Origin of the sequence: Leclercia sp. UBA7405 (genome assembly GCF_037152215.1) — a bacterium.
Lineage (GTDB): Bacteria > Pseudomonadota > Gammaproteobacteria > Enterobacterales > Enterobacteriaceae > Enterobacter > Enterobacter pneumoniae.
On the sequence record NZ_JBBCMR010000001.1, the window covers coordinates 1,879,216 to 1,993,322 of the forward strand.

The following is a 114,107-nucleotide window of genomic DNA, read 5'->3' on the forward strand; positions in this document are numbered from 1 at the left end:
GGGCATCGAAACCGTCGAGCGCATGTAAAAAAATAAACCCGGCAATCGCCGGGTTTTTTCTTATCAGAAGTATTTTCGCAAATACTCCGTCAGACAGAGTATCGCCATGGCCTGGCCATACGGCATGGAGGTGAGCGGTATCTGGCGATAAAACTCCAGATCGCTGCCCATCCCGGTACCGAATGAGGTTTGCAGCAGCTCCCCTTCCGGCGAAATGTTTTTCACAATGCCGCGAATCGCTTTTTCTGCCACCCCGGCATACTCTGCGCCGACGTACCCTTTGCGCACCGCCTTCAGGATCCCGTAAGCAAAGCCTGCCGTGGCAGAGGCCTCAAGATAGGAGTCAGGATCGTCGAGCAGCGTGTGCCAAAGGCCACTCTCATCCTGGCATTTAGCCAGCGCAGCGATTTGCGCGTTCAATACCTGAACCAAATAACGGCGCACCGCATTCTGTTTCGGCAGATCCACCAGCTCGAGGAAATCCGGGATCACAATGGTTAACCAGCTATTGCCACGCGCCCAGCGCGCCCTGGCAAAGTTGTGCTGGCCGTCGTAATTCCAGCCGTGGAACCAGAGGCCGGTCTCCCGATCCATCAGGTTCTGTACGTGCAGCAGGAACTGGTAAACCGCCTCTTCCACATACTCGGGACGATTGAGCAGCTTGCCGATTTTTGCCAGCGGCAGCACGGTCATCATCAGGGTGTCATCCCACATCTGCTGATGGTTCTCTTCCGCCAGCGTGATGTGCTGCATGCCACCGTGATCGGTACGCGGCATCTCGTTCATCGCCCACTCCGCCCAGCTCTCCAGCCAGGGCAACCAGGCCGGATTGCGGCTCTCTTCATACCGGTAGGCCAGGGTCAAAAAGGGTGACATCGTATTGACGTTCTTGGTGGTGGCCCCTTCGTTGAAGCGGTCGCGGAACCAACTGTCGATGATATCGCGCATCCCTTCATCACCGGTCTGGCAGTAGTACTGCCAGATACCGTAGAGACCAACGCCGTGCGTCCACTCCCACCCCGCCCAGCCTTTGGTATCGATCACGCGCCCGTCGTCCAGCCGCAGTAAAAACTCACCGGTCTTATCGTGAATGTTCACCAGGTTATGCGTCACCTTTTCAATCAGCGACTTCAGTTCATCCCGGGCGATAAACCGCTCTGGCTGACGCAGTAATGGGCTATGTTTGACAGGCCAAACCTTCATATTCTTAACCTCAGTTATATGTCGAATTCAGTGATGCACGATGTTTCAGAGACGGCGCAGCGGGCTTGTTGCGGTTCAGATAACCGATATTGTTGTTACCCCACAGACACTCGTAAGGCATACCGGCCAGCATTTCCACGGTGGCGCGTGCTTGCGGGGTTGCCGCTTCAGGCATTGCCCTGCCACTTTCACGCATTTTTGCCGTCTCTTCCCGCAGGACACTGTGGGTCTGCAGATTGAGTTTGAAGCGCAGTGAGACCAGGAAGCCGCAGATCAATACCAGAATGGTCCCCACGCTTAAGATCATCAGAATGGTGTGACTCACCCCTTCAGCCTGCACTTTCTGGCCGCTGACGAAGCCGGACATCTGCATCACAATCCCCACCAGCATGACGGCACCCGCCTGGGACGCTTTACGGGTCAGCGTCATGATGCCAGCGAAGATCCCTTCGCGGCGTTGGCCGGTCACGACCTCATCCACATCGGCGATGTAGGTATAGGTATTCCATGGCACATAGTTGATCCCGCCGCGACCCAGGCCCGCAACCGCAGAGATCAGCAGCAGCAGAGAGTAGACGTCGCTTAAGCCGGCATAATAGAGACCCGCATAGGAGAGCGAGGCCAGACCAAAGAGCACAACAACCATGCGATACGAAGGCGCCGGTCCGAAGCGGATGCAGAGCGGGATCATGGCGATAACCGCGATGAACTGGAAGATAGCCATGGTGCCCAGCAGGTTAGAGGCCATGGAGGCTTCCTGCATCAGCACAAATACGACGTAGTAGGTGAATACGGCGTTGAACACATCCTGTGCGATATACCCCCCAAGGTACATCCCCAGATGCTGGCGGAAGATCTTGATGCGCAGGGTTGAGCTCAATTCGGTGATCAGGCGGCTCAGGCTCTGGCTCAGGGTCAGGCTCTTCTTCTCTTCTTCCGCACGCAGGGCCGCTTCGCTCCACTCTTCACGCGGTCGCTCCCAGGTGAAGAACCAGACGAAGGTCAGCATCAGGGCGCAGAGCACAGAGAAGACCAGGCTTGCATAGAAGAAGGAGATGGGGTTGTCTTTGCCGAATGCGGTCAGCAGGACACCCGGCAGGAACGAGGCGAGAATCGCTGACATCTGCGCCATAGAGATACGGGCGCCAGAGAATTTGGTCTTCTGTTTGAAGTCATCGGTCATCTCCGGTACCAGCGTCTCATACGGCACCAGAATCATGGTGTAGACAATATCAAACACCAGATAGGTGAGCAGGTAGTACCAGAAGCTCATGTCACCGACCCACATCAGCGAGTAGCTGAAGACGCACGGGATACCCAGCAGAATAAAGAATTTGCGACGGCCAAAGCGTTTGCCAAGCCAGGTGGTGCCGAAGTTATCGGTGAGGAAGCCCATCAGCGGACTCACCACCGCATCCAGCACCCTTGCCGCGGCAAAAATAAAGGTGGCTTCGATAGGGGTAAGGCCACAGAAGGTGGTATAGAAGTATAAAAGCCATGCGGCCGTCAGCGCGGTGGTGCCGGCCCCAAGAAAATCGCCTGATCCGTAGGCCAGGTAGTTTGTGAGTCCAATTTTACGTGTTTTCATTGCCGTCAACCCTGTAAGTTTTGGGAGACTCCCTGACAACCACATTCTTTACGGGAGTGATTACACGGCTACAGTAAGAGTATCACCAGTGGGATACCTTTCTGTTTCTGCCACCCGGGGAAACCATCTGGCAAAAATGCAAAGAGACTCACTACGCGTGTCACTGATTTATAAAACAGTGTTTCTTTTGCTTCAAAAGAGAGGGTCAGAATTGCGAGCCAGTCATCAGATTCGCCTGATGACTGGGCGAAAAGTGATCAGAGCAGTGCGCCTGGGCGGCGGGTATCAGGGCGGGGTTCATTACCAGGAACCGTCGGTTTACAGCATAGCCAGAGGAGAACACAGGACATCACGGTCCCCGCTAAGCTCGCCATCGGGATAACCCACAGGTCGACGGCGTTAACAGGCAGGAGCCGCGAAGCCAGAGTAATCAGCAGCGGCAAGCCAGCCAGTTTGGCGAAAAGCAGCCCGCCGAACCACCAGCCCGATTTACCGATATCGTGCATCCGGCGGATCCCCGCGGCTACGATCGGCGGCAAGAGCGCCAGCGGGGCAAGACCACCAAGCGGAAGTAAGACATACCAGCCCCACACCAGCAACATACCGCCACGGCCTGTCTCGTCCGTCACGCTCAGGGTCAGACCCAAATAGGTCAGCACCGCTATGAATAATAAAATAATAATATTGATGAATATAAATAACCAGAACGCACGCCGTGTCGAACGCCCCCGGTAATCCCCTATTTTCTTCCAGCCTTCGGTGTAGCATTCCATCGCCGTTTTATTCATTTTCCTTCCTTGTTTGTGTGTGAGTAAAAGAGAGCGCTCAGGTTTCTAGCCGTTTGGTTAATAACAGTGAGGCCACCTTCAGGATCTCCGAGGCAATTAACAGACTGAGCGCGAGGGTGACGCTGCGAATATTCAGGCCGTGCATAACCCAGGGTAAAAAAGAGACCGATGGCACAACCATCAACAGCCGCAACGGCGTTTGCCCCAGCGCCAGCCAGCGGGCGTAATGCGGCCGGCAGAACCACAGGGCGGCAGAGACCCCAATGGAGAGCGTGGTGACGAACGAGAGGATAAATCCCCCTATCAGCCAGCCATCGCCCCCATGCTGCGTATAGAGGTCGCTGAAGCTCATCACATCATCCACCAGCGGGATGCGCTGCTGAACAAGATTTTCCGTCAAATACCCTGCGCAATATAACGTATCCATTGCGCCCCAAAATAGAGAGACCTTATATAAATGCCGCATTCCCTGTGCCCTTTTCGTCGTGCTAATTATTTTTGTGAGTTATCAAAAACAGAATATAGATAAATAAAATACCGAAACCTTAGATCGCCAGTATATTCGCAGTGGGACAATTATCTACTTAATTGCATTATTACCAGGGGCAGGCGGGGAAGCATGACGGAGGGAAATAGCGCTGCCGCCCCTGAGTGGAGCGGCAGCAGCGGATTAGCGGTAGTTGACAATCACTTCGTTACGCTGAATTTTCAGGGCCGGGATCAGGCGACCACCGCCCGGCACTTCCCAGATAAACCGCAGCGGCTCGGCAGCCGGTACGTTATTGAAGGCATGGGTGGTGCCGCTCTGTCCGTCCAGCTCGGTACAGCGGGATTGCGAACAGAGGCGCGCCCGCAGCCCTGCGGGAATCGGGCCATTGAGCTCATAGCGCCAGGCCACCAGCGTCATCAGACCGGAGACTGGCTCACTGGCCGACAGTGGCCTGGAAGAGGCGGCCACTCCCCGGTTGTTCAGGGTCAGACCGATACTGCTGGCCTGCCAGCTCCCCTCACCCGCCGCCTGCGCCATAAAAGGTAAAACCAACAGCCAGAGTAATTTGCGCATTACTGGCCTCCAATGGTGGCGGTCATACGAATATGACGGTTGTCCGACAGTTCGAGATTCGACAGAACCACCAGCTGCGGCAGGCTGCGACGCAGGAAGCGCGAGAGCAGTGGACGCAGCGCATGGTTGACCAGCAGCACCGGCGGTGCGCCCAGCATCTCCTGACGACGCAACGCTTCTTGCGACTGAGCCAGCAGGCGATCTGCCAGCCCAGGCTCCAGGCCACCGCCGCCCTGCAATGCCTGAAGCAACAGGCGTTCAAGCGGCGTATCGAGGCCAATGACCTGCACCTCATCGTTGCCCGGGAACCATTGTTGAGTTATGGCACGACCCAGCGCCACGCGCACCACCGCCGTCAGTTCATGCGGATCGCTTTGCAGCGGCGCGTGCTCGGCCAGGGTTTCCAGAATGGTACGCATATCGCGGATAGGCACCTTCTCTTCAAGCAGATTTTGCAGCACTTTATGCAGCGTGGTGAGGGTCACTACACCCGGCACCAGATCTTCCGTCAGCTTCGGCATCTCCTGGGTGACGCGGTCAAGCAACTGCTGCGCCTCCTGGCGACCGAACAGTTCGGCCGAGAACTGGCCAATCAGGTGGTTAAGATGGGTTGCCACAACGGTACTGGCTTCCACCACGGTGTATCCCTGAATTTGCGCCTGCTCTTTCAGGGCGCTCTCAATCCAGATTGCCGCCAGGCCAAACGCCGGGTCAGTGGTCTGCTCCCCTGGCAGCGTCCCCGCCGCCGTGCCTGGGTTAATGGCCAGCCAGCGCCCCGGATAAGCATCACCACTGCCAATCTCAACCCCTTTCATCAGGATACGGTAGCGAGCAGGTGGCAGATCCATATTGTCACGGATATGCACTACCGGCGGCAGGAAGCCCATATCCTGGGCAAACTTCTTACGAATACTGCGAATACGTCCCAACAACTCACCGTCCTGCTGGAAATCAACCATCGGGATAAGGCGGTAACCCACCTCCATACCCAGGGAGTCTTCCAGTTGAACATCATTCCAGGTCGCTTCAACCGCCTGGCTGTTCTCCGGCATTTTCACCGGCGCTGGCTCCGCCTTCGGTTTGGTTTCACGTCCGCGCAGCCACCACGCCAGTCCCAACAGCGCACCGGTGAAGAGCAGGAAGACAAAGTTAGGCATGCCAGGTACCAGACCCAGCAGACCCAGAACGGCGGCGCTCAGCAACATCACGCTCGGGTTGCTGAACAGCTGGCCAACCATCTGCTGACCCACATCCTGGTCAGTAGCCACGCGGGTAACGATAACGCCCGCGGCGGTAGAGATAACCAGCGCAGGGATCTGTGCTACCAGGCCGTCACCAATGGTCAGCAGCGTATAGCTTTCGGCGGCATGTCCCATATCCATACCGTGTTGCAGAACCCCAACCAGCAGCCCCCCCACCACGTTGATCACCATGATCAGGATCCCCGCGATGGCATCGCCACGCACGAACTTACTCGCCCCGTCCATCGAGCCGTAGAAGTCCGCTTCCTGGGTCACTTCCGAACGGCGTTTTTTCGCTTCATCTTCGGCGATCAGCCCGGCGTTCAGGTCGGCGTCGATCGCCATCTGTTTGCCCGGCATTCCGTCCAGCACGAAACGCGCGCCCACTTCGGCGATACGTCCCGCACCTTTGGTAATAACCATAAAGTTGATGATAACGAGGATCACGAACACCACGATGCCGATGGCGAAGTTGCCGCCCACCAGGAAGTGGCCAAAGGCTTCCACCACTTTACCCGCTGCCGCAGCCCCCGTATGGCCATCCATCAGGATGATACGGGTTGAGGCCACGTTCAGCGCCAGGCGCAGCAAGGTGGTAAACAGCAGAATGGTTGGAAACGCGGCAAAGTCCAGCGTGCGCTGGGTGAACATCGCCACCAGCAGCACCATAATGGACAGTGCAATGTTAAAGGTAAAAAGCAGATCGAGGATGAATGCCGGCAGCGGCAGTACCATCATCGACAGAATTAGCAGGATGAGAATCGGGCCGGCAAGGATTTGCCATTGCGTCGATTTCAGGTTGCCGGGCAGGCGCAACATTGCCACCAGATTAGCCATCAGTGTCCTTCTCGTTCAAAAAATCCAGCGCTTCAGGCACTGGCAAATTCACCGGTTTCACAGGTTGTTGACCGCCGGCCAGACGCCAGCGCTTCAACTGCCAAACCCACGCCAACACTTCCGCTACCGCGGCATAGAGCTGACCTGGGATCTGCTGTCCAATTTCAGCGTGGCGATAGAGGGCACGCGCCAGCGGTGGCGCCTCCAGCATCGGCACGCGATTTTCACTACCAATCTCACGAATTCGCAGGGCGATAAGCCCCGCCCCTTTCGCCACCACCTTCGGCGCGCTCATTTTGTTTTCGTCGTACTGCAAGGCCACGGAGTAGTGCGTCGGGTTGGTGACAATCACGTCCGCTTTTGGCACATCCTCCATCATGCGGCGTCGGGCAGCGGCGCGCTGCATTTGACGGATACGCCCCTTCACGTGCGGGTCGCCTTCCATCTGCTTATATTCGTCGCGGATATCCTGGCGGGACATCCGCAGTTTTTTGATGTGGCTGTAAATCTGGAAGATGACGTCAAAGCCCACCATCGGAATGATCGACAGCACCACCAGCAGAGCGCACAAGCCAACCAGGTTGAGGGCATTCGAGATGGCGGTAACGGGCGATTCACTGATCAGCCGCATCATGTCAGGCCAGTGCAGCCACAGATAGAAGCCTGCGGCGCTGCCCATCAACGTCGCTTTCAGAATCGCTTTCAGCAACTCGGCACCGGTCTGGGCGGAGAACATGCGTTTAATACCCGGCAGCGGGTTAAGCTTGGAAAACTTAGGCTGCAGCGATTTACCGCTAAAGACCAACCCGCCGAGCAGAACCGGGGAGATAAGCGCCACCAGAACCACGCCGACAATCAGCGGCAACAGCGCCACCATAGCGCCTTTAATCAGCAGAATAATCTGCCCGAGGATCAGGTTGGGGTCGTTAACCATACTGTGGTCAAAACGCAGCCCGGCCGAAAGCATCCCTGCCAGCCTGCGGGCAAGAGACTCCCCGCCAAACCAGATAATGCACACGCCTACCACTAAAATGAGCAGGGAGGTAAGTTCTCTGGATCGGGGTATTTGCCCTTCCTCACGCGCTTTATCAAGTCGGTGGGGTGTGGGGGCTTCTGTTTTGTCGTCGCTGTCGTCTGCCACGGCAAGCGTCCCGCAGGTAGAAGTTTGGCAATATCATGCCAGCCGCCTGCAAAGCTAATGGGCAGAGTAAGGGTCAAAAAGGGCAGGTTTTTCGGATATAGGCAAAAAAGCTCCGGTTTCGTTGCCAAAACCGGAGCGATTCAGATTAGAAACCTAAGCTGTCCAGCAGGTCGTCGACCTGATCCTGGCTGGCAACCACACCGGCTTTGGTGGTGTCGAGCTGCGGGCCATTGAGCAGGCTTTCGTTTTCACGCTTCGGACGGGCGGCAGGCTCTGGCATATTTTCCAGCAGTACCATCAGCAACTGACGCTCAATCTCCTGGATCACATCCATCATCCGCTTGATAACCTGACCGGTCAGGTCCTGGAAATCCTGCGCCATCATGATGTCCAGCAGCTGGGCGTTAGTGAAGCTGGTATGACCCGGCACCGCTTTCAGATACTGACGGGTGTCCGTCACCAGCTCACGCGCATCAGAGAGCTCAATCGGATCTTCGAACCACTCATCCCAGCGTTTGGTCAGGTCTTTGGCGCCCTTCTCCATCTCGTCCTGGTGCGGCTGAGACGCTTCAACGCTGTTCAGCGCACGTTCAGCCGCCTGAGCGGTCATCTGTACCACATAATCGAGACGGTCGCGCGCATCCGGAATCGCTTCCGCGGCTTCGGCAATCGCCTGATCCAGACCCAATTCGCGCAGACTGTCGCGCAGCATGCGCGTCAGGCTACCGATACGGGCGATGATTTCGCTGGGTGAATGCTCCTCAGCGGGTTTAATTGCAGGCTGCATCATATTCACCACCTTACATGCCGAGTTTCTCGAAGATCTTGCCGAGTTTCTCTTCCAGGGTTGCAGCAGTGAACGGTTTCACCACATATCCGCTTGCCCCCGCCTGTGCGGCAGCAATAATGTTCTCTTTCTTGGCTTCTGCGGTCACCATCAGCACCGGCAGCGCAGACATATTGCTGTCGGCACGAATGGTTTTCAGCAGCTCCAGACCGTCCATGTTAGGCATGTTCCAGTCAGAGATGACAAAACCGAAGCCGCCCGCCTGCAGTTTATTCAGCGCATCTACGCCGTCTTCTGCTTCTTCAACGTTGTTGAAGCCCAGCTCTTTCAGCAGGTTGCGCACGATGCGACGCATGGTGGAAAAGTCATCCACAACCAAAAATCTGAGCTCTTTGTCCGCCATAAAACTACACTCCTCTTTAAATACGTATTGCCTGTCCGGCACTGATTTTTGCCAGCATCTGCTGGCTTACCTGGCTAAGATCGACCACTTCGCTCACGCCACCCATATTGATGGCCTCGCGCGGCATGCCGAACACCACACAACTTGCTTCATTCTGCGCAATCGTCCAGGCGCCAGCCTGGTGCATTGCAAGCATTCCGGCGGCACCATCGTTGCCCATCCCCGTCAGGATCACCCCAACGGCGTTGCGCCCCGCATGTTTCGCCACCGAATGAAACAGCACATCCACCGACGGACGGTGCCGGTTAACCGGCGGCCCGTCATGAATTTTGATTTGATAGTTTGCGCCACTGCGCGCCAGCTCCATGTGCTTATCGCCCGGCGCGATGTAAGCATGTCCCGGCAGCACGCGCTCGCCATCTTCCGCCTCTTTCACGCTGATCTGACACAGTTTGTTCAGCCGCTCAGCAAAAGAACGGGTGAAGCCCGGCGGCATATGCTGCGTAATCAGAATACCGGGGCTGGAGAGCGGCAATGGCTGGAGTACATGGCGAATTGCCTCTGTTCCCCCGGTTGACGCGCCAATAACCAGCAGTTTTTCCGAGCTGAGCAGCGGCCCCGCTTTCAGGGTCGCCGGTGCGGCAATCGGCTTATGCGCCGCAATCTGCGCCCGGGAGGCGGTGCGGATCTTCTCCGCGATCATCTCGCTGTAGGCCAGCATGCCTTCGCGGATGCCCAACTGCGGTTTGGTGACAAAATCCACCGCCCCCAGCTCCAGGGCTCGCAGCGTAATTTCAGAGCCCTTACCCGTGAGCGAGGAGACCATCACCACCGGCATCGGGCGCAGACGCATCAATTTTTCCAGGAAATCGATGCCGTCCATCCGCGGCATTTCGACATCCAGCGTCAGCACGTCGGGATTGTATTTTTTAATTAAATCCCGGGCGACCAGCGGATCGGGAGCCGTTGCCACCATCTCCATGTCACTGTGACTGTTGATAATTTCGGTCATGATCTGGCGCATCAATGCCGAATCATCGACTGACAAGACCCTGATTTTACTCATGCTTTATCCTTACTCAGCGCATATACCGTTTGCCCACGCAGGCTAAACTCACGCACGAGGTTGCTGAAGTTCTCCGAGTGCCCGGCAAACAGTAATCCGTCCGGCTTGAGCAACGGTACAAAGCGACGCAGAATCTCCTGTTGCGTCGGTTTGTCGAAATAGATCATAACGTTACGGCAAAAAATTGCGTCAAAGGGTCCCGGCACGTTGTACTGCTTATCCAGCAGGTTCAGCTGGGTAAACTCCACGTTGTTGGCCAGCTCCTGACGCACCCGCACCAGCCCCTCGTGCGGGCCGGTACCGCGCATGAAGTATCGCTGTAGCTGCTGGGGCGACAGCGTTTTCAGCTCATCCTGACGATAGATACCGCTTTGCGCCTTCTGCAGCACTTCGGTATCGATATCGCTGGCGAACACTTTCCAGCGCCCCGGCGCGGTGCCGAGCGTATCCGCCAGCGTAATCGCCAGTGAATAGGGCTCTTCTCCGGTTGAGGCCGCCGCGCTCCAGACCCGGTACTCTCCGCTACGCCGACGAGCATGCTCCGCCAGCACCGGAAAGTGATGGCCTTCGCGGAAAAATGCCGTCAGGTTGGTGGTCAGCGAGTTGATAAACGCTTGCCACTCCGCGCTGTTCGGGTTTGCTTCGAGCATGCCCAGGTAGCGGCCAAAATCGTCCAGTTCCAGGGTCCGCAACCGCCGAACCAGGCGGTTGTAGACCATGTCGCGCTTGTGATCGGCTAGCACGATCCCGGCACGCTGGTAGATTAACTGACATATCCGACGGAAATGCGCATCGGACAGCGCGAGGCGCTGTGTCATCTGCATAAGTAATGACGATTGCCCTGAGGGCAGAGATGATGTCATAGCGCCTTCTTTATCACTTTCAGGATCCCACTGGCACGGCTTGTGACCGTCCGACTTCGGTTACTTTTACGATCTGCTCACTTACATTAAAAACGGCCACCAGCGAGGTCAGGTGATCCGCCTGGTTGGCTAACTGGTCGGTAGCGGCGGCCGCCTCTTCTACAAGGGCGGCGTTCTGTTGCGTTACCTGATCCATCTGGCTTACGGCCTGGGCAACCTGTTCAATTCCCCGGCGCTGCTCATCCGATGCGGAGGCAATCTCTCCCATAATGTCGTTCACGCGCGTCACCGAACTGACGATCTCCGTCATGGTCTTCGCGGCGGTGTCTACCAGTTCGGAACCCTGCTGAACGCGGGAGACCGACTCTTCAATCAGCACTTTGATCTCTTTTGCCGCGTTGGCGCTCCGGCTGGCCAGATTACGTACCTCACCTGCGACAACGGCAAATCCCCGTCCCTGCTCCCCGGCTCGGGCAGCTTCTACCGCCGCGTTCAGCGCCAGGATGTTGGTCTGGAACGCGATACCGTCAATCACGCTAATAATGTCGCCAATTTTCTGCGAGCTGGTGGCGATATCCGACATGGTGCGCGCCACGTGGGTTGCTTGATCGCCCCCTTTTTTCGCCGTCTGCGCAGCGCTCTGCGCCAGGCCAGATGCCTGGCGAGCGTTATCGGCGTTCTGGCTGACGGTCGCCGTCAGCTGTTCCATGCTGGCTGCCGTCTGTGCCAGCGAGGCCGCCTGCTGCTCGGTGCGGGAAGAGAGATCATTGTTGCCTTCGGCGATCTCTGAAATCCCGGTGTGCATGGCATAGCTACCTTGCCGCACATTACTCACCGTTTCGCGTAACGATCCCTGCATCGCCTTCAGGCTGGCAAAGATCGCCGATATTTCGTTTTTGCCGTACACCGCCACCGGACGGGCAAGATCGCCTTTGGCGATGCTGTCGAAATGGCTGCTGATGATCGCCAGCGGCTGCACGATCATCCTGCGCGACCAGAACAGCGCCGCGCTGGTCAGCAGCGCGGCCAGAATCACCACGGTGGTGAAGATCACCCCGGACATGTGATAACTGGTGCGGCTGTCGGCCCCCGCCTTCTCGACGAAGTGGTTAATCTCCAGCTGCCAGGCATTGAAGCTCTTATCAAACGCCGCCTGCGACTCCTGCACCGGCGCGGTGAGGAAGTCCGACAGCTGATTGTTTTCAAGCCATGTGGCCTGGTGCTCCAGATCGCCGTGCCACTGGGCATACCCTTTCTGCATGTCTGTACGCAGTTTTTTACCCTGCTCACTGAGGGTATCCTGCGCGATAAAAGCCTTAAACATCGTGTCAGCCTGCTGCAGGCTGTCGCGCGCGGTTACCATCAGCGCTTTGATGTCATCCGGCGGATAACTCAGCGCGGTTAAAGTTCCCGCCTTGTTGAGCGCGGTGCTGGCCTGTAAAAGCACGGCGCGGGTCTGCGCCAGTGCGGAGCGTTGTTGATTGCTGGTCTCGACTTCCTTCAAATTCTGATAGCCATCGCGAAACGCCCAAAAAGACAACCCGTTACTGCCAACCTGCAACACACCGCAAAGGATCAGAATCAAAAACAGTGTGGTCGAGATACGAATACGATTTAACATCCACGCTCCCATTCAGCGGCCAGCAGCCGCGGTTTAAAGTTCAGTCAAAATGTTTCCCAGTTCTCTTCTTGTCCGGCTGTCGGCACGCGCAAGCTGCCTGGCGCGGCGGCGGATGTCGTCGTACCAGGGTTTCTGCGGGCTGAAACCAATTTTGTAGGTGCTGCAGTAAGACGAAACGCCGAGACGGCCATCTTCAGACGGCTCGCCTGGTCTTCCAGCGCAGCGGCCGCCGCAGCGGACTCCTGCACCAGCGCGGCGTTTTGTTGTGTTACCCGATCCATCTCTGATACCGCCAGAGCGACCTGATCGATACCCCGGCTCTGTTCATCAGATGCCGAGGCGATTTCACCCATGATGTCGTTTACGCGGGTCACCGCATTCACGATGTCATTCATGGTCTCGCCAGCGGTTTCGACCAGCACCGAGCCGGTATCCACACGCGAGACGGAGTCTTCGATTAACGCTTTGATCTCTTTGGCGGCATTGGCGCTGCGGCTGGCGAGATTACGTACCTCCCCTGCTACTACAGCGAAGCCACGCCCCTGCTCACCGGCGCGGGCAGCTTCTACCGCGGCGTTGAGGGCTAAAATATTGGTCTGGAAAGCAATACCGTCGATCACGCTGATGATGTCGGCGATTTTTCGCGAACTATCGGCAATCTCGTGCATGGTTTTCACCACGCCATCTACCACTTTCCCGCCGCGCTGGGCAGTTTCCGACGCACTTTCTGCCAGATGCGAGGCCTGGCGCGCATTGTCGGCGTTTTGTTTTACTGTCGCGGTCAGCTGTTCCATGCTGGCGGCGGTCTCCTCCAGCGCGGAAGCTTGCTGCTCGGTACGGGAGGAGAGGTCATTGTTACCCATGGCGATTTCGCTGGTGCCGTCGTAGATGGCATCAGAGCCGTGACGCACATTGGTTACCGTTTCGCTAAGGGAGCGCTGCATATGATCCACGCTGCTGGCCAGCTCGCTGATTTCGTTGCGCCCGGAAATCACCAGCGTCTGGGTCAAATCGCCGCTGGCAATGTCACGGATGTGGGTAATGACGCTCCCCAGCGGGTTGAGCAGAATATGGCGAATGCCGTACCAGACGCCGACCAGCACAATGACCAGCGCCAGTGCCAGCGATGCCATTTGCCATTTAGCAAACTGGTAGTCATTGGCGCTTTCGCTAAAGGCGGTGTGATACTGTTCGGCGCTGGCTTTGGCGTAGTCGCCAAGCGCGGCGCCGAGCGCGTTCTGCATCCCCTGCGTCGGCTGGGCAAAGTAGGCATCCATGTTCCCGCTTTCGAGGAACTGAATCAGCTCCGCCAGCGCGGCGGCATAGTTGCGGTACTTCTCTTCAATATTGTTACTGGCATCGACCATCGTCGGTAGCGGCGCGATAGCCTTAAAGGCCTCGTAGTGTTTACCGGCTTCATCCAGCGTGGTACGCGCATTCTTCAGCAGTTCCGTTTTGGCACTGCTCTGCTGGTTATTAGGATCCATCATCATCCGGGCGGAGGAGCGGCTGAGGTTGATGCGGGTTTGCAGCATCAGATCCCAGGTGGTGGTCAGCTCGCTTTGTTGCAGGCGTAAATCATTGGATGCGGCGAAGCTCTCCTGATTTTCCTTTAACGATGAGAAAAAGAGACCGCCGGAAATCAGCTGCAGAAGTGCGAAGACAACCAGCACTAACATCAGCATTGTGACAACGCGCATACGGTTCAACATACAACACCTTCTCCTGGATTGGTTATCGGTGTTATCGGCACAGCTGACGGGAACTTTACATTTGCGAAAGGGAAAAGCGCGGCTTAGAAGGCGACATCAACAATCAGGGTATCGGTGTAACTACCGGCGGGCGGGGTGGCCTGGGTCGTCAGGACTTTGGCGGTGTAATTATAGGTACGCAGCAGGCCATCGGCGCTGACCTGTGAGGAGGTGCCGCTGGACCAGCGCTCCGAACCGCTGCTTCCCCAGCGGTTGGCGGTGGCGCCTTTATAGATGTCATAGCTCATGCGGTTACTGCCGCTGGCCATTTGCCGCACGTTGTTGAGGGCGTTAGCGCCATTGTTAATGCCAATGGTGTAAACGCTGCCCTTGGTACAGGAGACAGAGATTGCCTGCGAGACCGTGGGGAAATTTTGCACCAGCGGCGCACTGTTGAAGTTGATATCCGGCGTGGTCATGGCGCTACAGTCATTGGTGACATTGATATCCACCGCGATGCTGGTGGTGACCGTACCGGTTTGCGGCGTAAGGCATAATCCGACCGCCCCCACCGAGCAGACGTTGTAATAGATGCTGAAATTGAGGGTGACCCGATAGGGTCCGGCGGTGACATTCTGCCCGGCCAGGGTACGAAAATAGAGCGGAATATTATACTGCCGGCTGCCCAGCAGACCCAGCAGCGTGTTGCCGCTCCAGGTGTAGGTTCTGCCGATCTGCACTTCGTTAGCGGTATTACACCCGGAGGCGCCGCACAGCCGGACAGGGATGACGTCGGTGATTGCCGCATTATCGGTGCGTTTCAGGGTCGCGCGATTCGACGCGGCAATGGTGGCCCCGGTGTACGTTAAGGTGATGGAGTCGTTGGTCAGCAAATTCAGTATTGCATCGCAGTTCACGACCAGCGTGCCGGTGGTCTGCACTTCATTGCTACCGCTCAGCGCAAAAGAGGTCACGCTGCCAAAGTTAGCGTTCAGGGTACTGGCAGTACAGGCCCCCCAGCTGGCGCCGGAGAGCATCAGCAGCACAAAGAGCAGTAGCAGGCGTTTCATGGCGTCAGCCTGCAGGTGAGTGGACCGTATGTTTGCAGCTTATGGTCCGGGTTGGCGGCCAGTGTGAGGGTGACCTTGCAGGTTTGGCCTTCCGGGGTGCGCACCTCTAACGGATTGATGTCGTTCAGATCCTCGAGCCAGGCGATACCGTCATACCCCACGGTAGCGTTGGAGTGCGACGCCCGTCGAACCTGACTGCCCAACGGAATAGCATGCCCTTCCCCATCGTGCAGAATCACGCTGGCGACCCGCTCCTGCTCCATCGGAAAATCAACCAGATAACCGCTATTACGGCGCAGGGCGACCCGGCGTTCGGTCTCTTTCAACCGGGTATCGGCTGGCAGATCGAGAGTGTTAATGCTGTAGCTGGCGGGATAATAGGCCGAGACGCCGCTAACCAGCAGATAGCCATTTCTGTTCGTTTTTCCGACCGGCTGGTTTTCATAGCTGACCGGCACGTCCGGCTGCCCGTCGGTGCTGATGACCACGAAGGCGTCGTTGATCTTATTGGCCGCAAAGAGTTCGCCATCCATCAGCACCACCGAACCTAACGCTTCGCCCCACCAGGTCATCATGTCACGTTCGCCGTAACCGCCGCCCTGCACTTCAATATTGTTATTGCGCCAGCCCAGCGACGCCTGCTGATAATTGCTGGAGCGGGACTGTCGCGCCAGCGCCATGTTCCAGCTAAAGCCGCCGTCGGTCGGCATCGAATGGTTGTAGTTGAGACGCTGGGTACTGCCCGAATCCGGCGTATTCTCCAGAGTTACCGCAGCACTGTCGCGCTCGCCAAGCGGAATTTGCAACGACATGGCCACGGTCCAGTCGCCGCGCTGCTGATCCCGGCTGGCGGCCAGATAGATACTGCTGCTGCCCCAGAGATTGCGGCTCCAGGAGAGGTTAAGCAGCTCGGTTTTCTGGCTATCAAAACTCTCTACGCCAATCCATGCCGCACCGATGTTACCGTAATCGCCGAGGTTAACGCTCACGGAGTATTGATCCGTATTGCGGCTGAGACTGGCAATAGGCTGGTTGTATTCGTCATAAATCGTAGGCTGATCGTACAGCGCCAGGTTACCAAAGCCGCGATCGCGGCGGCTGTGCTGGGTAGCAAGACTGAATGCGCTGGTACTGTACTGATAACCCCAGTTGATCTGCTCCCCGTCGTCGCCGCGCATCCGGCTGTGAGACAAGGCGGTATTCACTACCCCAAAGCGACCCAGTTTTACCACCGTGCCTGCCCCGCCAAGAGCCAGCTCCTCCGCCCCCTCAACGTGTCCTTCAAGAGTGAGCCAGTCGGTCAAACCATAGCGGTAGGATCCGCTGCCCGCCGCCGGGCCGTAGTCGAAATTTTCAATCCCGTAGTTACGTCGCAGGCTCCCGAGGGTTATCGCCCCGTCGCTCAGCCCCTCTTTGAGCAGTTCGCTGGTGACGTAAAACGGAAGTGTGGTGCTTACCTGGCGACCAAGCGCATCGGTGGTGACCAGAACCGCATCACCCGCGCCATTGATATAAGGAAGGTTGGTCAGGGTGAAGGGACCCGGCTGTAAGCGGGTGGAGCCAGCCCGGTAGCCATTCACAAAGAGATCCACCGACGTTGGCACCGCCGCCTCGCCGGAAAATTCCGGCAGTGGCCAGGTCACAAGGTCCGGGCGCAGCGAGAAGTCACGGCCGTAGCTGATACCGCCCATGCGCACACTGCTGCTCCAGCTCAGGGCATCGCTGATCACATCCCCGGCGCTCCAGGTGATGGCGTCATCTTCATTGGTCACCAGCAGCGTCGTGTCGTAGCGCACATACCCCTCCTGCTGGCCGCCGCCAGAGAAGTTTTGCCGGTAATAACCGGTCGAGGATAATGAACCCCGGTCGTCAAAATAGCGGAATTCATGCCAGAGAGAGGCTTGCCCGCCCGCGTGCTCGGTTTTGCTGGAGTAGAAGTCATAGTTCAGCAGCGCCCCTCTGCCGTAACGCGGTTTGCTCTGGGCAGGCGTGCCGCCGAAGGGGGTAACCCTGGCAGAGATCCAGTCTCGCGGCACGCTCAGCAATAGACGCTGGCCGGCGCTATCATATTCGGTTCTGACGCCGGTTAGCTGCGCCAGATTGACCTCGCCTGGCGGCACTTTTTCCGGCGGTAGTCCGGCGCGCAGCAGATCGGCGCTGGAGATCCAGAACTCACCTTTACGCTGGCTCACAGGCACTACCTGTCCGGTGTCGTAATGGTTAACGATCAACCCCAGTTGAAACACGGCTTCGTCATTTAACGACTGCGGTGCGGGTGGCGGCGGTAAAGCGTCATCGCCGGTTTCTGCCCAGCTCGCGGTCGACAGACAAAGCAGCATCATCATGGTCGGTTTCAGTTGACGGGGGCCGACTGCCATCGCGTATCCCGGGCATTAATTTCCGCACTCATCTGTCCCGGCTGGCCAATCCCGGCAGGCAACGGCCAGCTGCGTTCGCTGCCCGGTAAAACATAGCCGAGCAAACCATCCGCGATAGTTCGTTGCTGCCCGCCCTGCGAAAGGGTGACCTTGCTTAAGCGAACATGCACGTCGCTGCGGTTACGCACCTGTAGCGCCGGTTGTCCATTGTCGCGAACCACTCGCCAGCTCAGGGCGTTGGTATCGACCAGAGCGTGATGCTCTCCCTCTTTAATGGTCGGGATCCCCTGTCCATAAACAAACAGCGGAATGGAGTAACGCATCTGCAGTTTTAGGCCCATTTGCGGCGTCGCGTTGTCCTGAGGCTGGGGAATTTCATCGACAATAATGCGGTAGGCCTGCTCGACGCCCACCGGCACATCACCTTGTTTAATCAGACGAATCAGCTGTTTACTGCCTTTCGCGATGGTGACGATAGGAGGGCTGGCGACCACATCCTGCTGCGCGGTGTAGCGCTCAAGGCCATTCTCCTGCCGCCAGCGCACAATGCGCACCTGCATGGTGGTGGCGCTGTTTCCCTGATTCTGCACCCACAGCTCGGTCGCTTTGGTATCCGCAGAGAGCCAGGGATCGATTGGCCAGAGTAGAATGGTTGCCGCGCCGTGCGCCGTGCCTGCCGTGATGCCCAGCGCCATGGCTAACGCCAGCGCCCTGCCGGATGCAAATATCCTCATCGTCCTTCTCCCTATTCACCATGACAAGGTCACGGTGAGTTGATCTGAATAGTTTCCTGCCGGGCTAAAGCCGGTCAGAAGCGCCACGCCAAAAAGTGGCAAGGCAATGTTATTGCTATTGGTATAGGCCACCGGAATGGCCTGGTTTACGCCGATTTCACTGTTGGCCCCAAGCGAACTGCTGCTGTAGAGGCGGTACGCCACGCGCTGAGTTCCTCCGCTGCGCTGCATATTCCGTACCGAGGTGTAATACTGGCCACCGTCGATAGTCATGCTCAGCGCCACGCCGGGTGTACAGGCAATGCTGAGCGCGCCGTTAGGAACAAAACTGGTGCTGACCTGGCCGCTCTCCACCCCGGAGCGGGTACCAAAGTTGAGCGTCCCTAACACACTGCCCGTGCCAGCCATCACCGAGCATCCGGGAGTGATGGTGGCGTTAACCCTGAACTGCTGGGTGGTGATCGCCTGAGCGCTCTGTGTTACCAGCAGCGCCAGGCTTAGGCAGAAAAATGTGCGCAGCTTCCCCTTACCCCGTGGCCGGAGCGATGCACTCTCTACGCGCATTGCGGGACAGCTTAATAGGTGACGCTAACGTTGATGGTATCGGTGTAGGTGCCGGGGACAACCGTCACGCTGTTGCCACCACCGGTAATTCGGCCATACAGCGTATAGCTGTTTACGCCCCCGGCGGTGGATGCAATCGGAAGCGGTGCGTTATTGGCAATGATGTTGTTGTACCCGCTGTCGCTAAACAGACTATAAGCCACGCCCTGTGCGGCATTGGCCGTATTCACCAGATAGCGCGTTGGGGTCCCTGGCGTACCCACTACCGTACCAGGGGCCGTGGAGTTGGTGTTGCCGGTAATGGCGACCGTATAACTGTCGGTGGTGCACTGTATGGTAAAGGTATTGCCGCCGCTGGCCCCGGTAAGCTGGGTAGTCAGGGTGGAGAAAGTCGCCGGGTGAGTACCGAAGTCCAGAGTACCGAAGTTAATGCCGTTTTGCGTTGGCGATCCGTTGATCAAGCATCCGTTGGTCAACGTCAGGGTTGCGCCAATCGTCCCGCTGCTGGTTACCGCCTGCGCCGAACCGGCACTTAACGCCAACAATGAACCTGTGAATATCGTGAGAAGTTTCCTGTTCATTTTCCACCCTCCAGAAAATGTAATTAGCCGTTGTCTATTTGGCTAACGCATAATTGGTGCTGACTCATTATGGTTATTTATGAGTCACTAAAATGAATTTAGTTTACGGAACGACAATCAGCCACTTTTATTGCACTCTATCGGAAAAAACGGGTGTTAATTTTTAATGTTCATCAAAAACAACAACTTAATGTAATTTTACTTTTCCTGAATCGCTGTTTTTTAGCGTTTTAGCGATTTAATTTATGATCATGTTCGCAATTCAGGGCGCTGAAAGCTTTCAGGATAAATAGCCTGAAGGGGTTATATTTAAATTCTTATAATAAACAGTTAAGGATAGCTAAATGATAGGCGGGCTATTTATGCGAAATATATTTTGCAGAAGCGTTTTTTTTACGAGGAAAAAGCAGAAAAGGGGATAAAAAAAACGGGAGGGATTCCCCTCCCGTTACACATCAGGCTACGTGCGTCGCGGCAATGTCCAGCAGTGCCATCTCATCGCTGTTCAGTAACTTCTCGATGTTCACCAGAATCAGCATCCGCTCACCCAGCGCACCCAAACCGGTCAGGTACTCGGTTGACAGCGTCACCGCGAATTCTGGTGCCGGGCGAATCTGATCGGCAGTCAGGGAGAGGACATCAGAGACGCCATCCACCACAATGCCCACCACACGCTGACCGAGATTCAGTACGATCACGACGGTGTTATCGTCATAATCCACGTCGCCCTGGCTGAACTTCACGCGCAGATCGACGATCGGCACGATGACGCCACGCAGGTTGGTTACGCCTTTAATGAATTCAGGCGTGTTAGCAATGCGAGTGACCTGATCATAGCCACGGATCTCCTGCACTTTCAGAATATCGATACCGTATTCTTCGTCACCTAAAGTGAATACCAGGAATTCCTGCCCTGACGGCTCGCCGGCCAGCTTGGTTACATTACTCATACCGGTCATGTTATTACCTTCTTAACAGTATCAGGCGGCTGTGTACGCCACACGTTGTTCACGATTTAAACCCTGAAGCGCCGAAACATCGACGATCAGCGCCACGCTGCCATCCCCAAGGATGGTGGCGGCTGAAATTCCAGGCACTTTGCGATAGTTGCTTTCCAGGTTCTTCACCACGACCTGGTGCTGGCCAATCAGCTGATCGACCAGCAGCGCATAACGACGACCCGCGCTCTGCAGAATGACCACAATCCCCTGCGTCGCCTCGGTTTTGGCCCCTGCCACATCGAACACTTTCCACAATTCCACCAGCGGCAGGTACTCGCCACGCACTTCCAGTACGCGCTCGCCACCCGCCAGCGGATGCAGATCTTCTTCGCGCGGCTGCAGTGATTCCATTACTGCGTTCAACGGCAGAATGAACACTTCGCCTGCCACTTTCACCGACATACCGTCGAGGATCGCCAGAGTCAGCGGCAGCAGGATACGAATGGTGGTACCCGTGCCCTGTTTAGACTGAATCTCAACGTGGCCGCCCATCTCCTGGATGTTACGTTTCACCACGTCCATGCCCACACCGCGGCCAGAGACGTCGGTCACCTGCTCGGCGGTGGAGAAGCCAGGGGCGAAGATCAGCATGCCCACTTCTTCGTCGGTCATGTTTTCACTGACTGCCATCCCCTGGGAGATCGCCTTCGCCAGAATACGCTCGCGGTTAAGGCCTGCCCCGTCATCGGTCACTTCGATGCAGATGTTTCCGCCCTGGTGTTCCGCAGAGAGAATCAGATTCCCGACCGGTGATTTGCCTGCGTTCACGCGGGTTTCCGGCAGCTCGATCCCGTGGTCGAGGCTGTTACGCACCAGGTGAGTTAACGGATCGATAATGCGCTCGATCAGGCTCTTATCCAGCTCGGTGGAGCTGCCCATCAGAGTCAGCTCAATCTGCTTATTCAGCTTGCCCGCAAGGTCACGCACCAGACGCGGGAAGCGGCTGAAGACGTATTCCATCGGCATCATACGGATCGACATAACCGATTCTTGCAGATCACGGGCGTTGCGTTGCAGCTGGCCCATGCTGGTGATCAGGTCACCGTGGTTGACCGGATCCAGCTCGTTCGAGCGCTGGGCCAACATTGACTGGGTAATCACTAGCTCGCCCACCAGGTTGATCAGCTGATCGACTTTTTCAACCGCCACGCGGATGCTGGTCGATTCGCTGGAGCGCGCCGCCGGTTTTTCCGCGCGGTTTGGCGCGGCCGCTTCGCGAGGCGCGGCTTTTACTGCCGGTGCGGCAGGAACGACGGCCGGTGCAGCCGGGGTTTCGGCAACCGCGACCACCTCAACGGCGGCTGGCTCGACGGCAACTGGCGTTTCAAAGCTAATCTGATCCGGTTCAATCACGAAGCAGAGCACCGCCACAACATCATCTTTTCCGATGTCGCCATTCAGGGTCGCGGCAAGGGTATCTTTCCCTTTCACCACGTCGCTCAGCGTAGCGAGGTTGCTCAGCTCTTCTTCGAGAAGGTTAACTTCGCTCTCTTTCAGACCAGACAGCACGATACGCAGACGATCGTCCTGGGCTGGCGCCGCGGCAGGGGCGGTCTCTACAACGCTCAGTTTCGCCGGCGCAACGGCAGGTACCGCAGCTTCGCCTTTGGCTTCCAGCGCTAACTGGCGCAGAGCGTTGCAGATATATTCAAAGCTGGCGGCATCCGGCTCTTGCGAGCTTTTATAGGCGTCGAGCTGTTCCTGCATAATATCTTTGGTTTCCAAAAACAGGTTGATAATATCGGTATTGAGCTGCATCTCACCGCGCCGCGCTTCATCCAGCAGGTTCTCCATTAAATGGGTCGTCTCCTGCAGAATGGTGAAACCAAAGGTTCCGGCGCCTCCTTTTATAGAGTGCGCAGCACGAAAGATGGCGTTGAGCTGCTCAGAGTCCGGTGCTTCGGGCACCAGGTCCAGCAGGTGTTGCTCCATATCAGCCAACAGTTCGTCGGCTTCATCAAAAAACGTCTGGTAAAAATCGCTAATATCCATGCTCACGCTATCACCTCGGATTGGCTGGTGGCGATGTTGGAACGGCAGCCGAAGGCAAGGCGCCAGGCTGTTTCAAATCATCCAGTGACTCACTCTGACTCTCGGCGTTTTCATGCAGGATGGCCTGCTCCGCCTGGTTGTTGAGCACTAAAAGACTAATACGACGGTTAATGGCATCATCCGGGCCGCGATCGCTCATGCGCATGGTTGCGGCCATGCCGACAACCCGCAGCACTTTGCCATCGTCCAGGCCACCTATCACTAATTCGCGGCGGGAGGCGTTAGCGCGATCCGCAGAGAGCTCCCAGTTGCTATACCCTTTTTCACCGTTGGCATACGGGAAGTCATCGGTGTGGCCGGAGAGGCTAATTCGGTTCGGGATCCCGTTCAGCACCGGGGCGATCCCGCGCAGAATATCGCGCATGTAGGGCTCCACTTCGGCGCTGCCGGTTTTAAACATCGGGCGATTCTGGCTGTCGATGATTTGAATACGCAGCCCTTCCTGCACCAGATCGATCTTCAAATGCGGACGCAGCGCACGCAGTTTCGGATCCGCCTCGATCAACTGGTCGAGATCGCCGCGCAGTTTTTGCAGGCGACTGCGCTCCATGCGTTTTTTCAGCTCGTCGATGTTCGGTTCGCGTTTCACTTCGCCCTTGGACTGGGTGTAGTCATCGCCCCCGCCGGGAATCGGGCTATCGCTATTGGAGATACGCTGCCCACCGGTCACCGCCGTCGCCAGCGGGGTACGGAAGTATTCGGCAATCTGGATCAGCTCTTTCGGGCTGGAGATTGAAATCAGCCACATCACAAGGAAAAACGCCATCATCGCGGTCATAAAGTCCGCATACGCGATTTTCCACGAGCCATGGGAACCGTGCCCATGGCTTTTGTGTTTGCGTTTTTTAACTATGACGATGGGATGGGACTGGTTTTTCATGCGTCCTCAGTGGTCGTCTGTTGGTTGGGGTTTTTCACCGCACGCACGTGTTCTTCCAGTTCGATAAACGACGGACGCTCGCTGGAGTAGAGGGTCTTACGCCCAAATTCCACTGCAATTGGCGGGGCATAGCCATTAAGGTTGGAGAGCAGCGTGATCTTGACGCACTGCATCATCTTGGTGGTTTCGGCGCTCTTCTGACGCAGTACGGAAGCCAGCGGCGAGATAAAGCCGTACGCCAGCAGGATCCCGAGGAAGGTACCCACCATGGCGTGGGCAATCAGCGCCCCCAGCTCTGCCGCGGGACGATCCGCCGAAGCCAGGGCGTGTACCACCCCCATTACCGCGGCCACGATCCCGAACGCCGGCAGGGAATCCCCCACCAATGCCAGGCTATTCGCCGGCACTTCGGATTCGCTTTCATGGGTTTCGATCTCTTCGTCCATCAGGGCTTCGATCTCGAAGGTGTTCATGTTGCCGCTGATGATCAGACGCAGGTAGTCAACGATGAAATCGAGCATGACGGTATCCGCGATAATACGTGGATAGCTCGCGAAGATTTCGCTCTCTTTCGGGTTTTCGATATCCCGTTCAAGCGAGAACATCCCCTGCTGACGCGACTTCGCCATCAGGCGATACAGCAGTGCCAGCAAGTCCATGTACATACTTTTGGTGTATTTAGAACGACGGAACAGCAAAGGTAACGCCTTCAGCGTCCCCTTGATCGCTTTACCGTTGTTACCAACGATAAAGGCCCCCACCCCTGCGCCGCCGATAATGATCAGCTCGGCCGGTTGATAGAGTGCCCCAAGGTGCCCGCCGGTCATCATGTAACCGCCGAAAACTGTACCGAGAACAACCAGGTAACCTAATAAGATAAGCACGACATCATCCTTCCGCTAGTGACTTTCGCAGGATGCGCAGCTCGGGAGGTTTAGCCAAACGGCGGGTAAAAAAAAGCAGCGGTAATCACTTACCGCTGCTGGAATCTTGCCCACACGTAAGGGTTAAACAGCCTGTTCGATCTGTTCATCCAGCAGTTGTGGAATAATATCGGCAGCCTCCCGGGAAAGTTTACGTCTTTTTACGGCTCGGGATGGAGGCTGGCACAAACTACAGGCGAAGCTGCCTGCAGGCTGATGAGCGTGGGTGATAAAGTTGCCGCCGCAGCAGTTGCAGCGAGAGAGTTCCAGCATTCCGCTTTCAACGAAACGCACCAGTGTCCAGGCACGCGTCAGTGCCAGCAAAGGCCCCTCTTCCGGCTGTGGACACTGTTCAAGATAGAGTTTGTAGGCTTTGATAACGGCATCAACGCCGCTGCATAAGCCAGTCTTCAGTAAATACTGCCAGGCATTGCAGAACATCGAAGCGTGAATGTTCTGCTCCCAGGTCATAAACCAGTCGGTTGAGAACGGCAGCATGCCTTTCGGCGGAGGGCTACCGCGCAGCTCTTTGTACAGTTTGATAAGGCGACCACGGCTCAGCTGAGTCTCGCTTTCCAGCATTTGCAAACGAGCACCAAGCGTAATCAGTTCCATCGCTAACTGAATGTCTCGCGCTTCCTGAACAATGCTTTTTTCGCTCATTATCAGGCCCTTTTTTTCCTTGCCGCATCATCAGGCTGGCTGATTTCGTTGAGCAGGCGTGTCGAGAGTAAAATACCGGTATGGACCTGTTGCAGATCGTCAACACGGGATTCTTGAGTGAGACGCGTAATAGCCTGAGGATTATCGAAGCGGAACTGGCAAACCAGCTGATTCGTCTCGGCTAATTTAACCATCTGTGGCAGTGTTAATCCGCCCAGAGAGGTCGCCATCTCTTCGTTGATACCCAGTCGGAACATAGCGGACGCCTTGTCCTGGCTAATCAAGCGCTGTGCAAGCAATAAATATGACAAGTTGATGTCATAAACGTGTTTTAGCAACTCGGATGTATGCATTTTTCCCATCCCGAATAACCAACTAATATTTTTATGCGGTGTAACCGCACCCCGTGATGTCGCCGGGAAAAACCCCGGTAAAAAAGAAGAAAAGGCTAAAATGCATAGTTGAATTAAGGTTTGTATAGAGTCCGAACGACACGAAAAAATAGATTCCTTTTCTTCGCGTTTATCATTTCTTACAAATAACTAAGATTTTTCCTAATTCGACGCAACTGTACTCGTCCGGTTTGTCACATACAATGCAGCCCTCGCTGAAATTTAAAATAAATGTGATCCGCGTCACATAATTTAAGTGAATTTGAGGCAGAAATCCATCAGTATGACTTCTAATTTGCCCTCTTTTTGAACGATTAAGGGAAGAATATATTCTGAACAGACGAATACTCATGCAGAAGTGTTAATAAGTCAGGCACGCATCTTGCCGAGAGCGTCCGTCATCGCCCCCTACGCAATATCAACCATTTCTATGTTAGAAACGTTAATAAAATACTCTTTAAATACAGCTGCATGGGACATGTCAATGGGTAAACTATTACCTTGCGTTACCATTTTTTGGGTCGTTGATTTTGTTTAAAAGAGGTTGGCCGATGTGGATTGAATTTGTATTATTTCGGTTAAGTGCATGTTTTTTGACTTGCTATGCAGTACACGGATTATTCTTTCTATAAGAATAATTAATGAATAATTATGATTAGCGTCACACAATTGACATGTCTACCCCTTGCGCTGAAAAACATTCCGCGCTAAAGCTGATGAATAGACCGCTCACGCGCTAAAAAGGAGTGTCCAATGCGTTACTCCCATCTGCTTGTTTCTGTTGCTGTTTCTCCTGAAAGCCACTATCTCCTCGCCAAAGCGGTGGCCATCGCCCGCCCTTATCAGGCCAAAATTACGGTGGTTACGCTTAGGGCTGAACCGGAAATGTATAACCAACTCGCCGCGCCAATGCTGGAAGATATTCGTGGGGTTTTACAGGAAGAAACGCAGACATTTTTGAATGAACTTGTCGCGCAGGCAGAATATCCTCTCACCCGCGCAGTGATTGCAACGGGTGAATTGAGCGAATATATTCTCGATATTTGTGAAAAGCAGCAGGTCGATTTAGTGGTATGTGGCAATCATAATCAAAACTTTTTTTCCCGGACTACCTGTTCTGCTAAAAAAATTGTTAGCAGCACTAAAGTCGACGTGCTGTTAATACCGCTCGGCGGTTTATAAAACCACCGGCGGTATGACCTCAGGCCAGTTTAGGAAAAGTTGCGACCTTTTTTTGGAGATTGCTCTCCACGCTGCGAGCGGTTATTTGATTTAAATCGTCAATAAAACGCGCCTGCCAGCGATCAATATCGTTCTCTTTAATAATTTTCATCATTTCTGCATGACGCGAAATACGTTCCGTTAACGGCATCGTTAATGCACGGTTGAGTGCGTTCGCCACATCATCGCGGTCATAAGGATTGACGATCAACGCAGAGGTCAATTCGTTCGCCGCGCCGGCAAACTGTGATAGTACCAGCACACCGGGATCGGCAGGATCCTGCGCGGCGACATACTCTTTCGCCACCAGATTCATCCCGTCTCGCAATGGCGTAACCAGACCGACCTCCGCATAGCGGAACACCTTCATCAGAATTTTGCGATCAAAATGCTGGTTGAGGTAGTAAAGCGGGGTCCAGCCCAGCTGACCATAGCGGCCGTTAATACGCCCTGCTTCGGTCTCCAGCTGATGGCGAATGTCCTGATAAGCCTGCACCTCTCCCCGGGACGTAGGGGCAATCTGGGTGTAACGAATTTTGCCATGATGCTGCGGGAACTTGTCCAACAGGGTTTCAAAGGCAAGGAAACGCTCCGGCAACCCTTTGGAATAGTCGAGACGCTCTACGGAGAAGATATTCTTCACGTTTTTCAGTTCGTTTTTGAGCTGCGCCAGTTTTGGCGGCAGAGGTCCGGAAGCGTCGGCGGCAATCTCGTCAGGTTCAATACCAATCGGATACACTTCGGTGCGGAATCGCTTACCCCAGGCGCTGTAAGAACCATCATCGTGGCTGGTCAGGCGCGTTTTGCTGGCGACACAATCCAGGAAAGCCATCTGATCGTTATCGGTCTGGAAGCCCAGAAGGTCATAATCACACAGCGCTTCCAGCAGCTCTTCTGCAGGCGGCAGCGCGTTAAAAATCTCAGGGGTCGGGAAAGGAATGTGCAGGAAAAAACCGACCCGGTTATTTACGCCACGTTTGCGTAGCTCACCGGCGAAAGGCAGCAGATGATAATCATGTATCCACAGCCTGTCGTCCTCTTCCACCAGCGGCAACAGTTTGTCTGCCAGCATGCTATTTACCCGGGTATACCCTTCCCAGGACTCACGCTGGAACTTAACCAGATCCAGACGATAGTGAAACGCTGGCCACAGTACGGCATTTGAAAACTGACAATAGTACTCTTCGTAATCCTGCTCGCTAAGGTTAAACGATGCCCAGGTGATGTTCCCGCGCGTCTCCTTTTTAAGCGGCTGATCCTCGTTGCCTATGTCTCCGCTCCAGCCAAACCAGAGGCCGCCTGCGGCTTTTAACGCCCCAAGTACCCCGACAGCAAGACCACCCGCACTGGCTTTTTTATCGTCCGGCGGTGCGATTCGGTTAGAGACTACGACTAAGCGACCCATAATGATTTCTCCTGTTAGTTTGCGCTATTTCTTCTTCTTGTTTCTGGTTAGCGACTTGTTTAACCCATTCCCAGACGCTGGAGACGCCCTCCAGGCGCCATTTTGCCGCGGTATGACCCGGGCCAACCTTCACAGATAAACCCTCCGCCTGGTTTACCACATTGAATCCGTACTCATCCGTCAGGTCATCGCCGAAAAAGACCGGCGTTTTACCCAAAAACGGCGGTTCTGCCATAAATGCAGCGATGGCCTCACCTTTGTTGATGCCTTTTGGCTTCAACTCCACCACGCATTTACCCGGCTGAAGTGACAGCTGAGGGGTTTTCTCCACCATGCGGGACGCCAGCGCCATGATATCCGCCTCATACTGCGGCGCGCGCCGATAGTGCAGCGCAAAGGCCATTCCTTTCGCTTCCAGCTCGGTTCCCGGCAATGCGGCAAGCGCGATGGCCAGCTCGGCATGCAGCGATTGAATCAGGCTAGTCGGGAGGGAAATAATATGAGAGTGATCATGGATGTCGCGGCGCTCTGCCCCGTGTACGCCGGCAAGCGGGAAACGGTATGGCGCGGCCAACTGATCAAGCTCGGCCATTGAACGCCCTGATATCAATGCCAGTGCCCCCTGATTTTGTAGCGCAAGCTGATTAAGCGCCTGCAAGACATCAGGTGGAACAACAACCTCGTCCGGATGTGGTTTTATCGTCGCCAGCGTTCCGTCGAGATCAAAAAAATAAGCAAAATTTCCAGCTAACACAGGCGGTGCAGTTAACGTATCTGCCACACTTGTCCTCCTCACAGTTAATGAGATATCAAGTAACGGATATCTCTACAGCCATGTAAGTATAGACAGTGTGACGCTGCTCGCCATTTGAAGCCCCCCTTCCCGCTGCGGCTGGAAGGGGGTTTTGTAGGCAACTACACTTAAAAGTTGGGTCGCCAGAGGGGGATTTTTGCTTAAACTGTGCGCTTCGCTTTTTGCTTATAACGGTCGAAGATCACCGCTGCCAGCAGGATGAGGCCGCGAACCACGTACTGCGAGAATGGGGAGATATTCAACAGGTTCATCGCGTTTTCCACCGTGCCGAGGATCAGGATACCGGCCACGACATATGAGATTTTTCCGATGCCGCCTTTCAGTGAAACCCCGCCTAAAACGCAGGCTGAGATGACAATCAGCTCATAACCGATGGAGGTCATCGGCTGGCCGCTGGTCATACGCGATGCCAGGATAATACCCGCCGCTGCCGACACCAGCCCCGAAAGAACGAAGATAGTGATTTTGGTGCGTACAACCGGTACCCCGGCCAGACGCGCCGCCTCTTCATTACCGCCAATGGCGAGGGTATTACGGCCAAAAGTGGTTCTGTTGAGCAGGAAACCAAAGATAATCAGGCACCCGACCGTCAGCCAGATAGGCGCCGGCAGCCCTAACCAGTTGGCATAGCCGAGCGTAAAGAAGCGCTCGTCTTCGATACCCACCGCTTTACCATCCGAAATGATATAGGCCAGCCCACGCACAATCTGCATGGTGGCTAAGGTCGTGATCAGGGCATTGATTTTCAGGCGGGCGATGACAAAGCCGTTCACCAGCCCACTCGCCACGCCCAGCAGCAACCCGGCCGCGACGCCAATCCACAGACTTTCGGTCATATTGATGACCACCGCCGTGGTGACCCCGGCGCAGGCGATGACAGAGGCCACCGACAGGTCAAAATCACCGGATGCCAGACAGAACAGCATTCCGCAGGCGACCATCCCGGACATAGAGATAGCCAGCCCCAGCCCCTTCATATTGATAAAGGTGGCAAAGTTGGGCACGAAAATGGCGCAGCCGAGAAACAGTACGGCGAAGACCACCAGCATGCCGTATTGATCCCAGATACGCCCAAAGCTGAAGGCCGATTTTGGCGCTCCGGAAGTTGTGACAGAGGACATCATATTCTCCTTAATCAGGCGACTGCCTGGCTAACTTTAGGCATCGCAAGGCTTAACGCCTGCTGTTCATTCGCCTGTTCATGAAGTAATTCACCGGCGATTTCACCTTCCCGCATCACCACTACGCGGTCGGCAACCCCCAGTACTTCCGGCAGATCGCTGGAGGCGAAGAGCACCGCCACTCCGCGTTTTGCCAGCGCGTAAATCACGTTGTAGATTTCATGTTTCGCCCCAACGTCAATGCCGCGGGTCGGTTCATCCAGCAAGATCACTTTCATCTCTTCCGACAGCCAGCGCCCAAGAATCGCCTTCTGCTGGTTACCGCCAGAGAGGTTCATAATCAGCTGTTCGGCACCCGGCGTTTTGATATTCAGAGAACGAATGTGGTGGTCGGCATTGCTCACCTCCCAGCTATCGTTAATCAGGCAGCCGGCGCGGATGGTTTTACGGCGCGCGGAGATATTGATGTTATCGCGCACTGAATGCACCGGGATGATCCCCTCGGCTTTACGATCTTCGGGGCAGAGCATCATCCCCGCACGAATGGCGTGAGCAGGCTTCTGAATATCGATCCGCTGTCCGTCGATATAGACTTGCCCTTCGGTGATACGCGTTCCACCAAACAGCCCTTTCATTAATTCACTGCGCCCTGCTCCCACCAGGCCAAACAGACCGACGATTTCGCCGCTGCGCACCGTCAGGCTAATGGGCTTGCGTACGCCAGGGGCTTTAACCTCCTCCAGACGCAGCAATTCACCGCCATACTGACGCGGCTCCCAGTGATAGATATCCCCCAGGTCGCGGCCCACCATCGCCTGCACCAGTTGATCATGATTGACCTGCTGCATATCAGAGAAGGTGCGCACATAGCGGCCATCTTTAAAGACGGTGATGGCATCGCTGAGGGCAAAAATCTCTTCCATACGGTGGGAGACATATAAAATGACGCGCCCCTCTTTGCGCAGCTCGCGAATCACGCGGAAGAGGTTGTCGATTTCGCGCGCCGAGAGCGAACTGGTCGGTTCATCAAAGGCGATGACTTTGGCATTTCGCGCCAGCGCCTTGGCGATTTCAACCATCTGCCACTGGCCAATGGAGAGATACTTAAGCGGCGTCTGCGGATCAATATCCAGGCCGAGATGCTTAAGCTGCAAACCGGCTTCGTAATTGAGCAGGGAGCGGTTCACAAAACCGCCTTTATGGGGCAACTGGCCGAGATAAATGTTCTCGGCGACCGTCATCTCCGGCACCAGATGCAGTTCCTGATAAATAATCGCCACCCCGGCATTCAGCGCGGCGGTGGTGTCAGCAAACGAGACCTGTTCCCCTTTCAGGGCCAGGCTGCCCGTGGTAGGGGCGTAGTTACCACTGAGAATTTTCAGCAGTGTGGATTTTCCGGCGCCGTTCTCCCCCATCAGGGCATGAACCTGACCGGCATAGCAATCGAAGCTGATATCGGTAAGGGCATTAACACCCGGGAAGGTTTTGCCGATGCCGCGAAAAGAGAGATAGGGTTCAGACTGTTGCATAACGTCTCCGAAGATCGAGTAGTGAACGTCTGGCCCTCCGCACAGCGCAGAGGGCGCAATCACAGTAACTTATTTACCGCCCAGCCCTTTTTTCTCCAGCTCTGCTTTAAAGTTGTCGCGGGTGATCAGCACCACATCGGTCACTTCGGTAAACTTCGCCGGTTCTGCGTCTTTGGTCACCCAGTTATAGAGCATTTCGCTGGATTTATAGCCATGCACGTCCGGGCTTGGCAGCAGAGAACCGTAGAAGCCGGTAGCCTTCGCTTTTGACAGTTCGCTCACCGCATCCACGCCATTGATACCGATACCGATAACGTCTGCGGCTTTAAAGCCCTGACCTTCTGTTGCACGCACACCACCCAGCACGGTGTTATCGTTCATCCCTAACACCAGCCAATGCTTCACTTCCGGGTGCTGTACCAGCATGGAGTTCGCGGCATCGAATGCCCCTGGGATATCGTTAGATTTGGTTGGCACTTTGAAGATCTGTTTTTCCGGGAAGCCTGCAGCCTTCAGCGCATCCATGGAGCCTGTAGTACGACGACGCGCCGTATCCAACTCATCTGCAGTAATCGCCATTACGCCGGTCTCTTTCACGTCCCAGCCGCGCTTTTGCATCTCTTTGTATAACTCTTGCCCCTGACGCTCACCGATTTTGGTGGCGGCCATCATCACCAGCGGTACGGTCTCCATCGGTTGACCTTTGGCGTTGACGAACTGGTCATCAACCGCGATCACTTTCATGTCGTAGCCGCGCGCTTTCGCCATGATGGCCGAGCCCAGTTTGGGATCCGGAGTACAGATGACAAACCCTTTCGCGCCGCTGGCCGCCAGGCTATCGATGGCGTTCAATGTTTTCTCACCGTCCGGCACGGCAATTTTGATCACCTCGAAACCTAAATCCTTGCCGGCTTTGTCAGCAAATTTCCATTCCGTCTGGAACCAGGGCTCCTCTGGTTGTTTCACCAGAAAACCGAGCTTCAGATTCTCTGCCATAGCGGATTGTGACATAACCGCGGCCAGACCAATGGCCGCCAGCGCTTTAGTAAATTTGTGCATGGTAAACTCCAGCTTTAATGTTCTTTTCTGTAGGGAAAACGTATTCAAATTTAATTTTATCGGACTTAAAACAAGGCATTAGCGCCAGAAGGGATTAAAGCGCGTTTGCTTGAGATAGTTTTAGCGGGAAATTAATCATCCATAAGAGAGCGCCATCACACGGCAGAATTACAGTAATTGCGTACATAAATTCAGCGAAAAATGACATAAAAAAAGGGGGTTTTGTCAGACAAATCAAGAGGGGGTAAGCAGGATAATCCATAACTTCAGCTATGATATCCTTGTGAAATGGGCGCCATAGCGCCCGTAAGAAAAATTACCAGGCGTAATAGATATGGTCGGCGTGATCGCGTACCGGAGCTTCGTCTTTTAAAAGACGCGCCGCCAGCGTCAGGGCAAAATCGAACGCATGCCCTAATCCTTTGCCGCTAAGAAGGTGGCCATCTTCTACAACCGGGGCATCAATATAGACGCCATCTTTTACGTCCTGCCAAAGATCGCCTGAACAGACATAGCGGCGCCCTTTTAATAAACCATTGCCGCCCAGTACACGTGCCGCCGCTGAGCAGATGGGGCAGATGTATTTACCCATCTCATCGTGTGCCGCCACAAAGCGCACCACCTCTTCGCTGGCGGCCAGATTGACACTGCCCTGCGGCCCGCCGGGCAGGACAACGGCATCGTAGCGGGTCTCGCGCTTTTCGCTCAGGGTGCTGTCTGCCACCATGGGAATATTATGGTAACTCACTACCGCGCGCGACTCAGCGCACGCCAGCGTCTCGACCTCAATGTGCATGCGACGCAGGATATCAATGGTAATAATCGCTTCTGCTTCTTCAAAACCGGGTGCCAGCAGCACCGCCACTTTTGCCATAAACCACTCCCGTACCCAACAAAAGATAAAACAATGTTTCATTTTTACAGAAGTTTTGCCAGCAAACCTCATGATGGATCACAGAACGGGCTAAAGCAGGAGAAAGACTTTTGAAGATGGCGCTTAGCCCTCGTTGTGCTGAATAAATAACCAGCGCGTGTGAACTGAGACAGGGACACTGGTTTTTATTGTTTGGATCATTTTTCTCAAGCGCATAGAAACAGGGGGGATTGATAAAGACCCATCCGGATCAATAAATGGAAATAAATTTTATATATCAACATGTTATAAGAAACATAACTACCAACTAAATTGTCAATATCTTCCCTGCGTTAAGTTTTATAAATTAAGAGTAATGAACGGTAAGAATATATTTATAAGGATTTTCTTATAAATGCGCCAGGGGTATTATAATTTGTGTTAAGTGCATTTAATGAATATTTCTCATCTTTCATCTTCTGAAGAGCAACTATATTTATAAGCCCTTCGAGGTGAAATTTACCCCGTTCAAGACCCCAAATAAAAGGAAGTTATTATGGTTTTTCAGGTCATGATGAAGAAACTTAACACCCAGATGAATCGGGAGTATTACGCTTCTAATCTTTATCTCCGCCTCAGTGAATGGTGCTCACACAACAGTCTGAATGGTACAGCAACATTTTTGCGTACCCAGGCGCAGAGCAACGTTACGCAGATGATGCGCGTATTTGACTTTATAAAAGCCTCTGGCGCCATGCCGGTTCTTGAAGCCATTGATTTGTGCGACGAAGATTACTCCACGCTGGAAGCACTCTTTCAGCGAACGCTTGAAGATTATGAACAGCGCCATCATAACCTTGCGGAATTAACGCAGGATGCCAGATCGCTGAAAGATAGCAGCACGCTCAATTTCCTGCAGGAAATTAAACAAGAACAGCAGCAAGATGGCCTGTTATTAAAAGCGGTACTCGACGAAGTGAAGAATGCCCGCCAGGCGGGCTTATGTCAGGAACAGACCGACCGACATCTCCTGAATATTGTCAGCCATCAGCACCATTAATCCTCCTGTTGCTTAAACGCCCGGCTCCGCCGGGCTTTTTTATGTTACGCAAAAGTTACTAACACATTGCTTTTATTAACTTTTAATAAATCCGATCCCGCTCGCAATGAATACCCACACATCATGTAATGATTTGGCAAAATCTGTTTACATTGATGAGGGCGTTCATGATTACGATGGAATTTCTGGTCATTATCCTCTGCCTGCTGGCAGGTACGCGGTTTGGCGGTATGGGGCTTGGCCTGATAAGCGGCATTGGGCTATTTATTCTCTGCTTTATTTTTGGTCTGCAGCCCGGTAAACCCCCGGTCGATGTGATGCTCACCATCCTGGCGGTGATCGGCTGTGCGGCCACGCTGCAAACCGCAGGCGGGTTAAATGTGATGATGCAGTTTGCGGAACGGCTGCTGCGCCGACATCCTCAGCACATCACCCTGCTGGCCCCTTTTACCACCTGGATGTTGACCTTTCTCTGCGGCACAGGGCATGTGGTTTACACCATGTTTCCTATTATCGCCGACATCGCACTGAAAAAAGGGATCCGCCCCGAGCGCCCGATGGCCGTGGCCTCTGTTGCTTCGCAGATGGCGATCACCGCATCGCCAGTCTCTGTGGCGGTGGTGTCACTGATCTCTATCCTTGCCCAGCATCATGGGGGCGGTCAGGCGTGGGGCATTCTGCAGATTCTGGCCGTGTCAGTACCCGCGTCGTTAGCGGGTGTGGCGATAGCGGCGCTCTGGAGCCTGCGCCGGGGCAAAGATCTGGCCGATGATGAAGCGTTTCAGAAGCGAATCAGCGATCCTGAGCAACGAAAGTTTATTTACGGTAGCACTGAGACCCTGCTTAACCAGCAATTTCAAAAACATGCCTGGTGGTCAACGTGGATCTTCTTTGCCGGTATTGCGCTGGTGGTTCTGCTGGGGGCGTTACCTGATTTACGGCCGGCATTTGAGGTGAAAGGCAAGCTGACCCAGCTCTCAATGAACCTGGTCATTCAGATGATGATGCTGATAGCCGGTGCGGTAATGCTGGTGGTCTGCAAGGTTAATCCCTCATCCATTTCCAATGGCGCGGTCTTTAAAGCGGGTATGGTGGCCATCTTCTCGGTATTTGGCGTGGCGTGGATGAGCGATACCTTTTTCCAGGCCCATCTGGAAGAGTTAAAAATGGCCCTGGAGGGGGTAGTGAAGAACCATCCCTGGACCTACGCCCTCGTGCTGTTTTTAGTCTCAAAACTGGTGAACAGCCAGGCGGCAGCCTTAACCGCCGTCGCGCCGATGGGGCTTATGCTGGGCATCGATCCCAAAATGCTGATTGCTTTCTTCCCCGCTTCGTACGGCTATTTTGTCCTGCCTACCTACCCCAGCGACCTCGCCTGTATCGGCTTTGACCGTTCCGGCACCACGCGGATTGGCAGATTCATCATCAACCACAGCTTTATCTTACCGGGGCTGATTGGGGTAAGCTGCGCCTGCGCGGTTAGTTACATGCTGGTGCAGTTGTTCTTCTAAAAACCTTTCCGGGCGGCGCGCTGCCGCCCGTTTAAAAACTTCACAAAATCGTTTCTAAATTCAAAACATCGGTTTATTTTAATGGGATTCGCCCTGCGGAGTGAACTTAAGCTCAATCAACGCAATGGCTTTCTGGATAGCGCGCAGGGTGACCGGGTCGGCGGCGGCAGGATGGCTGCTAAAATCGATGTTTTTGAGCTGGGTGGTCATCTTCTCGCGAACTTCGACCGGGGCGATGACGTCAAGCACGTCCAGAATCTGTTTAATGACCAGCTGGCAGGCGACCACGTCAGAGACCAGCTCCTGATCGGCACTCAGGTTTTGAGACATTTGGCTTCTCCTTATTGAAAGGCGGCCATAGTAGCAAAACTCCTGCCCTTGCACCTTCCCGGATACCGTTTTCGGGCATAAAAAAACCTGCCGCAGCAGGTTTTTTTATCAGAACATCGCGCCAGGCGGGACGTCTTTGAAGGTTTTGCAGTAGGTTTCCCACATGCTCTTCAGGATTGCGCGCAGTTTCATCGGTATGCTCCGGTTGTTTTTATATGCAGGTGTTTTGGTTGATGCGCTTATAATATGACCTGCATCACAAAAATCAATGGTTTTGTGATGCTCATCACTCATGCAAATGCCAGATAAATGGCGCATTTGACCAAAAATATAAGCAAAAACATGAGATTAAAATTAAACAAATCTCAGTAAAATTTAAAATTTTTTTAGTGGTAGAGGACAAATGGCAGAAAACAATACCGGTAAAGCCTCCGGTGGGCTCTCGCCCGCCGCGCTGTTGGTTGCCGGCGCCTTCTTTATGGAGTTTCTCGATGGCACCGTGATCGCCACGGCGCTTCCTGATATGGCCAAAAGCTTTGGCGTTCATGCGGTCGATCTTAACATTGGCATTAGCGCTTATCTGATTACCCTGGCCGTGCTCATTCCGGCCAGCGGCTGGATTGCAGACCGCTTTGGCGCACGCAAAGTCTTTGCGCTTGCGTTAGCCATTTTCACCCTTGCCTCGGTATTTTGCGGCCTGGCCAATAGCGTCGATCAATTTGTCGCCATGCGTATTTTGCAGGGGATGGGCGGCGCCTTGATGGTACCGGTCGGACGACTGGCCGTACTGCGCACTACGCCAAAACATCAGCTCATTACCGCTATCGCCACCCTCACCTGGCCTGCGCTGGTGGCCCCCATTATCGGACCTCCGCTCGGAGGCTTTATTACCAGCTATGCCAACTGGCGCTGGATCTTCTTTATCAATGTGCCGCTGGGCTTGATAGCTATCGCCCTGGCCCTGCGCATTATTCCCGATATTCGCGAGGAGGCCCGCCGCCCGTTTGACACGCCAGGCTTTATCGCCACCGCCATTGCGATGGTAAGCCTGGTCTATGCCATGGAGTCGCTGGGCGTCGGGCAGATTGACCTGGCGTTGACCCTGGGTTTGCTGGCACTCGGCACCGTCACGCTGGTGTGGGCTCTGCGCCACTTCCTGCGGGCACCATGGCCCATGATCCGCCTCGATGCCATGCAGGTGCCGACGTTTCGCGTCACAATGTACGGTGGCTCATTATTTCGCGCCTCTATCAGCGCGGTGCCGTTTCTGCTGCCGCTGCTGTTTCAGGTGGGGTTTGGAATGGATGCGTTTCACTCAGGGCTGTTGGTGCTGGCGGTATTCGTCGGTAACCTGACCATCAAACCGGCAACCACGCCGCTGATTCGCACGCTGGGATTCAAAAAATTGCTGCTCATCAACGGGACGCTGAACGTCCTGGCGCTGTTAGCCTGTGCCTTGTTGACCCCCGAGACGCCCGTCTGGCTTATTATGCTGATTCTCTATCTCGGCGGCGTGTTTCGTTCAGTGCAGTTTACCGCAATTAGCACCCTCGCTTTTGCAGATGTCCCTTCACCACAAATGAGCTATGCCAACACCCTCTTCTCGACCGCTACCCAACTGGCCGTGGGGCTGGGCATCACGCTTGGCGCAATCGGGATCCGCATTGGCGAGCTTTTTAGCGAGATGCTGGAGATTAACGCGCTGCCCGGCATTAGCTTCCGGCTGGCGTTTGTGGTGATTGCGCTGATCTGCCTGGCAGGCATGTTCGATACGCTGCGGCTGACGAAAAACGCCGGTAGCGCCGTCTCGGGTAAGCAGGCATAAAAAAAGCCAGCTGCTGCTGGCTTTTTATTACTACCTACAAATTAGCCAACAATACCGCGAACAAAGGCTTCGATCTCTTTATCCTGGCAGTTTTCAAAGAAGCACTGCTGGAAGCGCTGACCCGTTACTGCGGTTTTCACCAGTTCCGGATCGATGGCGCGCAGCGTGTCGAGATAGTTATCTTTGACCACCGCCGCTTTCACCTGGTTAAGAATGCCGGCATTACGCACCTGCGGCTCTTTACGCTCTGGTGGATAGCCTTCGCCTTTACGCCCCGTGAAGGCTTTTTCAAAGATAAAGCGCACGTTCAGCTCTGCACCCCAGCCGAAGCCTTTCGCAAAAGGCAGCGCCAGCGCGTTACCGTTGTTAATCTGTGCAAACAGGAACGCATCTGCCGGATCGATGCAGTAGCCGCAGTTCACCCCCGGATGGATGTTCAGGGACATCAGTGCACCCTGGCCAGTGCCGCAGCCGGCGATAACAAAATCAACTGCTTTGGAGTTGAGCAGGATGCTCGCCATGATACCGAGGTGAATATAGGTCAGATGGTGATCTTGCTCATCGCTCATGCCGACGTTAAACACCGGGAAACCTTTCTCATCGGCAACGGCGTTTAATTCATTGAGGATGATGGCGTTTTTGCTCGCCTGGCTGTTTTCCATCATCAGTGCAATTTTCATTCTTCATCTCCTGAATGCGTGGCGGGCTTTCCCGCGGTGAATAGCTAACCTTTTCAACCTTACTACTTAGCAAACAGACTTTCAAATTAACTGAAAAATAGTTTTAAAAAATAAAGATGGGCTCACAGTTTCGTCCTTTAACCGTTTTGCTGCATGGATTCACAACCTGAAAAAAAGCTTAGTCGCCCTGCTCTTCTTTTGACTAGACTGCAAGAAAAAGACGACAAACCATCAGTTCGAGGTTTAACTGTGAATTTGCGCCGCCTGACGCTTCGTTTCACCGCTTTGCGTGTCGCCATCCTGTGTATGACGACATTATGGACCCCCTGGCTACTTGCCAGCTCAGAGCCTGCCGCTGACGCAGTGCCGGTCTGGATCTACAATGCGGACAGCTTCGAATTCTGGCACACGCCGCAGGGTGAGGCGCGCGGGTTTTATCCCATACTCGTTTCCGCCCTTAATCAACGTTTTAACCTCAATCTGCAACTGCGTCCGATTTCCGGCAGTGAAATTGGCCAGCGTTTTAATACCGACGCTTATGGAGTCTATGTGGGCGTCTTGCGCACAGAACAGCGAGCCCGCACCAAACACCTCTCCTCCCGGCTATTTGATAATGAAGTGGTAGCCGCCAGCCAGACACAGCAGATTAGTACGCTGGAGCCGTTACGCCATGCTCGCGTCCTGTTTCGCGAAAACGACGCTACCCTCGCAAGCGTGAAACAGCGCTACCCCGATCTCACCTTCCGCTCTCTGCGCGAGGTGGCCAGCAGCGATGAAGCGTTTCGACTGTTGAGTGAGAATAAAGCCGATTTCTATATTAATGACGCCAGCGAGATGGAGAATACGGCCCGCTATTATGTTATCTCCCGCCCCTTCCCCGAACTTCGAATTCCGGTAGTCATGGCCTTCAGCCCCGATCTGCGCCCGTTACGGGAGCAGGTCAACACGTTAATTAGCGAATGGTTTCGTAGCGGAAAGATGCGCCACCTGCTCGAAGAGAGTAAGCGCGATTATCTCCTGAGCCGTATCACGCTGTCTGAGGCCGAGCGCGACTGGTTACAGCAGCATCATTTACAGGTCTGGCTGCCCAAAAATGAGAACTACGCCCCGGTGATCTGGAGAGAGGGTCAGGGTTATCATGGCATCGCCCTCAATATGATCAACGACATGCGCGAACTGCTGGGGATGAAAGTGGACGTGCAGTTTATCGATGATTACGCAACTGCCCTGCGAAATCAGCAGTGGCCGGTGCGGCTACTCAATATCACTGAGTCGAAAGGTGATAACCTCACCCAGGGGCAGATTGGGCCCACCATTCCCTGGCACAATGCGTATTACAATCTTATCGGCCACCCCTTTTTGTGGGATGAAGAGAGTATCCGTAATCAGCGTATCGGGGTACTCACGGGCTCCTTTGCTCAAACCTATCTGCAACGTCGCTTCGGCGAGGACGTGACGATCGTTAACCGCGCCTCTGTCGACCAGTTGATCGCTGCCATAGAAGATAAAGAGATAGATTATATTCTCGGCGACCTCAGTACGCTGGAAGCCGCCCTTCGCGGAAATGAACTGTTCCGCGGCGTGCTCAAAGTGGCAGGGGTAACCCGGTCAGAGTTCGAGATCGGTCCCTGGGTCGCCCCCGACCATCCGCTGCATAATCTGCTGAGCCAGGTGCAGCGGCTCTCCAGTTTCCGCACGCAGCTCGAACGGCAGGAAAAACCGGATACCTTACCGGAGCTGACGAAAAACAGCTGGAAGATGATCAGCGTAATACTGCTTATCGCCTCGCTATTCAGCCTCGGGATGCTGGTGATGATGTGGCGGCACATGCAGAAAAACCGGCTGGTCAATCGCAATATCGTGCAGGCGCTGGAGAAGGTCAACCGCGCACACGATGACGAAACCGGCAGCCATATTCAGCGGGTGGCGAAATATTGCGGGATGATGGCTCGTGAACTGGGCCTGCCCCGTCGTACTGTCCACGATATCGAACACTTCGCCTCACTCCACGACGTCGGCAAAATTGCGGTGCCCGATCGTATTCTGCGTAAACAGGGCAAACTCACCCCGGAAGAGTTCAGCGAAATGAAACTGCACGTGCTGAAGGGCTGGCGCGTTATTCAGGGGCTGGGACTGGGGCCCGTGGCGGAAAACATGATCCACTTCCATCATGAGAAGTGGGATGGCAGTGGCTATCCGCAGGGGCTACGCGGCGAGGAGATTCCAGTAGAGGCGCGTATTCTGGCGCTGGCGGACGTGTACGACGCCCTTCGTCAGAAGCGGATTTATAAGCCCGCCTTCAGCCATGAAGAGGCCTGCGAGGTGATCCTCGCAGGCAACGGACGCCATTTCGATCCCATGCTGGTTCAGTTATTTCGCCGTCACCATCTGGCGTTTCAGGCCATCTTCGACAGCATGGCCGATTAACTATCAGTAAAGAAAGGGGATAAACCCCGGCTATTCAGGCCATTGCGCGCGCAGGGTCACGGTAGGATAAGCTATTTCACCTCATGCAGAGTGTTCCATGAAGAAAGTATGCCTTAGTGCCCTGCTCTTATTGCTGACGGGATGTAGCGTAACCCGGCAGGCGGAAGTGAGTCGCGTCGATGTGCCGCAGGGCCTCGTCTGGATGAATTACGGTCAGGCCGCACTGCAAAATGCCCGCTACGACGCTTATGTGACAAACGGCACCGCCACCCGCGAATGCCAGGCGATGGGCTATAACACGGCCATGGCTTACGGACAGCCGGTTAAAACCTGTAGCGTGATTAGCGGCTCGCTGTGCCTGAACGAAACGGTGACCATTCAGTATCAGTGTCAGGGCTTTGCCCCAAATCCGGTGACGGCCCCCGCTTATTATTAATCTGATTGCCAGTTTACCCGGCTGGCAATATTTCTATTAAACACGAAACAGAATAATTCTCATTAATATAATTTAATAAGCCTCAATGCGTGTTATTCCCATTCGTATTATGATCATTTAATTATTTATTTTAACTTTTGCAAATACATAAATAAAAAATTATAGTGGCGTTCGCGTTGACCAATGAATAATAAAACGGAGCGACACCATGCTTAAACCTGAAATGATCGACAAGCTGAATGAGCAAATGAATCTGGAGCTTTTCTCCTCTCTGCTTTATCAACAGATGAGCGCCTGGTGTAGTTACCATAGCTTTGAAGGCGCTGCGGCTTTCCTGCGCCGCCACGCTCAGGAAGAGATGACGCACATGCAGCGCCTGTTCGATTACCTGACCGATACCGGCAGCCTGCCGCGCATCGCACCGGTCGCCTCGCCCGTCGCTGAATATGGCTCATTGGATGAATTGTTCCGTGCCACCTATGAACACGAGCAGCTGATCACCCAAAAAATTAATGAGCTGGTTCACTCTGCTATGATCGGCCAGGATTATCCCACCTTTAATTTCCTGCAGTGGTATGTCGCGGAACAACACGAAGAAGAGAAACTGTTTAAATCTATTCTCGATAAACTGTCGCTGGCGGGTAAATCGGGCGAAGGTCTGTACTTTATTGATAAAGAGCTGGCAACGCTCGACGCACAGAAATAATTATTCCGCGGCGCCTTCAATGGGCGCCGTTATTATTTTCAGTGTTTACATATCTTACTTTCGTCTATTGTGAACCCCGCCTCCTGCGGAATAAATTTCCCTTTCTCGGCCAGAAAGGCCACCAGCTCTGCCGTGGTCATCTGCGCGGCTGAACAGGTGTGAAAACGAGCCTCATCACCAAAACGCGCGATTATGGCCGCCACCAGGCTCTGCCGGGTGTAGCGCTCGCCGGATGCTATCATCATGGTTAATACTTCGTGACCGTGTACCGATGCCATAAACCCTCCAGATTAAAGCCGCAGCCTACCCGTTTCGCCCTACGCTTGCCTTGCGCTGGCGCAGGTTTACATGCAGCCTGCACAGCTGGTGCAGCGCCAGTCATGGCGATTCACGGCCTGATAAAACTGGCGGTATGAGCGGCTTTCCAGCGGTATGCCCTGGTCGTAAAAGAGGTCGGTTAGCCACTCCACGTTTGCAATGATCCACTCATCTTCTTCCAGACCCTGCGCAAAGGTCTCGTCCTCCGGATCAATGATGGAGTAGATACCCCAGGTCCCCATCTCTTTTTCGCGTCGCGATTCGGGCAACGTCAGAGGCTGCCCTTGCCAGAGGATGGTCCAGTGTCCGTGACAGAGCAAATTACCTGAGCGACTCCAGGATGCCTGAAATGGGTTGCTGTCCGTCATCACTACCTCATTTTTTGATTATTTGCGGGATTTGTTTACGTTACGCCCGATTGTGCCGGGAAAACATTGTCCTTATGAAGTAGATGGATTTACCAAATTTGTTGGGCAAATGTCCGGAAAGCATGTCTAGCGAGTTTTTCCGTAAAGAAATAATTACAGAGCATGTAACGCCGGTTTGACGAGGCGGCACTTTTCCCTTACTCTGCGCCGCAGATTGGTTCGCGGTATGGCAATGCTGTAGAGGAAAGAGTGAAAAACAGAACGCTGGGAAGTATTTTTATCGTCGCCGGAACGACGATTGGCGCAGGAATGCTGGCAATGCCGCTGGCGGCTGCAGGGATCGGTTTTGGCGTTACGCTGGCGTTACTGGGCGGGTTATGGGCGCTAATGTGTTACACCGCCTTGTTGCTGCTGGAAGTGTATCAACACGTTCCTGCCGATACCGGCCTGGGTTCGCTGGCGGGTCGCTATCTTGGCCGCTATGGTCAATGGCTTACCGGCTTTAGCATGATGTTCCTGATGTATGCCCTGACGGCGGCCTACGTGAGCGGCGCCGGCGAGCTGATTGCCTCCAGCATTAACGACTGGTTCGGTGCGGATATCGCCCCCTCTACCGGCGTGATCTTCTTTACGCTGATTGGCGGCGCGGTGGTCTGCGTGGGTACCGCCCTGGTGGATCTCTTTAACCGCTTCCTTTTTACCGCCAAAATTATCTTCCTGGTGGTCATGCTTGGCTTACTGGCGCCGCACATTCATCAGGTCAACCTGCTCACGTTACCGCTGGAAAAGGGGCTAGCGCTTTCGGCTATCCCGGTTATTTTTACCTCATTTGGCTTCCATGGTAGCGTACCCAGCATTGTCAGTTACATGAATGGCAACGTACGTAAGCTGCGCTGGATTTTTATCACCGGTAGCGCGATTCCGCTGATTGCCTATATTTTCTGGCAGCTGGTCACGCTGGGCAGTATTAACGCGCCTACCTTTATGGGGCTGATGGCCAACCATTCGGGGTTGAACGGTTTCCTGCAGGCACTGCGGGAAGTGGTTGCCTCACCGCACGTGGAACTGGCCGTGCATCTGTTTGCCGATCTGGCGCTGGCAACCTCGTTCCTGGGGGTGGCGCTGGGGCTGTTTGATTACCTTGCCGATCTGTTCCAGCGTAGCCGGTCCGCTGCCGGGCGGATACAGACCGGGGTCATCACTTTCCTGCCGCCGCTGGCGTTCGCCCTCTTCTATCCGCGCGGATTTGTTATGGCGCTGGGGTATGCCGGCGTCGCGCTGGCGGTGCTCGCCCTACTGCTTCCGTCGATGCTGGCATGGCAGAGCCGCAAACAACACGCTGCTGGAGGGTACCGGGTGCCAGGCGGGAAACCGGCGCTCTGTCTGGTCTTTGCCTGCGGGGTTGGCATTATTCTGGTGCAGCTGGCTATTGCTGCCGGGCTGTTACCGGAACCCGGATAAAATAAAAGGGCTCATTGTGATGAGCCCTCTTTATTAATGTAAGCAGCAGCTTTTAAACTTCTTACCGCTGCCACACGGACAGGGATCGTTACGCCCGACTTTGGTGCCATTAATCACCGGCTGCTGGCTTACTGGCTGCTGCGGATTCGCTGCCCAGTACGCATACAGACGCAGCGCCGCCGGGCGAATCTGCGCTACGCTTTCGTGGAACGCCTCTTCGGTCATCTCATCCAGACGGGAGAAGTTCTCTTCTGAGCCGTGCAGAGCAATAAGATCCAGATCGGCTTTCAGCTTTTCTGGCAGGGTTGACCAGTCGGTGAGTGCCACGCCGCGCATATAGCCGAAGCACCACTCTTCCACCACGGTGTACTCCTGCCCATCCATCTCGTTAAAACCAAACATCGGCTCAAACTGATCCGGATAGTCGCTCAGGCGTTCGGCAATGTCGTTCATGTGCTTGAAGCTGAGGTTAATGAAACGGTTCATTTCGCGCTCATTTTTCCAGCGTGGAATGTTCTTCTCACCGCCCCATACGGCCACCAGCCAGCGATCCGGTTCAACCACTACCGGGCCGGAGAGCACGGCAGTCAGCATACCGTCGAGCTCTGAGACGTCCATAATCGATTCGTCGTCATGACCATAAGCCATTAACGTCTCTTCCAGCCACTCCATTTCGGATGCATTTAATGGGCCTTCGGACATGATTGCGCTACTCCTGAATAAAAATGTATTCCCTCGATCGTAACACATAACGCCCCACTACGGGCGCACGACCTTGCCTGGCTAACAGGGCCCCAAATCGTGACCGTTGCACAACTTACGGGCATTCATGTTAATGGGATGTGATCCCCGCTGGAATTTCACCTCGCCGCCTCAGGCGGCGTAAAACGGCGCTCTATACTCAGAATTGTCGGAACCCAGACGATGGGTTTACGACCTGGCAACAATTTTGCTTATTTTTTCCTCGCGGCGATCTCGCCTCAGGAAACCTCGCCGTCATAAGCAGAGCCTTGCTGGTCTGTCGTTCAGAGCTTTGTGTTCTCATTAATGTGTTGGTATTGGGTGCGCCATCCGGCGTTCGGCTACACAGGGTTGCGCAAAAACCGCTCAGAAAAGGTACATCATAATGTCGCTGAAACTAATCAGAAGTCCTCTTTCGCTGGTGTTGGCAGGTTGTCTGGTGACGGCATTTTCCGCCCAGGCAGATATCGTTATCGGTGTGGCCGGGCCCTTTACCGGCCCGAACGCAACCTATGGCGACCAATACTGGCACGGCGCAACCCAGGCCGCCGAAGATATCAATGCCGCAGGGGGGATCAACGGCGAGAAGATTAAGCTGGTACAGGGGGATGATGCCTGTGAACCCAAACAGGCCGTTGCCGTAGCTAACCGCCTCGTTGATCAGGATGAAGTGAAGGCCGTGGTCGGCCATTTCTGCTCTTCATCGACCATGCCGGCCTCCGAGGTATATAGCGATGCCGGCGTCATCGCCATCACCCCCGGCTCTACCAACCCACTCATAACTGAACGCGGCATGAGCGATATGTTCCGCATGTGCGGGCGCGATGACCAGCAGGGTCAGGTGGCGAGTGACTTCATCATCGATAAGTTGAAAGCCAAACGCGTGGTGATCATTCACGACAAAGATACCTACGGACAGGGGCTGGCGGATGCGACAAAGGCCGCGCTGGCGAAACGCGGCGTGAAGGATGTGATGTACGAAGGGCTGTCGCGCGGTGAGAAAGATTTCAACGCGCTGGTCACCAAAATTGGCGCGCAAAAGCCAGACGTTGTCTTCTTTGGCGGCTGTCATCCTGAGGCCGGGCCGCTGGTGCGCCAGATGCGCGAGCAAGGGGTTCAGGCCAAATTCTTCTCCGGCGACTGTATTGTGAATGAGGAGATGGTTACCGCTGCCGGTGGCGCGCAGTATACCAATGGCATCTATATGACCTTTGGCAAAGATCCGCGTCTTATTCCGGATGGCAAAGCGGTTATCGAGAAGTTCCGTACCGCCAAATTTGAACCTGAGGGATACACCCTCTACGCCTATGCCTCTATTCAGGCCATTGCCGCCGCCTTTAAGGCCAGCGGTGGTCCCGACTCGGCCAAAGCCAGCGCCTGGCTGAAAGCGAACCCAGTGGAAACGGTCATGGGTAAAAAGGCCTGGGACGAGAAAGGCGACCTGAAGGTCTCTGACTACGTGGTCTACCAGTGGGACGATAAAGGCAAATACCAGGAAGTGCCGTAACGGGACGGCGTCACGCTCATCGTCGGCAGGAACCTCTGCCGACGCACGATAACCAGAGGGCCGCACTCCCTGCGGCCTGATACACGAGCGCGCGATGATGAGTACATTCTTTTTGCAACAGCTGGTCAATGGCCTGACGCTGGGTTCGGTCTACGGATTAATCGCCATCGGCTATACCATGGTTTACGGCATTATCGGCATGATCAACTTCGCCCACGGCGAGGTGTATATGATCTCCGCCTATCTGTGCGCTATCGGTCTCGCCCTCCTCGCCTTCTTTGGGCTGGAGTCCTTTCCTTTGTTGATCCTCGGCACGCTGGTTTTCACCATTGTGGTCACGGGGGTATATGGCTGGACCATCGAACGCATTGCCTATAAGCCGCTACGTAACTCTACCCGGCTGGCCCCCCTGATCTCTGCCATCGGGATGTCATTGATCCTGCAAAACTATGCCCAGCTTAGCCAGGGGCCGCGCCAGCAAGGGGTCCCTACCCTGCTGGACGGGGTCCTGCGTTTCCATATTGGTGAAGGCTTTGTGCAGATCACCTATACCAAAGTGTTTATTTTGATCGCCTCGTTTGCCGGCATGGCGCTGTTAACCTGGATCATCGCCCATACCCGGCTGGGCCGGATGTGCCGGGCGGTGCAACAGGATCGTAAGATGGCCTCGATTTTGGGTATCAATACCGACCGCATCATATCGCTGGTGTTTGTGATTGGCGCCGCGATGGCCGGCCTGGCAGGGGTATTGATCACCATGAACTACGGCACCTTTGATTTCTATGCCGGCTTTGTGATTGGGATAAAAGCCTTCACCGCCGCCGTGCTGGGGGGGATTGGCTCGCTGCCCGGAGCGATGCTCGGCGGACTCATTCTTGGGATTGCCGAAGCACAGTTTTCAGGGATGGTGAACTCCGACTACAAAGATGTCTTCTCGTTTGGCTTGCTGGTGGTGATCCTGATTTTCCGTCCTCAGGGACTGCTCGGCCGCCCGGTTGTGGCTAAGGTGTGAGGGACGAACAATGGCTGATGATTTCTCACTGAAGCGCTGTCTGCTGGATAGCCTGCTGGCAGGTATGATTGCCCTGATTATTTTTGGCCCCATCGTCGGCGTGGTGCTGGATGGCTACAGCTTTAATTTTGAAGGACGGCGGCTGGCATGGATTGTGGCGACCGTGGTGCTGGGACGATTTTTACTGAGCGCTTTTCTGATGACCGCCGCCGGCAAGCGCCTGTTAGCGCGCTTCGACACCGATAACGCCGGGGTCTACGTTCGCCCGCCGGGGTATAAAAGCCGCCTGCGCTGGATAATCCCCCTGCTGCTGGCCCTGGCCCTCTGCTTTCCCTTTATCGCAACCAAGTACCTGCTGACGGTGGCGATCCTCGGGTTGATCTACGTCCTGTTGGGGCTGGGGCTGAACATTGTGGTCGGGCTGGCGGGACTACTGGACCTGGGCTACGTGGCATTTTACGCCATCGGCGCTTATGGCCTGGCGCTGGGGTATCAATATCTGGGTCTGGGATTCTGGACGATGCTGCCGCTGGCGGCACTGATGGCGGCCGCGGCCGGCGCGCTGCTCGGTTTCCCGGTACTGCGGATGCACGGTGACTATCTCGCCATCGTGACGCTCGGCTTCGGGGAGATTATCCGGCTTATCCTCAACAACTGGCTCAGCTTTACCGGCGGACCAAACGGTATATCTGCCCCGCCTCCGACCCTGTTTGGCCTGGAGTTCGGACGGCGTGCAAAGGATGGCGGCGTTCCATTTCACGAGTTTTTCCACCTCACCTATAACCCCAATCTGAAGTTCATCTTTATTTATGCCGTCCTCATACTGGTGGTGATGCTGGTTCTGTACGTCAAGCATCGGCTGACCCGCATGCCGATTGGCCGGGCGTGGGAAGCGCTGCGCGAAGATGAGGTGGCCTGCCGCGCGATGGGGTTGAATCACGTGCTGGTGAAATTGTCTGCCTTTACGCTCGGCGCTTCGACTGCCGGGATCGCAGGGGTGTTTTTCGCCACCTATCAGGGTTTCGTCAACCCCACCTCCTTTACCTTCTTTGAGTCGGCCCTGATTCTTGCCATTGTTGTGCTGGGTGGGATGGGATCGACGCTGGGTGTGGTGCTGGCGGCATTTGTTCTGACCGTCACCCCTGAACTGCTGCGCAGCTTCGCCGAATATCGCGTCTTGCTGTTTGGCATGCTGATGGTGGTGATGATGATCTGGCGGCCACGGGGCCTGATTCGCATCAACCGCAGCGGTTACGCCCCGCGCAAGGGAGTAGCACCATGAACGGAACCATACTGAGCGTGGAGCACCTAATGATGCACTTTGGTGGTATCAAGGCGCTTAATGACGTGAATCTCGAGGTGCAGCGCGGATCCATTACCGCGCTTATCGGCCCCAACGGCGCCGGAAAAACCACCGTGTTTAACTGCCTCACCGGTTTTTATAAAGCGTCGGGCGGGAGCATTCTCTTTCATACCCGGCAGAGATCCACCAATGTGATTCAGGTGCTGGGGCAGAAGTTCCAGCCCGGCGACTGGATCAACCCGGCCCAGCTGGGGCAACGGCTGTTCTTTAAAATGTTTGGGGGTACCCATCTGGTCAACCGCGCCGGACTGGCGCGTACCTTTCAAAATATCCGTCTGTTTCGGGAAATGTCAGTGGTAGAGAACCTGCTGGTCGCGCAGCATATGCGCGTTAACCGCAATCTTCTGGCGGGGGTGCTCAATACCCCTGCTTACCGCCGGGCAGAGAGCCAGGCGCTGGACCGGGCCTTTTACTGGCTGGAGGTGGTGGATTTGGTGGATTGCGCTAACCGGCTGGCGGGTGAGATGTCTTACGGCCAGCAACGGCGGCTGGAGATCGCGCGCGCCATGTGCACCGGCCCGGAACTCATCTGTCTGGATGAACCCGCTGCCGGGTTAAACCCGGTGGAAACCCGTGCGCTGAGTAAAATCATTCGCTTTTTACGCGACCATCACCACATTACGGTCCTGTTGATTGAGCATGATATGGGGATGGTGATGGAAATCTCCGATCATATTATTGTTCTGGACCATGGAGATGTGATTGCCCAGGGGAAACCTGACCAGATACAGCATGATGAGAAAGTGATTGCTGCGTATCTGGGTACCGATGAATCCGAGGTGAATCTATGAGTCTGCCGATGCTGGAATTTCGGGAAGTCGACGTTTTCTACGGCGCGATTCAGGCGTTAAGGCAGGTGTCGCTGCAGGTTAATGCGGGGGAGACCGTGGCGCTGATAGGCGCTAACGGCGCCGGGAAGTCGACGCTGTTGATGTCCATCTTTGGCCAGCCACGCATTCGTCAGGGGCAGATCCTCTTTTGTGGCGAGGATATCAGCCATAAATCTACACACTACGTTGCGTCGGGCGGCATCGCTCAGGCACCGGAAGGACGGCGGATCTTTCCGGATATGACCGTTGAAGAGAACCTGCTGATAGGCACCATTCCGGTGGGGAATCAGTATGCGGCCGAGGATCTGCAAAGCATGTTTGACCTCTTCCCGCGCCTGAAAGAGCGGCGTAAACAGCGGGCGATGACCATGTCCGGCGGCGAACAGCAGATGCTGGCCATCGCCCGGGCGTTAATGAGTCGCCCCAAATTATTGCTGCTGGACGAGCCCAGCCTCGGCCTCGCCCCTATCGTGGTGAAACAGATATTCCAGACGCTGCGCGAGCTGGCCCGCAACGGGATGACAATCTTCCTGGTTGAACAGAATGCGCACCATGCCCTGAAGTTGTCCGATCGCGGCTATGTAATGGTTAACGGGCAGATTCGCCTGAGCGGCAGCGGTGAGGCGCTGTTAGGGGACCCGGAGGTGAGAAAAGCGTATCTGGGTGGGGTGTAACAAAAACAAAAAAACCACCCGGAGGTGGTTTCACGACACTGCTTATTGCTTTGATTATTCTTTGTATCCCATGGTACCCGGAGCGAGACTTGAACTCGCACAGCGCGAACGCCGAGGGATTTTAAATCCCTTGTGTCTACCGATTCCACCATCCGGGCTCGGGAAGAAAGTGGAGGCGCGTTCCGGAGTCGAACCGGACTAGACGGATTTGCAATCCGCTACATAACCGCTTTGCTAACGCGCCTTAAATCTTCTGTCTTTCGATGGCATCCGCAACTGCCGATGCACTTAATTTGGAGCGGGAAACGAGACTCGAACTCGCGACCCCGACCTTGGCAAGGTCGTGCTCTACCAACTGAGCTATTCCCGCAATCATCAAGTCATTCGCTAATCACTTGATTTTGCTATCGACTGGCTGGCTGTGCCGCCGTTCGATGCGTTGCATTCTACTTATATGACGTTTTGAGTCAACGTTAATTTTCGTCAGTATTGTTCGTTTGCTGAAAATTACGGCGAAACGATCACTGTTCAAGCAAATCGCCACGTGCGGCGTTCAAATACTGCAACATAGACCAGAGCGTGAGCACCGCTGCCACCCACAGCAGACCGATACCGGCCCACTCTACCCAGGCGTTCGGACGCCACAGCATCCAGACCAGCGAGGCCATTTGCGCAGTGGTTTTCACTTTGCCAATCCAGGAGACCGCCACGCTGCTGCGCTTGCCCATCTCAGCCATCCACTCACGCAACGCCGAGATGATAATCTCGCGGGCAATCATGGTTGCGGCTGGCAAGGTCACCCACCAGCTGTGATAGTGCTCGGCGACCAGCACCATTGCAATGGCGACCATCACTTTATCAGCCACCGGGTCAAGGAACGCGCCGAAGCGGGTGCTCTGATTCCAGCGGCGCGCCAGATAGCCGTCAAACCAGTCGGTGACGGCGGCGACAAGAAAAATAAGTGCACATGCGAATGGCGCCCAAATGAAGGGCAGGTAAAACGCCACTACAAAGAACGGGATAAGTACGACACGAAAAAGCGTGAGTAGCGTTGGAATATTTAATCGCATAGTGACGGTAACTGTTTGTTGGCAGTAAATATTAGCTCTATGTTGCTACATAGCCCTCAATGTTTCAACGAGTAGTAGATCTTTTCTGCCAACGCTTGCGAAATACCCGGCACTTTTGCAATTTCCTCAACGCTGGCGTTGAGTAAACCTTGCAATCCGCCCATATATTTCAACAACATCTGGCGACGTTTTGGCCCAACGCCTTCAATGGTCTCCAGCGTACTGGTATTTTTGACCTTCGCCCGCTTTTTACGGTGACCACCGATCGCATGATCGTGCGACTCATCGCGAATGTGCTGGATGACGTGCAGCGCCGGTGAGTCCGGCGGCAAGCTGAATCCCTCCCCTTCCGGCTCCAGGAATAGCGTCTCCAGGCCCGCCTTACGATCGGTACCTTTGGCGACACCCAGCAGCAGAGGATGATGCTTATCCCAGCTGACGTCCAGTTCGGCAAACACCGTTTTCGCCTGGCCTAGCTGCCCCTTGCCACCGTCAATCAGGATAACATCGGGGATCTTGCTCTCTTCAATCGCTTTGCCGTAGCGGCGGCGCAGGACCTGATTCATTGCAGCGTAATCATCACCCGGAGTGATGCCGGTAATATTGTAGCGGCGATATTCTGCGCGCAGAGGGCCGTTGGCATCAAAGACCACACAGGATGCGACGGTCTGCTCGCCCATGGTGTGGCTGATGTCGAAACACTCCATGCGTTTCACTTCCGGCAATTTTAACACCGTCGCCAGCGCGGCAAGACGCTGATGAACTGTAGATTGCTGTGACAGTTTGGTGGTCAGCGCCGTGGCCGCGTTGGTTCGCGCCAGCTTTAGATAACGGGCCCGATCGCCGCGTGGACGGGTCTGCACATTTACGCGACGCCCGGCCAGCTCAGAGAGCGACTCTGCTAACAGCGTTTTATCGGTAAGGTTGAAATCGAGCAAGATTTCCGAGGGGAGCGTACGCATCTGGCTTCCCTGCAGATAGAACTGCCCGACAAAGGTTTCGACCACTTCACCCAGCTCGGTGCCACCCGGTACTTTTGGGAAGTAACTCCGGCTGCCCAGCACTTTACCCTGACGAATAAACAGCACGTGGACGCAGGCCATGCCCGCATCAAACGACACGCCAATCACATCCAGATCGTCACCATTATTGGAGACGAACTGCTTCTCTGTGACCCGGCGCACGGCCTGAATCTGATCGCGAATTCGCCCTGCCTCTTCGAAGGCCAGCGCCTGGCTCGCTTTTTCCATCCGCTCAATAAGCTGCGTGAGCACCTGGTCATCTTTACCGGCCAGGAACAGCCGCACGTACTCCACCTGCTGCGCATACTCCTCTTCGCTGACCAGCCCGGCGACGCAGGGCCCCAGGCAGCGGCCGATCTGATATTGCAGACACGGGCGCGAGCGGTTGCGGTAGACGCTGTTTTCGCACTGGCGAACCGGGAAGATTTTTTGCAGCAAGGCGAGCGTTTCACGCACTGCGTAACCATTCGGGAACGGACCGAAATACTCCCCTTTCGCATGCTTTGCACCGCGGTGCATTGCCAGGCGCGGGTGGGTGTCGCCGCTGAGGAAAATAAACGGATAGGATTTGTCGTCGCGCAGCAGTACGTTGTAGCGAGGTTGATAGAGCTTGATGTAGTTATGTTCAAGCAGCAGCGCTTCCGTCTCCGTATGGGTGACGGTTACGTCAATTTGCTGGATTTGCGCGACGAGCGCTTCCGTTTTACGGGACGCAAGATTGCTGCGGAAATAGCTGGAAAGACGCTTTTTAAGGTCCTTCGCTTTACCGACATAGATAACCGTACCGCCAGCATCGTACATCCGGTAAACACCGGGCTGGCTGGTCACGGTTTTCAGAAATGCACTGGATTCAAACACATCACTCACTGACTGGTTAAGGTCTCTGCATTACACAGACCATGGCGAATGGCCAGATGAGTGAGTTCGACATCACCATGAATGTTCAGTTTACTGAACATACGATAGCGGTAGCTGTTCACCGTTTTCGGGCTGAGATTAAGCTGCTCGGAAATCTCATTCACCTTCTGGCCTTTGGTTATCATCAGCATAATCTGCAATTCGCGCTCAGACAAACTGGCAAAGGGTGATTCGGTCTTTTCTGGCTCAATCTGGCTAAGCGCCATCTGTTGCGCAATGTCAGAGGCGATATAGCGCTGTCCGGCGTGAACAGAGCGAATGGCGTTGACCACCTCTTGCGGCGCAGCGCCTTTGCTTAAATAACCTGCAGCACCTGCCTGCATAACACGCGCAGGAAGGGGGTTCTCGGTATGCACCGTCAGCATAATGACTTTGGTGTCTACAAAGGCGCGGGCGATTTTTCGGGTTGCTTCAAGCCCACCGATCCCAGGCATATTCATATCCATCAGGACAACATCGGCGGTATTGGCGCGGCACCATTTTACGGCGTCTTCACCGCAGCAGGCCTCACCGGCAACTTTAATACCCTTAATATCTTCCAGAATGCGTCGTATCCCTGCGCGCACCAGTTCGTGGTCATCAACAAGAAGGACGTTGATCAATGGAAAGTCTCCAGAATAGGGATAACGCTATGGAATGCTAATGCCGTATATATTACCGTTTTTTACCTCAACTTTAAAACGTTAAAAATGCAGATAAGCGATACCGAACAAATTTTTGGAAATTAACCTATACAGTAACTGGAAACGATAAGAAGGCGCTTCAACGCTTGTCGCTAAATTTTAGCTCCCTTTTTTCAGAAGGTTACAATTGTTCAGGCGGGGTTGCGTTCACCAATATAATTTTCAAATTTTTGTAACAATAATTAACTGCATTAAAACTGGCGGTATATGTTAATTGTCAGTAAAAGCAAGATGAAGTTTATGCTTATTGATTGTTTATTCAATTAAACCGCATGCCAAAAGTACAAAAAACAACCGCTGCATTTTTTTGTCAAGCTTGTGGTATACTCCGCCGCCTTAACTAAGGTCTAAGCGCGTATGCGCCGTTTTTATAATGAGGAAAATGAATGAGCACACCTGATTTCGCCACTGCGGAAAATAACCAGGAACTGGCGCAGGAAGTCTCCTGTCTGAAATCCCTTCTGACCCTGATGCTTCAGGCAATGGGCCAGGCTGATGCGGGTCGTGTGATCCTTAAGATGGAAAAGCAGATCGCGCAAATGGAAGACCAGGCTCAGGCCGACGTATTTTCCAGCACGGTTAAGCAAATTAAACAAGCTTACCGTCAGTAAAAACAAAAACGGCTGAACGCATTGCATTCAGCCGTTTTTTCGTCTGGCACGCAGAACGTCAGAACGCGTCAGATAATGCCCGTCGCCGCCGCATAACATGCTATCTGCGTTTTGTTTGGCGCATTGAACTTCTTCTGCATGTTCTTCTGATGGAAGTTCACCGTATTTTCAGAAATAGAGAGAATAATCGCTATTTCCGCTGAGGTTTTACCTTCCGCCGTCCATTTCAGAATCTCTTTCTCGCGCTTGCTGAATTTCATCTCAGGCGGCATCACCATTTCATGTTCCAGACGCAACAGCGTGGTCAGGGCCATCTGCACCAGCATTTGCAGACGCAACTCCAGCTCTTCTTTGCTGAACTTATTGATGCTTTGCACCGTGCTGGAGACGGACAGAAAACCGAGCGCATGATTCGGTAACATCAGGCACTGGGTAACTCCCTTGCGCAGCCCATGCTCCCGCGCGCCATCCCATAAGGGTTGCGCATCGGCAAACAACGCGTCGTTCCAGGGGAGGTGGCCGTGCACAAAATTCTCTGGTTTGAGTACCGGATCGATGGCGAAATAATTCTCCGCCTGATAATGCGATAACCATTGTGCCGGATAATTACTCTGCAATGAGAGTTTAGGCCGGGTAAACGGCACGGGATGACGGACACAAAGCGAAAAATAATCGAACTCTAGTGCCTGTGTTTGTCGCAGAAGTTCGGAATATACCTCATCGGCCGAAGTCATTTCCTGAAACCGAAGATAGCAATCCCGTCGCCATGTGAAAAAGTCTGAATCCTTCATACTTACGGAATGAAGCCCCTGTAAAAGATAATCATTATTATGGATTGATTAAACTAACACATAAATCTTATTTATATGTATAAAATATCGACCACAAGGGGAATTTGTACAGAATTTATGTGGTTACAGCAATTCAGACAGAATAAAACAATATATGTAAAGACTTTCAGGGGGAATTATTTGCTCCAGATAATGTTTCTGGAGCAAAAAAGAACAAAGATTCTACTGAAGAAGGAATTTTTCCAGGAACTGTCGGGTACGCGGCTGTTGCGGGTCGGCGAATAACGCTTTTGCCGGCCCTTGCTCAACAATACGCCCCTGATCCATAAAGATAGCCCGGTCCGCCACGTCACGGGCAAAGCTCATTTCATGGGTCACGATCACCAGCGTGCGCTTCTCCTGAGCCAGTTGACGGATGGTATTTAATACCTCCCCCACCAGCTCTGGGTCGAGTGCGGATGTGGGTTCATCAAACAGAATCACCTCCGGGCGCATTGCCAGCGCGCGGGCAATAGCCACGCGTTGCTGCTGCCCGCCGGAGAGACGGCGCGGATAACTGGTCTCTTTCCCTGATAGTCCCACCTTGGCCAGCAGTTCGCGGGCGCGGATTGTCGCCTCCTCTTTCGGCTCACCTTTTACGATAACCGGCCCTTCAATGATGTTCTCCAGCACCGTGCGATGAGGGAACAGATTGAAGCTCTGGAAGACGAAACCCACGTGCTGGCGCAGACGGCGAATTAGCCCCTTCTGTTGCCCCATGGGTTTACCGGTATCAATAGTGATATCCCCTACCCGGATGGTGCCGCCTTCTGGCTGCTCCAGCAGGTTTATGCTGCGCAGTAAGGTAGTTTTACCCGAGCCGCTGGGGCCGATAATGGCCACCACTTCGCCCTGCTGCACCTCCAGATCGATACCATGCAGCACCGTTTGACCGTGGAATTTTTTAACCAGGTTTTTGACTTCGATAGCACTCATTTCGGATCACGCTCCTGGCGGTTCAACTGGTTTTCAAAGTAATTTTGCAGCGCGGAGAGGACCGTCGCCATCACCCAGTAAATCAGCGAGGCCGCCAGATACATGGTGAATACCTCCAGCGTACGCGACGTAATCAGCTGCGCCTGACGGAACAGTTCCGGCACCTGAATCGTGGCCGCCAGCGACGTATCCTTCACCAGGCTAATAAAACTGTTGCTAAGCGGCGGTAATGCTACGCGCGCCGCCTGCGGTAGAATCGCCCTGCGCAGCGTCTGCCACGGCGTCATCCCGATACTGGCTGCGGCTTCCCACTGCCCTTTATCAATAGACGAAATGGCGGCACGGAGTGTTTCAGAGGTATACGCCGCCGTGTTAAGCGATAACCCAATCATGGCCGCCGGGATGGGATCCAGCTCAATACCAAACTGCGGGAGACCGTAATAGATCATAAACAGCTGGGCAATCAGCGGCGTGCCGCGGAAGACTGAGATGTAAAAACGCGCCAGCCAGCGCACCGGCAGAATCGATGACATGCGCATCAACGCCAGTATAAAGCCCAGCAGCAACCCAAAGAACATGCCGCCGATACTCAGTTGCAGCGTAAATACCGCCCCTTTGAGCAAGAAGGGCAAGGAGTCGATAACCAGTTGGATACTTTCTTGCATTCGAATTTTTCTACCCGCAGTTAAACATGAGGATGGTAGGCAAAAAGAGCCGGCGCTCCGCCAGTATGGACAAACAAAATAGGCCCTTCATCCTTAAAGCGTTTCTGGCTGATCCCATCGATAAGCCCTGCCATGGCTTTGCCCGTATAGACCGGGTCCAGCAGGATACCTTCCAGGCGCGCCAGCAGTTTGACGGCTTCCATCCCCTCATCATTCGGCGTGCCATAGCCTGGCGCAAAGTAGTCATCCCAGAGCGTGATGTCCGCGCTGGCCGTGACTTCCAGCGCTTGCGCCACCGCCTGTTGCAGCGTGACCACTTTCGGTTTTTGATCCGCAATGCTGCGCGAGACCGTCACGCCAATGAGCTCAACCTGCGGCATAAGCTGTTCCAGCCCTACCGCCAGCCCGGCATGCGTGCCCGCGCTGCCCGAGGCCACCACTACCGACGAAATCCCTACCGCACCTTCACACTGCTGGGCAATTTCCAGCGCGCTCTCCACATAGCCCAGCGCGCCCAGTGCGTTTGAGCCGCCAACGGGAATGACATAAGGTCGGAACCCCTGCGCTTCAACGCGGGTGGCCAGTTCATCAAGCTGCGTGACAGGGTCGTGCAGGGCATCGCACATTTCAATCTGCACATTAAACAGGTCGAGCAGCAGGCGGTTGCCGTTGGTGAGATAGTTTTCCGCACGGGTGCCAATCGGGTTTTCCAGCAAGGCCACACAGTGCAGTCCCAGCTTCGCGGCGACGGCCGCGGTCTGACGGACGTGGTTCGACTGAATAGCGCCGGCGGTGATGAGCGTATCGGCCCCCTCACGCAGGGCTTCAGCGGCCAGAAACTCCAGTTTGCGCAGCTTATTACCGCCCATTGCCATTGGAGTCACATCGTCCCGTTTGATCAGTATGTCGCGGCCCAGGTAATCCGATAAGCGAGGTAGATATTCGAGCGGCGTCGGTGCGCCAATAAATTCCAGACGCGGATAACGCGTTAAGTTTTGCAATGACATGGATTCCCCCGGCGGGTCTGTTTGATCTGTTATTATTTATTATGCACGTAGATCGGCAGGAAATAAAAAAGGCGCTGAATAAGCGCCTTTTTCTGAGCAAATACTTATTGGGTGACGTCTGCGCCGAACCACTTCTCAGAGAGTTTCTTCAGCGTGCCATCTTTCTGCATATCGGCAATCGCGCCATCGATGGCTTTCACGAGGTCTTCATTGTCTTTACGCACGGCAACACCGGATTCCTGACGGGAGAACGCGTCACCGGCCACTGCCAGGGTGTCTTTGGTTTTCTTCACCAGATCCAGCGCAGCAAGACGGTCAACAAGGATGGCGTCGATACGGCCTACGCGCAGATCCTGGTATTTAGTCGGGTCATCATCATAAGTGCGGATATCCACGCCCTGTACGTTCTGGCGCAGCCACTCTTCATAGTTAGTGCCCAGACCAACCCCCACTTTCTTGCCTTTCAGGTCGGCGGCGGTTTTGATGCTGCCTTCATTCCCTTTCTTCACCAGCGCCTGAATACCTGAGACGGTATAAGGCGTCGAGAAGTCATACTTCTTCTTACGCTCGTCAGAGATGGTGACCTGGTTTATCACCACGTCGATACGTTTAGAGTCCAGCGATGCCAGCATCCCGTCCCACTTGGTCGGCTTCAGCGAGGCTTTGACCCCGAGATGCTTCGCCAGCTCCTCGGCAAACTCCACTTCAAACCCGGTCAGTTTACCGTCGTCACCCTGGAAGCTAAACGGAGGATAAGTACCTTCCAGCCCAACCAACAGCGTACCGCGCTCTTTGACTTTATTTAACAGACCTTCGGCGGCGAAGGTTTTGACACTCATACCCGCAACCAGCGCCACGGCCATAACACCCATCAGCGCCTGACGACCCAGAAGTGCTAATTTCATAAGTACCCCGATATAGTGGAATTTTGACTGTAGTGTAGGGCGTTTGGCCCACAGGTCAAACACGACTGCGCTACATGTTATTCATTTTTAATATATATCAGAAGTTGTCTCGAGGAGGACTTTCTGCTTCTGCACCGCCGGCATTTGCGCCTTAAACTGTGCATATTTACGCAGCGCAATTCGGTAGTTGTTGGTGCTGGTGACGGGCAGCCACGGCTCCAGATTTTCATCCAGTAAACCGCTCTTCAGCAGATCGCGAGAAATCGCTTGTGTGGTCAGATGCTGGCCAAGACGACGCAGGCGCACGACATATTCGCGGACCGTGCCGTGGCTCATCTCGGTTTGCTCAAACAGGAACTGTTTGAAGCCGATGATATCAAAAAAGTCGCTCTGTTCTTTGCAGTGAAGATCGCCGCAGAAACGACATAACGCCACCCACTCTTTCTGCTCTTCTTGCCACGCGGCTTCGTCCATCAAAGTATCGAGGCGGGAAATCGCAATCTTGTTCACGATTTCACCGCGACGAACCAGCGTGATGCGGTCGAGCAATTTATGGCAATGGGCGCAATGCGTCTGGCTGTGTTTAAAGTCTTTCAGATAGCGGCTTAAAGGCCGTCTTTTAGATTGCTGCACCGTCATGATAACTCCTGGTTGTCAATACGTTGTGCGGCACTTTTCGGATGAAATGAATCACCTATAACTTACCCAGTTTGGTACGTAAGCGTTTAATGGCCTGACTGTGCAGCTGACTTACCCGTGACTCCCCGACTTCCAGTACCGCGCCAATCTCTTTGAGATTGAGCTCTTCCTGGTAATAGAGCGTCAACACCAATTGCTCACGTTCCGGTAAAGCTTCTATCGCTTCCATTACGCGCTGGCGTAAATTGCCTTCAAGTAATTGGTGTAACGGGTTTTCCTGCTGATGATCTTCAGTCACGAGCTCGATGCTATCGCCATGCTCTTCACGCCACTCGTCATAAGAGAAGAGTTGGCTATTATTGGTATCGAGCAACATCTGGCGATATTCGACAACAGCAATACCCAGACGCTCCGCCACTTCGGTTTCGGTTGCGTTACGTCCAAGCTCCTGTTCCAGCTGTCCCATCGCCTGCGCCACTTCGCGTGCGTTACGTCGGACGCTGCGCGGCACCCAGTCCCGGCTGCGCAGTTCGTCCAGCATCGCACCACGAATACGCTGTACTGCGTAAGTAGTAAATGCCGTTCCTTGCAGAGCGTCGTACCGGTCAACTGCATTCAATAACCCGATACCGCCCGCCTGTAGCAGATCGTCCAGTTCCACGCTCGCCGGCAACCGCACCTGTAGGCGCAATGCTTCGTGACGCACTAGTGGTACATAACGTTGCCACAGCGAGTGTTTATCCATTACACCTTCAGCGGTATAGAGTGAATTCACGATAAACAGCCCTGCGTTAATTGAGTTATCGGCATGATTATCCGATTCTGCAGGGCGTTCAATTGGATGAATAGTGGGTGAAATGAGGGGTTATTTAGGGGTTACGGGTCTCGCTCTGTATTCCTGGAAGTTATGGTAATAATATATTCAGGCAATCCAGCCTACACTCTGGGATACTCTTGGCACAGCACCTAAAACTCTCAGTGGGTTTTGCTTCAAATAATTTTACTATCTCCATAATGAGTAAGATAACCTAGGTTCGGGGATAGTACCGATCCGGTGTGAGGATTTTTTAATGGCCTAACACCGTTTGATCGGCACCGCGCTGAATACCTCAGCGATCTACCCCCCCACAACAATTAAATAGTTTGTGTCGGCACCTGGAGCTGGTAGAAACAAGGGCAAAATATCATCAATGTTTTGTTAACTTTTCTGAGTAAATCAGCGTTAAGCCGCTTCAGTTGGAACAATCCATCTGAGCGGCCGGGCGTTTTCTACAGGCAAAAAGTAAGGGACTCAAAAATAGGCGCCTTACTGGCATGACTAAAATGCAACGTACTGATACTTATCAAGCATTTTCATTAATTCTTCAACATCTATCTCTGGCTTGATTTTAAAGGCGCCAGCACTCTCTACTTTCTCTTGCACATCAAGGAAAGTGAGCACAGGATGATAATCAGGACGATTCCAGAAATCATGGATAAAGATGACGGTATCATCAATATTCTTTTGCTGAGCAAGCGTCTGTCTTATCGCATTCAACGTACAAGCCACGCGGAAACGGCCATCCACCAGGATTAGGTCAAATGCCTTATCATGCTGCATAATAGCCTGGCTATAGCGCGGGAATTTATCACGATTATCATCATTAACTGGATAACCCCATTCCTTCGTTGGGCCAATATTGACATAATCTACTTTACAAAGCGGGCCGACTTCTTTTTTAAGGGTATCAACCCAAAACTTGTCGCTTTCCACACCATAAACTTCTACGTTATGACGCGTCGCCAGTTTAGTTGAATCGCCGCTACCAAATTCATAATAAGCTTTTGAACGTTTAAGATATGACTCAAAAAGCGAGGTCTCTCGCGCCGTCATACGCGGATTATCTGGAATAATGTCGCTACTCGTGGCTTCCCGGGCACCTTCTTTCCCTTTAAGGCTTATCAAATAATGCTCCGCACGCTCAAGGGAGGTGACTTCCAGTGTTGAATAGACCACATCTTTAAGGTCGTAAACAGCATGCATAATAAACGCCAGTTTCTCACGCTGCCCCTCGCTCATTGCCGCGAGGCGATCTGCATTCGGCAACCAAAGCCCCCGCGCTGCCACCATCTGTGAAGAGGATAACGCCACCTGATTCTTCTTCGTACTAACCTGTGCAAATTCAAAATCCTGGAAAGCATGAAAATAGAAGCCCAGCGCTTTTAGCGCAGCGCTAATATCATTGAGTGCCAGCTGTTCTTCATGCGTATCGCTAAATGGCAGACGAATATCAATCACCAGGCATTCACTTAACAAACGTTGACCGTATTTAAATACCTGGGCAATATCAAATTTATTATCTAACACCAGCCACTCGAGTGAATCCAGACCATGAATGGCATCAAGTTTAGAACTCTGGGCTAAAATCTCGGTGACAATTTGCTTATCAGATATTACGCCAGAAATATTTTCCACTGCACCTAATGGTTTGAGATCGCTACTGTAAACATTATCCAGGCAGATGTAGACGGGGACCGGCTTCCCATCCCCCAGAGCATGCATCTGGATATGTTGAATATTTTTTCGGCGTAGTGGGAATTTATTTTCTGCAACACTGCCCACTACATCCATAATGATAAAATAGAATGTGTCCAGATCGGCCAGATAAATAAATTTATTTCCGGTTACAAAGCTGCCACCGTAATCCATCATAAATATTTTTCCTTCCATCTGGAACTGGAAGTCGTTAACGTTTGGTGAACCCGCAGCACTCCCTTGCTCCGGCGCGTACTGCAATTCAACAGCTTGCCGGTCATCGTGGAAATAGGGGGGTGCGTCATTGCTAAGCGTAAGTGCTTCTGGCTGCTTCCCTTCACAGTAGCGCTGCCATATCGCACGCATAGCATCCGTAAAATGTTTCGCAAAACGCTGGCCATCGCATACCGGCGAGGCCAGTAAAATATCACGTAAATTGCTGCGGATAATGTTCAGACTATCCAGGTCCTGGGTTATGCCAACGCAAATGTTGATATATTGCTCCCAGTCACCGGCAATCAGTTCCTGTAAACCCGCATTGACCAGGTGAGAGGCTGAATGTCGTCCAGCAAAAGTTGGCCCTGGCAGAGTTACAACCGGAACACCCATCGCCAAAGCTTCGCAAGTGGTTAATCCCCCGGAATAGGGCCAGGGATCGAGCGCAATATCAACGTCGTTATAGCTTGCCAGCAGCTCTCTGTGCGGTGATGAACCTTCAATTCTCACACGCTCACGGCTGATACCCTCCATCTCGAGTTTGCTGAGCACCTGCTCCCTGAGTGGTTCGCTTTCAAAATTAAAACTCTTTAAAAACAGGCGGGAATATGGTACCTGATGCAGAAGTGCAGCCCACTGCGCCAGAAGCACATCGTTAATCTTTGAGGCGTTGTTAAAGCAGCCGAAGGTAATATATCCCTTGCTATTCACCGGTGCAGCACTTACCGGCGGCAAATAAAAAGGCGGATCGTAACAAATATAGTCGTCCGGCATACGAATCAGTTTCTCAGTGTAAAGCGCATCCGCCTCTTCCGGCGTTTCTATGTTATCACTGAGCAAATAGTCCATAGTTTCAAGCCCGGTACTGCTTATTAGCCCACCAACCCATTTAATCTGCAGCGGTGCGGGGGCCATTAGCATAGTCTGCATCTGGCTGTTTTCGTTATAGCCGTTCAGATCGAACAGGATATCTATCTCATCTTCGCGGATAAGGGTATCCAGCTCCCCGGAGCTCATATTTTTGATAATCTGCCATTTGGCACATATACGCTTAATGCGGTGAGTAATATGATCTTCTTTATCATTAGTACTATAGGCATAGAATTCAAACTGTGAATCAGCAACCTTTGCCAAGCCGATAGTAATCATATTACCAACCGGATGAACACGCAGGCCGTCAGAGATCAGACCAATACGCAGACGCTTATTCGCGGTTTTATTTTTTGCGGCGGCGCGAGAAATGACTTTTGGCCTGAACTTAGTCTGCCAGGCTTTGCATAATGCCAGCAGTTGCTCTGCGGTTATTTCTGGATGGTAATGCAAACCAACAATACGGTTAAAGTAAGGGGTAGGATTGTCCCGAACTAGTGTGGCGCTTTTACTATATACCGTTTCCATTTCAACAAACTGACCGAGCGATAGTTTCACCATCCCAAGGTTATTCCAGTGTGCCCAGTTTTTCGGTTCTTTCTTTACTAACTGCTGATACACCTCACCGGCCTGATCATATTTTTTTAGCTTCCACAATATCCTGGCCTGCAGTTCACATATTTGAGTGTTGCCGCGGCACTCGTCGCTAAAGCTGACGGCTTCATTTATGTCACGGCAGGCCTCATCCAGTCGGCCACTGCTATACAGCAGTTCGCCCTTCGCGTAGACCGCCTCAGTATAATATGACGCTATCGTCAGGGCTTTATTCAGACAGTTTTCAGCCTCAGTAAGTGTCTCCAGACGCTGGTGCGCTTTTGCCATCAGCACCCATAACAATGGGTTCTCCTCATCCTTTTCTATCAACTCCTCAAGGAGCTGACGCGCTCTGGCAGGTTGCGTGGGCAGCCATTCCGCCGCTAGGCGAATTTTTTCCTTAGTCGAGCTGTCCATTTTTTTACCGGGGGTAGAGGTAACGAGCGACTTTTTCATAATACACACTGATTCCAGGTTAAGAGCAGAACCGCCAGGGATGGGCGACATTCATTAGTTATCCCAGTGTAAAAAAGACAAAAAAAAATAACGGGTACAATACCCGTTATTTTTTATGCTAATTACTGTGATTGCTGAGGCGATATTAACGCAGCAGGGACAGTACGGTCTGAGGAACCTGGTTTGCCTGAGACAGTACGGAAGTACCTGCCTGCTGCAGAATCTGCGCGCGGCTCATGTTAGACACTTCGGTCGCGTAGTCAGCATCTTCGATACGGCTCTTCGCAGCAGTGATGTTGGTCACAGTGCTATTTAGGTTGTTAACCGTAGATTCGAAACGGTTCTGGCTCGCACCCAGGCTTGAACGCAGGGAGTCAACATCAGAGATAGCTGTATCAATTGATGCCAGCAGGTCATCATTAACGGTAGCGCCCGCTGCTTTAGCTGCAACTGTCGGAACGGCTGGAGTATTACCGTTTGCTGGGGTACCAGGAACGGAAGCAACTGCATCAGTGAAGGTCAGGATACCAACGGTACCAGCAGCAGTTAACTTACCGGTAGAAGCTTCAGTAATATTGTTCATACCTGCAACACCTGTGAACAGGGTGCTGGAGTCGATTTTTTTCAGGGAAATACCGATGGTCTCGTTATCATTAGCGCCTACCTGAATGTTCAGAGTAGTATTGTTAGCCAGTACATTCACGCCGTTGAAGCTGGTCTGGCTAGAAACGCGGTTGATTTCTTTCAGGCGGTCAACAACTTCATTGTTGATGGAAACCAGGTCGTCTGCAGAATTGGTACCGTTGCTTGCCTGAACGGTCAGTTCACGGATACGCTGTAAGTTGGTGTTGATTTCGTTCAGTGCGCCTTCAGTAGTCTGAGCAACAGAGATACCGTCGTTTGCGTTACGCGCAGCCTGAGTCAGACCTTTAACCTGTGCGGTCATACGGTTGGCAATCGCCTGGCCAGCAGCGTCATCTTTTGCGCTGTTGATACGCAGACCAGAGGACAGACGCTCGATCGCAGTACCCAGGGAAGACTGAGATTTGTTCAGGTTGTTCTGAGTAGTCAGGGACAACAGGTTAGTATTGATAACTGCCATAATTTTAATTCCTTCAAAAATGGGTTTAGGTTTCGGTGCCTAACACTCACGGCGTCTCTCACCGTCAACAAGGTTATCGACGTCCCCCAAAAAGACTTTAGAATCAATTTTAAAAAAAATTCATCCGAATGATTTTAAAGGAATTATTTACACTATTATTTTTAAGTGTCGATTTTTTAACGCAAACACTGAGTGGATAGCGTCTCTTGTTTTCATCTTAGTACCCATGCCTTTTCAAGGCCTTTATAGGTACGCCATTGGTCAATCCACTTATTAGCCCACTCCGCTTATTGCTATTCCACGGATTATTTTTTTACCTGAGCCGTAAACTTTTGCCTCTATAAGCCGATAAAGAGTCCTGAACTACATACCGTCTTTTAAGGAAAACAGGCATGGCTACTATCACTAACCTCGGGGTAGGTTTTGCAGGACTCGGGGATTTGTACGATCAGTTAGAAACAGCAGAAAAAACCAAACTGACCACGATTACAACCCAACAAAATACCTATAACGCCCAATTGAGCGCTTATGGGAAACTGCAGAGTGCCATGACCAGCCTGCAAACTGCGACCGCTGCGCTGGCAAAAGCTGCGACCTGGAACTCAACCTCCGTCAGCAGCACGAACACCGCGTTTACGGCGACTACCTCGACAGAAGCCTCTACGGGCTCGTTCACGGTCAACGTCAATCAGATGGCGAAAGCGCAGGTGCTGACCAGCGGTTCAATCGGCAGCAACACTGAGCTGCTGGGTGAATCAACAGGAGCTACACGCACCATTACAATCACCCAGCCGGGCACACAAAAGCCGCTGGAAGTGGAACTGTCTGACACGGACACCACGCTGAGTGGTATCGCCAGCGCGATCAACAAAGCCAACGGCAACGTTTCCGCCAGCGTCGTCAAAGCGAAAGACGGTGACTACCGCCTGATGTTGACGTCGAAAGCTACGGGTACTGAAGGCCAGATGACCATTAAGGTCACCGGCGACGATACCTTACAGGAAGCGATTGGTTATAACTCCGCGGCCGGAACCGGTGCGCTGACCGTCCAGACAAAAGCGCAAAATGCCATCCTGGTGGTGAACGACATCACTATCGAGCGTCAGAGCAATACCATTTCTGATGCGCTGCCGGGCGTGACCTTTACGATTAAAGCCGAGAGTAAAGCAGACGAGACGCTGGATATTACCCGCGCAACCGATGGGAATCAGAAAGCTATTACCGATTGGGTAACCGCCTACAACTCGCTGCAATCCACTATCAACAGCGTCACCAAGTATGTGGCTGTGGATAAAGGTGAAGATCAGTCTAATAGTAACGGCGCTCTTGTTGGCGACGGTAACGTCCGCGGTATTCAATCACAATTACGTGGTCTGTTAACGGATGTGCAGACCGGCTCCGTGCAGATTATGGCGCAGCTGGGTATTACTCAGGACCCGCAGAAAGGTAGCGATGGGACTATGGGTAACCTGAAAATCGATGCGGATAAGCTGAAAAAAGCGCTGGCGGATAATCCGGACGCCGTACAGCAGTACTTTATTGGCGACGGTAAAACCACCGGTCTGGCAACCAAAATGAGCAGCACACTTGACTCCATGCTGAGCACAAGCGCCGGTAAAGCCGGTGTGATTCAGAACGCAAAAGATGGCATCAATAAAACGCTGAAAAGCCTGAGTGAGCGTTACGATGCGATGGAAGCCTCGATTGAAGCGACCATGGCGCGATATAAAGCGCAGTTTACCTCACTCGATGTATTGATGACCAAAATGACCAATACCACCAACTACCTGACCCAACAGTTCTCAAGCTCATCGTCGTAATGTTTAGGAGAGAATATGTATAACACCTCTGGTGTTCAGTCCTATCAGAAGATAGGAGTGGAAAGCGCAGTAATGAATGCCAGCCCACACCAGTTGATCGTCATGTTGTTCGATGGGGCGCACAGCGCCCTGGTTCGGGCCCGCCTGTTCCTCGAGGCTGGCCAGATGCCGGAGAAAGGGGAAGCCCTTTCCAAAGCCATCAACATCATCGATAACGGGTTAAAGGCAGGCCTGAATATGGAGGCCGGAGGCGAGTTGTCCGACAATCTCTCCTCTTTATACGAATATATGGTTCGTCGATTGTTACTGGCGAACCTGCATAACGACGTAGAGGCAATTGTTGAAGTTGAGGGGTTACTAAACAACATTGCGGATGCGTGGAAACAAATCGGCCCCAATGCGTCCTCCATTTCAGGATAATTTTGATGAATACTCCCAGCGCCGCTCTAAGTCACTGGCATGCCCTGCATGCCCAGAGTATTGCTATGCTGAATCTCGCCCATGTTGGTAAGTGGGATGAGTTAATCGAGCAGGAAATGCATTACGTTCAACTGGTGGAAAGCATCTCGCGTAACCCCATCACGTCATGCCCCCCCGCTCAGGTCGAGCAGGCGCGTTTTCTTCTGAAAAAGATTCTGGAAAACGAGCAAAAATTAAAAGAGATGTTAAAAACCCGGATGGATGAATTGCGTAACCTTATCGTTCAAACGGGCAAGCAACAATCTATTTCCACCGCTTATGGCAAACTCTCTGGCAATATTCTTTATCCAGAAAGCCTGACCCGCGACACCCAATTATGATTTCTTCATCCATACTCCAGAGGTCTGCCTAACGGCTTCTGGAGCACGGATGATGAAAAACCCCACCCTGTTACAACTCTTTCACTGGTATTACCCCGACGGCGGAAAACTCTGGTCTGAAGTAGCCGAACGTGCTGACGGTCTCAATGACATCGGCATCAATATGGTCTGGCTGCCTCCGGCCTGTAAAGGCGCCTCTGGCGGCTATTCCGTAGGCTATGACACCTACGACCTGTTCGATCTCGGTGAGTTTGACCAGAAAGGCTCGGTCGCGACCAAATACGGTGATAAAGCCCAACTCCTCGCCGCCATCGATGCGCTGAAACGCAACGAGATTGCCGTTCTGCTTGATGTTGTGGTGAACCACAAAATGGGTGCCGACGAGAAAGAACCGGTCCGCGTGCAGCGAGTGAATGAGCAGGATCGTACCCAGATCGACGATGAGATTATTACCTGCGAAGCCTGGACCCGTTATACCTTCCCCGCCCGCGCCGGGCAGTACTCGCGTTTTATCTGGGATTACAAATGCTTCAGCGGCGTGGACCATATCGAAAATCCGAGTGAAGACGGCATCTTCAAAATCGTTAACGACTATACCGGCGAAGGGTGGAACGACCAGGTTGACGATGAAATGGGCAACTTCGACTATTTGATGGGTGAAAACATCGATTATCGTAACCGCGCCGTGACGGAGGAGATCAAATACTGGGCGCGCTGGGTCATGGAGCAGACCGGCTGCGACGGCTTCCGGCTCGACGCGGTGAAACACATTCCGGCGTGGTTTTATAAAGAATGGATTGAGCACGTTCAGGAAGTGGCGCCAAAGCCGCTGTTCATCGTGGCGGAGTACTGGTCTCACGAGGTAGATAAACTGCAGCAATATATCGATCAGGTTGAAGGTAAGACCATGCTGTTCGATGCCCCGCTGCATATGAAATTCCACGAAGCGTCGCTTCAGGGACGGGATTACGACATGAGTCAGATCTTTACCGGCACGCTGGTGGAAGCCGATCCCTTCCACGCGGTCACGCTGGTGGCTAACCACGATACCCAACCGCTGCAGGCGCTGGAAGCCCCGGTGGAAGCCTGGTTTAAACCTCTGGCGTATGCCCTAATCCTGCTGCGGGAAAATGGCGTCCCCAGCGTCTTTTATCCGGATCTCTATGGTGCCAGTTACGACGATACCGGCGGGGATGGCGAAACCTACCATGTTGATATGCCGGTCATTGAACATCTGGATAAACTCATTCTCGCCCGTCAGCGCTATGCACATGGGATCCAGACCCTCTGGTTCGATCATCCTAACTGTATCGCCTTTAGCCGCAGCGGCACGGAAGAAGATCCCGGCTGCGTAGTGGTACTGTCCAATGGCGATGAGGGAGAGAAAACAATCACCCTCGGCGAAAATTATGGCAACAAACAGTGGAAGGATTTTCTCGGTAACCGCGACGAGACCGTCATTACCGATGAAAGCGGCACCGGGGTCTTCACCTGCCATGGAGGCAGCGTCAGCGTGTGGGTGTTAGAAGAGGTGCTGTAGTAACGAGACCGGGTAGTGCTTGTGCCCTACCCGGCGCGGTTTTATGGCAGTTGGCTGGCGAGCGGCGCTTTCTCCAGCGCGTCAGCACACTCTACGGTAGGCCGGGTCACGCGTTCCAGCGTCATCCCATCGTACTCAAGCAGGCTGCCATCGCGTTCGAGAGAATAGATATCGAGCTTGCTGGTCACGTTGTAAAAATCATCTGAACGCAGCATGACTTTACCCGGTACCGCAATCACCCGTTGCCACTGGCGACAATCCAGCGTATCGCCCTGCGGAGTCACCACCAGGGAAGCGATGGCCTCCGGGCTGACCAGTTTGCTCTGTGGCCCTTTCGTCTGCCAGTAGCCCGCCAGACTGGCCGGAACCGGATGTTTAACCACATCCTGATAGTTATCAACCTGCACACATCCGCTTAAGGCCAGCAGCGCACCAATAATTGCTATTTTTTTCATCATCTTTCTCACATGAGAAGAAAAAAATATTGTGGCATTAAAGCGATGAGGCCGCCAGCCTGATAAAACCTAAACCTGCATGGACATGACGTCCTGATAGGCCTGCATCAGTTTATTACGGACCTGAATACCCATCTGCATCGACACAGAGGCTTTCTGCATGTCGGTCATCACGTCATTCAATGCTACGCCTGGCTCTCCCAGGGTGAACTTCTCTGCCTGGGTGCGGGCGGCAGACTGGGTTTCGCTAATGCGGTCCAGCGCGGCATGCAGCTGACCGGCAAAGCTCACGGTTGGCTGCACATCCGCCACGTTCTGATTACGGGCCGTCATTGCCGTTGCCTGCAACTGGCTGATAACGCCCTCAATACCCTGAATTGCCATGATTCTCCCCTGGATGGATTTTTACGCGCTCAAGAGTACCAGCCTGTCAATAAGATAAAGGCGCTAAATAGCGCGAAAAAACCAGGTTATTTGACGCATAGAAAATCCCGAATCATCAAATAATGACACAGCCATCAAATATGGAATTTTTGTCGTGTTTGCCGACCCGGGAGTCTGTTTTGTTTCTCTACACGAATAATGTAATCCACGAAGAGTCACGAGGTGCGCTATGAGTGCAACAGCAACAACAGCACCTCAAACTAAACCTCTCGAGTGGATGAGTCGCCTGCGCGCGAACCCAAAAGTACCGCTGATTGTCGCCGGTGCTGCTGCTATTGCTATCATTGTCGCCATGGTCCTGTGGGCCAAAGCCCCTGACTATCGCACCCTTTATAGCAACCTCTCCGATCAGGATGGCGGTGCCATCGTCACCCAGTTGACCCAAATGAACATCCCTTACCGCTTCGCTGATAATGGCGGTGCGCTGGAAGTTCCGGCAGACAAAGTTCATGAATTGCGCCTGCGTCTGGCCCAGCAAGGTCTGCCGAAAGGCGGCGCCGTGGGCTTTGAGTTACTGGATCAGGAAAAGTTTGGCATCAGTCAGTTCAGCGAGCAGGTCAACTACCAGCGTGCGCTGGAAGGTGAACTGGCCCGCACCATCGAAACCCTGGGGCCGCTGAAAAGCGCCCGCGTTCACCTGGCCATGCCGAAGCCATCGCTGTTTGTCCGCGAGCAAAAAGCCCCTTCTGCCTCCGTTACCGTAAACCTGGAGCCTGGCCGTGCGCTGGATGAAGGCCAGATCAACGCGGTTGTGCACCTGGTTTCCAGCGCTGTCGCCGGTTTACCGCCGGGCAACGTGACCCTGGTAGACCAGAGCGGGCACCTGCTGACTCAGTCCAATACCAGCGGTCGCGATTTGAATGATGCCCAGCTGAAATACGCCAATGATGTTGAAAGCCGCGTTCAGCGCCGCATCGAATCTATCCTCGGTCCTATTGTCGGTAACAGCAATGTCCACGCACAGGTCACCGCGCAGATCGACTTTGCTAATAAAGAGCAGACTGAAGAGCAGTATCGTCCGAACGGTGAAGCATCGCAGGCGGTAATGCGTTCACGTCAGGTTAACGAGAGTGAGCAGATTGGCGGCCCGAATGCGGGCGGCGTGCCGGGTGCGCTCTCTAACCAGCCTGCACCGGCCAACACTGCACCGATCACTACGCCGGCTCAGAACCAGCAGGGTCAGCAGAATAATCAGCAACAGACGACGTCAACGGCGGCGAATTCCGGCCCACGCAACAGCAGCCGTAATGAAACCACCAACTACGAAGTTGACCGTACGATTCGCCACACCAAACAGAACGTGGGCGACATCGAGCGTCTCTCCGTTGCCGTGGTGGTGAACTACAAAACCCTGCCAGATGGCAAACCCCTGCCGCTCACCGCAGAGCAGATGAAACAGATTGAAAATCTGACCCGCGAAGCGATGGGCTACTCCGAGAAACGTGGCGACACGCTCAACGTGGTCAACTCGCCGTTCAGCGCAACGGACGAAACAGGCGGTGAACTGCCGTTCTGGCAACAGCAGACGTTTATTGATCAGCTGATGTCTGCCGGTCGCTGGCTGCTGGTTCTGCTTGTCGCGTGGCTGCTGTGGCGTAAAGCCATTCGCCCACAGCTCAATCGCCGTGCAGAGGTTATCAAGGCACAGCAAGAGATGCTCACGCAGCGTGAAGAGACCGAAGAAGCGGTGGAAGTCCGCCTCAGCAAAGACGAGCAGCAACAGCAGCGTCGTGCTAATCAGCGCCTGAGCGCCGAGGTCATGAGCCAGCGTATTCGCGAAATGTCAGACAACGATCCGCGCGTCGTGGCGCTGGTCATTCGCCAGTGGATGAGTAACGAAGAACATGAGTAACATTTCCGGAACGGATAAAAGTGTCATCCTGCTGATGACCATCGGCGAGGATCGTGCGGCAGAGGTGTTTAAACACCTCTCCCAGCGCGAAGTTCAGATCCTCAGTTCAGCGATGGCGAATGTACGCCAGATCTCGAACAAACAGCTGACCGACGTGCTGGCCGAGTTTGAGCAGGAAGCAGAACAGTTTGCAGCGTTGAACGTCAATGCCAACGAATACTTGCGTTCAGTGCTGGTCAAGGCACTCGGCGAAGAGCGTGCCGCCAGCCTGCTGGAAGACATTCTCGAAACCCGCGACACCGCCAGCGGTATCGAAACGCTTAACTTTATGGAGCCGCAGAGCGCCGCCGACCTTATTCGCGACGAGCATCCGCAGATCATCGCCACCATCCTGGTTCACCTCAAGCGTGGCCAGGCGGCAGATATCCTGGCGCTGTTCGACGAACGTCTGCGTCACGATGTCATGCTGCGTATCGCCACCTTCGGCGGCGTGCAGCCTGCCGCACTGGCAGAGCTGACCGAAGTGTTGAACGGCCTGCTCGACGGCCAGAACCTCAAGCGCAGCAAAATGGGCGGCGTGAGAACCGCAGCCGAAATTATCAACCTGATGAAAACGCAGCAGGAAGAGGCCGTTATTTCGGCGGTGCGCGAGTTCGATGGCGAGCTGGCACAAAAAATTATCGACGAGATGTTCCTGTTCGAAAACCTGGTCGAAGTGGACGATCGCAGTATTCAGCGCCTGCTGCAGGAAGTGGACTCCGAATCGCTGCTTATCGCCCTCAAAGGGGCCGAACAGCCGCTGCGCGAGAAATTCCTGCGCAATATGTCCCAGCGTGCAGCCGATATCCTGCGCGACGATCTGGCCAACCGTGGTCCGGTACGTCTGTCTCAGGTGGAGAACGAGCAGAAAGCAATCCTGCTTATTGTTCGTCGTCTGGCCGAAACCGGCGAGATGGTAATTGGCAGCGGCGAGGATACCTATGTCTAACGAACTGCCGTGGAAGGTCTGGACACCGGATGACCTCGCCCCTCCCCTCGCGGAGTTTGTGCCTGCCGTAACGGCGACAGAGACGCCCGACGGCGAAGAGACCGACGTGCCCGAGCTTAGCGAAGAAGAGCTTAAGGCGCAGCAGTTAGCGCAGATCCAGATGCAGGCCCACGAGCAGGGTTATACCGCGGGCATGAACGAAGGCCGCCAGCAAGGGCACGACAAGGGTTACCAGGAGGGTCTGGCTCAGGGGCTGGAGCAGGGTCTGGCGCAGGCGCGTCAACAGCAAGCGCCTCTTCACGCCCGTATGCAGCAGCTGGTGAGCGAATTCCAGCATACGCTGGATGCGCTGGACAGCGTCATTGCCTCACGCCTGATGCAGATGGCGCTGGAAGCCGCGCGTCAGGTTATCGGCCACACGCCGCCGGTAGACAACTCGTCGTTGATAAAACAGATTCAGGGTCTGCTCCAGCAGGAGCCGCTGTTTAGCGGTAAGCCGCAGCTGCGCGTCCATCCGGACGATCTGCAGCGAGTGGAAGAGATGCTGGGTGCCACGCTTAGCCTGCACGGCTGGCGTCTGCGTGGCGACCCGACGCTGCATCACGGGGGCTGTAAAGTCTCTGCGGATGAAGGCGATCTTGATGCCAGCGTCGCTACCCGCTGGCAGGAGCTGTGCCGTCTGGCAGCGCCGGGAGTCGTCTGATGACCGCGCGCCTCACTCGCTGGCTCACCACGCTGGATAATTTCGAAACGAAAATGGCGCAGCTGCCTTCGGTTCGTCGTTACGGTCGTCTGACCCGCGCTACCGGCCTGGTGCTGGAAGCGACCGGCCTGCAATTGCCGCTGGGCGCCACCTGTATTATTGAACGTCAGGACGGTGCCGATATCCGCGAAGTTGAAAGCGAAGTGGTCGGTTTTAACGGCCAGCGGCTATTCCTGATGCCGCTGGAAGAAGTCGAAGGCGTTCTCCCCGGCGCCCGCGTTTACGCCAAAAGTTTAACCGGTGACGGTCTGCAAAGTGGCAAACAGCTGCCGCTCGGGCCGGCGCTGCTCGGTCGCGTACTGGATGGCGCAGGTAAACCGCTCGACGGCCTGCCTGCTCCAGATACCACCGAAACCGGGGCCCTGATCACCGCCCCCTTCAACCCATTACAACGTACGGCGATCGAGCATGTGCTGGACACCGGCGTGCGTCCAATCAACGCCTTGCTGACCGTCGGCCGTGGTCAACGTATGGGGCTCTTTGCGGGCTCGGGTGTCGGTAAATCGGTGCTGCTGGGCATGATGGCCCGCTACACCCAGGCCGATGTGATCGTGGTGGGGTTAATCGGCGAGCGTGGCCGCGAAGTCAAAGATTTCATCGAGAACATTCTCGGTGCAGAGGGGCGCGCCCGCTCGGTGGTGATTGCCGCCCCGGCCGATGTGTCTCCCCTGCTACGCATGCAGGGTGCCGCCTATGCCACCCGTATCGCCGAAGATTTTCGTGACCGCGGTCAGCACGTACTGCTGATCATGGACTCCCTCACCCGCTACGCCATGGCGCAACGTGAAATCGCCCTGGCGATTGGCGAGCCGCCGGCCACTAAAGGCTATCCGCCGTCGGTGTTTGCCAAACTCCCGGCGCTGGTAGAGCGTGCCGGTAACGGCATCACCGGTGGGGGCTCCATCACCGCGTTTTATACGGTCCTGACCGAGGGTGATGACCAGCAGGACCCTATTGCCGACTCCGCGCGCGCCATCCTTGATGGGCACATCGTGTTGTCGCGCCGCCTGGCCGAGGCGGGTCACTATCCGGCCATTGATATCGAAGCGTCAATCAGCCGTGCGATGACCGCGCTGATTAGCGAGAAGCATTACGCCCGCGTGCGTAACTTCAAACAGTTGCTCTCCAGCTTCCAGCGTAACCGCGATCTGGTCAGCGTCGGGGCCTATGCCAAAGGCAGCGACCCGATGCTCGACAAAGCGATTGCGCTCTGGCCACAGCTGGAGGCCTATCTGCAACAAGGTATTTTTGAAAAAGCTGACTGGGAAGATTCGATTCAGGCTCTGGAGCATATTTTCCCGCAGGTGTAACAGAGGTAGAGGGCGAAGGTCATGGCACAAAATAGCGCATTAACGACGCTGAAAGATCTGGCCGAAAAAGAAGTTGATAACGCCGCACAACAACTCGGCGCTATGCGTCGCGGCTATCAGCAGGCTGAGGAGCAGCTAAAAATGTTGATCGACTATCAGCATGAGTATCGCTCCAACCTCAACAACGATATGACACAGGGCATCGGCAGCCAGCGGTGGATCAACTATCAGCAGTTTATCCAGACGCTGGAAAAGGCGATCGATCAGCATCGCCAGCAGCTTGACCAGTGGAACCAGAAAGTCGATACGGCGCTCAATTTCTGGCGAGAGAAAAAACAGCGGTTACAAGCCTGGCAAACCCTGCAGGAGAGACAAGTGGCCGCCGCGACTCTGGCCGAAAACCGCCTTGATCAGAAAAAAATGGATGAGTTTGCCCAGCGCGCTTCAATGAGGAAACCTGAATGATCACACTGCAACAACTGCTCTCAAGCGATACCGACCTTACCGGCGGTGCGCTGGGCGGTAAAGCCGCCGACGGCGGGCAAGATTTTCTTGCTCTGCTGGCGGGTGCATTAACCGATGCGAAAGCGCAGGGCAAAGAGACGCCGCTGACGCTTAGCGATCTGCAGGCGGCAGGCGACAAACTGTCGAAAGCAGCGCTGTTAAAAGGCGACGAAAGCCTGGATGCCAGCGCCCTGAGCGATCTGCTGGCAAGTAAAGAGAGTAAATTCACTGACGATAGCGTCCAACAGGGCACGCTGCAGGGGCTGGTCTCTGGCTTAATGCCAGCGGCTAAAACCGACGTGCTGAAGACGCTGACGCAGGCGGTTAAAGAGGCCGATAGCAAAAGCGAGCTGAGCGATGAAGAGCTGGCGGGCCTGAGCGCCCTGATGGCGATGCTGCCGCATCAGCAGCAGGCCAGCACCATCGCCGCGCCGAAAGCGGTGAGCAGCGACGCCATTGCTGTTCAGGTTCCGCTGACAGGAGCGAGCGCCGGACGTCAACCTGCGCTGGAGACCGACGCCCAGCGCACCGGTAAACAGGTTGCTCAGGATCCGACCGTAGCGCTCCCGGGCAATAATCAGCTCTCCCCAACCGTAGCGGCGGTCGCTACGAAGCACGAGGTGGATAGCACCCCTTCTCCGACGGTATCTGGCACGCCAGCAGCCAGCATCGCCCCCGTACTGAATACCGCCAACGCCGCGCAGCCAACCCTGGTTGCCGCGCCGGTGGTCAGTGCGCCGCTGGGCAGCCATGACTGGCGCCAGAGCGTCAGTCAGCACATCACCCTGTTTACCAAAGAGGGGCTGCAGAGCGCCGAGCTGCGTCTGCACCCCGAAAATCTGGGTCAGGTGCAGATTTCACTTAAACTGGATGATAACCAGGCGCAGTTGCAAATGGTGTCAGCGCACAGTCACGTGCGGGCCGCACTGGAAGCCGCCATTCCAGTTCTGCGTACCAACCTGGCTGAAAGCGGTATTCAGCTTACCCAAAGCAGCGTGAGCAGCGAGAGCTTTGCCGGACAGCAAAATGCCTCGTCGCAGCAGCAGGGACAGGCTTCCCGCTCTGGTCATCAGGGTGGTTTTAATGAAGAGAGCGATGAGATTCTGCCAACCCCGGCCACCTTGCAGTCTGCCGCCCGCGGTAATGGTGCGGTAGACATCTTCGCCTAAACGCCAGAGGTAGCGTGATTATCCTCGTCTTTTCCACGCTTTGACGCGGTAAGGACACGGGATAATCACTTTATTAGCAGTACCCGAAACAGGAAGCTCGTATCAGATGACTGACTCCGCTATCAGCAAAAAAAGTAAGCGTTCCATCTGGATCCCGCTGCTGGTGTTGATTACCCTCGCCGCCTGCGCGACCGCCGGTTATAGCTACTGGCGCATGAACAAGGCACCGACAGAAAAAGTAAAAGAAGAGATTCCGCCGCCACCTGCGCCGGTCTTCTTTGCGCTGGATACCTTTACCGTCAATCTGGGAGACGCAGATCGCGTCCTCTATGTCGGTATCACGCTGCGTCTGAAAGACGAAGCGACCCGCACACGTCTGAGCGAATATTTGCCAGAAGTGCGTAGCCGTCTGCTGTTGCTGTTCTCCCGTCAGGACGCATCACAGCTCGCGACCGATGAAGGTAAGCAAAAACTGGTAGACGCTATTAAGCAAACGCTGGCCGTACCGCTGGTATCTGGCCAACCTAAGCAGGAAGTCACTGACGTTCTGTATACAGCCTTCATTCTGCGGTAAAGACATGGGCGATAGTATTCTTTCTCAGGCTGAAATCGATGCGCTGCTCAATGGCGACAGCGATAAGAGCGATGATCCAACGCCAGGGATAGCGGGTGAGAGCGATATTCGCCCCTATGACCCGAATACTCAGCGTCGCGTAGTACGTGAACGTCTGCAGGCGCTGGAGATTATTAACGAACGTTTTGCACGTCAGTTCCGTATGGGGCTGTTTAACCTGCTGCGTCGTAGCCCGGATATCACCGTTGGCGCGATCCGCATTCAGCCGTATCACGAGTTTGCCCGTAACCTGCCGGTGCCGACCAACCTCAACCTGATTCATCTGAAACCGCTGCGCGGTACAGGTCTGGTGGTCTTCTCGCCGAGCCTGGTGTTTATCGCGGTCGATAACCTCTTCGGCGGTGATGGGCGTTTCCCGACGAAGGTCGAAGGCCGTGAGTTCACCCATACGGAGCAGCGAGTCATTAACCGCATGCTGAAGCTGGCGCTTGAAGGCTACAGCGATGCCTGGAAGGCGATTCACCCGCTGGAAGTGGAGTATGTGCGTTCGGAGATGCAGGTGAAATTCACCAACATCACCACCTCGCCTAACGATATCGTCGTGAATACCCCGTTCCATGTGGAGATCGGCAACCTGACCGGCGAGTTCAATATCTGTCTGCCGTTTAGCATGATTGAGCCGTTGCGCGAAGTGCTGGTCAACCCGCCGCTGGAAAACTCTCGTCATGAAGACCAGAACTGGCGTGAGAACCTGGTGCGTCAGGTGCAGCACTCACAGCTGGAGCTGGTGGCGAATTTTGCTGATATCTCAATGCGGTTATCCCAGATTCTGAAATTACAACCCGGCGATGTTCTGCCGATAGAAAAGCCCGATCGCATCATTGCCCATGTGGATGGCGTACCCGTCCTGACCAGCCAGTACGGCACAATCAACGGTCAATACGCGTTACGAGTAGAGCACTTGATCAACCCGATTTTGAATTCGCTGAATGAGGAACAGCCCAAATGAGTGATATGAACAATCCGTCCGATGAAAACAGCGGAGATATGGACGATCTGTGGGCTGAGGCGTTAAGCGAACAAAAAGCACCGGCCAGCAAAAGCGCGGCGGATGCGGTATTCCAGCAGCTGGGTGGCGGCGATGTTAGCGGCACCCTGCAGGATATCGATCTGATTATGGATATCCCGGTCAAGCTGACCGTTGAGCTGGGTCGTACCCGCATGACCATCAAAGAGCTTCTGCGTCTGACGCAGGGTTCCGTCGTGGCGCTGGAAGGCCTTGCCGGTGAGCCGCTGGATATTCTGATCAACGGTTACCTGATAGCCCAGGGTGAAGTGGTGGTGGTTGCCGATAAATATGGCGTGCGTATCACCGACATCATTACCCCGTCTGAACGTATGCGTCGTTTGAGCCGTTAAGATGACGACACAGGCCACCGTATCACAGCCCTCTGCAGTTCCAGGCTCGCCGCTGTTGCAGGTGAGCGGTGCGCTGCTGGGGATTATCGCGTTTATCCTCGTGGTGGCCTGGCTGGCAAAACGCGTGGGTCTGGCCGGTAAAAACGCCGGCGCACGTGGCCTGAAGCTCAGCGCCAGTACCTCGCTGGGTCCGCGCGAACGCGTGGTGATTGTTGAGGTTGAAGATGCCCGGCTGGTGCTGGGCGTTACGGCGTCAAACATCCAGGTTCTGCACAAATTGCCGCCTGCGCCCGTTTCCACCGACGCAGCCGCAGAAGTTCCGGCGGATTTCCAGTCCGTTATGAAGAGTTTGCTTAAGCGTTCCGGGAGATCCTGATGCACCGTTTGTTATCCCTTACGCTTGCAGGCCTTGCGCTGTTTGCTCCTTCCGTATATGCCCAGTTGCCCGGTCTGATCTCCACCCCGATGGCAGGCGGCGGCCAGAGCTGGTCGCTACCGGTACAGACGCTGGTTTTCATCACCTCGCTGACCTTTATTCCGGCTATTTTGCTGATGATGACCAGCTTCACTCGCATCATCATCGTTTTTGGTTTACTGCGTAACGCCCTCGGCACCCCGTCGGCACCACCCAACCAGGTGCTGCTGGGGCTGGCGCTTTTCCTGACCTTTTTCATTATGTCGCCGGTCATCGACAAGATTTATACCGACGCGTATCAGCCCTTCAGCGAAGAGAAAATCTCCATGCAGGAAGCGCTGGATAAAGGCGCCCAGCCACTGCGTGAGTTTATGCTGCGTCAGACCCGTGAAGCGGATCTGGCTCTCTTTGCGCGTCTGGCTAACGCCGGCCCAATACAGGGACCAGAAGCCGTCCCTATGCGCATCCTGTTGCCAGCCTACGTGACCAGTGAGCTGAAAACGGCTTTCCAGATTGGCTTTACCATTTTTATTCCGTTCCTGATTATCGACCTGGTGATCGCCAGCGTACTGATGGCTCTGGGTATGATGATGGTGCCTCCGGCGACCATTGCCCTGCCCTTCAAGCTGATGCTGTTCGTCCTGGTGGACGGCTGGCAGCTGCTGGTGGGCTCGCTGGCACAGAGTTTCTACAGTTAAGGGGCGGCCATGACACCCGAATCGGTAATGATGATGGGCACGGAGGCGATGAAGATTGCGCTTGCCGTTGCCGCCCCGCTGCTGCTGGTGGCGCTGGTAACAGGTCTGATAATCAGTATCCTGCAGGCCGCCACCCAGATTAACGAAATGACCCTCTCCTTCATCCCGAAAATTATCGCTGTCTTCGTGGCGATGATTATCGCGGGTCCGTGGATGCTAAACCTGCTGCTCGATTACATGCGTAATCTCTTCAGCAACATTCCGTACATCATCGGCTAGCACAGGCGATGCTGCACTTCACCAGCGACCAGTGGATCCACTGGCTTAGTCTCTACTTCTGGCCGCTGCTGCGGGTGCTGGCGCTGATCTCAACGGCGCCTATTCTCAGTGAACGCTATATTCCAAAGCGGGTGAAGATTGGCCTCGGGTTTATGATTACGCTTATCATCGCCCCGTCGTTGCCCCCCGTTGAGGTGCCCATTTTTTCTGCCGGGGCGCTCTGGCTGGCGTTACAGCAAATTCTGATTGGCGTGGCCATCGGCTTTACGATGCAGTTTGCCTTCGCCGCGGTACGTACCGCAGGGGAAGTCATCGGGCTGCAGATGGGGCTCTCCTTCGCCACCTTCTTCGATCCCGGCAGCCATCTGAATATGCCGGTACTGGCCCGCATTATCGATATGCTGGCGATGCTGTTGTTCCTCACCTTTGACGGGCATCTGTGGCTCATCTCAATGCTGGTAGATACCTTCCATACGCTGCCAATTGGCGGCAACCCCGTTAACAGCAACGCCTTTATGGCGCTTACCCGCGCCGCCGGGATGATCTTCCTTAACGGTCTGATGCTGGCGCTGCCCATCATTACGCTGCTACTCACGCTTAACCTGGCGCTGGGTCTACTCAATCGTATGGCACCCCAGTTGTCAGTCTTTGTGATTGGTTTTCCGCTGACTCTGACGATTGGCATACTGCTTATTTCGCTGTTAATGCCATTTATTGCGCCATTCTGCGAACACTTATTTGGTGAAATATTCAATCTCTTAGCCGATATAGTAAGCGAAATGCCAGCAAATACTAACCCGTAATTTTTATATTGTCTTTCTGAGGATATTCCTAAAATATTTTTAGAAAAACATCTTCCAGGATATATCTGGTGCGGTTTATTTGTTTTTATGCTCCTCACATTCCTCAACATTTACTTTACTTTGAGAAGATTCCTGGCAAATTATACGTAACTTTACGAGATAGTGAGTTCGCCTGAAAGTCCTTGTAATGCTCACAGGTTATTAGTTATTTCCATCCCGTATGGCTGTTTTGAGCTCTCAGGCTGGTGGTGAATTATCGTTACGCATTGAGTGAGGGTATGCCATGTCAACGATCATTATGGATTTATGCAGTTACACCCGGCTAGGGTTAACCGGGTACCTGGCTAGCAGAGGGGTAAAAAAGAGAGAAATCAACGACGTACACTCCGTTGACGAACTTGAAGCCGCTTGTGATGAATTGAAGCCAGGTGTGGTGTTTATTAATGAGGACTGTTTCATACACGATCCCGCTAACAGTCAGCAAATAAAGCAAATCATTAATCAGCATCCGAAAACTATGTTTATAGTTTTTATGGCGATAGCCAATATTCACTTCGACGAATATTTGCTGGTACGTCAGAATCTTCTTATAAGCTCGAAATCAATTAAGCCAGAATCTCTGGATGAACTTCTTGGCGATTATTTGAATAGAGCGATTAAGAATGTAGGAACAATTAATTTACCGACTTTATCATTAAGCCGTACTGAATCAAGTATGTTAAGAATGTGGATGGCGGGTCAGGGAACCATTCAGATATCTGACCAAATGAATATCAAAGCTAAAACGGTATCGTCACATAAGGGTAATATTAAAAGGAAGATTAAGACGCATAATAAGCAAGTGATCTATCATGTGGTACGTTTAACCGACAACGTGACCAACGGAATTTTCGTCAATATGCGTTAACCCTGTGCAATCTCTGGCTATGCCAGAGATTTTTATCTCTCCCCTTATCCGGGGCGGCCTCACTCCCTCTCGCAGCCTTTACTCATCGCGTTCAACAAAGATACCGTCGGGATGTCCCATCTCATTGAAGAACCAGATACCAAGCGGGTAATCCTCCAGCGAGACCAGATACATTGTCCCTTCATTAAAGGGTTCTACCGCCAGCACCACACCCGGGCGACGCGGCCCACCGTCCGTTTTTACCGTAACCCGATCGTTGACCTTCATACAATCCTCCTCTGGTTTTGAGCCAGTGTAGAACAAATTGCGTCTACTGGCAGTGCCCCTATGCACGATTGCCGCTTTTATCGGCAGTCTATACTTACGGGTGAATGCTTAAACGAGGTATATAAAATGAAGACCGCCAAAGAGTACAGCGACACTGCCAAGCGTGAAGTGAATATTGACGTCGATGCCCTGCTCGCCGCTATTAACGAGATCAGCGAAAGTGAGGTTAGCCGCATTGAGGGCGAGCCGGCACGGGTGATGGTGGATGGACGGGACTACCACACTTACCATGAACTGGCTGAAGCGTTCGAACTGGATATTCACGATTTTAGTGTGACGGAAGTGAACAGATAAAGCTGAAAAAAATCCCGGTCATGGGGTGACCGGGATTAAACTTGCTCATGCAAGAAGCACTTGAAAATTCGTTACACCAGGAAATCTGATGTCGGGGATTACCTTATCTGCAAATAATTTGCATGACAAGGAAATATCCTCTATCTGAATAGATGGTCTAAGTAACCTACATTTTGGTTATAAGTGTCAGGGCGCATGGCCTCTGGGTTTGATGGTAACGATCCCAATTACGGTCTTACGCATTGCGAATTTTTTTAAGATAAATCTTACTAACGTAGCTATTAACCCGGGAGACGCTATGCCTTCACTTCAGGATCCCTTGCTGATTTTCTCCGATCTCGACGGCACCTTGCTGGACATTCATACCTACAGCTGGGCGCCTGCCACCGACTGGCTTGAGAAGCTGCAAGAACATCAGATCCCGGTCATTCTGTGCAGCAGTAAGACCGCTGCTGAGATGCTGGCGATTCAGAGCGATCTGGGGTTAGATGGCCTGCCGTTTATTGCTGAAAACGGTGCGGTGATACAGCTGGACGCACGCTGGGATGACCACCCCGATGCACCAAGGTTAATTAACGGCGCCCCACACGAAGAGATCGTCAGCGTCATTAATCAACTGCGCGACCAGCAAGGATTCAAATTCACCAGTTTCGATGACGTTGAGGTCAAAGTCGTGGGTGAATGGACTGGCTTAACGCGGGAGAGAGCGACGCTGGCGCGCCTGCATGAGGCCTCAGTGACCCTGATTTGGCGCGACAGCGATGAGCGGATGGCGGCCTTTAGCGAGGCGCTGGACGCGGTGGGATTAAAGTTTGTCCAGGGAGCCCGCTTCTGGCACATCCTGGATGCCCGTGGTGGAAAAGATCAGGCCCTGCGCTGGCTGGCCGAACAGTACCGTTTGCGCGAAGGGGTCGCCCCCGTCACGCTGGGCCTGGGCGATGGCCCGAACGATGCTCCGCTTCTCGACAGTGTGGATTACGCGGTGGTGGTGAAAGGGATTAACCGACTCGGCGTCCCTCTGCAAAAAGATAGCCCTGAGCGGGTTTATCACACCCGTCAGGAGGGACCGGAGGGCTGGCGTGAAGGACTGGATCACTACTTCTCGTCCTGACTGATCACCCGGTTACGCCCGCGCTGTTTCGCCTGATAGAGCCGGGCATCGGCAATGGATTGCAGTTGTTCAAATTCGTAATTGCCTTTTTCTCCGGCGCAGCTCACCCCAATCGAGATGCTAATACGTACCGTCTGACTCTTTTGCACCAGAATCTCGCGTCGGTTAACCCGCGCCCGGATCCGCTCAGCCACCTGAGATGCCTGCGCAAGCGTAGTATTGGGTAATACCACGCAAAACTCTTCGCCCCCTACCCGGCCGGCCACGTCACTCTCCCGGAGCGTGCTGACAATCAACCCTGCGGTATGAATCAGCACTTTGTCCCCGGCCTGATGCCCGTAGCGGTCGTTAATACTTTTGAAATGGTCGAGATCCATCTGGATCACCGAGAAGGGCTGATTCTGTCTCTGACAGCCGGCGGCCAGCGTTTTGGCCTGCTCAAAGAGGGCACCCCGGTTATGCAGACGGGTCAGGGGATCATGCCAGGCCTGCCACTGTAAGGTGTGTTGCAGACTGTACATATTGCTCACCATACGGCGAATCACCAGCCATGACCCCACCAGCATGGCGGTAAATAGCAGCCAGAGAAGCGCCAGTACTACCGAGATACGGCCAAAATCTCCCTGTAAGCCTTCGTCCAGCCGATGCACGCGCAGCAGTACACCATCAAAATGATTCAGACGATGCCAGCTCAGGTAACGACTCCCCAGTCGCACGCCTCCTACGTTGTCATGCTCTAGCGCAAAGGCAAGCTGCGCCCGCTCCCGTTCATCAAACTGACTGATTCTCTCTGCCTGCTTCACGGATGAGACAAGCAAGGTTAACTGATTGTCGTAAAGTTGGTATTCACCATCTTCGTAACCGTCCAGCGCTTCGCTTAGCATCTGCCCGACGGCCGTCACGGTAAAATCGATCGCCAGAACGCCATACCAGTACTGCTGATGATCGACAGGCACGCTGACGGTCACCGTCTGTTCATCGCCGGACCAGGATTGCGCGGGACGGGTGAACCAGCGTACGCCACGGCTGCTGTTACTGGATTGCGATTGCTGCGTAAACCAGGGGCTGGTCACCAGATGATAGTAACGGGACGGGATTGCGCCTCCCCAGTCGGCATTATTACTGGAGACATAAAACCCGGCGCGGGAGACGTACATGATTCGCCTGGCAAGCTTTGCCAGCGGCGAGGTGATTCGCATCAGATATCCCACCTCGAAAGCCGCCTTCAGCTCGTCAGCAATAAGCATCTCATCGCGACGCAGACTGACTGTTTGCATCACAAACGCATCGGAAACACCGTTAAGCGGCAGCGTCCGGTGTTCATCGAAAGTGAGTTGCCATGAAGGCTGAGCGCTGATGTCCGAAAAGCGCGCCACGCTCTGACGCAGCAAACCTGAGATCAGCGGCGTATGCAGCGCGTCGTACATTCCATTACGGAAAAAAAGCAGTTTATCGACGCTGTATTCCAGTTGCCTGTCGAGGGAGTTGGCCACCGTTTCCAGATGGTTACGTTGGCTGGAGATATAGGCATCTTCCAGCACCACCACTTCACGCCAGGTAAGGAGTGTAGAGAAGATCAGGACGGAAACAAAACAGAGTGTCACAATCCGGCCAGGATGTAGACGCTGACGTAAGAAAAACGGGGGTTTTCTTACCCTATTCTCATGCTGCACACACACTCCATGATAACGATCTTACGGCAACGCGCTGCCGGCGGTTTCGCGAGACTTCGCGCTTAGCAGCGATTATAGCGTACGAAAACGCCCGGCATAGCCGGGCGTTGCGTGACCTAAGCCTGATCCTGGCTGCGGTAGCCGTCACCATGCTGGAGTTCGTCTTCACGAAACGCCTCCCGCTTGATGCCATAACCATCATACCAACGACATTCCACCATGCCGCTGGAATAGCCGGTCACGACCATACGCGGACCGCCGCTTTTAGGCTTAACTTCATCGCTGACCAGAAAGACCATAACTGCCTCCTTTATCAGTGCGAAACTGTTTCAATTTAGTCGAGGAATGGCGTTTCTGCGCTCTTTTTTTAGTGCGCGCTACCTCGCATTTTGCCAATGCCCTTCACCAGCGCAACGACAACCGCCCCGATAATGAAGCCCAGCACCAGGTTTAATAACGTCGGCAGGATGGCCGCCATCACGCTACCCTGCGCCTCGGCAAAATGGAGAATGGCATGATGCAGCGGCGCGATGCCATGAACAACGATGCCGCCCCCAACCAAAAACATGGCCAGCGTGCCGATGACTGAGAGCGATTTCATCAGCCAGGGAGCGATGAACAGCAGAGCTTTTCCGAGCCACTGCGCCAGCGCTGCGCGTCTCTCTGCCAGCCAGTAGCCCATATCATCAAGTTTAACGATGATACCAACCAGACCATAGACGCCAATCGTTACTAGTACGGCGATACCGGAGAGCACCAGCACCTGATTCAGCAGCGGCGCGTCGGCAACAATACCCAGCGTAATCGCCACGATCTCGGCCGAGAGAATAAAATCGGTGCGCACCGCCCCTTTCACTTTATCGCGCTCAAAGGCCTTGGGGTCGGCGGCGGCCAGCGCTTCCAGACGCTGCTGACGCGCCGCCGGGCTCTCTTTCTCTTTACGTGACTCGAAGGTATGCAGCACTTTCTCTACCCCTTCGAAGCAGAGAAACGCGCCACCAATCATCAGCAGAGGGGTTATAGCCCAGGGAATAAAGGCACTGATCAGCAGTGCCAGCGGTACCAGAATCACCTTATTGAGAAGGGAACCCTTCGCCACGCTCCACACTACCGGCAGTTCACGATTGGCGCGCACGCCGGTGACCTGCTGCGCATTTAACGAGAGGTCGTCTCCCAGAACCCCGGCCGTCTTTTTCGCGGCCAGTTTACCCATCACGGAGATATCATCCAGCAAGGTGGCTATGTCATCCAGTAAAGTTAATAAGCTACTTCCTGCCACAATGAACATCCTTCTTTTATTGTTAAAAACCTAAATAGTATGGAGTAAAACCGGCAAGCCTGAAACCACCACGCCTCGTCAACAAATAATTCACATCACCTACACAATTAAAGCGCTCGCCAGCGTGATAGTTTTAACGTTAACTATACGCGACCTTTTTATTTCGCCGTGAGGGAGTATGCGTATCAGGCACTTGTTACCGCTTATTGGCGCGTTATTTGCGCTTTATATCATCTGGGGTTCCACCTATTTCGTGATCCGTATTGGCGTAGAGAGCTGGCCGCCACTGCTGATGGCCGGGGTTCGCTTCCTCTCGGCGGGTCTCTTGTTACTGGCCTTCTTATTTCTGCGTGGACACAGACTGCCGCCGCGCCGTCAGCTGCTGAATGCGGCCTTGATTGGCGTGCTATTGCTGGCGGTGGGCAACGGATTTGTCACCGTGGCAGAACACCAAAATGTGCCGTCGGGCATTGCCGCTGTGGTGGTGGCGACCGTACCGCTCTTTACGCTCTGTTTCAGCCGGCTGTTTGGCATCAAAACGCGCAAGCTGGAGTGGCTGGGAATTGGCATCGGGCTGGCGGGCATTATTCTGCTGAACAGCGGCGGTAACCTGAGCGGTAATCCCTGGGGGGCGCTGCTGATTCTGATCGGTTCCATGAGCTGGGCATTCGGCTCGGTCTATGGCTCACGTGTCGAACTCCCGTCAGGCATGATGGCCGGTGCGATCGAGATGGTGACGGCGGGGATAGTATTGCTTGTCGCGTCTCTGCTTTCCGGGGAGAAACTGACGGCCCTCCCCGACCTGTCGGGCTTCCTGGCGGTGGGATATCTCGCTATCTTCGGTTCAGTGATTGCGATTAATGCTTATATGTTCCTGATCCGCAATGTCTCACCCGCCGTGGCAACCAGCTATGCCTACGTAAACCCGGTGGTTGCAGTGCTGTTGGGGACCGGTCTTGGCGGCGAAACGCTCTCCTCCGTTGAGTGGATAGCGTTGGGCATTATCCTCATGGCCGTGGTACTGGTCACGCTGGGGAAATACCTGATCCCCGCTAAGCCGGTGGTTGCGCCGTGTCCGGCGGAAAAACCCTGAGCGGGCGAATGCCCTGAGTGTCGATCTGCGCGTTTGTCCCTTCTGCGCAGATCCACTCTTCCAGCCGCGCGTTAAGAGCGCCATCGGTTAACTTCATTTTGCCCCGCAGCGCACATTCCCATACCACGAGTACCCGCCAGCCTTGCTGGTCGAGCAACCCTAAATCGCGTCTGTCACGCGTCACGTTCTTACCAATTTTCTCGAGCCAGAAGTCGGTGCGCGTTGCCGGGACTTTAAACAGATAGCAGTCGTGGTGATGCCAGAAACAGCCGTGCGTAAAGATTACGCAGCGCCACTCATCCAGCACAAAATCGGGTCGACCGGGTAGCGAACTGTCCTGCACGCGGAAAGCAAAGCCCGCCTGCGTGAGAAGCTCGGCCAGCCGCTTTTCGATTGCGGTATCACGCGTGCCAATGGCACGCATGTTTTTACTGCGGGTCGCCTTATTGTGGACATCCGTCATTGACGGCCTCATGAGTGCGATGTTGTGCCGCCTGCAATATGCGTGATTTTAAAAGCCTGGCCACAGCGGCAAAGGCAGGCACCACCACCGAATTTCCGAATTGCCGGTAGGCCTGGGTATCCGAAACCGGGATCCGGAAGCGGTAACCCTGCGGCGTTTCAAACCCCATCAGGCGCGCGCATTCGCGTGGCGTAAGGCGACGCGGACGATGACGCTGATTGTCAGGATCGTCAAAATCTTTCTCACCCAGGGCTTTATCCCAGCCCCGGTCAATCAGGATTTCGGCGCCGTCTTTGTAGTAACGCGCAGAGAGGGTGCGCGCCACGCTATGGGGGTTGGTGGGATCTACCATGCCAAATCCAAAACCATTCCCTTTCGCCTGATGTTTTTTCGCATAGCGATACAGGTACTTCCACAGGACCGGGGTAAGAATGAATTTGGCATCGACGACCGGCTCCAGCAGCTCGGCAATGGTCGGACGATGTTGCGGATAATGCGCGGGCAAGTCGCGCAGGGTAAAGTCGCCACGCAGGTTGAGATCGCGCCGGAACCCCACCAGCACGATGCGCTCGCGGTGCTGCGGCAGGAAATGTTTGCCATCGATAATTTTCGGATCGTCCGGGCCGCTCTCATCGGCATCTGAGACGTCATAACCCAGCTCATCGAGGGTTTGCATAATGATGCGGAAGGTCTTGCCGCCATCATGGCTTTTCAGATTTTTGACGTTCTCCAGCACAAAGATGGCCGGCCGGCGTGCGTCAATAATGCGCGCCACGTCGAAAAACAGCGTGCCCTGAGTATCGCAAGCAAAACCGTGTGCCCGACCGAGCGCATTCTTTTTTGATACCCCGGCAAGGGAAAAGGGCTGGCATGGAAAGCCGGCCAGCAGCACATCATGCTGGGGGATCACGCTGCGAATATGGTCCGCAGCCTCCTGGTCCGTAACCCCTTCGTGATGGCTCAGGGTTACCTCACGAATATCCTCGTTAAAGGTGTGCGCATCAGGATCGCAGTACCAGTTGGCTTTATAGGTGCGTACCGCATGTTTGTTCCATTCGCTGGTAAAGACACACTGCCCGCCAATGGCCTCAAAGCCGTGGCGAATACCGCCGATACCGGCGAACAGATCGATAAAGCGGAAGGCCGGTCGGCTCTGCGTAGCTGGCGGACGAGGCAACAGACTGTGTAAAAAGGTAAATTCGCGATCGCTCAGGCGCTGCCCTGCCCGGTCGCTGATCAACAGGCGTTTAACAATAGCCGGGCTCCAGTGCCCCTCTCCCTGACCATTCAGAAGCGTTGCCAGGGTTCTGGCATCATAAATGTCCAGCAGCTGGCGTAACAGCGTCTGAACGGACGCGGTGGATTTTTCTGCCAGCATAAAGGCGGAGTTCGTCACTGATAAATTTTCCTGCATACATTTAACCAGGCCTGGGAGAGAGCTGAAGAGAGTACCACATAACCGCCTTACAGCGTTGCGCGGAAACGCTGTAGCACCGTCTCGTCAACCCCGAGGCAATCGCCGGCTAACTCAGCACTCAATTTGGCCATAAACTGGATTAAAAAATCGGCATTATGGCGTGCCAGCGCTTGCCCGGCGGCAGTTTGCATGGTTTCGGGCAAGCGTAACAGCTTTGTCTGGAAATGGTCCAGGGCGTATGCCCGGTCATTCAACGCTCGGCGATCGGCGAAAGGGTCCCCGGCATCAAAAAGTGCCACGCCCAGGGCACCGGAAACGGCAAACACCCGCGCCAGGCCGATCGCCCCTAATGCCTCTAGCCGGTCAGCATCCTGAACGATTTTCGCCTCCAGCGTCCGGGGCGTAATGGCTGCGCTAAAGCTGTGCGCTTCGATCGCATGCTGAACCGCCGGATAGTGCGTGCCGGGAAAATCTGCAAAATAGTCGCGCAGAATGTCCAGCGTGCGTTCGGCCGCCAATACTGACGAACGGCTACGCTGGGGGTGGTTTTTGGGAAGGCTCACGATGTCATGAAAATAACAGGCGGTAAGAATGACCAGCGGCTCGACCGGCTGGTTAGCCATCAGCCGCTGGGCAGTATGCCAGACGCGGCGAAAATGGGAGATATCGTGTGCTGCATCATCGCTGGCGTGATGTTTCACCAGCCACTGTTCAAAATGTTGCTGCCACTGGGCAAGTTCCATAGCCGTTTCCACAAGACTGAAACGGGTACATTAGCAATTAATCAACGCGCTGACACGCTCATCAAAGCGTTGCCACAGGCGATGCTGTCGCAATTTGCAAAGTCGGGTTTTCAGACCTTTTCGCATGACCGCCTGGGTACACCGCGGCGCCAGCCGTTACTTTTTGGGTTAATGTCATAAAATATTCCTAAAAGTTAATTTTATTCTGGCGATCGATTTTAAATAAGCAAGCGCTATGCAATTATTGCCCTGTTTATGCTTTTTATCGTTTAGCGCTCTCATGCCATTCATTCCTATCCGTTTTGCCCAATAGCCACATTGGGCTTTTTTTTCTACTCCACCCCCTTTTCGCCCCATAAGCGATCCAAACCATCATCAGTAACAATCAAATTAACCAACCAATAACTCACTGATATATAAATTAATAGGTATCATTTATCTTCTTTTGCGCTTGAATAGATAAATAATATAAAACAACCCTCATTAATATTTTGAAATACTTTTAATCTTTCGAATGAGATATTTTCAAAAGATCGCAATTGCGTCATGAAATAGTATTATTCCGCACCCGGAGCGGGTCGCGATTATTCATATAAACAATATATAAAGGATATATATAATGAAAAGAAAAGTTCTGGCAGTTCTGGTCCCCGTTTTATTATCCGCTGGCGCTGCCAATGCAGCAGAAATCTACAATAAAGACGGTAATAAATTTGACCTGTATGGAAAAATGGTTGGGAAACGCATCTGGAGCGAGGCCGACAGCAGCAACAGCAGCAACGCCGATGACTCCTATGCCCGTTTCGGCATCAAGGGTGAGACCGAAATTACCGATCAACTGACCGGTTTCGGTCAGTTCGAATACAACCTGGAAGCCAGCAAGCCGGAAGGCGCACAGGATGAAAGCACGCGTCTTTCCTTTGCGGGTGTGAAATTCGGCGATTTTGGCTCCTTCGATTACGGCCGTAACTATGGCGTGGCTTATGACGCAGCGGCTTTCACCGATATGCTGGTTGAATGGGGCGGCGACGCCTGGTCAGCAACCGACAACTTCATGACCGGCCGTACGACCGGCGTGGCCACCTACCGTAACAACGATTTCTTCGGCGCTGTTGAAGGCCTGAATTTCGCCCTCCAGTATCAGGGCAACAACCATGACAAAAACCTGCGTAAAGGTAACGGCGACGGCTACAGCACGTCCCTGAGCTATGAAATTGATGGCTTCAGCTTTGTGGGTGTCTATGGCAAATCAGATCGTACTGATACCCAGGCTGCAGACGGTTACGGCGACAACGCTGAAGTGTGGTCTCTGGCGGCAAAATATGATGCAAATAATCTTTATGCCGCGGTAATGTACGGCGAAACCCGTAACATGTCCTGGGCTGGTAGCGACATTGGCTTTGCCAATAAAACCCAGAACGTTGAAGCTGTGGTCCAGTATCAATTCGACTTTGGCCTGCGTCCATCCCTGGGTTATGTCTACTCCAAAGGCAAGGATTTGGGTGCGAAAGAGGGTGAAAAAGGGACTGATGCAGATCGTCTTAACTATGTCGAACTGGGTACCTGGTATTACTTCAACAAGAACATGAACGTCTACGCTGCTTACAAATTCAACCTGCTGGACGACCGGGATACCGCCATCACTGGCGCCGACAATGGCGACCAGATAGCGCTGGGTATCGTTTACCAGTTCTAAGGATCTCTTCCCCCTATTCAGGCCCGCCTCGTTGCGGGCTTTTTTCTTTCCTGCCCCACCAGCTTAACCTGGCTTTAACAATCGTGCGGCATCGGCGATAATAGCGCTTTTCTGCCCTTTCCGGAGTTTCAATGCGCGATCTGCCCCACGTGACTACCCCGCACAAGCGCCCAATGAAACTGACGACCCTGGTGACTCTGATGGTGTACTCCGTGACGGGCTCCATTCTGTTGGTCATTTTTGCTCTCTACTTTGCGCAGATCACCAAAGCGACACGCGAAGGGGTTAAAGAGACGGCGCTGGCGGTGGCGAGGACGCTGGCCGATAGTCCTGACGTGGTGCAAGGGTTAGAGCACCCTCCTCAGAGCAACCTGATTCAGCCAATCGCCCTGGCGGTAATGCAGCGCAACAATTTGTTGTTTGCCGTCGTCACGGATATGCGCGGAATACGTTATTCCCATCCCAACCCCTCGTTGCTCGGAAAAGCCTTTATCGGGGAGGACCTGCGCCCTGCCCTGCAGGCAAAAGAGAATGTCGCCATCAACCACGGCGTGCTCGACGAGGCGCTACGGGTTTTCACGCCCGTTTATAACGCCAGCCGCCAGCAGATTGGCGTGGTGTCAGTAGGTATTTCGCTGGAAAAAGTGGAGCAACAAATCAGCCGTAACCGCTGGGATGCCATCTGGCTGGTATTGTTCAGCGCCCTTCTGGGTGCGCTGGCTGCCTGGGGGTTGGCCAGAATGCTCAAACGCGTACTCTTTGGCCTTGAGCCCTGGGAGATTTCCGCGCTCTTTGAGCAGCGTCAGGCTATGTTGCAATCACTGCGTGAAGGGGTTATTGCGGTCGATCAACAGGGGCAGATTACGATGGTCAATCTCGCCGCGCGCCAGATTCTTGCCGACGATCCCCTTAATACGCCATTACTGGTTACGCTGCGTGAAGTCTCCCGCAGCGGACAGGCGCGTGAGGATCAGGAGATCAACTGCAACGGTCGTCTGTTACTCTGCAATACCTTGCCCATCAGGGCGCATAATCAGCAGGCTGGCGCGATTACCACCTTCCGCGATAAGACCGAAATCAGCCAACTGATGCAGCGTATGGATGGTCTGGTTAGCTACCTCGATGCCCTACGAACCCATTCTCATGAGTTTATGAATAAGCTGCATGTGATACTCGGCCTGCTGCATATGAAACGCTATGACAAACTGGAGACGTACATACTGCAAACCGCGCAAAATTATCAGCTCGATGTGGGCGCGATTCAGCGGACTATCCAGTCTCCGGTGGTAGCGGGTTTTCTGTTGGGCAAAATTACCCGCGCGAAAGAGGCGGGCTTTACCTTAACCCTGGCTGATGAGTGCCGGGTACCAGACAACCCTAATGAAGAGCAAACCGCCGTCCTGGTTACCGTCCTGGGTAACCTGATAGAAAACGCCCTGGATGCGATGGCAGCGCAGCCGGCGGGAGAAGTCAGCCTGCTGCTCCATTACCAGAACGGCATACTGAGTGGCGAAGTGAGTGACGACGGGCCAGGCATTCCGGCGCAGAACCTCTCTGCAATTTTTGATAAAGGCTTCTCGACCAAAGGTGAACACCGGGGCGTGGGGTTGTATCTTGCGCGTCAGCAACTTGAAAAGCTGGGGGGCGAATTGAGCGTGGAATCAGAGCCAGGCGTGTTTACACAATTTTTTGTGCAAATCCCCTGGGACAGTGAAAGGAATAGCGCGTGATAAATGTTTTGATCGTCGATGACGATGCCATGGTGGCCGACCTGAACCAGATGTATGTGAACCGTATCGAAGGATTCCACTGTAGCGGTATCGCCTCTACCCTGACGCAGGCCAGGAGGATAATCAGTGACAACACCTCGCCGATAGATCTTATTCTGCTCGACGTCTATATGCAGCAGGAGAGCGGCCTGGATCTGCTGCCGGTAATACGCGCCTCTGGCCGTTCAATTGCAGTCATTATGATCTCATCGGCATCCGATGCTGCCACCGTTCAGACCTCGCTGCACTATGGCGTGGTGGATTACCTGATTAAGCCCTTTCATTTTCCGCGTTTTGAAGAGGCACTTACCGGCTGGCGAGCTAAGAAACAGGCTATGGACGCCCATCAGCATTATGAGCAGGCGGACGTGGATAAGCTCCTGCACGGCAGTACCGCCGAATTTATGGAGAACAAAAGGCTGCCGAAAGGGTTAACGCCCCAGACGCTACGTACGCTCTGTTTGTGGATCGATGCCAATCCAGGTATGGAATTTTCAACCGATGACCTGGCCAATGCGGTCAAAATCTCGCGGGTCTCATGCCGTAAATATCTGATATGGCTTGCGCAGATTAATCTGCTTTTTACCCGTATTCACTACGGTGCCACCGGGCGTCCGGTCTATCGCTATCGACTGCGACCCGAGCAGGAGGCGCGGCTGAAACAGTTCTGCGAGCCGGGTTAAGAATCGACGCAACAAGACAATAGCATCGCTGAAACATCCTGATTTAGCTCACAGATATCGTGACGAAGCGGTAAAGGAATGTTACTTAACGCGATCAGAGTGATAAGGTACGCATCGCAGGAAGAGGTCGACAGCCTGAAAAGATGTGGCGGAGAGAGGGGGATTTGAACCCCCGGTAGAGTTGCCCCTACTCCGGTTTTCGAGACCGATCCCAAATAAATATAATTCAATAACTTACGGCTTATCAGTGGTATATCGGGAGTATTTTTTATCCCATAGAATCAATGTATTACCCACTTTATGAAAGTTAATATACCAACAATTTTCAGCCATCCGCCCTGCCTAAATGGGCGCCTCGTCCTCCAGCGCGCGGTTGATGAAATACGTAACCCTGCCCATCACCTCTACATCTCCCATCGCCTCTCCTTCAATCGCTTCGCCATCGTCAGTGATTAAAGAACGGCCCTGTAGTTTCGCAAACTGGGTATGTCCACCACACAGAATTAGCAACACCTGCCCCTGTGAAAGTTTTGTCACCGGCTCAATAACGGCATAGCCTGTCGCGGTTTCAATGATACGGCTCTGATCTGTCGTGAGCATATCCTCGGGATTTAACCTGCGCTCGATGTAGTCGCCCGCTGGCGAAACGAAGCCCATCAGCGGACATATCCCATGTTGCGCATAATCCACAAGCGGTTCTGGCTGTCGTCCGGTGTTTTATCTACAAAGCCAGCCTGGTACCGCTCTATCCAGTCATTGGCGTCAGCTTCTGTGAAATGCCAGTTCCTGGCACGTAGCTCCCTGATGAAATCTGCTGTACGTAGGCACTGATAACCCTTCGGGTTTTTGTGTACGGCCGCAACGAAAGCGGCGCGAAGGTCTGATTTGCGGGGCATGATCCACACTCCATTTATACTGTTTTTATATACAGTAGTTTTTAACGGGGAGTAGATCAATGCGAAGCCGCCTATCAATTATTCCTGCTGAACTTATTTATGTTCTGCTCTCTTTGAGTTCGGCAACCTCACGTAATAAATACTGCACCGCTCCTAGCAGATCCATTACGATTGGATTGTTGTCTACCGAAGGTCTGTCGCGCATGACAGGGAGAAGAGGCCGCCCGGCTTCATCAAGTTCATCAGCATCATAAATTGCATTTGGATCAGGCTCCAGATTATGTTTGATGTACTGCGGAGCTATAGTCTCAGCCTGTTCTGCAATAATCCCAAAACGTACCCTGTTTTGTTCATCATCTTTATAGGTGAAATGTACCATCTCAAGCGCAGCGATACGCTCTACAGCATCGCTTAACGGTGCCGGGGATATATCGCGTTTATACATGAGCCCCGACGTGCCCTGTACAGCAATGACTCCAGAAGATGTAGGCAGATTATTCAGTATCTGATTCGTATTGGAGCCATCATTGTAACGTTGGGTCAGATAAGGTTTTGAGCCGACAGCTGGTGAAACCTCAAGCATCACCTGCGCCCCTAAATCGGTAGATGCTCTTGATGTATTCCTGGCCGTCAAAGTTGAATAACCTGCCGTTTCCACAGTGACCTGCCCAACCTTTAAGGAACTTCCTTCGCCTAAACCGAGGTTTGAGCGAGCGTCTTCTGCCTTTGTTGCCCCAGTCCCACCCTGCGCAACGGATAACGCTGTAGTGAGCCCTTTCAGTTCGGTAATGTCACTGTTTGACCCCTTCCGGGCCAGCCCGCCAATGGCGGGAATGGTGACTGCTTTACCGTTTATGGTGACCGTGATGTTCTGGTTTGCTGAGGTAGTGGCGAACGTTTCCCAACCGCCAATATTCTCGTCGTACTCGTTAATGAGCTGCGAAATGCTCTGTGCCAGGCCATCGACTGACAAGGCATCTGTCACCAGAATGCCGTACTTCTGACCGCTCACCGCGGGTGACGCTGCAGGCGTTACTGTTAACGACGTTGCACTGTTAATGGCGGTGATCTGGAACAGCTGGACGGGATTAGAAAGTACCACCAGGGTCTGGCCGAGACGAATCTGGCTGGCGGGAGCCGTCCAGTTTGTACCGGTGCCGGTGGCAGTATTTCCATTAATGGCAATTGTGCCGCTGTTATAAATCATATTTTCTCCGGACATAAAAAAACCGCCGAAGCGGTTTGTTTATTTGACGTTTATTAATTACATGACGAGGTCGTGAAGTTGTTTTTACTTACCCATCGCCAGTTGAAGGGATAGCCTGCCCGGTATTCAGTTTGGTTTGCAACCTTGCGCACACCATAAATCTGAACTGTCTGCTGTTGCCCACCCAGAAGGGCTGTGGCCTCGCATACAGGCTCCTGCTTTTCCAGAACAGAACCTGAGCAGGCAGAAAGAGTAAGGCAGACAAAAATGACGGCAATTAATTTATTCATCAGTTACCCCAGAAGATTATTTCTAATAAAATAACCGACCTCCGGGTATATATAAAATAGATAAAACAGATCGATATCTTTAAATTGATCGCTGTAAACGATCAATTAATCATATGCCGCAGTATTAATTGCCGTGATTGCTATTCCGGTATTTGTCCCGCCTGCCGGGCTACCCTGACCAGTCTGACTTCCCTGAGCATTAATTCTCGTCGTCGATCCGTTGAAAAGCGCTCCAGCATAGGCGGTACTATTTATTATAACCGGCTGACCCTGAACTGTTATTTGCCAGAGAGAGGAGCCCAGAATGGTAGGGACTATGGCGTAAGATCCAGCCAAGGTTTGATCGATATTAATACCGCCATTATTCCCCGGAGTTCCGATAGTAACCAGATCGGTGAGGACTTTGCTTTCATTCGTCAGGACCAGCTTGCCGGCCTCGTCCCAAATTGCCATCCCCCATTTGGGTAACGTCTGAGGGAAAATGGCGAACACATACGCTGTCAGAGTATGAGTGAGACCCCTAGGGCTACTGGAACCTACCTTGATAACATTACCAACCCTGGCGGCGCTAACCGTTGCAGCATTGGATGTTTTACAAAAAACTATAGCTGGATAGCTTGGGTCAATAGGAATGTCAGCACTTGCGCCCTGGTAATTACCCCCCGTTCCTACAGAATTTGCCGTAACTTTTCTATATAGGCAAAAAGGCGTTGAATTGGGTGTTATAAATGGATTGCCGTTTTCCAGGGAAATTAGCGCACCGTAATCTGCCACTATGCTTTCTCCAGGTAAACGATGAGTTCACACTCAGATGCTGGATAGTTTCCAACACCTGTAGTGCTTGCCGCACTGAGTGAGATTGAACTGCCATTAGCCACAATGCGCCTTCCAACTGAAAAACCGCCTTTATCAAGAGCTATAGCAAACCCAACTTTCATTCCAGCAGGAGTGGGGAAAGACCAGCTGCCAGAATTCTGCCCCTCAGAAAGCGGAATTCGCCCAACAACTGAAATAGGTTTAATACCATAGTTATTTGGGATGCCGTTTTCGTCCCATGTCTGAATACCCCAATCCATCAGAATACCCCCGTTAGTCTGCCGATTTGCACTCGGAGTCGGTTTTTATCCCGAACACTCCACGTGGTGTTTGTCTGCTTCATTGCCCCGTCGCCGTCACTTCCATAATTTTCGAGCGTGCCCGACTTATCCCAACGCCATCCAGACACATTGGCCTGAAAGTTATTCGACTGAATAAAATTGCCAATCTTGGCATTGCTGATAGTCCCGTCCTGAATGAACGTATCCCGGATGAACGTCTGCCCGTTCTGGATCACGAATGGCAGCGTAACAGCCCCGCCAGCCTGAGACATTACCGCGAAACGGTCAGCGACAAACAACACCTGAGACTGCATGCCCGCAGGGGTGTTCTGAACGCCGATCCCCATCCCGGCGGCGTACTGGCGTCCATTGGAGTCCACCGCCACCTTGATGTTGTACATCGCGCTCAGGTTGCCGTTTACATCAGCCACTGCTTGGGCGGTCTGATTAATAGCCGCAGTCTGGCCGTTTACCGTAACCGTCAGGGAGTTGATTTTCGTGGCCGAGGCCTGCGTGAAGTTGGCCAGGGTCTCTGTCAGGTCAGTTGCATTGGAAACGTTGCCACCGGCAGACGCATCAAGCTTCACCAGAGCACGGGCAACCGCCTGGCTGGTATCTGCAATGGTGGTGTCGATGCGGTCGATACTGGCGCTGTTCCCGGCGTTGGTGGCTGTCTGGGATCGACGGCTGGTTACCTGCGCGAGGCTGTTCTGAATAACCGCGATAGAGGAGTTTTTAACGCCTCCCGTCATGCCATCCATTGAGACAGAGATTTCGTCAATCTTCACCTCGGCCTGTGCGAGACCATCGGCATTTTCCTTGATGGCCAGCGCCTGTTGCTCCAGATCGTCAGCGTTCTGTCTGATGTCGTCGGCCATACCAGCAATTTTCTCGTTGCTGTCTACTGCGCTTTCGATTAGTTCCTTGAACGTGTCCGATTCTTTAATATCTTCCAGGATAACATCGGTGATATCCGACACATCGATACTGGCCTGTCCACGTACCCAGTCGGTATAACCCGACTCATTGCCTGTCCTGTCCACCAGTTGCGCCCGGTACCAGAAAATTTGCCCCGCCTTCAGGCCCATCTGCTGATACTTGCGCTGCGGATAGGGAACATCGCTCAGAAGGATGGCATCATCTTCGCTCCCGGTCAGGCTGTACTGGATTTCTGTTTTCAGCGTGTCGTCCGTATTCGCCGGGAACCCCCAGTTCAGCTCAATACCAAATACCACGTTTTCAGAGGCGGTGAAGCCCACCGGCTTCGGCGGGTTGCCCACCTTACCCGTCAGCGTTTTCTCTTCCGAATAGCCCCATCCGGAGGATATTTCGGCAGCATTAATTGCACGCACCCGGACCAGGTAGCGCCCGGCGTAAATCCCCGGCACGTCGAAGGACGTGGTGGAGCTGCGCGGCACGTTAACCCAGTTCCCGTCGTTGCGGCGCCATTGCGCTTCATAGGCGATAGCGTTCTGCGCCTGGTCCCAGCTCACGCGCATGGTTTCAACGCTGATGTTCTGCTGCACCACTGAGAAGGAGCTGATCACGATGTTGGCCGGCGGCGACTGATTGCCTGGAGGAATGACGCTCACTGGCCGCTGGTCAATTATGGCGCGGGTATCGATGCGCGCATATTTGTCCGGATCGTGCCATGCACCCGCGATAGAGAATGTGCCATCGTTATTATCCGTGACGCTCACAACACGGTACTGCTGCGCATAGAGTTCGCTCGACTCCACCACCCAGACCGACTCCGGTTGCGGAGTCTCGCTATAGGCTGTGGTGACGGTAACCTTCCTGCCGCTGACAGACTGAATGGTTCGGCTCTGCGCGGCGCCAGATGGCAGATTGAGGATGAGGCGATTCCCGGCGGTGGCATCAGGCTCCCGATCCAGTGTGATAACACGGCCATTAACTTCGCTGATGCGGCCGCCCATCACCTTGCCGGATAAAAGCTCATCTGCAACGGCGATGATGTAGCCAGGCTGGGGAATATTTCCGTCCAGACCGACATCAAAGGAAACGACCCGATCCTTATTATTGGTCAGAATGCCCCAGCGCCCTTTACGGTTAGCCTCCGACTGACGGGTACAACCAATCGCCGTCATTTCCAGCTGGTTAAATCCGTAACGCGCCACCAGCGCCTGCTCAAATACGGGCTCCATGGCATCGGCATAGGCGTTAGACGGATCTGACCAGGATACCAGCGCAGTCGTGTAACGTGTTTTGGTCGTACTGCTGGAGTAATTAAAACGCCCGTCGATAACGTTCGAGCGAGTATAGCTGTAATCGACATCACGGGGCATATCTGCAAGGGATACAATCTGATCCCCACCCCAGTACGTCATACCCCGGAAGATGGCCGCAAAATCACGCAGAACGGTGTAAGCATCGTTCCGTTCCTGAACATAGACGTTGCAGGTATAGCGGGGTTCGGTACCGTTGCCGCCTTTACCGTCCGGCACCATCTGATCGCAATACTGGGCCACCTGGTACAGCGTCCATTTGTCGATATTCGCCGCCGTCAGGCGATCACCCAGCCCGAAGCGGTCGGTAACCACCAGGTCGTAAAAAATCCACGCCGGGTTATCTGTCCATGCCCACTTAAACGCCCCCGTCCAGGTACCGCTGTAGGTTCGGGTTTCTGGATCGTAGGTATCCGGTACACGGATAACGCGTCCGCGCGGTTCGCATGAAATCTGAGGAATAGAGCCATTGAACTGGCTTGAGTCGAATTCGATGTACAGCAGCGCGGTGTTCGGATAGCGCAGTTTGGCGTCAATCACCTCGGTAAAGCTCTGCAGCGTCATCGTATCGCCGATCTTCGCGCTGTTCGCGTCAGCGGTGATTTTACGCAGACGAAGCGTCCATGTGCTGCCGGCCTGAGGAAGATCAATACGGTGGCTGCGCTCATAACCGGATGTGGTTTTACCGGTTACGCTGGTATTCAGCACCGTCTTCCAGGTGCCGCCGTCGGTCTGCAGATCAATCGCATATTTAATCGAATACCCGACCAGATCGCCGTCGTCTTCCTGCTGGAAAAGCGATGGCCACTTCAGGCGCACACGAACGGCAGAAAGCTGGGTATTGGTAAACGTGCGGGTCCAGGCTGTGGCGCTTGATACTTCGGTACCCACGCTGATTTCGTTTTCGGTGCCGGGTATGCCCTGGATATATTTCTGCGCCTGAGTGCCGGAACGAAACTCCCAGGTGACGCCGCTGAAGTTCTGAGAGCCGTCAGCATTCTCAATAGCGGTACCATCGAGATAAATATCTTTGCCGGTTAACTGGCCTGAAAACTCACCCTCACCAAGCGCGATTAATAATTTGGCCTTCGCAATAGACTGGAGATCGTCAGGCTGTTCGGTAGGCGTGCGTGATTTTGAGCCGCCACCCTTGCGGCCTCTTATAGCTGTTGCGTTTACCATATTGCGCCCATAAAAAAAGCCACCCGAAGGTGGCTTATTGCTGAAGAAAGTTATTTAGATGTTCGTTTCGCTAAATGGGTTTACAAAATCAACTTCGGCTTTGAAAAACTGGCAATCACTGGAGGATGTCACTGATACAGGAATACCGGTATCTTCAACTTCATAAAGCTTTGAAAATTTCTCAGAAACTTTTCCAGAAAATTGCTCGCGACAAATAACCTCTTCCCCTCGGTTCACTACTACTGTCGCACTTCCGCCGATGAGGATTCCGTCATCAACGCGCTGCAGGCCTGAAATGGTCAATCTCAAGTATTTCTTCATTGCTGATCCTCTACGTAAATTCCAGCAGAAATAATCGCACCGCCGATGCGACGGCGCCCGTAAAGCAGAGGCACCGGATACCCTTGCGCAGCGGTATTGGTCACGCCACCGAAAGCATAAGAGGCCCGGTTATCTGCATCCTGTTTACTGGCGAGACCTGCCGGTTGAGGAGAAAGCATCTGGATCACACCGCCGGCCATTAATCCGATACCAGCGGTAACCATCCCGCTACCTATTACGCCACCAACCCCAGTCCACGACGTCATTACGCCTACAACTGCACCTACAACAACAAGTACCGCGCCCAAAACGGTTTGCAGCACGCCAGCTTTTTTACTTCCGATAATTACGGGCACGATACGAATTACATCTTCTGTAACCGGATAGCCTAGGTCATCTTCGCCAATGTTTTTCTTTCCTTTGAAAACTGCATAAGTAAGACCACGGCGATCACTAGTAATCATAAATTTTTCAAACCCGGAGATCGTTGCCGCTAAAGCTCTTGTAGCCTCATGAACTGTACTTATTAATCGATGATGGGTTTTACCAAATGTCTTACCTAAGATGCCCCCAAGTTCGATTTTAACCATGTTTTCGCTCATTCTTACCCCATAAAAAAAGGCCGCCTAAGCGACCTCGATTTTGACGAACGTTTTACTTAACTTGCCACATCCGATACTGACCTGCAGCCCCGGTCTCTGTTTGGTATTCTTGATAATGGCCGTCAGCGATAATACTTAAAGATTTTCGCCATTCAGTTAGCGCGCATTTGAATCTTACTGAAATCTTATGCTCGCCCTTTGGTAAGTAAACATCTACATATTGATTTTGCTTTAACCCTGCCACTTCTTTTTCATCTACTTTCAAAACTAATGGACAGTTCTCACCCAACCCCGATCCAGATAATTGCTGGACACGGTGTACCCTTACTTTGGTAGCACCAGTCTTGTCATTTAAAAGTGATGAATCATAAATAATGCCCGTTGCCTCATAAGGTTTTAGGGAGCATCCGGTCAATATGACGATAACTAAACCCAAGAATATTCTTTTCATATCCTCTCCCTTTGTGAATTGCAGGAAGATTAGCACAGGGTTTTATATCTCAAAACTTTCATAGTTCTTTCCTGCCAGTAGCCGCCATAGGGCACCCGTTGGCTCAGATGACCGTACAGATGGTGCAGCAGCATATTACCTTCCAGCAGGATGCCGGCATGGTTCCACTTATCAGCCTGAACCTGCATGATCACCATATCGCCTGGCTGAGTCGGACCGTTAAATTCCCGGAACCCGCATTCGTACCAGCAGTCCTGATAGAAATTATCCGGGTATTCATTTTCCCACCACGGATAATCAACCCGGTAATCGTGCAATTCAATTCCGCGGGTCTGCCGGAAGTAGCTCATCACCAGACCCCAGCAGTCGTAAACGCCCAGCACGAAAGGCCGCTCAATAAGGGGGATTTCTCCTCTGGGCATAAATGTGCGCAGGTCACCCTCAGGCCAGCTGACAATGTGCCAGGGCAGGCCGTTGAGATCGCACTGAGCTTTATCCGTTTCGCTCGGTTGGGTAGTTGCATCAGGGTGACTGTGCACTATTGCGGTCACCGCCCCCCAGTCTTCAGCGGCGGCGTAGTCTTCAGGACACAGGACAAAGTTTTCCTCCGGATCTGATGCCAGATTGCGGCAGGGGAAATATCGCTCCACCCTGCTCTTCTGTGCCACCACGCCGCAGCATTCACGAGGATATTCAGCTGCAGCATGCGCCATGATGGCATCAATGGTTTTCTGGCGCATATCAGCTCCTGATCAGAGATGTGCCCGGGAAACCACCAAACGACAGTTCGTTATTTTCTCCGAACCGAAGCTTGCAAGCCGTCAGCGTTCCGTTGCATTCATCCATAGATGGATCGCTTACCGGGTTGTTGTTTTTATCGAAATAGCGCGTGCCTGCATAGTCGCAACCATCACCGGTACGGTATTTGTTCCGGATGCACCAGGTGCACAGCGAATGGAGCTGGCGCGTAGGTATCATCAGCCCCTGCAGGTCCATCGGGCTGGAGAGGGTGAATTCAACGACCTCGTTAGTCTCATTGCTTTTCGCATCAATATAGAAAACCTTCAGCTTTTCCTGGGTCGGATCGGCTGTCGGGTTACCGCCGGTGAAATTTTGTGCATCGAGATATTGTGCCAGCGTGTCGTGAATTGTTACCTTCGCCTGCAACAGATCGTCATAAGCAAGGCACAGCGCTGTTATGGAGCTATCCAGATTGGCGACAGATAGCTTCGGTTGTGCTGAGCTGCCATTGGTGGAAGCTTCAATGCCCTCAATCTGACACGGCCAAGCTGAATATTCCTCCCCCTGCCACCAGATACTTTTAGCTGGTAATTTGGCTTCATCATTACCGGCTGCCAGAATTTCCTGTTCTGTGTGGGGAAGGTTATAGGCGTGAAATCGTAAAATTTCGCTCACACCAAAAGCACTGCCATCCACTTCAAACAATCGAACCTCGCTGCCAGGTTCCAGCTTTTGATAATCAGCATTTAAGCTCATGGTTTGAACGCCTGTTCGAAAGTTGCAGTAACGGTTTCTACCTTTTTGCTTAGGGTCACTCGCTGAAGGCTATCAGCCTCTACGCGCCAGAGAGTTAAATCACCTCCGGGCGGTGCGAATGTGAATGACTTGGTTTTATGCCTCCGCAGAAAAGCATAAATTTCCCGGGCCGTGATGGGATCCCCCGTAAATGAGAATGCGTAGTTAAGTACCTCATCATTCAATCCGGTACCGCTAACCTGTTTATATCCATCGCCGAATTGAGCCGTTCTGACAGCATCCTTGCTGCTTAGCGTAGGTTGACTGGCGGCTTGAATCCGCCAGTTGAATTGTTCAATGGCCAAAACTTACCTCTTCTGTTGGTTGGCATTCCAGATTATCCCGCCGGGTCGTATTTCACGGGCTATCCCTTCCTTCACTGAACTATCAATCACTTTCTGATAGGCCTTAGCGATCGCACCACTATTCTGTTGCTGCTTCTGGTCGCCGGTTTGCCCGGTTGTGACTGATACTGGTGCATAAACGCTGACGCCACCCATTGGAGATACCGCCGGGCTCCCTCCCCCAACGAGCCCACCCGTTGCATACCCACGCATAAGACGGTAGAGGTTGCCCACTCCGATACGACTTGTTGATTCTTTTGTGAAAACGAATTCTCCGCGATGAACAACACCGGCAGGCTCATACTTGCCGCCATGCCCAGTGTAGCCACCAGTACCATATCCAGTGGGGCGGTAAGACGGGACCGCAAAGGACTGGCCAGCCGTTGTGGAATTGCTCCCACCACTAATCCATCCCATCGCAGTCTGAACGGCATAAGCCACCATGAGCTGATTAATGACAGACACAATCATTTTGAGAATAGATGTGGTGAAATCCCTGAAACTAGCTTTGCCGGTTGTCACCAGGCTTGTAAGCTGTCCAGCCAAGCCGGAGAACGTTGCCTGCGAAATCTGCTGTACAGAACTGAAGACGTTTGTCGCTGAATCCTGATATTCAGCCCAGCCCTGTTTCGCACCAGCCAGCCAGTTAGTCCGCAGGGCATCTTCAGCCTCAAACGTTGCCCTTTGCTCCTTCAGTACCTTTTGCTGCGCCTGAGGGTTGTACGAATAGCTTTCGTTGAGACGTTGCAGCGTAACTTGTCGTCCAGCCTCCCGGGTAGATACCCCCTGAGACTGAGCCTGCAAACCCGCTCTGGCGGCTTTTTGCTGCTGCTCAAACTTCACAGCCTGATCGGCCAACTGATTGAGCTTTTGCTGGCTGGCAACCTTATCGCCCAGGTCGGCAAGCTGCCGCTTGTACTCAAGCGTTTCTTCCTTATACGCCAGCAGGGACATTTCCTGCGCCGTAAGCTGACGACGACCAGCGGCCTCCTGCAGAACTGTGAACTGATTTTCAGTCTGCCATAGGTCCTGGCGCTGTTTGCTGATGACGTCGTTTACGCTGGTATGTTGCTCAAGCGTTTTGAGCTGGGCCTGAAGGGTGAGAAGTTCTGCCTGCGCTTTTTCTTCAGCTTTGTCCCCGGCTGGCGTTGAATAGCTTTTGCCTTTCGGCGTTTTGGGATCCTTCCACTGCTTTTCAATCCCGGCGCGTGCTGCCGCTATGTCCTTTTCAGTCCACAACGTGGCGATGCCGTCTTTCGCATCCTGGCGGTTTTTAGCAATAAGCTGATTGAGTTTTCTCTCCGCAAGGGCACGTTTTTCTGCCGCCGTCGCCCCGGATTCAACCATCTGATTAAATTGCTGCTGGGTCCGGACGGCCTGTGTCTGCTGTTCCGTCCGCATTTTTTCCCTGGCAGCTGCCAGCCCTTCCTGGGCATATTGCTTATCGGCAAGATCGTAAGCCTGCTTCTTAAGCTCTACCTGCTGGCGCGCGTTTCTCAGCCTTTCCGCATCTGCCTTTTGCAGAACGTTGTTACCGGCATAGTCCGGATCAACCTTGAGATTGCCGGACAGAGCACGGTACTCTTTCTCTGCTGCCTGCCATTCAGCAAAAGAGTCCTGGCGCTTCATCGCGGTGTCAGGATTACGCCCTATGCCCAGCATCGCATCCCACGCGCCTGAGGCCGCATTCTTCACCCAGTCCCAGGCTTTTTCGAGGGAGCCAAGATTTTCCTCAACCGCCCCGGCCCGCTGAATGACCGCATCAGAATACGCACGCATGGCAAGCTCTGATGCTTTCTGCGTATCTCCCATCGCCTGAGCAGAGGCAATCTGTTCATACTGCGTGGCCGTCAGAAAATGCAGCGAATCGTTGAGCGTTGTGACTGCATTAACCGGATCATCCTTCAGGCGTTTAAACTGGTTGATGGTTTCGTCGACGGCCTGCCCGGTGGCCTGCTGCAGTCTGGCAGCAACATTGCTCACCATGCTGACATCATTACCGCTAAACGCACCACTTCCGACAACCTGCGCCAGCACACCTGCAGCAGCATGCTGTGTGATGCCATTACCTGCCAGTGAGCGCGCCAATGCCTGTAGCTGTCCGGACGTTTTCCCGGCGTAATTCCCGGTCAGGATCAGCTGCCTGTTAAATTCCTCGGACTCTTTGCTGCCGTCATACCAGGCTTTACCCAGCCCGTAAACCGCCGCGGCAATACCACCAACCATGCCGGCGATCCCAAGCCCGCGCAGCGACAGCAGCTGGTCTATCCATCCTGCCCGGTTCGCCAGCGTGATCCCGGAGCCGCGCAGTGCACCTAAGTTACCGCGCATGACCTCGCCAATAAGCACCCCCAGCTCCTGCCGGGCAGCAGCACTTTGCAGTCCCAGACCATGCGTGGCCACTTTGGCAGCTTCAAGCTTGCGGATATAGACCTCAGCCGCATCGCTTGCACCGACCTGCGCCGCCTTCATGCGCAGCAACTCGGTACCGGAGAGTTTTTGCTCTGCGACCTGTTGCTTCAGCTGACTGAGGAATCGGGTACGCGCGGCGGCCGATTTTTCTTCTACGATCTGTAGCTCTTTTTGCCTGGCCGTGGTGCGGGAAATCAGGGCGAGATAATCCTGCTGGGAGATATTGCCCTGTGCCCTTGCCGCACGAAAGCGCGCCTGCACGTTCGCAAGCGACTGCGTTTCACCATTGAGCTGGCGAACGCCGTCAATCTGGCGGAAAAACGATGCCGCCAGTTCGTCCTGCCGGCGGGCAAGCGCTGCGGCCTGTCCGTCATTTTCCCGCATACGCTGATTAAGCTCGGTCACGCGGCGGTGAGTTTCATCAACTGACTTAGAAACGTTCTGCCAGTCTTTGGTCAGCCCTTCCGTTGCAGCAGACTGTCGGGCTTTCATATCTGCGGCAGCCGCCGTGCCGGCGTCACCCACGGTTTTAAATGCAGCCGCCTGCCGCTCAGAAGCGCGCTGCATTCGCGTCTGGACTTTTTCAGAGTCCTCAGCCATCCCGGTTAGCTGCCCCTTTATGCGGGCAACCTGCTCACTAAACGTGGCACTGTCGACGTCAAGGTTGATGACCAGATCGCTAATCTGTTGGGCCATATCGGATACCTCCTGTTATCCCCTCAGCTGCGGCCATCAGCGAATCATCATCCGGCTCTTCATCGCTGATGACGGTACCGGAAGGAGAAAGCAGGCTGAAATGTGCGGGGGTAAGTTCCGGGTCGCGGAAGAAAAGAGTGGAGATGGAATAAAGCAGCTCTGAGAAATGCGCATCGAGCTGCGCGTCCTGAAAATAATGCTCCCGGTAGAACTGGTGCCAGTCGCCCAGCTCACTGGAAGTCATACCAGCCAGCATGGCGCGCCAGTCGGGTCGCCCGAACTCGCGCGCCAGATTCAGGACAAACTTCAGCTCGCTGGCAAGGGCTTTTCCGCCGTAACGGGTTCTGCGCCTTCGGCCTCGGCTGAGGCATCCAGATCGGCAGAGTTGTCATCATCAACCGGAACGAGCATGCCGGAGAGCAGCTTTATTTCCATTTCTGCTTTACCGATCGCCTCCGGCGGCCATCCGCTAAGCACCTGCTGATAAAGCGTCTCCACATCCGTGCCAGCCGGATCGTTATGCCACAAAGACATCGCGATCAAACGCGCACCGCAGCGAATATTTGAGCCAATCAGCCTGGCCGTCATTTCCTGATCGCTGATGGCGTCGCTGTCAGCACTAACGGCCCTTTCCTCTGCGGCCATAAACGTGAGGAACTCAATACGCTGAAGCGCCGACAGCTCGAATATGGTCAGGGATTCTGTTTGCCAGGTGAACTTCTTTTTTTTCAAAAACATGCGTCCTTCCTTACGCTGCAGTTACGGTGACTTTGCAGACCGCAACGAAATTACCGTCGCTGGTCATTACAATAATGTCAGCGGTGCCTGTCGCCACGCCGGTGACGGTGATCGCGTTGCCGCTAACGGTGACCGTTGCTTTTGCCCCGTCGGAGGTTGCCACGCGGAACGAGGTATCAGAGGCACTGGCAGGATTAACCGTCACATTGAGCGTTGTGGTTGCACCGACGGCCACGCTTGCCGTGGCTTTATCGAGCGTAACGCCGGTGACTGGGATATTCGGGCTCCCGCTTTCTTCAGCCAGCTCCGGCTTGCCGGTGTTGGTGATTTTCGCTGTGCGGGTAATAACCTCTTTTGCCGGAATGGCTTTACCCAGGCTGCTGCACCAGCCGCGGAAAACGTCGACGGTACCGTTCGGGTATTTGATTTTGTAATAGCGTACTGAGCCATCAATAAACCATGCGACCAGGTCTTTTTGCCCTTCTTCACCCGGCTTCCAGGCGAGGGTGAAAGAGGTGTCGCCAGCTGATTTTGCCCCCTGAGCGGTCGCGTTCCAGTCGGCGTCCTCGTCGTCGAGGTAGGTGTCGTCATACGATTCGGCGGTCATTTCGCCCGGCGTCAGCTCTTTAATTTTCGCAAGGCGGTTCCAGTCGATATCCGAGAGTGGGTTAGCGAAAGCGTTGCCCGTTCCGGTGTAAAGCCAGAGTGTGGTACCGGCACCTTTCACGGGAGCCAGTGAGTTTGGAGTAGGCATAAGTACCTCTTAAATTGAATAGGTGATTAAGTACGTGAAATCGACTGAACCCCAGGTGGCCATTTCATCATCCCGCTGATAGTCATAACCCTGCGGGGTGAACGTCTCAACCAGTTCGGTCAGAGCCGGGATGAAGGCCATTGCCGGATACACTTTCTCTTCCATCCAGGAATCAAGCGCGCTGTCGGGGCTGGAGGCTTTAAGAAATACCTCGATGTGAACAACCGCCTGCCACGAATCTTCATCAAGCGAATCGCCGGTGTACTCCGCGTCAGAAAGGTAAACAGCCACGGCAGGGAGATCCTGCTCTTCAAGAAAAACAGGGCGCCCGTCAAACCAGGTGACGGTGTCGGTGATATCGGCTTTCAGTTTTGCAAGAATGGCTGCACGAATTGCGCTGTGTCTGTTCATCGCTTCAGGTGGATTCTCAGTTGGTTTTTCAGGGCTGCGGAAAGTTCTTTGGGCATATCGCTTTCAATAAGGCGCTTTGAAATAGCGGTGAATGCCACAGTGAGCGGTGTCTCAAGAGGAACTTTGACCACATCAATCGGATAACGGGCCTGACCTACGCGCCGCATGACCTGCCAGCGCCCGTTGGCAAGCTGTTGAATAAAAGCGTTACGAAAGGTATAGGGGCCGATTTTGAGGACGCTACCCGCTCCGTTTCTTGCCCCTTTTTTACGCGAGAGCCGGACGCGCGCCGTGCCGAGCTTTATCGCAGGAAGATTACCGCGGTTGATTTTTATCGACGCGACCGGGCGATCGTGACGGGCCTTGCGCAGACGGGAACGCTGGCGGACCAGACGAACCGGAAGCCCCTTCTTCCGGTTATCATCAACTGTTGCTTCTTTCGCTACAGCTTTGCTCCCCTGGCTTATCGTTCTGCTGGCCATCCGGTTAAGCGCTTTTGCGGTTGCCTCAGGAACGATTAACCGGCTGAGGCTGTTCAGGTTCTGAATAGCCCTTTCCAGTCCTTTCACGGACATAGCGCCTCCTCATTCGAGATGGATGCGGGGTTTTCCGTTGAACATGTCATAGCGGGTAACGTTCAGGTTCTTACCGTCGTAGTCGACACTGTCGTTTCGGCGTGGCTGGTAAAGCTCAGAGAAAATCACCAGCGAAGTACCTGTTCCCGACAATGGCCCCATTTCCTCCAGCTGCTCGGCGGGAACAACGTCATAGCTGCTGCCATTGATGATCGCTGTCTTTCCCATCTTTTTTATGGTGGCCGCGTCCATGCGCGCCGCCATCCGGTCAAAGGGGTTAGGCATTGATCTTAACTTCAACAACGGTGGTGCTTGCCCCTGCCTCTTCCCAGGCGATACCTGCGGCAACGGCATCCGTTTCTTCGATCGTGATTTTGCCGTCCTTCAGATACACCTGCGCCCCGGCAGTAACTGCATCAGCGGGGACTTTTGGCAGGAGGAATACCCCTTCAGTAATGCCGTCCCCGGTATCGCCGACAGGAATATCAGTAATCGCCACAGCGATAAGTTTGCCAACCACAACCGGATCGCCGCTTTGAATGTCGGTTGTACCACTGTTTACCAGAGGGATCGTTTTCCCGTCCTGCGCATAGTTCTTAGCCATAACTTCTCCATTCAGCCCCTTGCGGGGCTGGTTTCAGGTATAAAAAAAGCCCTAACGGGCATCTGTTTGTCAGGACTGTATTTTTACTGACCAGAGGATTTGGTCATGCCGCGATAGTCCAGCGGAGCAACACCGGCATCAATGCGCACTTTCGTGGCGATACCATCAGTGGTGAAGCCTTCCTGCTGATCGATGTATGGCGTGTCGACGCCGTTGAGATAAGCGACCTCAATGGTGTCGGTGCCCTTCGCGGCAGCCAGATACCAGGCTTTCGCGTCAGCTTCATCCAAGCGTGGTTCGGCAATGACCTCTGCAAAGTTCTGGATAGGGTTTACGATCCCGGCATTGATGTCTGCACCTTTAACACTGGCCGACTTGATAGTCTGATTCGCCAGAGTTTCCAGGCTGACGGGCACCAGCATGTAGGCCGGACGGATATTCAGGGTTCGCTCCCCTTCCTTCTGAAGACGCATCAGCTTGCGCGATTCATCCAGGTTTGCCACGGAAATTGCGCCCGAACTCAGGTTTTTGTGATCGGCATGGAACAGCGCCTTCCCGTCGGAGAGTTTCGGGTTTTTGGTCAGGATGGCGTAAACCAGATCGCCAATCGTTGCTTTCGCCGCGCGCCCCATCTTCATCGGTACGTCGGTGAGCTGGTTCAGATCGTCGTTAATGATCGCCTGGCGGGTTACAGAGAAGATTTCACCGTAAGTGGCAAGCGCGATAGTTTCGCCTTTATCACTGGTGGTGATGTACTTGTACTCCGCCCCTTCGCGAACCTGTCGCAAAGAAGGGAAACCACCCATGCCGACACGATGCGCCGTTTTGAAGTCTGACAACTGGCCTTTTTTGGTCCACTGCTCGAAGGTTTCCTGCGCCTCGTCCCAGCCCTGAATCAGCGCTTTGTTCGCAACATCGAGCAGAATGTTGCCGAAATCAGAAGTGCTGTGGGTCAGCGCCAGGCCAACCATCTGCATCGGATTGTAGCTGGCCACGCCAATACCTTTTTCTGTCAGAGCCATACGCGCATACTCGCGCAGCGTCATACCGTTATAAACGTTATCCCGTTCCTGACCTTCGAACCCGGCACGCGCCATTAGTGCCTGGCGAATACCGTCCGCTACAAAGTTACCGTTACCCGCATGAATATGCGGCTGGGTGGTTTTATTGGATGGGGTAGCCGTTTTACCGAGTTCTGCCAGCAGCAAATCTTTCGCCTTATCGATGGAACAATCAGGGTCAGCCACACACTGATTCTGCAGTTCCATGTGTTTATTGCCGAACATGGCAAAGAGATCGCCGATAGCGTTAACTCGGGCTTTCTGCTCAGCCATCACCTGCGCACGAATGGTATTTTCATCCGGCGTCGGGTCTGTTTTTGCCTGCGGTGCCTGAGGCTGGGTAATAACCGGGTCACGCTGGGTAGTGTTGCGCGGCGGGGTGATCATGTTGCGAATGCTTTTTGGCATTTTTTCAAATTCCTCAATACGTTTTGAATGAATACAGGCCATAGCCTGAAGGGATGGTGTCACCTGGTCGGCAAAACCCAGCTCAAGGCACTCGCTGCCGTTCATCCAGGTTTCGTCTTCCAGCATTGCCGCAATTTCATCGGTGGATTTTCCGGTTTTCTGCGCATAAGCCGGTATCAAAACGGATTCAACCTTGTCGAGAAGATCCGCATAGTCGCGCATATCGCTCGCGTCACCACCAGCAAACCCCCATGGCTTATGGATCATCATCATCGTGTTTTCAGGCATGATGACCGGATTGCCTACCATAGCGATCACTGACGCCATTGAAGCGGCCAGACCGTCGATATGTACGGTAATCGCCGCGCCGTGGTGCTTCAGCGCGTTATAGATAGCAATGCCGTCGAAGACATCACCACCGGGTGAGTTGATATAAAGGTTGATGTGGGTGACGTCCCCAAGTGCCCGGAGATCATTGACGAACTGTTTCGCCGTTACGCCCCAGTACCCGATTTCGTCATAAATAAAAATGTCGGCCTCGCTGTTATTGCTGGCCTGCATGCGGAACCACGAATTACTTTTTACGCTGGCTTTCGGACGGTGGCGCGCCCGGTTCTTTGGCTTCGGCACTGGTGCCTCCTTTATCATTGGCGGGGTCTGTGTCAAACACCAGGCCCTGTTCACGGTTCTCGTCAACCTCCGCTTTACGGCGTGACTTAACATCATCCGGGTTGCGACCGCTGGCACGTATCCAGTCGGATTCAGTAGCAGCACCGCCGCGGATCTGCGTTTTCCAGGCATTCGCTTCTTTAACGGGGTCAATCCACGGCATAACGGGCCCCGAATAGACCGCGTTATACAGCGAGTCCATATCGATGCCTCTCGGCAGCTTGATTTCTCCGGCAGCAATAGCCATCTTCAGCCAGGCCCGGTACATGGGGCGGGTCACTGAACCGATGAACCAGTCCTGAAGAATCAGATATCCGTCGGTTGACTCGACAAGCTCCTGCCGCTGGGCACTGTACGTGCCGTTGTAGTTTCTGGATGTGCTGGAAAAACTGAGGCGACTGCCGGCGGATACAGCACGCAGCTGTCCGTTACGAAACGACTCGAGATTAGGGTTCGGGCGATCGGATTTAATCATCCCGATTTCTTCCCCGGCCTGCAG

General features: G+C 53.9%; 117 protein-coding genes, 3 tRNA genes and 2 pseudogenes (2 of these 122 only partly in view). 40 read left to right on the top strand and 82 right to left on the bottom strand.

Annotated elements, in window-relative coordinates; genetic code table 11:
- Positions 1-28 carry the final stretch of an arginine--tRNA ligase gene (gene argS / locus WFN75_RS09190; protein WP_336996049.1) on the top strand. 1,706 nt of this gene lie to the left of the window's left edge, so the window shows 28 of its 1,734 coding nt (coding positions 1,707-1,734); its start codon lies off the left edge, out of view; its stop codon occupies positions 26-28.
- Between the two features lie 35 nt (positions 29-63).
- Here argS and bglB read toward each other — a convergent pair whose 3' ends face one another.
- The 24 genes from bglB to flhD form a co-directional block, all read right to left on the bottom strand.
- Positions 64-1,203, bottom strand: coding sequence for a beta-galactosidase BglB (bglB, locus tag WFN75_RS09195; protein WP_040075105.1), 1,140 nt, complete (start codon positions 1,201-1,203; stop codon positions 64-66).
- A 10-nt stretch (positions 1,204-1,213) separates the two neighbouring features.
- A complete protein-coding gene (locus WFN75_RS09200; protein WP_046885096.1) occupies positions 1,214-2,791 on the bottom strand; it encodes an MFS transporter in 1,578 nt (525 codons plus the stop codon).
- Between the two features lie 257 nt (positions 2,792-3,048).
- Positions 3,049-3,579, bottom strand: a complete 531-nt coding sequence (locus WFN75_RS09205; protein WP_336996050.1) for a DUF805 domain-containing protein — start codon at positions 3,577-3,579, stop codon at positions 3,049-3,051.
- A gap of 37 nt (positions 3,580-3,616) precedes the next feature.
- Positions 3,617-4,006: a hypothetical protein gene (locus tag WFN75_RS09210; protein ID WP_336996051.1), complete on the bottom strand. Its 390-nt coding sequence runs from the start codon at positions 4,004-4,006 to the stop codon at positions 3,617-3,619.
- Between the two features lie 243 nt (positions 4,007-4,249).
- Positions 4,250-4,642 carry a flagellar protein FlhE gene (gene flhE / locus WFN75_RS09215; protein ID WP_046885093.1) on the bottom strand — a complete coding sequence of 131 codons (393 nt, stop codon included), beginning with the start codon at positions 4,640-4,642 and terminating at the stop codon, positions 4,250-4,252.
- Positions 4,642-6,720, bottom strand: a complete 2,079-nt coding sequence (flhA, locus tag WFN75_RS09220) for a flagellar biosynthesis protein FlhA (protein ID WP_046885092.1) — start codon at positions 6,718-6,720, stop codon at positions 4,642-4,644. The genes flhE and flhA overlap by 1 nt, the downstream gene beginning before the upstream one ends.
- Complete coding sequence (flhB, locus tag WFN75_RS09225; protein ID WP_207291976.1) at positions 6,713-7,861, bottom strand: flagellar biosynthesis protein FlhB; 1,149 nt, start codon at positions 7,859-7,861, stop codon at positions 6,713-6,715. The genes flhA and flhB overlap by 8 nt, the downstream gene beginning before the upstream one ends.
- A gap of 145 nt (positions 7,862-8,006) precedes the next feature.
- Positions 8,007-8,651: a protein phosphatase CheZ gene (gene cheZ / locus WFN75_RS09230; RefSeq protein WP_040075096.1), complete on the bottom strand. Its 645-nt coding sequence runs from the start codon at positions 8,649-8,651 to the stop codon at positions 8,007-8,009.
- Between the two features lie 10 nt (positions 8,652-8,661).
- The gene (gene cheY, locus WFN75_RS09235; RefSeq protein WP_046885090.1) at positions 8,662-9,051 is read right to left on the bottom strand and encodes a chemotaxis response regulator CheY; all 390 of its coding nucleotides are present in this window, start codon (positions 9,049-9,051) and stop codon (positions 8,662-8,664) included.
- A 16-nt stretch (positions 9,052-9,067) separates the two neighbouring features.
- Positions 9,068-10,117, bottom strand: coding sequence for a protein-glutamate methylesterase/protein-glutamine glutaminase (locus WFN75_RS09240; RefSeq protein WP_040075094.1), 1,050 nt, complete (start codon positions 10,115-10,117; stop codon positions 9,068-9,070).
- Positions 10,114-10,980, bottom strand: a complete 867-nt coding sequence (gene cheR / locus WFN75_RS09245; RefSeq protein ID WP_336996052.1) for a protein-glutamate O-methyltransferase CheR — start codon at positions 10,978-10,980, stop codon at positions 10,114-10,116. The genes WFN75_RS09240 and cheR overlap by 4 nt, the downstream gene beginning before the upstream one ends.
- Positions 10,981-10,999: 19 nt before the next feature.
- Positions 11,000-12,601: a methyl-accepting chemotaxis protein IV gene (gene tap, locus WFN75_RS09250; protein ID WP_336996053.1), complete on the bottom strand. Its 1,602-nt coding sequence runs from the start codon at positions 12,599-12,601 to the stop codon at positions 11,000-11,002.
- Positions 12,602-12,645: 44 nt separating this feature from the next.
- Positions 12,646-14,313 carry a methyl-accepting chemotaxis protein II gene (tar, locus tag WFN75_RS09255; RefSeq protein ID WP_336996054.1) on the bottom strand — a complete coding sequence of 556 codons (1,668 nt, stop codon included), beginning with the start codon at positions 14,311-14,313 and terminating at the stop codon, positions 12,646-12,648.
- An 83-nt stretch (positions 14,314-14,396) separates the two neighbouring features.
- Positions 14,397-15,362 (bottom strand): Csu type fimbrial protein, encoded by a 966-nt coding sequence (locus WFN75_RS09260; RefSeq protein ID WP_207291980.1) that lies wholly within the window; start codon positions 15,360-15,362, stop codon positions 14,397-14,399.
- On the bottom strand, positions 15,359-17,740 hold the full coding sequence (locus WFN75_RS09265) for a fimbria/pilus outer membrane usher protein (protein ID WP_336996055.1): 2,382 nt from the start codon (positions 17,738-17,740) through the stop codon (positions 15,359-15,361). The genes WFN75_RS09260 and WFN75_RS09265 overlap by 4 nt, the downstream gene beginning before the upstream one ends.
- A complete protein-coding gene (locus WFN75_RS09270) occupies positions 17,716-18,474 on the bottom strand; it encodes a fimbrial biogenesis chaperone (RefSeq protein WP_040075086.1) in 759 nt (252 codons plus the stop codon). Before WFN75_RS09270 ends, WFN75_RS09265 begins: the two co-directional genes overlap by 25 nt.
- 15 nt (positions 18,475-18,489) lie before the next feature.
- On the bottom strand, positions 18,490-19,038 hold the full coding sequence (locus WFN75_RS09275; protein WP_040075085.1) for a Csu type fimbrial protein: 549 nt from the start codon (positions 19,036-19,038) through the stop codon (positions 18,490-18,492).
- Between the two features lie 11 nt (positions 19,039-19,049).
- Entirely contained in the window at positions 19,050-19,619 is a 570-nt protein-coding gene (locus WFN75_RS09280; RefSeq protein WP_040075084.1) for a Csu type fimbrial protein, read from the bottom strand.
- 455 nt (positions 19,620-20,074) lie between these two features.
- A complete protein-coding gene (gene cheW, locus WFN75_RS09285) occupies positions 20,075-20,578 on the bottom strand; it encodes a chemotaxis protein CheW (RefSeq protein ID WP_040075083.1) in 504 nt (167 codons plus the stop codon).
- A 21-nt stretch (positions 20,579-20,599) separates the two neighbouring features.
- The gene (gene cheA / locus WFN75_RS09290) at positions 20,600-22,618 is read right to left on the bottom strand and encodes a chemotaxis protein CheA (RefSeq protein WP_336996056.1); all 2,019 of its coding nucleotides are present in this window, start codon (positions 22,616-22,618) and stop codon (positions 20,600-20,602) included.
- Between the two features lie 4 nt (positions 22,619-22,622).
- On the bottom strand, positions 22,623-23,552 hold the full coding sequence (gene motB, locus WFN75_RS09295) for a flagellar motor protein MotB (RefSeq protein WP_046885083.1): 930 nt from the start codon (positions 23,550-23,552) through the stop codon (positions 22,623-22,625).
- On the bottom strand, positions 23,549-24,436 hold the full coding sequence (gene motA, locus WFN75_RS09300) for a flagellar motor stator protein MotA (protein ID WP_040075080.1): 888 nt from the start codon (positions 24,434-24,436) through the stop codon (positions 23,549-23,551). Before motA ends, motB begins: the two co-directional genes overlap by 4 nt.
- Positions 24,437-24,559: 123 nt before the next feature.
- Positions 24,560-25,138, bottom strand: coding sequence for a flagellar transcriptional regulator FlhC (gene flhC, locus WFN75_RS09305; protein ID WP_040075079.1), 579 nt, complete (start codon positions 25,136-25,138; stop codon positions 24,560-24,562).
- 2 nt (positions 25,139-25,140) lie between these two features.
- Entirely contained in the window at positions 25,141-25,491 is a 351-nt protein-coding gene (gene flhD / locus WFN75_RS09310; RefSeq protein WP_040075078.1) for a flagellar transcriptional regulator FlhD, read from the bottom strand.
- A 792-nt stretch (positions 25,492-26,283) separates the two neighbouring features.
- Between flhD and uspC the strand changes: the two genes are divergently transcribed.
- On the top strand, positions 26,284-26,712 hold the full coding sequence (gene uspC / locus WFN75_RS09315) for a universal stress protein UspC (protein WP_207291984.1): 429 nt from the start codon (positions 26,284-26,286) through the stop codon (positions 26,710-26,712).
- Between the two features lie 19 nt (positions 26,713-26,731).
- Here uspC and otsA read toward each other — a convergent pair whose 3' ends face one another.
- From otsA to WFN75_RS09345, 6 genes are all read right to left on the bottom strand, one after another.
- Positions 26,732-28,156, bottom strand: coding sequence for an alpha,alpha-trehalose-phosphate synthase (gene otsA, locus WFN75_RS09320; protein WP_046885081.1), 1,425 nt, complete (start codon positions 28,154-28,156; stop codon positions 26,732-26,734).
- The gene (gene otsB, locus WFN75_RS09325) at positions 28,131-28,937 is read right to left on the bottom strand and encodes a trehalose-phosphatase (protein WP_046885080.1); all 807 of its coding nucleotides are present in this window, start codon (positions 28,935-28,937) and stop codon (positions 28,131-28,133) included. The genes otsA and otsB overlap by 26 nt, the downstream gene beginning before the upstream one ends.
- Positions 28,938-29,110: 173 nt before the next feature.
- The gene (gene araH / locus WFN75_RS09330) at positions 29,111-30,091 is read right to left on the bottom strand and encodes an arabinose ABC transporter permease AraH (protein ID WP_336996245.1); all 981 of its coding nucleotides are present in this window, start codon (positions 30,089-30,091) and stop codon (positions 29,111-29,113) included.
- 14 nt (positions 30,092-30,105) lie between these two features.
- Positions 30,106-31,620: an L-arabinose ABC transporter ATP-binding protein AraG gene (araG, locus tag WFN75_RS09335; RefSeq protein ID WP_212475588.1), complete on the bottom strand. Its 1,515-nt coding sequence runs from the start codon at positions 31,618-31,620 to the stop codon at positions 30,106-30,108.
- A 69-nt stretch (positions 31,621-31,689) separates the two neighbouring features.
- A complete protein-coding gene (gene araF / locus WFN75_RS09340; RefSeq protein WP_046885078.1) occupies positions 31,690-32,679 on the bottom strand; it encodes an arabinose ABC transporter substrate-binding protein AraF in 990 nt (329 codons plus the stop codon).
- A gap of 316 nt (positions 32,680-32,995) precedes the next feature.
- Positions 32,996-33,553 (bottom strand): DJ-1/PfpI family protein, encoded by a 558-nt coding sequence (locus WFN75_RS09345; RefSeq protein WP_212475586.1) that lies wholly within the window; start codon positions 33,551-33,553, stop codon positions 32,996-32,998.
- A 535-nt stretch (positions 33,554-34,088) separates the two neighbouring features.
- On the opposite strand from WFN75_RS09345, the gene WFN75_RS09350 reads away from it, so the two are divergent.
- Positions 34,089-34,592 carry a non-heme ferritin-like protein gene (locus WFN75_RS09350; RefSeq protein ID WP_336996057.1) on the top strand — a complete coding sequence of 168 codons (504 nt, stop codon included), beginning with the start codon at positions 34,089-34,091 and terminating at the stop codon, positions 34,590-34,592.
- A gap of 167 nt (positions 34,593-34,759) precedes the next feature.
- The gene (locus tag WFN75_RS09355) at positions 34,760-36,103 is read left to right on the top strand and encodes an anaerobic C4-dicarboxylate transporter (RefSeq protein ID WP_336996058.1); all 1,344 of its coding nucleotides are present in this window, start codon (positions 34,760-34,762) and stop codon (positions 36,101-36,103) included.
- Positions 36,104-36,181: 78 nt separating this feature from the next.
- Here the strand turns inward: WFN75_RS09355 and WFN75_RS09360 are convergent, their stop codons facing one another.
- Together WFN75_RS09360 and azuC are read right to left on the bottom strand one after the other, a co-directional pair.
- The gene (locus WFN75_RS09360) at positions 36,182-36,433 is read right to left on the bottom strand and encodes a DUF2766 family protein (protein WP_046885075.1); all 252 of its coding nucleotides are present in this window, start codon (positions 36,431-36,433) and stop codon (positions 36,182-36,184) included.
- A gap of 108 nt (positions 36,434-36,541) precedes the next feature.
- Positions 36,542-36,625, bottom strand: coding sequence for a stress response protein AzuC (gene azuC, locus WFN75_RS09365; protein WP_154298819.1), 84 nt, complete (start codon positions 36,623-36,625; stop codon positions 36,542-36,544).
- A gap of 211 nt (positions 36,626-36,836) precedes the next feature.
- Here azuC and WFN75_RS09370 point away from each other — a divergent pair, with 211 nt between their 5' ends.
- Positions 36,837-38,258: an MFS transporter gene (locus tag WFN75_RS09370; protein WP_336996059.1), complete on the top strand. Its 1,422-nt coding sequence runs from the start codon at positions 36,837-36,839 to the stop codon at positions 38,256-38,258.
- A 41-nt stretch (positions 38,259-38,299) separates the two neighbouring features.
- On the opposite strand, the gene WFN75_RS09375 is transcribed toward WFN75_RS09370, so the two are convergent.
- Positions 38,300-38,938 (bottom strand): RpiB/LacA/LacB family sugar-phosphate isomerase, encoded by a 639-nt coding sequence (locus WFN75_RS09375; RefSeq protein WP_046885073.1) that lies wholly within the window; start codon positions 38,936-38,938, stop codon positions 38,300-38,302.
- A gap of 249 nt (positions 38,939-39,187) precedes the next feature.
- Here WFN75_RS09375 and WFN75_RS09380 point away from each other — a divergent pair, with 249 nt between their 5' ends.
- The 3 genes from WFN75_RS09380 (at position 39,188) to ftnA (ending at position 42,507) form a co-directional block, all read left to right on the top strand.
- The gene (locus WFN75_RS09380) at positions 39,188-41,365 is read left to right on the top strand and encodes an HD domain-containing phosphohydrolase (protein ID WP_336996060.1); all 2,178 of its coding nucleotides are present in this window, start codon (positions 39,188-39,190) and stop codon (positions 41,363-41,365) included.
- Positions 41,366-41,462: 97 nt separating this feature from the next.
- Positions 41,463-41,801: a YecR family lipoprotein gene (yecR, locus tag WFN75_RS09385; RefSeq protein WP_040075065.1), complete on the top strand. Its 339-nt coding sequence runs from the start codon at positions 41,463-41,465 to the stop codon at positions 41,799-41,801.
- A gap of 208 nt (positions 41,802-42,009) precedes the next feature.
- Positions 42,010-42,507, top strand: a complete 498-nt coding sequence (gene ftnA / locus WFN75_RS09390; protein ID WP_336996061.1) for a non-heme ferritin — start codon at positions 42,010-42,012, stop codon at positions 42,505-42,507.
- 38 nt (positions 42,508-42,545) lie between these two features.
- On the opposite strand, the gene WFN75_RS09395 is transcribed toward ftnA, so the two are convergent.
- Together WFN75_RS09395 and WFN75_RS09400 are read right to left on the bottom strand one after the other, a co-directional pair.
- On the bottom strand, positions 42,546-42,785 hold the full coding sequence (locus tag WFN75_RS09395) for a YecH family metal-binding protein (protein ID WP_336996062.1): 240 nt from the start codon (positions 42,783-42,785) through the stop codon (positions 42,546-42,548).
- 66 nt (positions 42,786-42,851) lie between these two features.
- Complete coding sequence (locus WFN75_RS09400; protein ID WP_046885071.1) at positions 42,852-43,193, bottom strand: hypothetical protein; 342 nt, start codon at positions 43,191-43,193, stop codon at positions 42,852-42,854.
- A 249-nt stretch (positions 43,194-43,442) separates the two neighbouring features.
- Here WFN75_RS09400 and tyrP point away from each other — a divergent pair, with 249 nt between their 5' ends.
- Positions 43,443-44,654, top strand: a complete 1,212-nt coding sequence (gene tyrP, locus WFN75_RS09405) for a tyrosine transporter TyrP (RefSeq protein WP_336996063.1) — start codon at positions 43,443-43,445, stop codon at positions 44,652-44,654.
- A 33-nt stretch (positions 44,655-44,687) separates the two neighbouring features.
- Here the strand turns inward: tyrP and WFN75_RS09410 are convergent, their stop codons facing one another.
- On the bottom strand, positions 44,688-45,356 hold the full coding sequence (locus WFN75_RS09410) for a YecA/YgfB family protein (RefSeq protein ID WP_336996064.1): 669 nt from the start codon (positions 45,354-45,356) through the stop codon (positions 44,688-44,690).
- A 424-nt stretch (positions 45,357-45,780) separates the two neighbouring features.
- Here WFN75_RS09410 and WFN75_RS09415 point away from each other — a divergent pair, with 424 nt between their 5' ends.
- The 5 genes from WFN75_RS09415 (at position 45,781) to WFN75_RS09435 (ending at position 50,781) form a co-directional block, all read left to right on the top strand.
- Positions 45,781-46,902, top strand: coding sequence for a branched-chain amino acid ABC transporter substrate-binding protein (locus WFN75_RS09415; RefSeq protein WP_336996065.1), 1,122 nt, complete (start codon positions 45,781-45,783; stop codon positions 46,900-46,902).
- 97 nt (positions 46,903-46,999) lie between these two features.
- A complete protein-coding gene (locus WFN75_RS09420; protein ID WP_336996246.1) occupies positions 47,000-47,914 on the top strand; it encodes an ABC transporter permease subunit in 915 nt (304 codons plus the stop codon).
- 10 nt (positions 47,915-47,924) lie between these two features.
- Entirely contained in the window at positions 47,925-49,196 is a 1,272-nt protein-coding gene (gene livM, locus WFN75_RS09425; protein WP_040075058.1) for a high-affinity branched-chain amino acid ABC transporter permease LivM, read from the top strand.
- Positions 49,193-50,068 (top strand): ABC transporter ATP-binding protein, encoded by an 876-nt coding sequence (locus WFN75_RS09430; RefSeq protein WP_212475572.1) that lies wholly within the window; start codon positions 49,193-49,195, stop codon positions 50,066-50,068. The genes livM and WFN75_RS09430 overlap by 4 nt, the downstream gene beginning before the upstream one ends.
- The gene (locus WFN75_RS09435) at positions 50,065-50,781 is read left to right on the top strand and encodes an ABC transporter ATP-binding protein (protein ID WP_336996066.1); all 717 of its coding nucleotides are present in this window, start codon (positions 50,065-50,067) and stop codon (positions 50,779-50,781) included. Before WFN75_RS09430 ends, WFN75_RS09435 begins: the two co-directional genes overlap by 4 nt.
- A 71-nt stretch (positions 50,782-50,852) precedes the next feature.
- Here WFN75_RS09435 and WFN75_RS09440 read toward each other — a convergent pair.
- The 6 genes from WFN75_RS09440 to uvrY form a co-directional block, all read right to left on the bottom strand.
- A tRNA-Leu gene (locus tag WFN75_RS09440) sits at positions 50,853-50,939 on the bottom strand.
- Between the two features lie 12 nt (positions 50,940-50,951).
- Positions 50,952-51,025, bottom strand: a tRNA-Cys gene (locus tag WFN75_RS09445).
- Positions 51,026-51,075: 50 nt separating this feature from the next.
- Positions 51,076-51,151: transfer RNA gene (locus WFN75_RS09450), tRNA-Gly, on the bottom strand.
- 151 nt (positions 51,152-51,302) lie between these two features.
- Positions 51,303-51,851 (bottom strand): CDP-diacylglycerol--glycerol-3-phosphate 3-phosphatidyltransferase, encoded by a 549-nt coding sequence (pgsA, locus tag WFN75_RS09455; protein WP_040075055.1) that lies wholly within the window; start codon positions 51,849-51,851, stop codon positions 51,303-51,305.
- A 56-nt stretch (positions 51,852-51,907) separates the two neighbouring features.
- Positions 51,908-53,740, bottom strand: a complete 1,833-nt coding sequence (gene uvrC, locus WFN75_RS09460) for an excinuclease ABC subunit UvrC (protein ID WP_040075054.1) — start codon at positions 53,738-53,740, stop codon at positions 51,908-51,910.
- Positions 53,737-54,393, bottom strand: coding sequence for a UvrY/SirA/GacA family response regulator transcription factor (uvrY, locus tag WFN75_RS09465; protein WP_040075052.1), 657 nt, complete (start codon positions 54,391-54,393; stop codon positions 53,737-53,739). Before uvrY ends, uvrC begins: the two co-directional genes overlap by 4 nt.
- 360 nt (positions 54,394-54,753) lie before the next feature.
- Here uvrY and WFN75_RS22655 point away from each other — a divergent pair.
- Both WFN75_RS22655 and WFN75_RS09470 read left to right on the top strand, forming a co-directional pair.
- Positions 54,754-54,825 (top strand): annotated as a pseudogene (locus WFN75_RS22655) (hypothetical protein); the annotation flags it as partial.
- A gap of 35 nt (positions 54,826-54,860) precedes the next feature.
- Positions 54,861-55,085, top strand: a complete 225-nt coding sequence (locus tag WFN75_RS09470) for a DUF2594 family protein (protein ID WP_040075051.1) — start codon at positions 54,861-54,863, stop codon at positions 55,083-55,085.
- Between the two features lie 68 nt (positions 55,086-55,153).
- Here the strand turns inward: WFN75_RS09470 and sdiA are convergent, their stop codons facing one another.
- The 9 genes from sdiA to WFN75_RS09515 all read right to left on the bottom strand — a co-directional run bounded on the left by sdiA (position 55,154) and on the right by WFN75_RS09515 (position 65,820).
- Positions 55,154-55,876: a transcriptional regulator SdiA gene (gene sdiA / locus WFN75_RS09475; RefSeq protein WP_336996067.1), complete on the bottom strand. Its 723-nt coding sequence runs from the start codon at positions 55,874-55,876 to the stop codon at positions 55,154-55,156.
- Positions 55,877-56,098: 222 nt separating this feature from the next.
- A complete protein-coding gene (gene tcyN / locus WFN75_RS09480) occupies positions 56,099-56,851 on the bottom strand; it encodes an L-cystine ABC transporter ATP-binding protein TcyN (protein ID WP_336996068.1) in 753 nt (250 codons plus the stop codon).
- Complete coding sequence (tcyL, locus tag WFN75_RS09485) at positions 56,848-57,516, bottom strand: cystine ABC transporter permease (protein WP_046884874.1); 669 nt, start codon at positions 57,514-57,516, stop codon at positions 56,848-56,850. The genes tcyN and tcyL overlap by 4 nt, the downstream gene beginning before the upstream one ends.
- A gap of 20 nt (positions 57,517-57,536) precedes the next feature.
- On the bottom strand, positions 57,537-58,523 hold the full coding sequence (gene dcyD, locus WFN75_RS09490) for a D-cysteine desulfhydrase (protein ID WP_046884873.1): 987 nt from the start codon (positions 58,521-58,523) through the stop codon (positions 57,537-57,539).
- A 104-nt stretch (positions 58,524-58,627) separates the two neighbouring features.
- Complete coding sequence (gene tcyJ, locus WFN75_RS09495; protein WP_046884872.1) at positions 58,628-59,428, bottom strand: cystine ABC transporter substrate-binding protein; 801 nt, start codon at positions 59,426-59,428, stop codon at positions 58,628-58,630.
- Between the two features lie 87 nt (positions 59,429-59,515).
- Positions 59,516-60,067 carry a flagella biosynthesis regulatory protein FliZ gene (gene fliZ / locus WFN75_RS09500; protein ID WP_046884871.1) on the bottom strand — a complete coding sequence of 184 codons (552 nt, stop codon included), beginning with the start codon at positions 60,065-60,067 and terminating at the stop codon, positions 59,516-59,518.
- A gap of 55 nt (positions 60,068-60,122) precedes the next feature.
- The gene (gene fliA / locus WFN75_RS09505; RefSeq protein WP_286809254.1) at positions 60,123-60,842 is read right to left on the bottom strand and encodes an RNA polymerase sigma factor FliA; all 720 of its coding nucleotides are present in this window, start codon (positions 60,840-60,842) and stop codon (positions 60,123-60,125) included.
- Positions 60,843-61,385: 543 nt separating this feature from the next.
- Positions 61,386-64,718: an O-linked N-acetylglucosamine transferase, SPINDLY family protein gene (locus tag WFN75_RS09510; protein ID WP_336996069.1), complete on the bottom strand. Its 3,333-nt coding sequence runs from the start codon at positions 64,716-64,718 to the stop codon at positions 61,386-61,388.
- Between the two features lie 145 nt (positions 64,719-64,863).
- Positions 64,864-65,820: a flagellin N-terminal helical domain-containing protein gene (locus WFN75_RS09515; RefSeq protein WP_336996070.1), complete on the bottom strand. Its 957-nt coding sequence runs from the start codon at positions 65,818-65,820 to the stop codon at positions 64,864-64,866.
- A 392-nt stretch (positions 65,821-66,212) separates the two neighbouring features.
- Between WFN75_RS09515 and fliD the strand changes: the two genes are divergently transcribed.
- From fliD to amyA, 4 genes are read left to right on the top strand one after another with little or no spacing between them, the layout of a single operon-like run.
- Entirely contained in the window at positions 66,213-67,640 is a 1,428-nt protein-coding gene (gene fliD / locus WFN75_RS09520; protein ID WP_336996071.1) for a flagellar filament capping protein FliD, read from the top strand.
- Positions 67,641-67,655: 15 nt separating this feature from the next.
- Positions 67,656-68,060 (top strand): flagellar export chaperone FliS, encoded by a 405-nt coding sequence (gene fliS / locus WFN75_RS09525; protein WP_286931847.1) that lies wholly within the window; start codon positions 67,656-67,658, stop codon positions 68,058-68,060.
- Positions 68,061-68,065: 5 nt separating this feature from the next.
- Positions 68,066-68,440 carry a flagella biosynthesis regulatory protein FliT gene (gene fliT / locus WFN75_RS09530; RefSeq protein ID WP_212475559.1) on the top strand — a complete coding sequence of 125 codons (375 nt, stop codon included), beginning with the start codon at positions 68,066-68,068 and terminating at the stop codon, positions 68,438-68,440.
- Positions 68,441-68,492: 52 nt separating this feature from the next.
- Entirely contained in the window at positions 68,493-69,980 is a 1,488-nt protein-coding gene (gene amyA / locus WFN75_RS09535) for an alpha-amylase (RefSeq protein WP_336996247.1), read from the top strand.
- Positions 69,981-70,021: 41 nt separating this feature from the next.
- On the opposite strand, the gene yedD is transcribed toward amyA, so the two are convergent.
- Both yedD and fliE read right to left on the bottom strand, forming a co-directional pair.
- Positions 70,022-70,435, bottom strand: coding sequence for a lipoprotein YedD (gene yedD, locus WFN75_RS09540; protein ID WP_040078455.1), 414 nt, complete (start codon positions 70,433-70,435; stop codon positions 70,022-70,024).
- A 69-nt stretch (positions 70,436-70,504) separates the two neighbouring features.
- Positions 70,505-70,822 carry a flagellar hook-basal body complex protein FliE gene (gene fliE, locus WFN75_RS09545; protein ID WP_336996248.1) on the bottom strand — a complete coding sequence of 106 codons (318 nt, stop codon included), beginning with the start codon at positions 70,820-70,822 and terminating at the stop codon, positions 70,505-70,507.
- A gap of 226 nt (positions 70,823-71,048) precedes the next feature.
- Here fliE and fliF point away from each other — a divergent pair, with 226 nt between their 5' ends.
- The 14 genes from fliF to rcsA all read left to right on the top strand — a co-directional run bounded on the left by fliF (position 71,049) and on the right by rcsA (position 82,560).
- On the top strand, positions 71,049-72,731 hold the full coding sequence (fliF, locus tag WFN75_RS09550; protein WP_046884852.1) for a flagellar basal-body MS-ring/collar protein FliF: 1,683 nt from the start codon (positions 71,049-71,051) through the stop codon (positions 72,729-72,731).
- Positions 72,724-73,719, top strand: a complete 996-nt coding sequence (gene fliG / locus WFN75_RS09555) for a flagellar motor switch protein FliG (protein WP_286782550.1) — start codon at positions 72,724-72,726, stop codon at positions 73,717-73,719. The genes fliF and fliG overlap by 8 nt, the downstream gene beginning before the upstream one ends.
- Positions 73,712-74,422: a flagellar assembly protein FliH gene (fliH, locus tag WFN75_RS09560; protein ID WP_046884851.1), complete on the top strand. Its 711-nt coding sequence runs from the start codon at positions 73,712-73,714 to the stop codon at positions 74,420-74,422. Before fliG ends, fliH begins: the two co-directional genes overlap by 8 nt.
- Positions 74,422-75,792: a flagellar protein export ATPase FliI gene (fliI, locus tag WFN75_RS09565; RefSeq protein WP_046884850.1), complete on the top strand. Its 1,371-nt coding sequence runs from the start codon at positions 74,422-74,424 to the stop codon at positions 75,790-75,792. The genes fliH and fliI overlap by 1 nt, the downstream gene beginning before the upstream one ends.
- A gap of 21 nt (positions 75,793-75,813) precedes the next feature.
- Positions 75,814-76,257, top strand: a complete 444-nt coding sequence (gene fliJ, locus WFN75_RS09570; RefSeq protein WP_040074969.1) for a flagellar export protein FliJ — start codon at positions 75,814-75,816, stop codon at positions 76,255-76,257.
- A complete protein-coding gene (gene fliK / locus WFN75_RS09575) occupies positions 76,254-77,465 on the top strand; it encodes a flagellar hook length control protein FliK (RefSeq protein WP_336996072.1) in 1,212 nt (403 codons plus the stop codon). The genes fliJ and fliK overlap by 4 nt, the downstream gene beginning before the upstream one ends.
- A gap of 106 nt (positions 77,466-77,571) precedes the next feature.
- Positions 77,572-78,039, top strand: a complete 468-nt coding sequence (gene fliL / locus WFN75_RS09580) for a flagellar basal body-associated protein FliL (RefSeq protein ID WP_040074967.1) — start codon at positions 77,572-77,574, stop codon at positions 78,037-78,039.
- A gap of 4 nt (positions 78,040-78,043) precedes the next feature.
- Positions 78,044-79,048 carry a flagellar motor switch protein FliM gene (fliM, locus tag WFN75_RS09585; RefSeq protein WP_040074966.1) on the top strand — a complete coding sequence of 335 codons (1,005 nt, stop codon included), beginning with the start codon at positions 78,044-78,046 and terminating at the stop codon, positions 79,046-79,048.
- Positions 79,045-79,458, top strand: coding sequence for a flagellar motor switch protein FliN (fliN, locus tag WFN75_RS09590; RefSeq protein WP_040074965.1), 414 nt, complete (start codon positions 79,045-79,047; stop codon positions 79,456-79,458). The genes fliM and fliN overlap by 4 nt, the downstream gene beginning before the upstream one ends.
- 1 nt (position 79,459) lies before the next feature.
- Positions 79,460-79,834: a flagellar biosynthetic protein FliO gene (gene fliO, locus WFN75_RS09595; protein WP_040074964.1), complete on the top strand. Its 375-nt coding sequence runs from the start codon at positions 79,460-79,462 to the stop codon at positions 79,832-79,834.
- Positions 79,834-80,571, top strand: coding sequence for a flagellar type III secretion system pore protein FliP (fliP, locus tag WFN75_RS09600; protein WP_336996073.1), 738 nt, complete (start codon positions 79,834-79,836; stop codon positions 80,569-80,571). The genes fliO and fliP overlap by 1 nt, the downstream gene beginning before the upstream one ends.
- A 9-nt stretch (positions 80,572-80,580) precedes the next feature.
- Positions 80,581-80,850 carry a flagellar biosynthesis protein FliQ gene (gene fliQ / locus WFN75_RS09605; RefSeq protein WP_040074962.1) on the top strand — a complete coding sequence of 90 codons (270 nt, stop codon included), beginning with the start codon at positions 80,581-80,583 and terminating at the stop codon, positions 80,848-80,850.
- An 8-nt stretch (positions 80,851-80,858) separates the two neighbouring features.
- Positions 80,859-81,653: a flagellar biosynthetic protein FliR gene (gene fliR / locus WFN75_RS09610; RefSeq protein ID WP_040074961.1), complete on the top strand. Its 795-nt coding sequence runs from the start codon at positions 80,859-80,861 to the stop codon at positions 81,651-81,653.
- Between the two features lie 283 nt (positions 81,654-81,936).
- Positions 81,937-82,560 (top strand): transcriptional regulator RcsA, encoded by a 624-nt coding sequence (gene rcsA / locus WFN75_RS09615; protein ID WP_046884848.1) that lies wholly within the window; start codon positions 81,937-81,939, stop codon positions 82,558-82,560.
- Between the two features lie 78 nt (positions 82,561-82,638).
- Here the strand turns inward: rcsA and dsrB are convergent, their stop codons facing one another.
- Positions 82,639-82,827: a protein DsrB gene (gene dsrB / locus WFN75_RS09620; RefSeq protein ID WP_046884847.1), complete on the bottom strand. Its 189-nt coding sequence runs from the start codon at positions 82,825-82,827 to the stop codon at positions 82,639-82,641.
- A gap of 126 nt (positions 82,828-82,953) precedes the next feature.
- Here dsrB and yodD point away from each other — a divergent pair, with 126 nt between their 5' ends.
- Entirely contained in the window at positions 82,954-83,181 is a 228-nt protein-coding gene (yodD, locus tag WFN75_RS09625; protein ID WP_040074957.1) for a YodD family peroxide/acid resistance protein, read from the top strand.
- Positions 83,182-83,479: 298 nt separating this feature from the next.
- On the top strand, positions 83,480-84,292 hold the full coding sequence (locus WFN75_RS09630; protein ID WP_336996074.1) for a mannosyl-3-phosphoglycerate phosphatase-related protein: 813 nt from the start codon (positions 83,480-83,482) through the stop codon (positions 84,290-84,292).
- Here the strand turns inward: WFN75_RS09630 and dgcQ are convergent.
- From dgcQ to WFN75_RS09645, 3 genes are all read right to left on the bottom strand, one after another.
- The gene (dgcQ, locus tag WFN75_RS09635) at positions 84,277-85,965 is read right to left on the bottom strand and encodes a cellulose biosynthesis regulator diguanylate cyclase DgcQ (RefSeq protein ID WP_336996075.1); all 1,689 of its coding nucleotides are present in this window, start codon (positions 85,963-85,965) and stop codon (positions 84,277-84,279) included. The two genes, WFN75_RS09630 and dgcQ, sit on opposite strands and share 16 nt — an antisense overlap.
- A gap of 116 nt (positions 85,966-86,081) precedes the next feature.
- Positions 86,082-86,264 (bottom strand): YodC family protein, encoded by a 183-nt coding sequence (locus WFN75_RS09640; protein ID WP_040074953.1) that lies wholly within the window; start codon positions 86,262-86,264, stop codon positions 86,082-86,084.
- Between the two features lie 68 nt (positions 86,265-86,332).
- Entirely contained in the window at positions 86,333-87,244 is a 912-nt protein-coding gene (locus tag WFN75_RS09645) for a DUF808 domain-containing protein (RefSeq protein ID WP_286782565.1), read from the bottom strand.
- Between the two features lie 178 nt (positions 87,245-87,422).
- Between WFN75_RS09645 and yedA the strand changes: the two genes are divergently transcribed.
- A complete protein-coding gene (yedA, locus tag WFN75_RS09650; RefSeq protein ID WP_233802756.1) occupies positions 87,423-88,337 on the top strand; it encodes a drug/metabolite exporter YedA in 915 nt (304 codons plus the stop codon).
- On the opposite strand, the gene WFN75_RS09655 is transcribed toward yedA, so the two are convergent.
- From WFN75_RS09655 to WFN75_RS09665, 3 genes are read right to left on the bottom strand one after another with little or no spacing between them, the layout of a single operon-like run.
- Positions 88,297-88,800: a very short patch repair endonuclease gene (locus tag WFN75_RS09655; protein WP_233802754.1), complete on the bottom strand. Its 504-nt coding sequence runs from the start codon at positions 88,798-88,800 to the stop codon at positions 88,297-88,299. The genes yedA and WFN75_RS09655 overlap by 41 nt on opposite strands.
- A complete protein-coding gene (locus WFN75_RS09660) occupies positions 88,781-90,214 on the bottom strand; it encodes a DNA cytosine methyltransferase (RefSeq protein ID WP_336996076.1) in 1,434 nt (477 codons plus the stop codon). The genes WFN75_RS09655 and WFN75_RS09660 overlap by 20 nt, the downstream gene beginning before the upstream one ends.
- A 50-nt stretch (positions 90,215-90,264) precedes the next feature.
- Complete coding sequence (locus WFN75_RS09665; protein ID WP_336996077.1) at positions 90,265-90,960, bottom strand: phosphohydrolase; 696 nt, start codon at positions 90,958-90,960, stop codon at positions 90,265-90,267.
- A 619-nt stretch (positions 90,961-91,579) separates the two neighbouring features.
- Between WFN75_RS09665 and WFN75_RS09670 the strand changes: the two genes are divergently transcribed.
- The 3 genes from WFN75_RS09670 to dcuR all read left to right on the top strand — a co-directional run bounded on the left by WFN75_RS09670 (position 91,580) and on the right by dcuR (position 95,108).
- On the top strand, positions 91,580-92,656 hold the full coding sequence (locus WFN75_RS09670; RefSeq protein WP_212475542.1) for a porin: 1,077 nt from the start codon (positions 91,580-91,582) through the stop codon (positions 92,654-92,656).
- A 131-nt stretch (positions 92,657-92,787) separates the two neighbouring features.
- Positions 92,788-94,386, top strand: a complete 1,599-nt coding sequence (locus tag WFN75_RS09675) for a sensor histidine kinase (protein WP_336996078.1) — start codon at positions 92,788-92,790, stop codon at positions 94,384-94,386.
- A complete protein-coding gene (gene dcuR / locus WFN75_RS09680; RefSeq protein ID WP_336996079.1) occupies positions 94,383-95,108 on the top strand; it encodes a two-component system response regulator DcuR in 726 nt (241 codons plus the stop codon). Before WFN75_RS09675 ends, dcuR begins: the two co-directional genes overlap by 4 nt.
- Positions 95,109-95,450: 342 nt before the next feature.
- Here dcuR and WFN75_RS09685 read toward each other — a convergent pair whose 3' ends face one another.
- The 22 genes and pseudogenes from WFN75_RS09685 to WFN75_RS09790 all read right to left on the bottom strand — a co-directional run.
- Entirely contained in the window at positions 95,451-95,765 is a 315-nt protein-coding gene (locus tag WFN75_RS09685) for a hypothetical protein (protein ID WP_336996249.1), read from the bottom strand.
- A 336-nt stretch (positions 95,766-96,101) separates the two neighbouring features.
- A complete protein-coding gene (locus WFN75_RS09690) occupies positions 96,102-97,211 on the bottom strand; it encodes a tail fiber domain-containing protein (protein ID WP_336996080.1) in 1,110 nt (369 codons plus the stop codon).
- A gap of 53 nt (positions 97,212-97,264) precedes the next feature.
- On the bottom strand, positions 97,265-97,501 hold the full coding sequence (gene cor / locus WFN75_RS09695; RefSeq protein WP_336996081.1) for a phage exclusion lipoprotein Cor: 237 nt from the start codon (positions 97,499-97,501) through the stop codon (positions 97,265-97,267).
- Positions 97,502-97,606: 105 nt separating this feature from the next.
- Positions 97,607-98,275: a hypothetical protein gene (locus WFN75_RS09700; protein WP_336996082.1), complete on the bottom strand. Its 669-nt coding sequence runs from the start codon at positions 98,273-98,275 to the stop codon at positions 97,607-97,609.
- Positions 98,275-98,577, bottom strand: a complete 303-nt coding sequence (locus tag WFN75_RS09705; RefSeq protein WP_336996083.1) for a hypothetical protein — start codon at positions 98,575-98,577, stop codon at positions 98,275-98,277. The genes WFN75_RS09700 and WFN75_RS09705 overlap by 1 nt, the downstream gene beginning before the upstream one ends.
- Complete coding sequence (locus tag WFN75_RS09710; protein ID WP_336996084.1) at positions 98,577-102,026, bottom strand: host specificity protein J; 3,450 nt, start codon at positions 102,024-102,026, stop codon at positions 98,577-98,579. Before WFN75_RS09710 ends, WFN75_RS09705 begins: the two co-directional genes overlap by 1 nt.
- Positions 102,027-102,080: 54 nt before the next feature.
- On the bottom strand, positions 102,081-102,347 hold the full coding sequence (locus WFN75_RS09715; protein WP_336996085.1) for a hypothetical protein: 267 nt from the start codon (positions 102,345-102,347) through the stop codon (positions 102,081-102,083).
- Positions 102,344-102,949 (bottom strand): tail assembly protein, encoded by a 606-nt coding sequence (locus WFN75_RS09720; RefSeq protein ID WP_336996086.1) that lies wholly within the window; start codon positions 102,947-102,949, stop codon positions 102,344-102,346. Before WFN75_RS09720 ends, WFN75_RS09715 begins: the two co-directional genes overlap by 4 nt.
- A 52-nt stretch (positions 102,950-103,001) precedes the next feature.
- Entirely contained in the window at positions 103,002-103,400 is a 399-nt protein-coding gene (locus tag WFN75_RS09725; protein ID WP_336996087.1) for a hypothetical protein, read from the bottom strand.
- A gap of 29 nt (positions 103,401-103,429) precedes the next feature.
- Positions 103,430-104,140, bottom strand: coding sequence for a C40 family peptidase (locus WFN75_RS09730; RefSeq protein ID WP_336996088.1), 711 nt, complete (start codon positions 104,138-104,140; stop codon positions 103,430-103,432).
- 1 nt (position 104,141) lies between these two features.
- A complete protein-coding gene (locus WFN75_RS09735; RefSeq protein WP_336996089.1) occupies positions 104,142-104,897 on the bottom strand; it encodes a phage minor tail protein L in 756 nt (251 codons plus the stop codon).
- Complete coding sequence (locus WFN75_RS09740; protein ID WP_336996090.1) at positions 104,894-105,241, bottom strand: phage tail protein; 348 nt, start codon at positions 105,239-105,241, stop codon at positions 104,894-104,896. The genes WFN75_RS09735 and WFN75_RS09740 overlap by 4 nt, the downstream gene beginning before the upstream one ends.
- Before the next feature lie 3 nt (positions 105,242-105,244).
- The gene (locus tag WFN75_RS09745) at positions 105,245-108,388 is read right to left on the bottom strand and encodes a phage tail tape measure protein (RefSeq protein WP_336996091.1); all 3,144 of its coding nucleotides are present in this window, start codon (positions 108,386-108,388) and stop codon (positions 105,245-105,247) included.
- A pseudogene (locus WFN75_RS09750) lies at positions 108,381-108,698 on the bottom strand (phage tail assembly protein T); the annotation flags it as partial. The gene WFN75_RS09745 and the pseudogene WFN75_RS09750, both read right to left, overlap by 8 nt.
- On the bottom strand, positions 108,695-109,126 hold the full coding sequence (gene gpG / locus WFN75_RS09755; RefSeq protein WP_336996092.1) for a phage tail assembly chaperone G: 432 nt from the start codon (positions 109,124-109,126) through the stop codon (positions 108,695-108,697). The gene gpG and the pseudogene WFN75_RS09750, both read right to left, overlap by 4 nt.
- 10 nt (positions 109,127-109,136) lie before the next feature.
- Positions 109,137-109,880 carry a phage tail protein gene (locus WFN75_RS09760; protein WP_336996093.1) on the bottom strand — a complete coding sequence of 248 codons (744 nt, stop codon included), beginning with the start codon at positions 109,878-109,880 and terminating at the stop codon, positions 109,137-109,139.
- A 9-nt stretch (positions 109,881-109,889) separates the two neighbouring features.
- Positions 109,890-110,291, bottom strand: a complete 402-nt coding sequence (locus WFN75_RS09765) for a phage minor tail U family protein (protein ID WP_336996094.1) — start codon at positions 110,289-110,291, stop codon at positions 109,890-109,892.
- Complete coding sequence (locus WFN75_RS09770; RefSeq protein WP_336996095.1) at positions 110,288-110,866, bottom strand: phage tail protein; 579 nt, start codon at positions 110,864-110,866, stop codon at positions 110,288-110,290. Before WFN75_RS09770 ends, WFN75_RS09765 begins: the two co-directional genes overlap by 4 nt.
- A gap of 9 nt (positions 110,867-110,875) precedes the next feature.
- A complete protein-coding gene (locus tag WFN75_RS09775) occupies positions 110,876-111,118 on the bottom strand; it encodes a DNA breaking-rejoining protein (RefSeq protein WP_336996250.1) in 243 nt (80 codons plus the stop codon).
- Between the two features lie 25 nt (positions 111,119-111,143).
- Positions 111,144-111,470 (bottom strand): DUF2190 family protein, encoded by a 327-nt coding sequence (locus tag WFN75_RS09780; protein ID WP_316389661.1) that lies wholly within the window; start codon positions 111,468-111,470, stop codon positions 111,144-111,146.
- Positions 111,471-111,553: 83 nt separating this feature from the next.
- Entirely contained in the window at positions 111,554-113,569 is a 2,016-nt protein-coding gene (locus WFN75_RS09785) for a ClpP-like prohead protease/major capsid protein fusion protein (RefSeq protein ID WP_336996096.1), read from the bottom strand.
- A protein-coding gene (locus WFN75_RS09790; RefSeq protein WP_336996097.1) for a phage portal protein crosses the window boundary here: on the bottom strand, positions 113,514-114,107 show its 3' end. The gene runs 906 nt beyond the window's last position; 594 of the gene's 1,500 nt are visible here — the last part of the coding sequence; the start codon falls outside the window, past its right edge; the stop codon is at positions 113,514-113,516. Before WFN75_RS09790 ends, WFN75_RS09785 begins: the two co-directional genes overlap by 56 nt.

Bases quoted from the DNA above. Each gene is read 5' to 3' on its own strand.
- WFN75_RS09205 (WP_336996050.1), bottom strand. From the start codon at position 3,579: ATGAATAAAACGGCGATGGAATGCTACACCGAAGGCTGGAAGAAAATA.
- fliO (WP_040074964.1), top strand. From the start codon at position 79,460: ATGACGACACAGGCCACCGTATCACAGCCCTCTGCAGTTCCAGGCTCG.
- flhE (WP_046885093.1), bottom strand. From the start codon at position 4,642: ATGCGCAAATTACTCTGGCTGTTGGTTTTACCTTTTATGGCGCAGGCG.
- WFN75_RS09435 (WP_336996066.1), top strand. From the start codon at position 50,065: ATGAGTCTGCCGATGCTGGAATTTCGGGAAGTCGACGTTTTCTACGGC.
- fliL (WP_040074967.1), top strand. From the start codon at position 77,572: ATGACTGACTCCGCTATCAGCAAAAAAAGTAAGCGTTCCATCTGGATC.
- livM (WP_040075058.1), top strand. From the start codon at position 47,925: ATGGCTGATGATTTCTCACTGAAGCGCTGTCTGCTGGATAGCCTGCTG.
- ftnA (WP_336996061.1), top strand. From the start codon at position 42,010: ATGCTTAAACCTGAAATGATCGACAAGCTGAATGAGCAAATGAATCTG.
- WFN75_RS09515 (WP_336996070.1), bottom strand. From the start codon at position 65,820: ATGGCAGTTATCAATACTAACCTGTTGTCCCTGACTACTCAGAACAAC.
- WFN75_RS09210 (WP_336996051.1), bottom strand. From the start codon at position 4,006: ATGGATACGTTATATTGCGCAGGGTATTTGACGGAAAATCTTGTTCAG.
- flhC (WP_040075079.1), bottom strand. From the start codon at position 25,138: ATGAGCGAAAAAAGCATTGTTCAGGAAGCGCGAGACATTCAGTTAGCG.
- fliR (WP_040074961.1), top strand. From the start codon at position 80,859: ATGCTGCACTTCACCAGCGACCAGTGGATCCACTGGCTTAGTCTCTAC.
- WFN75_RS09275 (WP_040075085.1), bottom strand. From the start codon at position 19,038: ATGCGCGTAGAGAGTGCATCGCTCCGGCCACGGGGTAAGGGGAAGCTG.
- WFN75_RS09765 (WP_336996094.1), bottom strand. From the start codon at position 110,291: ATGAACAGACACAGCGCAATTCGTGCAGCCATTCTTGCAAAACTGAAA.
- WFN75_RS09350 (WP_336996057.1), top strand. From the start codon at position 34,089: ATGGTTTTTCAGGTCATGATGAAGAAACTTAACACCCAGATGAATCGG.
- WFN75_RS09370 (WP_336996059.1), top strand. From the start codon at position 36,837: ATGGCAGAAAACAATACCGGTAAAGCCTCCGGTGGGCTCTCGCCCGCC.
- WFN75_RS09630 (WP_336996074.1), top strand. From the start codon at position 83,480: ATGCCTTCACTTCAGGATCCCTTGCTGATTTTCTCCGATCTCGACGGC.
- dsrB (WP_046884847.1), bottom strand. From the start codon at position 82,827: ATGAAGGTCAACGATCGGGTTACGGTAAAAACGGACGGTGGGCCGCGT.
- azuC (WP_154298819.1), bottom strand. From the start codon at position 36,625: ATGAAACTGCGCGCAATCCTGAAGAGCATGTGGGAAACCTACTGCAAA.
- cheZ (WP_040075096.1), bottom strand. From the start codon at position 8,651: ATGATGCAGCCTGCAATTAAACCCGCTGAGGAGCATTCACCCAGCGAA.
- WFN75_RS09770 (WP_336996095.1), bottom strand. From the start codon at position 110,866: ATGTCCGTGAAAGGACTGGAAAGGGCTATTCAGAACCTGAACAGCCTC.
- tcyN (WP_336996068.1), bottom strand. From the start codon at position 56,851: ATGAGTGCTATCGAAGTCAAAAACCTGGTTAAAAAATTCCACGGTCAA.
- yecR (WP_040075065.1), top strand. From the start codon at position 41,463: ATGAAGAAAGTATGCCTTAGTGCCCTGCTCTTATTGCTGACGGGATGT.
- WFN75_RS09720 (WP_336996086.1), bottom strand. From the start codon at position 102,949: ATGAGCGAAAACATGGTTAAAATCGAACTTGGGGGCATCTTAGGTAAG.
- cheW (WP_040075083.1), bottom strand. From the start codon at position 20,578: ATGACCGGTATGAGTAATGTAACCAAGCTGGCCGGCGAGCCGTCAGGG.
- tap (WP_336996053.1), bottom strand. From the start codon at position 12,601: ATGTTAAATCGTATTCGTATCTCGACCACACTGTTTTTGATTCTGATC.
- tcyL (WP_046884874.1), bottom strand. From the start codon at position 57,516: ATGCAAGAAAGTATCCAACTGGTTATCGACTCCTTGCCCTTCTTGCTC.
- WFN75_RS09355 (WP_336996058.1), top strand. From the start codon at position 34,760: ATGATTACGATGGAATTTCTGGTCATTATCCTCTGCCTGCTGGCAGGT.
- fliG (WP_286782550.1), top strand. From the start codon at position 72,724: ATGAGTAACATTTCCGGAACGGATAAAAGTGTCATCCTGCTGATGACC.
- WFN75_RS09655 (WP_233802754.1), bottom strand. From the start codon at position 88,800: ATGACGGATGTCCACAATAAGGCGACCCGCAGTAAAAACATGCGTGCC.
- fliN (WP_040074965.1), top strand. From the start codon at position 79,045: ATGAGTGATATGAACAATCCGTCCGATGAAAACAGCGGAGATATGGAC.
- WFN75_RS09775 (WP_336996250.1), bottom strand. From the start codon at position 111,118: ATGGACGCGGCCACCATAAAAAAGATGGGAAAGACAGCGATCATCAAT.
- motB (WP_046885083.1), bottom strand. From the start codon at position 23,552: ATGAAAAACCAGTCCCATCCCATCGTCATAGTTAAAAAACGCAAACAC.
- araF (WP_046885078.1), bottom strand. From the start codon at position 32,679: ATGCACAAATTTACTAAAGCGCTGGCGGCCATTGGTCTGGCCGCGGTT.
- WFN75_RS09375 (WP_046885073.1), bottom strand. From the start codon at position 38,938: ATGAAAATTGCACTGATGATGGAAAACAGCCAGGCGAGCAAAAACGCC.
- tcyJ (WP_046884872.1), bottom strand. From the start codon at position 59,428: ATGAAATTAGCACTTCTGGGTCGTCAGGCGCTGATGGGTGTTATGGCC.
- fliT (WP_212475559.1), top strand. From the start codon at position 68,066: ATGAATACTCCCAGCGCCGCTCTAAGTCACTGGCATGCCCTGCATGCC.
- pgsA (WP_040075055.1), bottom strand. From the start codon at position 51,851: ATGCGATTAAATATTCCAACGCTACTCACGCTTTTTCGTGTCGTACTT.
- araG (WP_212475588.1), bottom strand. From the start codon at position 31,620: ATGCAACAGTCTGAACCCTATCTCTCTTTTCGCGGCATCGGCAAAACC.
- WFN75_RS09430 (WP_212475572.1), top strand. From the start codon at position 49,193: ATGAACGGAACCATACTGAGCGTGGAGCACCTAATGATGCACTTTGGT.
- WFN75_RS09280 (WP_040075084.1), bottom strand. From the start codon at position 19,619: ATGAACAGGAAACTTCTCACGATATTCACAGGTTCATTGTTGGCGTTA.
- fliI (WP_046884850.1), top strand. From the start codon at position 74,422: ATGACCGCGCGCCTCACTCGCTGGCTCACCACGCTGGATAATTTCGAA.
- yedD (WP_040078455.1), bottom strand. From the start codon at position 70,435: ATGAAAAAAATAGCAATTATTGGTGCGCTGCTGGCCTTAAGCGGATGT.
- WFN75_RS09690 (WP_336996080.1), bottom strand. From the start codon at position 97,211: ATGATTTATAACAGCGGCACAATTGCCATTAATGGAAATACTGCCACC.
- WFN75_RS09265 (WP_336996055.1), bottom strand. From the start codon at position 17,740: ATGGCAGTCGGCCCCCGTCAACTGAAACCGACCATGATGATGCTGCTT.
- fliD (WP_336996071.1), top strand. From the start codon at position 66,213: ATGGCTACTATCACTAACCTCGGGGTAGGTTTTGCAGGACTCGGGGAT.
- WFN75_RS09415 (WP_336996065.1), top strand. From the start codon at position 45,781: ATGTCGCTGAAACTAATCAGAAGTCCTCTTTCGCTGGTGTTGGCAGGT.
- WFN75_RS09760 (WP_336996093.1), bottom strand. From the start codon at position 109,880: ATGCCTACTCCAAACTCACTGGCTCCCGTGAAAGGTGCCGGTACCACA.
- WFN75_RS09730 (WP_336996088.1), bottom strand. From the start codon at position 104,140: ATGCGCCAGAAAACCATTGATGCCATCATGGCGCATGCTGCAGCTGAA.
- uspC (WP_207291984.1), top strand. From the start codon at position 26,284: ATGCGTTACTCCCATCTGCTTGTTTCTGTTGCTGTTTCTCCTGAAAGC.
- WFN75_RS09345 (WP_212475586.1), bottom strand. From the start codon at position 33,553: ATGGCAAAAGTGGCGGTGCTGCTGGCACCCGGTTTTGAAGAAGCAGAA.
- fliM (WP_040074966.1), top strand. From the start codon at position 78,044: ATGGGCGATAGTATTCTTTCTCAGGCTGAAATCGATGCGCTGCTCAAT.
- WFN75_RS09470 (WP_040075051.1), top strand. From the start codon at position 54,861: ATGAGCACACCTGATTTCGCCACTGCGGAAAATAACCAGGAACTGGCG.
- araH (WP_336996245.1), bottom strand. From the start codon at position 30,091: ATGTCCTCTGTCACAACTTCCGGAGCGCCAAAATCGGCCTTCAGCTTT.
- WFN75_RS09240 (WP_040075094.1), bottom strand. From the start codon at position 10,117: ATGAGTAAAATCAGGGTCTTGTCAGTCGATGATTCGGCATTGATGCGC.
- WFN75_RS09395 (WP_336996062.1), bottom strand. From the start codon at position 42,785: ATGGCATCGGTACACGGTCACGAAGTATTAACCATGATGATAGCATCC.
- fliP (WP_336996073.1), top strand. From the start codon at position 79,834: ATGCACCGTTTGTTATCCCTTACGCTTGCAGGCCTTGCGCTGTTTGCT.
- WFN75_RS09510 (WP_336996069.1), bottom strand. From the start codon at position 64,718: ATGAAAAAGTCGCTCGTTACCTCTACCCCCGGTAAAAAAATGGACAGC.
- tar (WP_336996054.1), bottom strand. From the start codon at position 14,313: ATGTTGAACCGTATGCGCGTTGTCACAATGCTGATGTTAGTGCTGGTT.
- WFN75_RS09640 (WP_040074953.1), bottom strand. From the start codon at position 86,264: ATGGTCTTTCTGGTCAGCGATGAAGTTAAGCCTAAAAGCGGCGGTCCG.
- sdiA (WP_336996067.1), bottom strand. From the start codon at position 55,876: ATGAAGGATTCAGACTTTTTCACATGGCGACGGGATTGCTATCTTCGG.
- dcyD (WP_046884873.1), bottom strand. From the start codon at position 58,523: ATGTCATTGCAAAACTTAACGCGTTATCCGCGTCTGGAATTTATTGGC.
- WFN75_RS09420 (WP_336996246.1), top strand. From the start codon at position 47,000: ATGAGTACATTCTTTTTGCAACAGCTGGTCAATGGCCTGACGCTGGGT.
- WFN75_RS09670 (WP_212475542.1), top strand. From the start codon at position 91,580: ATGAAAAGAAAAGTTCTGGCAGTTCTGGTCCCCGTTTTATTATCCGCT.
- cheY (WP_046885090.1), bottom strand. From the start codon at position 9,051: ATGGCGGACAAAGAGCTCAGATTTTTGGTTGTGGATGACTTTTCCACC.
- WFN75_RS09270 (WP_040075086.1), bottom strand. From the start codon at position 18,474: ATGAGGATATTTGCATCCGGCAGGGCGCTGGCGTTAGCCATGGCGCTG.
- WFN75_RS09260 (WP_207291980.1), bottom strand. From the start codon at position 15,362: ATGAAACGCCTGCTACTGCTCTTTGTGCTGCTGATGCTCTCCGGCGCC.
- WFN75_RS09710 (WP_336996084.1), bottom strand. From the start codon at position 102,026: ATGGTAAACGCAACAGCTATAAGAGGCCGCAAGGGTGGCGGCTCAAAA.
- yedA (WP_233802756.1), top strand. From the start codon at position 87,423: ATGCGTATCAGGCACTTGTTACCGCTTATTGGCGCGTTATTTGCGCTT.
- fliJ (WP_040074969.1), top strand. From the start codon at position 75,814: ATGGCACAAAATAGCGCATTAACGACGCTGAAAGATCTGGCCGAAAAA.
- cheR (WP_336996052.1), bottom strand. From the start codon at position 10,980: ATGACATCATCTCTGCCCTCAGGGCAATCGTCATTACTTATGCAGATG.
- WFN75_RS09665 (WP_336996077.1), bottom strand. From the start codon at position 90,960: ATGGAACTTGCCCAGTGGCAGCAACATTTTGAACAGTGGCTGGTGAAA.
- flhD (WP_040075078.1), bottom strand. From the start codon at position 25,491: ATGCATACATCCGAGTTGCTAAAACACGTTTATGACATCAACTTGTCA.
- flhA (WP_046885092.1), bottom strand. From the start codon at position 6,720: ATGGCTAATCTGGTGGCAATGTTGCGCCTGCCCGGCAACCTGAAATCG.
- WFN75_RS09675 (WP_336996078.1), top strand. From the start codon at position 92,788: ATGCGCGATCTGCCCCACGTGACTACCCCGCACAAGCGCCCAATGAAA.
- fliS (WP_286931847.1), top strand. From the start codon at position 67,656: ATGTATAACACCTCTGGTGTTCAGTCCTATCAGAAGATAGGAGTGGAA.
- WFN75_RS09410 (WP_336996064.1), bottom strand. From the start codon at position 45,356: ATGTCCGAAGGCCCATTAAATGCATCCGAAATGGAGTGGCTGGAAGAG.
- otsA (WP_046885081.1), bottom strand. From the start codon at position 28,156: ATGGGTCGCTTAGTCGTAGTCTCTAACCGAATCGCACCGCCGGACGAT.
- fliK (WP_336996072.1), top strand. From the start codon at position 76,254: ATGATCACACTGCAACAACTGCTCTCAAGCGATACCGACCTTACCGGC.
- fliH (WP_046884851.1), top strand. From the start codon at position 73,712: ATGTCTAACGAACTGCCGTGGAAGGTCTGGACACCGGATGACCTCGCC.
- fliQ (WP_040074962.1), top strand. From the start codon at position 80,581: ATGACACCCGAATCGGTAATGATGATGGGCACGGAGGCGATGAAGATT.
- WFN75_RS09715 (WP_336996085.1), bottom strand. From the start codon at position 102,347: ATGAAGAAATACTTGAGATTGACCATTTCAGGCCTGCAGCGCGTTGAT.
- WFN75_RS09400 (WP_046885071.1), bottom strand. From the start codon at position 43,193: ATGACGGACAGCAACCCATTTCAGGCATCCTGGAGTCGCTCAGGTAAT.
- WFN75_RS09360 (WP_046885075.1), bottom strand. From the start codon at position 36,433: ATGTCTCAAAACCTGAGTGCCGATCAGGAGCTGGTCTCTGACGTGGTC.
- WFN75_RS09735 (WP_336996089.1), bottom strand. From the start codon at position 104,897: ATGAGCTTAAATGCTGATTATCAAAAGCTGGAACCTGGCAGCGAGGTT.
- WFN75_RS09660 (WP_336996076.1), bottom strand. From the start codon at position 90,214: ATGCAGGAAAATTTATCAGTGACGAACTCCGCCTTTATGCTGGCAGAA.
- WFN75_RS09685 (WP_336996249.1), bottom strand. From the start codon at position 95,765: ATGGGCTTCGTTTCGCCAGCGGGCGACTACATCGAGCGCAGGTTAAAT.
- bglB (WP_040075105.1), bottom strand. From the start codon at position 1,203: ATGAAGGTTTGGCCTGTCAAACATAGCCCATTACTGCGTCAGCCAGAG.
- rcsA (WP_046884848.1), top strand. From the start codon at position 81,937: ATGTCAACGATCATTATGGATTTATGCAGTTACACCCGGCTAGGGTTA.
- gpG (WP_336996092.1), bottom strand. From the start codon at position 109,126: ATGTTTTTGAAAAAAAAGAAGTTCACCTGGCAAACAGAATCCCTGACC.
- fliZ (WP_046884871.1), bottom strand. From the start codon at position 60,067: ATGACGGTGCAGCAATCTAAAAGACGGCCTTTAAGCCGCTATCTGAAA.
- yodD (WP_040074957.1), top strand. From the start codon at position 82,954: ATGAAGACCGCCAAAGAGTACAGCGACACTGCCAAGCGTGAAGTGAAT.
- fliF (WP_046884852.1), top strand. From the start codon at position 71,049: ATGAGTGCAACAGCAACAACAGCACCTCAAACTAAACCTCTCGAGTGG.
- WFN75_RS09725 (WP_336996087.1), bottom strand. From the start codon at position 103,400: ATGAAAAGAATATTCTTGGGTTTAGTTATCGTCATATTGACCGGATGC.
- amyA (WP_336996247.1), top strand. From the start codon at position 68,493: ATGAAAAACCCCACCCTGTTACAACTCTTTCACTGGTATTACCCCGAC.
- WFN75_RS09745 (WP_336996091.1), bottom strand. From the start codon at position 108,388: ATGGCCCAACAGATTAGCGATCTGGTCATCAACCTTGACGTCGACAGT.
- WFN75_RS09705 (WP_336996083.1), bottom strand. From the start codon at position 98,577: ATGGATTGGGGTATTCAGACATGGGACGAAAACGGCATCCCAAATAAC.
- WFN75_RS09200 (WP_046885096.1), bottom strand. From the start codon at position 2,791: ATGAAAACACGTAAAATTGGACTCACAAACTACCTGGCCTACGGATCA.
- cor (WP_336996081.1), bottom strand. From the start codon at position 97,501: ATGAATAAATTAATTGCCGTCATTTTTGTCTGCCTTACTCTTTCTGCC.
- WFN75_RS09780 (WP_316389661.1), bottom strand. From the start codon at position 111,470: ATGGCTAAGAACTATGCGCAGGACGGGAAAACGATCCCTCTGGTAAAC.